This window comes from Stenotrophomonas sp. YJH_SMC_101-4, from assembly GCF_059370395.1.
The window spans coordinates 1-115,343 of sequence record NZ_JCAFTP010000006.1; the positions used below are offsets into that span (position 1 = coordinate 1).

At 67.2% G+C, this 115,343-nt stretch carries 95 protein-coding genes (1 of these 95 running past the window's edge); 55 read left to right on the forward strand and 40 right to left on the reverse strand.

Annotated features, from left to right (window positions below; genetic code table 11):
- Positions 1-455 precede the first annotated feature (455 nt).
- Entirely contained in the window at positions 456-1,643 is a 1,188-nt protein-coding gene (locus AC5P8D_RS18655; RefSeq protein ID WP_495203570.1) for a benzoate/H(+) symporter BenE family transporter, read from the forward strand.
- A gap of 6 nt (positions 1,644-1,649) precedes the next feature.
- On the opposite strand, the gene AC5P8D_RS18660 is transcribed toward AC5P8D_RS18655, so the two are convergent.
- The 4 genes from AC5P8D_RS18660 to egtB form a co-directional block, all read right to left on the reverse strand.
- A complete protein-coding gene (locus AC5P8D_RS18660) occupies positions 1,650-2,423 on the reverse strand; it encodes a DUF2628 domain-containing protein (protein WP_143994578.1) in 774 nt (257 codons plus the stop codon).
- 26 nt (positions 2,424-2,449) lie between these two features.
- Entirely contained in the window at positions 2,450-4,636 is a 2,187-nt protein-coding gene (locus AC5P8D_RS18665) for a lytic murein transglycosylase (protein ID WP_495203571.1), read from the reverse strand.
- 78 nt (positions 4,637-4,714) lie between these two features.
- Positions 4,715-5,689: an L-histidine N(alpha)-methyltransferase gene (egtD, locus tag AC5P8D_RS18670; protein WP_049412901.1), complete on the reverse strand. Its 975-nt coding sequence runs from the start codon at positions 5,687-5,689 to the stop codon at positions 4,715-4,717.
- The gene (egtB, locus tag AC5P8D_RS18675; RefSeq protein ID WP_049480369.1) at positions 5,686-6,957 is read right to left on the reverse strand and encodes an ergothioneine biosynthesis protein EgtB; all 1,272 of its coding nucleotides are present in this window, start codon (positions 6,955-6,957) and stop codon (positions 5,686-5,688) included. The genes egtD and egtB overlap by 4 nt, the downstream gene beginning before the upstream one ends.
- A gap of 150 nt (positions 6,958-7,107) precedes the next feature.
- On the opposite strand from egtB, the gene AC5P8D_RS18680 reads away from it, so the two are divergent.
- Positions 7,108-8,391 (forward strand): GGDEF domain-containing protein, encoded by a 1,284-nt coding sequence (locus AC5P8D_RS18680; RefSeq protein ID WP_049412896.1) that lies wholly within the window; start codon positions 7,108-7,110, stop codon positions 8,389-8,391.
- Here AC5P8D_RS18680 and AC5P8D_RS18685 read toward each other — a convergent pair.
- Positions 8,373-8,765: a YchJ family protein gene (locus AC5P8D_RS18685; protein ID WP_026346891.1), complete on the reverse strand. Its 393-nt coding sequence runs from the start codon at positions 8,763-8,765 to the stop codon at positions 8,373-8,375. The genes AC5P8D_RS18680 and AC5P8D_RS18685 overlap by 19 nt on opposite strands.
- Before the next feature lie 81 nt (positions 8,766-8,846).
- On the opposite strand from AC5P8D_RS18685, the gene AC5P8D_RS18690 reads away from it, so the two are divergent.
- A complete protein-coding gene (locus tag AC5P8D_RS18690; protein WP_019658763.1) occupies positions 8,847-9,626 on the forward strand; it encodes a sulfite exporter TauE/SafE family protein in 780 nt (259 codons plus the stop codon).
- 105 nt (positions 9,627-9,731) lie between these two features.
- On the opposite strand, the gene AC5P8D_RS18695 is transcribed toward AC5P8D_RS18690, so the two are convergent.
- From AC5P8D_RS18695 to folE, 4 genes are all read right to left on the reverse strand, one after another.
- On the reverse strand, positions 9,732-13,112 hold the full coding sequence (locus AC5P8D_RS18695) for an ATP-binding protein (protein WP_143994676.1): 3,381 nt from the start codon (positions 13,110-13,112) through the stop codon (positions 9,732-9,734).
- Positions 13,113-13,128: 16 nt separating this feature from the next.
- On the reverse strand, positions 13,129-13,830 hold the full coding sequence (locus tag AC5P8D_RS18700) for a DUF4194 domain-containing protein (protein ID WP_049412890.1): 702 nt from the start codon (positions 13,828-13,830) through the stop codon (positions 13,129-13,131).
- A complete protein-coding gene (locus tag AC5P8D_RS18705; protein WP_010487509.1) occupies positions 13,817-15,286 on the reverse strand; it encodes a DUF3375 domain-containing protein in 1,470 nt (489 codons plus the stop codon). The genes AC5P8D_RS18700 and AC5P8D_RS18705 overlap by 14 nt, the downstream gene beginning before the upstream one ends.
- Positions 15,287-15,398: 112 nt before the next feature.
- Complete coding sequence (gene folE, locus AC5P8D_RS18710; RefSeq protein ID WP_004141296.1) at positions 15,399-16,010, reverse strand: GTP cyclohydrolase I FolE; 612 nt, start codon at positions 16,008-16,010, stop codon at positions 15,399-15,401.
- A gap of 611 nt (positions 16,011-16,621) precedes the next feature.
- Between folE and AC5P8D_RS18715 the strand changes: the two genes are divergently transcribed.
- The 6 genes from AC5P8D_RS18715 to AC5P8D_RS18740 all read left to right on the forward strand — a co-directional run bounded on the left by AC5P8D_RS18715 (position 16,622) and on the right by AC5P8D_RS18740 (position 22,258).
- Positions 16,622-17,077: a MarR family winged helix-turn-helix transcriptional regulator gene (locus AC5P8D_RS18715; protein WP_008265191.1), complete on the forward strand. Its 456-nt coding sequence runs from the start codon at positions 16,622-16,624 to the stop codon at positions 17,075-17,077.
- Positions 17,078-17,185: 108 nt separating this feature from the next.
- Positions 17,186-17,395 carry a DUF1656 domain-containing protein gene (locus AC5P8D_RS18720; protein ID WP_010487502.1) on the forward strand — a complete coding sequence of 70 codons (210 nt, stop codon included), beginning with the start codon at positions 17,186-17,188 and terminating at the stop codon, positions 17,393-17,395.
- Positions 17,392-18,309: an efflux RND transporter periplasmic adaptor subunit gene (locus tag AC5P8D_RS18725; protein WP_313208646.1), complete on the forward strand. Its 918-nt coding sequence runs from the start codon at positions 17,392-17,394 to the stop codon at positions 18,307-18,309. Before AC5P8D_RS18720 ends, AC5P8D_RS18725 begins: the two co-directional genes overlap by 4 nt.
- Entirely contained in the window at positions 18,306-19,766 is a 1,461-nt protein-coding gene (locus AC5P8D_RS18730; protein WP_495203572.1) for an efflux transporter outer membrane subunit, read from the forward strand. The genes AC5P8D_RS18725 and AC5P8D_RS18730 overlap by 4 nt, the downstream gene beginning before the upstream one ends.
- Positions 19,767-19,769: 3 nt before the next feature.
- Positions 19,770-21,809 carry an FUSC family protein gene (locus AC5P8D_RS18735; RefSeq protein ID WP_414614504.1) on the forward strand — a complete coding sequence of 680 codons (2,040 nt, stop codon included), beginning with the start codon at positions 19,770-19,772 and terminating at the stop codon, positions 21,807-21,809.
- 50 nt (positions 21,810-21,859) lie between these two features.
- Positions 21,860-22,258, forward strand: coding sequence for a hypothetical protein (locus AC5P8D_RS18740; RefSeq protein ID WP_010487495.1), 399 nt, complete (start codon positions 21,860-21,862; stop codon positions 22,256-22,258).
- 313 nt (positions 22,259-22,571) lie between these two features.
- Here the strand turns inward: AC5P8D_RS18740 and recD are convergent, their stop codons facing one another.
- Genes recD through recC form a run of 3 tightly spaced genes read right to left on the reverse strand, consistent with a single transcriptional unit; the run spans position 22,572 to position 31,476 of the window.
- Positions 22,572-24,455 carry an exodeoxyribonuclease V subunit alpha gene (gene recD, locus AC5P8D_RS18745; protein ID WP_414614505.1) on the reverse strand — a complete coding sequence of 628 codons (1,884 nt, stop codon included), beginning with the start codon at positions 24,453-24,455 and terminating at the stop codon, positions 22,572-22,574.
- On the reverse strand, positions 24,452-28,132 hold the full coding sequence (gene recB / locus AC5P8D_RS18750; RefSeq protein WP_495203573.1) for an exodeoxyribonuclease V subunit beta: 3,681 nt from the start codon (positions 28,130-28,132) through the stop codon (positions 24,452-24,454). Before recB ends, recD begins: the two co-directional genes overlap by 4 nt.
- A complete protein-coding gene (gene recC, locus AC5P8D_RS18755; RefSeq protein ID WP_461288565.1) occupies positions 28,129-31,476 on the reverse strand; it encodes an exodeoxyribonuclease V subunit gamma in 3,348 nt (1,115 codons plus the stop codon). Before recC ends, recB begins: the two co-directional genes overlap by 4 nt.
- Before the next feature lie 189 nt (positions 31,477-31,665).
- Here recC and AC5P8D_RS18760 point away from each other — a divergent pair, with 189 nt between their 5' ends.
- From AC5P8D_RS18760 to AC5P8D_RS18785, 6 genes are read left to right on the forward strand one after another with little or no spacing between them, the layout of a single operon-like run.
- Positions 31,666-32,454: an ABC transporter ATP-binding protein gene (locus tag AC5P8D_RS18760; RefSeq protein WP_010487485.1), complete on the forward strand. Its 789-nt coding sequence runs from the start codon at positions 31,666-31,668 to the stop codon at positions 32,452-32,454.
- The gene (locus tag AC5P8D_RS18765) at positions 32,454-33,203 is read left to right on the forward strand and encodes an MlaE family lipid ABC transporter permease subunit (protein WP_005414955.1); all 750 of its coding nucleotides are present in this window, start codon (positions 32,454-32,456) and stop codon (positions 33,201-33,203) included. Before AC5P8D_RS18760 ends, AC5P8D_RS18765 begins: the two co-directional genes overlap by 1 nt.
- Positions 33,204-33,262: 59 nt before the next feature.
- Positions 33,263-33,787 carry an outer membrane lipid asymmetry maintenance protein MlaD gene (mlaD, locus tag AC5P8D_RS18770; RefSeq protein ID WP_010487482.1) on the forward strand — a complete coding sequence of 175 codons (525 nt, stop codon included), beginning with the start codon at positions 33,263-33,265 and terminating at the stop codon, positions 33,785-33,787.
- The gene (locus AC5P8D_RS18775; protein WP_010487479.1) at positions 33,784-34,446 is read left to right on the forward strand and encodes an MlaC/ttg2D family ABC transporter substrate-binding protein; all 663 of its coding nucleotides are present in this window, start codon (positions 33,784-33,786) and stop codon (positions 34,444-34,446) included. Before mlaD ends, AC5P8D_RS18775 begins: the two co-directional genes overlap by 4 nt.
- On the forward strand, positions 34,436-34,747 hold the full coding sequence (locus AC5P8D_RS18780; protein WP_032128488.1) for an STAS domain-containing protein: 312 nt from the start codon (positions 34,436-34,438) through the stop codon (positions 34,745-34,747). Before AC5P8D_RS18775 ends, AC5P8D_RS18780 begins: the two co-directional genes overlap by 11 nt.
- Before the next feature lies 1 nt (position 34,748).
- The gene (locus AC5P8D_RS18785) at positions 34,749-35,762 is read left to right on the forward strand and encodes an MlaA family lipoprotein (RefSeq protein WP_049436083.1); all 1,014 of its coding nucleotides are present in this window, start codon (positions 34,749-34,751) and stop codon (positions 35,760-35,762) included.
- Between the two features lie 85 nt (positions 35,763-35,847).
- Here AC5P8D_RS18785 and AC5P8D_RS18790 read toward each other — a convergent pair whose 3' ends face one another.
- From AC5P8D_RS18790 to AC5P8D_RS18800, 3 genes are all read right to left on the reverse strand, one after another.
- A complete protein-coding gene (locus AC5P8D_RS18790) occupies positions 35,848-36,393 on the reverse strand; it encodes a glutathione peroxidase (protein ID WP_010487473.1) in 546 nt (181 codons plus the stop codon).
- 126 nt (positions 36,394-36,519) lie between these two features.
- On the reverse strand, positions 36,520-36,918 hold the full coding sequence (locus AC5P8D_RS18795) for a hypothetical protein (protein WP_313208645.1): 399 nt from the start codon (positions 36,916-36,918) through the stop codon (positions 36,520-36,522).
- 71 nt (positions 36,919-36,989) lie between these two features.
- Positions 36,990-38,546, reverse strand: coding sequence for a DNA recombination protein RmuC (locus AC5P8D_RS18800; protein ID WP_241874153.1), 1,557 nt, complete (start codon positions 38,544-38,546; stop codon positions 36,990-36,992).
- Positions 38,547-38,591: 45 nt separating this feature from the next.
- Between AC5P8D_RS18800 and AC5P8D_RS18805 the strand changes: the two genes are divergently transcribed.
- On the forward strand, positions 38,592-39,197 hold the full coding sequence (locus tag AC5P8D_RS18805; protein ID WP_329759972.1) for a glutathione S-transferase family protein: 606 nt from the start codon (positions 38,592-38,594) through the stop codon (positions 39,195-39,197).
- Between the two features lie 161 nt (positions 39,198-39,358).
- On the opposite strand, the gene AC5P8D_RS18810 is transcribed toward AC5P8D_RS18805, so the two are convergent.
- Complete coding sequence (locus AC5P8D_RS18810) at positions 39,359-40,366, reverse strand: zinc-binding alcohol dehydrogenase family protein (RefSeq protein WP_010487464.1); 1,008 nt, start codon at positions 40,364-40,366, stop codon at positions 39,359-39,361.
- Between the two features lie 91 nt (positions 40,367-40,457).
- Between AC5P8D_RS18810 and AC5P8D_RS18815 the strand changes: the two genes are divergently transcribed.
- From AC5P8D_RS18815 to AC5P8D_RS18825, 3 genes are read left to right on the forward strand one after another with little or no spacing between them, the layout of a single operon-like run.
- Entirely contained in the window at positions 40,458-41,429 is a 972-nt protein-coding gene (locus AC5P8D_RS18815; protein WP_057503110.1) for a LysR family transcriptional regulator, read from the forward strand.
- A 14-nt stretch (positions 41,430-41,443) separates the two neighbouring features.
- Complete coding sequence (gene leuE, locus AC5P8D_RS18820) at positions 41,444-42,073, forward strand: leucine efflux protein LeuE (protein WP_010487461.1); 630 nt, start codon at positions 41,444-41,446, stop codon at positions 42,071-42,073.
- Positions 42,070-42,504 carry a hypothetical protein gene (locus AC5P8D_RS18825; protein WP_010487459.1) on the forward strand — a complete coding sequence of 145 codons (435 nt, stop codon included), beginning with the start codon at positions 42,070-42,072 and terminating at the stop codon, positions 42,502-42,504. Before leuE ends, AC5P8D_RS18825 begins: the two co-directional genes overlap by 4 nt.
- A gap of 23 nt (positions 42,505-42,527) precedes the next feature.
- Here AC5P8D_RS18825 and AC5P8D_RS18830 read toward each other — a convergent pair whose 3' ends face one another.
- On the reverse strand, positions 42,528-43,430 hold the full coding sequence (locus tag AC5P8D_RS18830; RefSeq protein ID WP_029380155.1) for a LysR family transcriptional regulator: 903 nt from the start codon (positions 43,428-43,430) through the stop codon (positions 42,528-42,530).
- A 121-nt stretch (positions 43,431-43,551) separates the two neighbouring features.
- Here AC5P8D_RS18830 and AC5P8D_RS18835 point away from each other — a divergent pair, with 121 nt between their 5' ends.
- Positions 43,552-44,547, forward strand: coding sequence for an aldo/keto reductase (locus AC5P8D_RS18835; protein ID WP_010487455.1), 996 nt, complete (start codon positions 43,552-43,554; stop codon positions 44,545-44,547).
- 175 nt (positions 44,548-44,722) lie between these two features.
- Positions 44,723-46,150, forward strand: coding sequence for an amino acid permease (locus tag AC5P8D_RS18840; protein ID WP_010487453.1), 1,428 nt, complete (start codon positions 44,723-44,725; stop codon positions 46,148-46,150).
- Positions 46,151-46,205: 55 nt separating this feature from the next.
- Here AC5P8D_RS18840 and AC5P8D_RS18845 read toward each other — a convergent pair whose 3' ends face one another.
- Both AC5P8D_RS18845 and AC5P8D_RS18850 read right to left on the reverse strand, forming a co-directional pair.
- A complete protein-coding gene (locus AC5P8D_RS18845; protein ID WP_019336826.1) occupies positions 46,206-47,441 on the reverse strand; it encodes a dipeptidase in 1,236 nt (411 codons plus the stop codon).
- A gap of 138 nt (positions 47,442-47,579) precedes the next feature.
- On the reverse strand, positions 47,580-48,749 hold the full coding sequence (locus tag AC5P8D_RS18850; protein ID WP_043397689.1) for a class I SAM-dependent rRNA methyltransferase: 1,170 nt from the start codon (positions 48,747-48,749) through the stop codon (positions 47,580-47,582).
- A 373-nt stretch (positions 48,750-49,122) separates the two neighbouring features.
- Between AC5P8D_RS18850 and AC5P8D_RS18855 the strand changes: the two genes are divergently transcribed.
- Positions 49,123-50,085, forward strand: a complete 963-nt coding sequence (locus tag AC5P8D_RS18855; protein ID WP_010487446.1) for a TerC family protein — start codon at positions 49,123-49,125, stop codon at positions 50,083-50,085.
- Positions 50,086-50,191: 106 nt separating this feature from the next.
- Entirely contained in the window at positions 50,192-50,962 is a 771-nt protein-coding gene (locus tag AC5P8D_RS18860) for a rhomboid family intramembrane serine protease (RefSeq protein WP_010487444.1), read from the forward strand.
- A 154-nt stretch (positions 50,963-51,116) separates the two neighbouring features.
- Here the strand turns inward: AC5P8D_RS18860 and AC5P8D_RS18865 are convergent, their stop codons facing one another.
- The 6 genes from AC5P8D_RS18865 to rpmH form a co-directional block, all read right to left on the reverse strand.
- Positions 51,117-52,223, reverse strand: a complete 1,107-nt coding sequence (locus tag AC5P8D_RS18865; RefSeq protein WP_126560798.1) for a glycerophosphodiester phosphodiesterase — start codon at positions 52,221-52,223, stop codon at positions 51,117-51,119.
- Between the two features lie 137 nt (positions 52,224-52,360).
- Entirely contained in the window at positions 52,361-53,710 is a 1,350-nt protein-coding gene (gene mnmE / locus AC5P8D_RS18870; RefSeq protein ID WP_100447237.1) for a tRNA uridine-5-carboxymethylaminomethyl(34) synthesis GTPase MnmE, read from the reverse strand.
- Between the two features lie 3 nt (positions 53,711-53,713).
- A complete protein-coding gene (locus AC5P8D_RS18875; RefSeq protein WP_495203574.1) occupies positions 53,714-56,386 on the reverse strand; it encodes a polysaccharide deacetylase family protein in 2,673 nt (890 codons plus the stop codon).
- A 115-nt stretch (positions 56,387-56,501) separates the two neighbouring features.
- On the reverse strand, positions 56,502-58,217 hold the full coding sequence (gene yidC, locus AC5P8D_RS18880; protein ID WP_057503117.1) for a membrane protein insertase YidC: 1,716 nt from the start codon (positions 58,215-58,217) through the stop codon (positions 56,502-56,504).
- Positions 58,217-58,711 (reverse strand): ribonuclease P protein component, encoded by a 495-nt coding sequence (gene rnpA, locus AC5P8D_RS18885; protein ID WP_021203275.1) that lies wholly within the window; start codon positions 58,709-58,711, stop codon positions 58,217-58,219. The genes yidC and rnpA overlap by 1 nt, the downstream gene beginning before the upstream one ends.
- A gap of 5 nt (positions 58,712-58,716) precedes the next feature.
- On the reverse strand, positions 58,717-58,857 hold the full coding sequence (gene rpmH, locus AC5P8D_RS18890; protein WP_005411729.1) for a 50S ribosomal protein L34: 141 nt from the start codon (positions 58,855-58,857) through the stop codon (positions 58,717-58,719).
- Positions 58,858-59,112: 255 nt separating this feature from the next.
- Here rpmH and dnaA point away from each other — a divergent pair, with 255 nt between their 5' ends.
- The 15 genes from dnaA to AC5P8D_RS18965 all read left to right on the forward strand — a co-directional run bounded on the left by dnaA (position 59,113) and on the right by AC5P8D_RS18965 (position 76,043).
- The gene (dnaA, locus tag AC5P8D_RS18895; RefSeq protein WP_057503118.1) at positions 59,113-60,444 is read left to right on the forward strand and encodes a chromosomal replication initiator protein DnaA; all 1,332 of its coding nucleotides are present in this window, start codon (positions 59,113-59,115) and stop codon (positions 60,442-60,444) included.
- 275 nt (positions 60,445-60,719) lie between these two features.
- The gene (gene dnaN, locus AC5P8D_RS18900) at positions 60,720-61,820 is read left to right on the forward strand and encodes a DNA polymerase III subunit beta (protein WP_005411731.1); all 1,101 of its coding nucleotides are present in this window, start codon (positions 60,720-60,722) and stop codon (positions 61,818-61,820) included.
- 975 nt (positions 61,821-62,795) lie between these two features.
- On the forward strand, positions 62,796-63,890 hold the full coding sequence (recF, locus tag AC5P8D_RS18905; protein ID WP_010487428.1) for a DNA replication/repair protein RecF: 1,095 nt from the start codon (positions 62,796-62,798) through the stop codon (positions 63,888-63,890).
- Between the two features lie 112 nt (positions 63,891-64,002).
- Positions 64,003-66,462, forward strand: coding sequence for a DNA topoisomerase (ATP-hydrolyzing) subunit B (gene gyrB / locus AC5P8D_RS18910; RefSeq protein ID WP_495203575.1), 2,460 nt, complete (start codon positions 64,003-64,005; stop codon positions 66,460-66,462).
- A 67-nt stretch (positions 66,463-66,529) separates the two neighbouring features.
- Entirely contained in the window at positions 66,530-67,375 is an 846-nt protein-coding gene (locus AC5P8D_RS18915) for a CPBP family intramembrane glutamic endopeptidase (RefSeq protein ID WP_043397715.1), read from the forward strand.
- 71 nt (positions 67,376-67,446) lie between these two features.
- Positions 67,447-68,253 (forward strand): M48 family metallopeptidase, encoded by an 807-nt coding sequence (locus tag AC5P8D_RS18920; RefSeq protein WP_010487422.1) that lies wholly within the window; start codon positions 67,447-67,449, stop codon positions 68,251-68,253.
- A gap of 132 nt (positions 68,254-68,385) precedes the next feature.
- The gene (locus tag AC5P8D_RS18925; protein ID WP_010487420.1) at positions 68,386-69,573 is read left to right on the forward strand and encodes a tetratricopeptide repeat protein; all 1,188 of its coding nucleotides are present in this window, start codon (positions 68,386-68,388) and stop codon (positions 69,571-69,573) included.
- Between the two features lie 143 nt (positions 69,574-69,716).
- Positions 69,717-70,385, forward strand: coding sequence for an energy transducer TonB (locus AC5P8D_RS18930; RefSeq protein WP_010487418.1), 669 nt, complete (start codon positions 69,717-69,719; stop codon positions 70,383-70,385).
- A gap of 94 nt (positions 70,386-70,479) precedes the next feature.
- The gene (exbB, locus tag AC5P8D_RS18935) at positions 70,480-71,241 is read left to right on the forward strand and encodes a TonB-system energizer ExbB (protein WP_004132614.1); all 762 of its coding nucleotides are present in this window, start codon (positions 70,480-70,482) and stop codon (positions 71,239-71,241) included.
- A 62-nt stretch (positions 71,242-71,303) separates the two neighbouring features.
- On the forward strand, positions 71,304-71,729 hold the full coding sequence (locus tag AC5P8D_RS18940) for an ExbD/TolR family protein (RefSeq protein WP_005411739.1): 426 nt from the start codon (positions 71,304-71,306) through the stop codon (positions 71,727-71,729).
- A gap of 3 nt (positions 71,730-71,732) precedes the next feature.
- Complete coding sequence (locus AC5P8D_RS18945) at positions 71,733-72,146, forward strand: ExbD/TolR family protein (protein WP_005411740.1); 414 nt, start codon at positions 71,733-71,735, stop codon at positions 72,144-72,146.
- A gap of 136 nt (positions 72,147-72,282) precedes the next feature.
- On the forward strand, positions 72,283-73,743 hold the full coding sequence (cls, locus tag AC5P8D_RS18950; RefSeq protein ID WP_029550763.1) for a cardiolipin synthase: 1,461 nt from the start codon (positions 72,283-72,285) through the stop codon (positions 73,741-73,743).
- Between the two features lie 40 nt (positions 73,744-73,783).
- Positions 73,784-74,053, forward strand: a complete 270-nt coding sequence (locus AC5P8D_RS18955; RefSeq protein ID WP_329759981.1) for a hypothetical protein — start codon at positions 73,784-73,786, stop codon at positions 74,051-74,053.
- 9 nt (positions 74,054-74,062) lie between these two features.
- On the forward strand, positions 74,063-74,806 hold the full coding sequence (locus AC5P8D_RS18960) for a pyridoxine 5'-phosphate synthase (protein WP_049480384.1): 744 nt from the start codon (positions 74,063-74,065) through the stop codon (positions 74,804-74,806).
- 145 nt (positions 74,807-74,951) lie between these two features.
- The gene (locus AC5P8D_RS18965; RefSeq protein WP_043397720.1) at positions 74,952-76,043 is read left to right on the forward strand and encodes a PA0069 family radical SAM protein; all 1,092 of its coding nucleotides are present in this window, start codon (positions 74,952-74,954) and stop codon (positions 76,041-76,043) included.
- A 56-nt stretch (positions 76,044-76,099) separates the two neighbouring features.
- Here the strand turns inward: AC5P8D_RS18965 and AC5P8D_RS18970 are convergent, their stop codons facing one another.
- The 3 genes from AC5P8D_RS18970 to AC5P8D_RS18980 form a co-directional block, all read right to left on the reverse strand.
- Entirely contained in the window at positions 76,100-76,807 is a 708-nt protein-coding gene (locus AC5P8D_RS18970) for a 2OG-Fe(II) oxygenase (protein ID WP_019337497.1), read from the reverse strand.
- 108 nt (positions 76,808-76,915) lie between these two features.
- Complete coding sequence (locus AC5P8D_RS18975) at positions 76,916-77,932, reverse strand: class 1 fructose-bisphosphatase (protein ID WP_014035428.1); 1,017 nt, start codon at positions 77,930-77,932, stop codon at positions 76,916-76,918.
- A gap of 345 nt (positions 77,933-78,277) precedes the next feature.
- Positions 78,278-79,480, reverse strand: coding sequence for an amino acid aminotransferase (locus AC5P8D_RS18980; protein WP_043397726.1), 1,203 nt, complete (start codon positions 79,478-79,480; stop codon positions 78,278-78,280).
- 171 nt (positions 79,481-79,651) lie between these two features.
- Between AC5P8D_RS18980 and AC5P8D_RS18985 the strand changes: the two genes are divergently transcribed.
- Entirely contained in the window at positions 79,652-81,742 is a 2,091-nt protein-coding gene (locus AC5P8D_RS18985; RefSeq protein WP_329759983.1) for a TonB-dependent receptor family protein, read from the forward strand.
- A 42-nt stretch (positions 81,743-81,784) separates the two neighbouring features.
- Here the strand turns inward: AC5P8D_RS18985 and AC5P8D_RS18990 are convergent, their stop codons facing one another.
- On the reverse strand, positions 81,785-82,129 hold the full coding sequence (locus tag AC5P8D_RS18990; protein ID WP_029380149.1) for a hypothetical protein: 345 nt from the start codon (positions 82,127-82,129) through the stop codon (positions 81,785-81,787).
- Between the two features lie 144 nt (positions 82,130-82,273).
- On the opposite strand from AC5P8D_RS18990, the gene AC5P8D_RS18995 reads away from it, so the two are divergent.
- The 3 genes from AC5P8D_RS18995 (at position 82,274) to ligD (ending at position 86,206) form a co-directional block, all read left to right on the forward strand.
- Complete coding sequence (locus AC5P8D_RS18995; RefSeq protein ID WP_010487387.1) at positions 82,274-82,672, forward strand: hypothetical protein; 399 nt, start codon at positions 82,274-82,276, stop codon at positions 82,670-82,672.
- Between the two features lie 139 nt (positions 82,673-82,811).
- Positions 82,812-83,717: a non-homologous end joining protein Ku gene (gene ku / locus AC5P8D_RS19000; protein ID WP_010487384.1), complete on the forward strand. Its 906-nt coding sequence runs from the start codon at positions 82,812-82,814 to the stop codon at positions 83,715-83,717.
- 2 nt (positions 83,718-83,719) lie between these two features.
- Positions 83,720-86,206 carry a DNA ligase D gene (gene ligD / locus AC5P8D_RS19005; RefSeq protein WP_126560151.1) on the forward strand — a complete coding sequence of 829 codons (2,487 nt, stop codon included), beginning with the start codon at positions 83,720-83,722 and terminating at the stop codon, positions 86,204-86,206.
- A 34-nt stretch (positions 86,207-86,240) separates the two neighbouring features.
- Here the strand turns inward: ligD and AC5P8D_RS19010 are convergent, their stop codons facing one another.
- The 4 genes from AC5P8D_RS19010 to AC5P8D_RS19025 form a co-directional block, all read right to left on the reverse strand.
- A complete protein-coding gene (locus tag AC5P8D_RS19010) occupies positions 86,241-86,633 on the reverse strand; it encodes a hypothetical protein (RefSeq protein ID WP_043397740.1) in 393 nt (130 codons plus the stop codon).
- A gap of 127 nt (positions 86,634-86,760) precedes the next feature.
- Positions 86,761-87,789 carry an alcohol dehydrogenase AdhP gene (gene adhP / locus AC5P8D_RS19015; protein WP_043397743.1) on the reverse strand — a complete coding sequence of 343 codons (1,029 nt, stop codon included), beginning with the start codon at positions 87,787-87,789 and terminating at the stop codon, positions 86,761-86,763.
- A 96-nt stretch (positions 87,790-87,885) separates the two neighbouring features.
- The gene (gene eda, locus AC5P8D_RS19020; protein WP_019658823.1) at positions 87,886-88,524 is read right to left on the reverse strand and encodes a bifunctional 4-hydroxy-2-oxoglutarate aldolase/2-dehydro-3-deoxy-phosphogluconate aldolase; all 639 of its coding nucleotides are present in this window, start codon (positions 88,522-88,524) and stop codon (positions 87,886-87,888) included.
- Positions 88,511-89,530, reverse strand: a complete 1,020-nt coding sequence (locus AC5P8D_RS19025; RefSeq protein WP_026346897.1) for a sugar kinase — start codon at positions 89,528-89,530, stop codon at positions 88,511-88,513. Before AC5P8D_RS19025 ends, eda begins: the two co-directional genes overlap by 14 nt.
- A 285-nt stretch (positions 89,531-89,815) precedes the next feature.
- On the opposite strand from AC5P8D_RS19025, the gene AC5P8D_RS19030 reads away from it, so the two are divergent.
- Positions 89,816-92,566 (forward strand): TonB-dependent receptor, encoded by a 2,751-nt coding sequence (locus AC5P8D_RS19030; protein WP_029550752.1) that lies wholly within the window; start codon positions 89,816-89,818, stop codon positions 92,564-92,566.
- A 138-nt stretch (positions 92,567-92,704) separates the two neighbouring features.
- Complete coding sequence (locus AC5P8D_RS19035; protein ID WP_019337396.1) at positions 92,705-96,508, forward strand: LamG-like jellyroll fold domain-containing protein; 3,804 nt, start codon at positions 92,705-92,707, stop codon at positions 96,506-96,508.
- A gap of 34 nt (positions 96,509-96,542) precedes the next feature.
- On the opposite strand, the gene AC5P8D_RS19040 is transcribed toward AC5P8D_RS19035, so the two are convergent.
- Genes AC5P8D_RS19040 through AC5P8D_RS19050 form a run of 3 tightly spaced genes read right to left on the reverse strand, consistent with a single transcriptional unit; the run spans position 96,543 to position 99,775 of the window.
- The gene (locus AC5P8D_RS19040; RefSeq protein ID WP_019337395.1) at positions 96,543-97,130 is read right to left on the reverse strand and encodes a cysteine dioxygenase family protein; all 588 of its coding nucleotides are present in this window, start codon (positions 97,128-97,130) and stop codon (positions 96,543-96,545) included.
- Between the two features lie 51 nt (positions 97,131-97,181).
- Positions 97,182-98,804 carry a carboxylesterase/lipase family protein gene (locus AC5P8D_RS19045; RefSeq protein ID WP_019337394.1) on the reverse strand — a complete coding sequence of 541 codons (1,623 nt, stop codon included), beginning with the start codon at positions 98,802-98,804 and terminating at the stop codon, positions 97,182-97,184.
- Positions 98,801-99,775: an alpha/beta hydrolase gene (locus AC5P8D_RS19050; protein WP_049453892.1), complete on the reverse strand. Its 975-nt coding sequence runs from the start codon at positions 99,773-99,775 to the stop codon at positions 98,801-98,803. The genes AC5P8D_RS19045 and AC5P8D_RS19050 overlap by 4 nt, the downstream gene beginning before the upstream one ends.
- Before the next feature lie 174 nt (positions 99,776-99,949).
- Here AC5P8D_RS19050 and AC5P8D_RS19055 point away from each other — a divergent pair, with 174 nt between their 5' ends.
- From AC5P8D_RS19055 to AC5P8D_RS19095, 9 genes are all read left to right on the forward strand, one after another.
- Entirely contained in the window at positions 99,950-100,777 is an 828-nt protein-coding gene (locus AC5P8D_RS19055) for a 2-keto-4-pentenoate hydratase (RefSeq protein WP_414614512.1), read from the forward strand.
- Positions 100,778-100,817: 40 nt separating this feature from the next.
- Positions 100,818-101,819, forward strand: coding sequence for a TRAP transporter substrate-binding protein (locus AC5P8D_RS19060; RefSeq protein ID WP_019337391.1), 1,002 nt, complete (start codon positions 100,818-100,820; stop codon positions 101,817-101,819).
- Positions 101,820-101,829: 10 nt separating this feature from the next.
- Positions 101,830-102,360: a TRAP transporter small permease gene (locus tag AC5P8D_RS19065; RefSeq protein ID WP_019658831.1), complete on the forward strand. Its 531-nt coding sequence runs from the start codon at positions 101,830-101,832 to the stop codon at positions 102,358-102,360.
- 3 nt (positions 102,361-102,363) lie between these two features.
- Positions 102,364-103,647, forward strand: a complete 1,284-nt coding sequence (locus tag AC5P8D_RS19070) for a TRAP transporter large permease (RefSeq protein WP_005421133.1) — start codon at positions 102,364-102,366, stop codon at positions 103,645-103,647.
- Between the two features lie 17 nt (positions 103,648-103,664).
- A complete protein-coding gene (locus AC5P8D_RS19075; protein WP_019337389.1) occupies positions 103,665-105,254 on the forward strand; it encodes a family 43 glycosylhydrolase in 1,590 nt (529 codons plus the stop codon).
- Positions 105,255-105,293: 39 nt separating this feature from the next.
- The gene (locus tag AC5P8D_RS19080; protein ID WP_019337388.1) at positions 105,294-106,352 is read left to right on the forward strand and encodes a LacI family DNA-binding transcriptional regulator; all 1,059 of its coding nucleotides are present in this window, start codon (positions 105,294-105,296) and stop codon (positions 106,350-106,352) included.
- A 197-nt stretch (positions 106,353-106,549) separates the two neighbouring features.
- On the forward strand, positions 106,550-107,398 hold the full coding sequence (gene kduI / locus AC5P8D_RS19085; RefSeq protein ID WP_019337387.1) for a 5-dehydro-4-deoxy-D-glucuronate isomerase: 849 nt from the start codon (positions 106,550-106,552) through the stop codon (positions 107,396-107,398).
- Positions 107,399-107,469: 71 nt separating this feature from the next.
- Positions 107,470-108,225, forward strand: coding sequence for a 2-dehydro-3-deoxy-D-gluconate 5-dehydrogenase KduD (gene kduD, locus AC5P8D_RS19090; protein ID WP_005421125.1), 756 nt, complete (start codon positions 107,470-107,472; stop codon positions 108,223-108,225).
- Between the two features lie 101 nt (positions 108,226-108,326).
- Positions 108,327-109,427: a GDSL-type esterase/lipase family protein gene (locus tag AC5P8D_RS19095; RefSeq protein ID WP_019337386.1), complete on the forward strand. Its 1,101-nt coding sequence runs from the start codon at positions 108,327-108,329 to the stop codon at positions 109,425-109,427.
- A gap of 55 nt (positions 109,428-109,482) precedes the next feature.
- Here AC5P8D_RS19095 and AC5P8D_RS19100 read toward each other — a convergent pair whose 3' ends face one another.
- Both AC5P8D_RS19100 and phhA read right to left on the reverse strand, forming a co-directional pair.
- On the reverse strand, positions 109,483-109,854 hold the full coding sequence (locus AC5P8D_RS19100; protein WP_231298805.1) for a DMP19 family protein: 372 nt from the start codon (positions 109,852-109,854) through the stop codon (positions 109,483-109,485).
- Positions 109,844-110,737, reverse strand: coding sequence for a phenylalanine 4-monooxygenase (gene phhA, locus AC5P8D_RS19105; protein ID WP_019658833.1), 894 nt, complete (start codon positions 110,735-110,737; stop codon positions 109,844-109,846). The genes AC5P8D_RS19100 and phhA overlap by 11 nt, the downstream gene beginning before the upstream one ends.
- Positions 110,738-110,862: 125 nt before the next feature.
- Here phhA and AC5P8D_RS19110 point away from each other — a divergent pair, with 125 nt between their 5' ends.
- Together AC5P8D_RS19110 and AC5P8D_RS19115 are read left to right on the forward strand one after the other, a co-directional pair.
- On the forward strand, positions 110,863-111,345 hold the full coding sequence (locus AC5P8D_RS19110; protein WP_004153377.1) for an Lrp/AsnC family transcriptional regulator: 483 nt from the start codon (positions 110,863-110,865) through the stop codon (positions 111,343-111,345).
- Between the two features lie 87 nt (positions 111,346-111,432).
- On the forward strand, positions 111,433-113,433 hold the full coding sequence (locus AC5P8D_RS19115; protein ID WP_053442321.1) for a hypothetical protein: 2,001 nt from the start codon (positions 111,433-111,435) through the stop codon (positions 113,431-113,433).
- 41 nt (positions 113,434-113,474) lie between these two features.
- Here the strand turns inward: AC5P8D_RS19115 and AC5P8D_RS19120 are convergent, their stop codons facing one another.
- Both AC5P8D_RS19120 and AC5P8D_RS19125 read right to left on the reverse strand, forming a co-directional pair.
- Entirely contained in the window at positions 113,475-114,467 is a 993-nt protein-coding gene (locus AC5P8D_RS19120) for a patatin-like phospholipase family protein (RefSeq protein ID WP_197578833.1), read from the reverse strand.
- Between the two features lie 145 nt (positions 114,468-114,612).
- A protein-coding gene (locus AC5P8D_RS19125; protein ID WP_010487363.1) for a TIGR00266 family protein crosses the window boundary here: on the reverse strand, positions 114,613-115,343 show its 3' portion. 286 nt of this gene lie beyond the right edge of the window; 731 of the gene's 1,017 nt are visible here — the last part of the coding sequence; its start codon lies beyond the right edge, outside the window — the gene reads right to left on this strand; it ends in the stop codon at positions 114,613-114,615.

The window sequence follows — 115,343 nt, forward strand, 5'->3', positions numbered from 1 at the left end:
CGCCGTTCCCGTGTGCTGCGAAGTTTCCTTCGTAGCGAGCCGCCCATTATAGCCGGCTTTTCCGCTTCGTCAACACCTTTTTTCAAGGCCGTCTCACCGGGGTGGACGTTGTTGCCGATGCTGCTTCGTCGTTGGACCCGAAGGCCTTTCGTCGTTGCGAGCCGCCTATTATGCCGGACTTTCCGAGTCCGTCAACACCTTCGTTCGATCATCTCGTTCGTCGGTGGTGGCGTTGCTGTTTGCGTGCCGTTTCCGAGGAAGCGATGCGTTGCAGCAAGGGAGCGAATTCTAGAGATCCTGCAGATTTCGTCAAGCGCTTTTTTGCATGGTGATGACAGAAGCACCGCGACATCAGGCATGGCGTACGCTCGAAGATCGCTGCGGCGTTGCCCGCGCGTTGCGCGGGCAACGCCGCAACCGCTATCAATGCATGGATGCACACAGGAGAGACGGCAATGAACATGCAGGTGCGGCAAGCATGGTGGCGCGACCTTTCAGTGCCGGCCGTGGTCGCCGGCTTCATCACCGTGCTGGTCGGCTTCGCCAGTTCCGCAGTGATCGTGTTCCAGGCCGCACAGGCTGTCGGTGCCGACCAGGCACAGATCGCCTCATGGATGTGGGCACTGGGACTGGGCATGGGTGTCACCTGCATCGGGCTGTCGCTGCGCTATCGCGTGCCGGTGGTGACCGCGTGGTCGACACCGGGCGCGGCAATGCTGGTGGTCGGTGCCGGTGGCGCCTCGCTCGCTGAAGCCACCGGTGCATTCCTGCTCGCCGCGGTGCTGGGCATGCTGGCAGGCTTCTCCGGCATCTTCGCCCGATTGATGCAGCGGGTGCCGATGGCGCTGGCCGCCGGCATGCTGGCCGGCGTCCTGCTGCGCTTCGGTCTGGACGTGTTCGTGGCCATGAACACCCAGCTGGTGCTGGCGCTTGCGATGTTTGCCACCTGGCTGGCCGGACGCCGCCTGTTCCCGCGCTATGCGGTCATCGCCACCCTGCTGGTCGGCATCGCGGTCGCGGCCAGCCGTGGCCTGCTGCACGCACAGCAGGTGCAACTGCAGCTGGCGGTACCGCAATGGGTGATCCCATCCTTGTCCTGGACTGCGGTGGCCGGCATCGCCCTGCCCTTGTTCGTGGTCACCATGGCCTCGCAGAACATTCCGGGCGTGGCGGTGATGCGGGCCTCCGGCTACGACGCCCCGGTGTCGCCGCTGATCGGCTGGATCGGTGTGGTCAATACGCTGCTGGCACCATTCGGGGCGTACGCGCTGAACCTGGCGGCAATCACCGCGGCGATCTGCATGGGTCGCGATGCGCATGAGGACCCGGCACGACGTTATACCGCCGCCATGGCGGCAGGTGCCTTCTACATCGTCATCGGACTGTTCGGTGCCACCGTGGCCGCCCTGTTCGCGGCTTTCCCAAAGGAGCTGGTGGCCTGCGTGGCCGGTATCGCGTTGTTCGGCACCATCGCCAACAGCCTGGCCAGTGCGCTGGCGGTGGAGCGGGACCGCGAGGCGGCACTGGTCACCTTCCTGGTCACCGCCTCGGGCGTTTCACTGGCCGGCATCGGCTCGGCGTTCTGGGGCCTGGTGGCCGGTGCGCTGTGCCTGCTGGTGCTGCGGCCCCGTCAGGGCCGCTGACCCACCCTACCCCGCCAATGCGGCACCGACGGTGCTCAGTGCCACCGCGATGACGATGGCGATCAGTGTGGCGACCACGCTGGTGCCGCCGCGCGCGGTCAGCTCGCTGCGCAGCCGTGCGTCATCGCCGCCGCTGACGGCACGGGCTTGGGCGATCAGGCGTTGGCAGTGTGCCAAGTACCAGGTGTTGCCAAAGGTGCCGGTGGTGACGCTGAGCGCGATGGTGATGACCAGCGACACGCCTTCGGGCACATCCAGCAAGGTCTCCACCACGCTGATCAGCAGCAGCAGGCCGACCCACATTGCCGCCAGGCGGTACATCCTGCGGTACATCATCCAGATCGGGCCGAGCAGGAAGGCCGGCCAGTGCCAGGTTCCACTGGCGGTGGCAATGCCCTGATCCAGCCGCCAGCGCTGGCGATAGATCGGGAAGTTGCCGCCGACCACGCTGGCGTACAAGGCCATCTCGCCCTCCAGCCCCGCGGCGGCAGCCGTATCCGGTGCAGCGGCGGGGGCTCGATACGGATCGGACGGATCGCCGACACTTGGCGCAACGACCTCAACCGGTGGGGCTGTGTCGATATCCGGAGCCGGCGCCATCTCGATGGGCGTTGAATCCTGTTCCAGCTCCGCCAAGGGGCGCCATGAGGGCATGCCTTCGCACCAGAGCAGCGTGCGCGCCGTAACCGTCCCTTCCTGCTGCAGCTGGCGAAGACCGGCCAGATCCACCGGCCCACTGCTCTGCCTGCCATTGGCGTACCACCATTGTGCTTCCTGCATGAAAACATCCTTGCTGCGTTGATTCGTTACCGGGTTACCGGTGTCCACGGTGCCGCGGACAATGTCTGTGACAGCACATGGCTGCCACCCGGCGGCAGGGTCACCACGTCGGGTCCGGCGTTGGCCGCTTCCAGGCAGACGTAGTCGCGCCAGCCCTCACCCACATCTGCCATCTTCGCTGCAGCCTCGGCACCGGGATTCCACGCCACCAGCGAGCGGCTTCCTTCCGTACGGATGTCGATGCGGCGTTTCAGCACCGGATCACGCAGGACATAGTGACCCTTGGCCTGCGTGTAGATGCGGTCGCTGCGCCCGGGATCACGGGGATCGCGCAACGTCCAGGCGCCCTGCTGCCGACGCGGCGTCGCATAGTTCTCGAACTTGTCCAGATAGTCCAGTCCGTCCACGCCGTCCACATCCACCGCGCTGGCATCACCCACGCGGAAATAGTTGTGCAGCGCCTGGGTGATGCTGGCAGGGGAACTGCCGACGTTCTCGGTGATCAGTCGCTGGGTCAACTGGCGGCCTACACGCACAGTCATCCTCAATCGCAGGTCCAGGCTCTGCAGCACCGGGGGTGCCAGCGTGAGCTCGATGCTGCCGTCGTCCAAGCGACGGGCCTGTTGCAGTTCCCACGGCACGGTACGGACGAAACCGTGGGCGGGCACGTCGTTGCCCTGGCCTTGGCGGCCGAAGTACGGCCAGCAGACGGGGCTGCCTCCGCGGATCGGCGTGGGCAGTTCGGCGCGCCGGGGGGACAGCCACATCAGATCCGGCTGGCCCTCGGGCACGAAGGAAAGCAGCTGGCCGCCAAACACACTGATGGCCGCGCTGGCGTCGCCGGTTTCCACCAGCCAGGCATCGAGCCCCTGGTACTGCCCGCTGCGTACACCCTGGATCTGCTGCACGTGGGATCGACTCCGTATGGCCGACGATTGCACGGCACTGTAGTTGCTGGGAAGCATGAAACGCGTGGGCACCGGTGCAGTGCGCGGCGCGTTCTGCAGAGTGCGAAGGATACGCTGTCCCGCGCGCCCATCTGCGTTGGCCCAGCCCAGGCGCTGCTGCTCGACCTGGATAGCGCGACGCGTGGCCGTACCGATCATGCCGTCGGCGCTTCCGATGTCGTGGCCGCGGGCCAGCAGCAGGGTCTGCAGCAGGCGGCGCTCATCGCGGCCGATACCGGGATCATCGGTCGGCCAGGCCGTGGCCAGGCCCGTGCCGCCACGCAGCTGGTCGGCCAGCGTGGCGATCGCCAGCGCGTAGCTTTCGGCAGCGTTGTAGCTGTAGATCGCGTCGTAGTTGCGGAACACCAGCAACGCAGGGCCCTTGCCGCCCGCCGGCAGCAGCAGGGCCGCGCGCGCGTCGGCAGGCAGGTTGGCCGGGGCCAACGCGCTGCCATCCAATGCGGTCACACCTTGCGCACGCCAGTCGGCCAGCGCCCGACGCTGGGTGCGCCCGGCCTGGCTGGCGTCGAAACCGGGCGGGATACGCACTTCCATGCCCCACGGCTCTCCGCTGCGCCAGCCGGCGCGCTTGAGGTAATTGGCGGTGGAGGCCAGCGCATCGGGAATGCTGCCGACCAGATCGCGGCGGCCATCGCCATCACCGTCCACGGCGATGCGTGCATAGGTACTGGGCATGAACTGCGTATGCCCGAAGGCACCGGCCCAGGAACCGGTGAGCCCCTGGGCCTGCAGGTCCCCGCGGTCGATCAGCTTGAGCAGCGCCAGCAGTTCACCGCGGAAGAAGGGTTGGCGACGGCCGGCGCAGGACAGCGTGGCCAGTGATTGCAGCAACGGGCGCTTGCCGAACACGCGGCCGTAGTCGCTCTCCACGCCCCAGACCGCGACGATGGTGGCCGGATCGACGCCGTACTGCGCCGAGACCCGATCGAGCAGGTCGCGGTGCTGCTGCAGCATGGCGCGACCATCAGCCACGCGCTGGCGATCGACCAGCGCGGCCAGGTAGTCCCAGATCGGCGTGGTGAATTCCGGCTGCGCGTCGAGCAGGCCGAGCACGCTGGGATCGGGGGTGAGCCCGGCGATAATCCCATTGAAGCGGTCGGCACTGATGCCCTGGCTGGCGGCTGTCGATTGCAGGACGGCCAGGCAGCGGCTGAAAGCGGCATCGCTGCTGGCCGCAGGCGCTGCTGTCGAAGCGGGTGCCGCGGCGAGCACGGCCGCCAGGCCGAGCGTGGTCAGAATGGGCATGGCGTCCTCCGTGTTGCCGTTGCAGGGCCATCTTAGGCGCAGCGTAGGCGAACCTGAAGCAGCGCGGGCTGGCGGCGGCTAAAGGGCGCGAAGCAGGCGCAGGCCATAGGCCGGGCTTTCAGCATCCCAGCGCCGCACGACCTGCAGGCCCGCTGGCAGCAGCAACGCTTCGAAGCTGTCGTCGGTGTACTTGTGGCTGTATTCGACGCGGATCGGCTCGTCGGCCTGGAAGTGGAAGGTGCGGCCATCCAGACGGACGTCCTGTGCGCGCTGGCTGACCAGATCGGTTTCGATGCGCAGCCGCGCAATGCTGTAGCGGGCGCGGTGGCGGAAGCCGTCCAGATCGAAGTCGCTGCCGATCTCGCGGTTCAGGCGCGCCAGCAGGTTGAGGGTGAATGCAGCAGTGATGCCCTGCACATCGTTGTAGGCGGCTTCGATCAATGCCGGGTCCTTGTGCAGATCGATGCCGACCAGGGCCAGGCCATCGCGGCCCATGGTCTGGCGCATCGCGCGCAGCAGTGCGACGGCATCCTCTTCGACGAAATTGCCCAACGTGGAGCCCGGGAAGAACAACAGGCGCCGCGCAGGCTCGCGTTCCGGTGCCGGGACGGCGACCGCGCGGGTGAAGTCGGCACAGACCGGCAGCATCTCGACGTCCGGCAGCGCCGGGGCCAGATGGTCGATGCTGGACAGCAGCGCGGCGCGCGAGATCTCGATGGGGGTGTAGGCCACGGGGTCCTGCAGTGCCGCCAGCAGCAGCGCGGTCTTGCGGCCACTGCCGCTGCCCAGCTCCACCACATGAACATGAGGACCGACGCTGCGGGCGATGTCCGGCAGCACCCGCGCCAGCAGCGCCAGCTCGGTACGCGTGGGGTAGTACTCGCAGGTCTGCGTGATCTGCTCGAACAGGCGTGAGCCGCGTGCATCGTAGAAATACTTGGATGGCAGCTGGCGCGGTGTGCGCGACAACCCGGCCACCACGTCGGTGAGGATCTGCTGGCGGCCGGGGGTGAGGTCGGTCAACGCCTGCAGCGCGTCGTGCACGGTGCTCATGTGAGGTCCCTGGCCAGGCGCAGTCCGGAGAACTGCCAGCGCGCCGGCGGCATGAAGAAATTGCGATAGCTGGCGCGCACATGGCCCCGTGGCGTGACGCAGCTGCCGCCGCGCAGCACCCATTGGCCGCACATGAACTTGCCGTTGTACTCACCGAGGTTGCCCGCGAAAGGGCGGTAGCCGGGATAGGCACCATACGCGCTGTGAGTCCACTCCCAGACATCACCGAACAGCTGGCGCAGGCCGCTGCCCTGCCCCGCCTGCGGGTGCAGGTGATCGTCATCGGCAAAGTGGCCCCGCACCGCCTGAGACGCGGCGGCGGCCTCCCACTCGAACTCGCTGGGCAGGCGTGCCCCGGCCCAGCGAGCACAGGCATCGGCCTCGAAGTAGCTGAGATGGCAGACCGGCGCGTGCGGATCCAGCTCGCGCCAACCGCCCAGGGTGTATTCGCGCTGCAGGGTGTCATCCCAGTACAGCGGGTGCTGCCAGTCCTCGGCTTCACGCAACGCCCAGCCTTCACTGAGCCACCAGCGCGGTTCGCGGTAGCCGCCGGCATCGATGAAAGCACGGTACTCGGCATTGCTGACGGGACGTTCGGCCAGAGCATGTGCCGGCAGCAGCACGCGGTGCGGCGGCGATTCGTTGTCGTAGGCAAACGCAGCGTGCTGCGGCCAGGATGCAGCGCCGACGGTAACGATGCGCTCGGGTGATTCGATCCAGCCCTGTGCACTGGCAGCGCCAGGGGGGGTGGGCAGGTCCTCGCGGTAGGCCGGCTGCAGCGGATTGCACCAGAACGCGTGCTTGATGTCGGTCAACAACAACTCCTGATGCTGTTGTTCGTGCTGCAGGCCCAGCTGCAGGTTGTGCAGCGCGTGTGGGTCCAGGTCACCTGCCGATAGCCGCGACTGCACCTGTGCATCGACCTGCTGGCGATAGTCATGCACCTGCTGGAGCGAGGGCCGTGAGAGGAGGCCGCGCTGCGGCCGGGCATGGGCGGGGCCGATACTCTTGTAGTAGCTGTTGAACAGGTAGTCCCATGCAGGGTCATGTGCAGGCGCAGCCGGGAAGCCGGCCAGCACGAAGCGTTCGAAGAACCAGGTGGTGTGGGCCAGGTGCCACTTGCTGGGGCTGGCATCGGCCATGCTCTGCAGCATGGCGTCCTCGGCGCTGAGTGGGCCGGCCAGTTGCATGCTGCGCGCACGCACGCGTGCGAACTGGTGGGCGAGATCGTGCTGCGGGGCAGCGACGGCGGCGGGTACGCTGTCCATGCCGACAGCATCGGTGCCGGCGGGTGAGTGCGATGTCATGGTCCGGCGTCACTTCGTTCACATGGATGGGCCTGCCGCATTCAAGAAGCCGCCCCGAACGCCGCTAACGGCAATGCTGCGGCCGCGTCGTCACCGCGCTGGAATTCCTGATTGCCCCTGCATCCGCTCCGCCAGCCTGCGCACTACCTGTTCGTGCTGCCCGCCGTGCTGGTTGCCGTGGTGCTGTGGGCGGCGTTGGGCAACGAAGACGTGGCCAGTCCGGCCCAACGCGTTCTGCCCTGGCTGCTGGCCTGCCTCGGTGCCGGCCTGGCCCTTCTCTACCACCAGGTGCGTGCGCTCTGCCTGCTGTTGGTGGTGGCAGTCATGTTCGCGATGCTGCACCAGGATGTCGGCGGCTACCTGCGCAGCGGCCATGTCAGCGCGCTGACACCGCTGCGCTTCCATGCCATCTCGGCGTGGCTGCCGTTGCTGTTCGCCGGCCTGTCGTTGTGGCCGGAGCGTGGGCGGCGCAGGCACGACCTGCTGTTGCGCTCCGTCGCCAGCAGTACGGCATTGCTGATCTTCCTGCTGCTGGCCGCGCAGCAGCCGCGCGGCATGCATGATCTGCTGTCGAACCGTCATTGGGCGTGGATCCCGGCCGACTGGAACGCGCTGGCGCAGCTGCCGGCGCTGCTGTTCCTGCTGGCCACGGCGGCGCTGGGTTGGCAGGCATGGCGGCATCCGCGGCCGCTGCACACGGCTATGCTGCTGGCGCTGCTGTGCCTGTGGTGGATGCTGCCGAGGGTCTTCCTGCAGCCGGTGCTGCTGCCTGCGCTGGCCAGTGCGGCCCTGCTGCTGATGCTGGGCGCGATGCTGCAGGAGTCGTTCCACATGGCGTTCCGCGACGAACTGACCGGCTTGCCGGGGCGCCGCGCCTTCAATGAGACCCTGCAACGGGCGCGCGGCACCTACAGCATCGCGATGGTGGACGTGGACCACTTCAAATCGTTCAACGACACCCACGGCCACGACACCGGCGACGACGTGCTGCGCCTGGTGGCCTCGCGGCTGGCGCGGGTCGGTGATGGTGGACGTGCGTTCCGCTACGGCGGCGAGGAGTTCGCGGTGGTGTTCCTGGGCCAGCCGGCCGACGCCTGCATGGATGCCGTGGAAGCCTTGCGGCAGAGCATCGAGGACACCCGCATGCAGCTGCGCGACCGCAGCACCCGCAGCCGCGACGATGACGCCGGGCGTCAGCAACGCGGGCGCGGCGGCAGCGGCCCGGTGGTGCAGGTGACGGTGAGCATCGGCCTGGCCGACAGCCTTGTGGACCCGCGCCCGGCAGCGGTGGTCAAGGCCGCCGACCGGGCGCTGTACGCAGCCAAGGACGGCGGCCGCAACCAGATCCGGGCGAACGCCGGACAGCGGGATGAGGCTCAGACTGCGTCGAGGTAGTACCAGCGACCGTCGATGCGCAGGAAGCGGCTGTGTTCGGTCATCTTCACCGCGCTGCCGCCGCCTACCCGGTAGCGGGCGGTGAACCTCACCTCGGCGCTGTCAGCGCCGGTGACGGTGTGCTCATGGACGGTCAGGCCCAGCCAGTGCGTACGCTGCCCGGGCGCGTCATCCAGCGACAACTCGACCGGACGCGTGTCCGGATGCCAGCTCTGGCGCAGGTAGCCTGCCAGGCCCCGCACGTACGCGCTGTAGCGCGAACGCATGAGGCGTTCGGCGTCGGGGACGGTGTCGCCGGCATGGAAACGGCCACAGCAGGCGGCGTACTCCGCGGGTAGCCCGCAGGGACAGGGATCGGCAGGTTTTCGGCTCATGCGCGCATTGTCGCGCGGGGCGCCGCCAGCATCCATCGGCGAAGGGCGTATGCTGTCGCGCCCCCACCTTGATTGATCGCCGTGCTGGAACTGGTTCCCCCCGAGTTGTGGTGGCTGGTGGTGATCGCCTTCATCGCCGGTCTTGTGGATGCCGCCGTCGGTGGCGGTGGCCTGGTGCAGCTGCCGGGACTGTTCACGGTGCTGCCGCAGCAGACACCGGCGATGCTGTTCGGCACCAACAAGTTCAGTTCGATGTTCGGTACCGGTGCGGCTGCCTGGCGTTACGCGCGCAACGTGCGTTTCCCGTGGAAGCCGGTACTGTTCGCGGCTGGTACCGCCTTCATCTTCTCCTTCGCCGGGGCCACTGCGGTAAGCCTGCTGCCCAAGGACGCGGTGCGCCCGCTGGTGCTGGTCCTGCTGATCGCGATGCTGGCCTACACGCTGTGGAAGAAGGACTTCGGCGCGTTGCACCGGCCACAGGAGATCGGCCGCCGCGAGCTGGTGATCGCACTGGCGATCGGTGCGGCGATCGGGTTCTACGACGGCTTCTTCGGGCCGGGCACCGGCAGCTTCCTGATCTTCCTGTTCGTGCGCTTCTTCGGCCTGGATTTCCTGCGCGCGTCAGCGGCATCGAAGGTGGTGAACCTGGCGACGAATGTGGCGGCGATCTCATTCTTCGTGCCGACCGGCAACATCCTGTGGCTGTTCGCGCTGCCGATGGCGGCGGCCAACATCATCGGTTCGGTGGTGGGCACGCGACTGGCGCTGAAGGGCGGCACGCCGTTCATCCGCAAGCTGTTCGTGGGGCTGGTGGTGGTGCTGATCGCGCGGATGGCGTGGGATACGTTCCGCGGTTCGTGAGGGACGTTATGAAATGGCAGGTGCCAACCTTGGTTGGCACATTGTTTCAGGTCGCGAAGAGCAGCCGAGCATGGCTCGGCCCTACAGGTGGATTGCCCGAGGCGCTCAGGCCTCGGCTTCTTCCGGTTCGTTGGCCTGCTGGCGGCTGCGCTCGGGCAGCTTCAGGCGCTTGCCTTCTTCGTCGTACTCGATCAGCAGCACGCCGGAGTCGTGGCGGCCGCTGATCTCGACGAAGCAGGCGCCGCCGATGAACGGTTCCAGCGTCATCACCGACTTCAGCGGGGTGGCGACCACCATCTGGAAGCCGAAGTTGTCGAAGATGTTCATCGCCAGCGCGGTGAACTCGTTATCGGCCTTGTCGAAGGCTTCGTCGAGCACCACTGCGGCGTAGCTGGGCAGCTGGCTGTCGGCACCACCGAGCTGGTAGCGCAGCGCGGCCGCCAGGCAGGTCGTGGCCAGCTTCTGGCGCTGGCCACCGGACTTGCCGGCGCCGCTGCGGTAGATCTCGACCTGCTGGCGCGTTTCCGCATCCAGCTCGACGCCGATGAACTCCACGTGCATGCGCACGTCCAGCACCAGCTCGCGCCAACGCTTGTCCTCGCCTTCCTGCGAGCCCAGGCGGTTGACCAGCTGGCGCAGCACGGTGAACTGCGATTCGGCCAGCTCGCGCTGATCGGTCTGCTGCTGCGACAGCACTTCGCGCAGCTGCAGGTGGAACTCGCCGACTTCCGGCAGGCGTCGGTCGTTCAGTTCGATGGTCAGCAGCGTGCCTCGGTTGAACGGCACCTGTTCCAGGCTGGCGTTCACTTCGTCCAGGCGCTGGCCGATCGACTTGCGGGCCTCGGCGCTGTGCCGCTGCAGGGCCAGCAGGTTGTTCTTGCTCTGGTTCTGCAGCAGATCGAAGAAGCGCTCTTCGTGCTGCGGCAGGCCATCGCGTTCCAGGCGTTCGAGGCGCGCGAGGAAGTCCTCGGCCGAGGCCACCGAGACGGTGAAGTCGCCCGATTCCTCCGGCCACTGCTGGATGAAGCGACGGAAGCAGCCGATCAGCTGGTTCTCGATGCGGTTGAGGTCCTGCTGCGATGAAGACAGCTGCTCGTTCAGCGCGTTGCTGACCTGGCGCATGTGCGCTTCCAGCGTTTCCAGGCTGAGCGGGCCCTGCTCCTGAAGGCGCTCGGCGAGGCCGGCTTCCTGCTCCTGGGCCAGGCTCGGCAGCACCAGCGCACGGCTCTGCTGGCGTGCGCGGTCAAGGCGATCGCGCTCCTTGACCAGCTGGCCGCGCTCGACACGCACGTCTTCATAGGTGCGGCGCGACTGTTCGATGTCCGCGCGCACCGCGTCGATCTGCTTGGCCAGCTTGGCGAGGTCGGCATTGCCTTCGCGCAGGTCGCGCAGCGTCGCTTCGATATCGCTGAGGCGCTGCTGCGGGGCGGCGATATCGATCTCGTTCCAGCTGATGCTGACCAGCTCGTGGCAGGCCAGGCGGCGTTCGTTGTCGCGATCACGCTGGCCACGCAGGCGCGCGATGTCGGTCTCGCAGCCGGCGATGCGCTTGGCCAGTTCCTGTGCTTCACGCTCGAAGGCGCCGACCTTGTCGTGGTTGTTGAAGCCGAGAATCCAGCGACGGCGGTCACCCACCGCACTGCGGTCGTCCTTCTCGAAGCGGTCGCCCGGATGCTTGACCTGGCCTTCGCGGGTGATGCCGCGATCGACGTTGCGCAGCTGCTTGGCATCGACGCACTCGTAGTCGAAGCGCTTGCCAAGCTCACGGCGCAGCCAGCTTTCGAACACGTGCTCGCGCAGTTCCAGCTTGTGCAGCAGCGACTTCGCCGACGGCTCGCGCGCGAACGCATCATCGTTGCGGCGCACGCGGTAGTAGGTGAAGCGCATGCCCAGGTGGGTGCGGTTCACCCACTCGGCGACGTCGTTGTAATGCTTGTCATCGACCAGCAGCGACAGCGCGAAACCGCCCAGCACGCGCTCGATGGCACCCTGCCAGCCCTGCTCTTCGGAGCGGACCTGGATCAGTTCGCCAACGAACGGCAGCGCTGCTTCGGCGATGCCCGTTTCCTCGGCCAGGCGCGCGCGCAGCTTCTGCATCGGCGCAGGGATGTTGGACGGCGTGCGCTGCATCGCTTCGAGTTCCGCACGGACTTCGCCGAAGCGGCGCTCGTCATCGCGCTTGCCACCCAGGCGATCGCTGATCGCGTCGTCCAGCGCCGAAGAGGCACGCTGGCGGTCCTGCAGCTCGTTCTGCGCGCGCTCGACCAGCTCGGCGAAGCCGTGGGCGTCGTCCGGCAGTTCCGCCTGCAGCTGCTGCGCCGCCTGGCGTGCCTGCTCGCGCTTGGCCTGGCGGCGGTCGCGCTCAGCTTCGGCACGACCCTGCTCGCGTTCCAGTTCCTCGATGCGCTCACCGCCCTGCTGGCGGCGCTGCAGCTCCAGTTCGGCCAGGCGCTCGGTGTGGTTGTCCAGTGCGGCACGGCGCTGGGCTTCTTCGCCAAGCAGGCCGCGGTCACGCACGTCCATCTCGCGCAGGCGCGCCTCGATCAGCGCCTGGCGCCGGCTTTCGCGGAAGCTGTCAACACCGAGCTTCAGCGCTTCGTCGTCGCCACGCCGGCGATGCATTTCCTTCAGGTCGTTGTAGTAGGCGCGCGCCGGCAACAGGGTTTCCACCTGGCGGCGCGCGGTGACCACCGCCTGGTGCGCGCCATCAAGCTCGGCGAAGTCGCTGACCAGGCGCTCGGCGGCGTCGAAGGTCTTCGGCGTGTCGAGCATGAAGTCGCGCAGGAAGACATTGAGGTCGCCCAGGTTCTTCGCCGACTGCGTCTTGTGCAGCAGGCGCAGCGCCATCTCGTTGTCGATGCCGAGCAGGTCGCGGAAGCGCTCGGCGTAACCGGAGAAGGTGTCGAAGTGGTGCAGGTCCGACAGCTTCTGCTTGAGCTTGCGCAGGTCCAGGTCGAAACCACCAAGATCCTTGGCGATGTCGAACGGGCGCTCGGCGATCATGTAGTGCTTGCGCACATCGCCAGCCGAGGTGCCGTTGCCGGAGATCCACAGCAGGCGCACCAGGCTGACCACGCGGCCATCGCCGGCGCGGTATTCCAGCACCAGCGCGGTCCAGGTGGCGCCCTTGCGCAGGTACTGGGTGGCGATTTCGCCGGTGCCGCTGTCCTGCTGGTCGGCCCACGCGCCACGCACGTAGGACACCAGGTTGCGGTCGCGGCCACTGCGTTCGGCTTCACGCGCGGCTGCGTTGAAGTCGACGATGGCCGGCGGCGTCAGCAGCGCGGACATGGCATCGAGCAGGGTCGACTTGCCCGAGCCGGAACGGCCGACGAACAGGAAGCCGCGCTCGGCGATCGGCACTTCGGTCAGGCCGTTGAAGGTACCCCAGTTGTGCACCTGCAGGCGGCGCATGCGGAACTGCTGCAGGCGCGGGTCCGGCAGGCCTTCGTTGAACAGGGCGGGAGTGTGCTTGGAGATAGCCATGCGATGGTCGGGTCTCTCAGGCCTCGGCGGCCGGGGTTTCGCGCAGCTGGCGGTAGACCGCCGAGAGCTGGGACACGTCTTCGGCGGAGAACAGCAGCTTCAGCGCCGGCGAGACTTCGTGGCGGTCTTCCTGGCCGCTGAGGCGGGTCAGGATGTGGTTGTCCTTCATCTTCTGCACCGCCGAAGCGACGCGGCGGTTGAAGCCGGCGCGGTCGGTGGACAGGTTCTTCTCGTAGATGGCCAGCGCTTCGGCCATCTCGGCATCGGCGACCACCGCGCGGTTGCCGCGCGCATCGGCCTCGGCCAGCTGCTGGCGAAGGTACAGCAGCAGCACCGAGTCGATGAAGGTCAGCGGCGAGGTGCGCAGCAGCACCGGCGCATCGACGTCTTCGGTATCGGCCTGGCGGGTGAACGCCACGCCGCTGTCACGATCGAGCACCAGTTCCAGGAACAGGTCCGCCAGCGACGAGCGGATGGCCGCCTCGCTGCGGATCAGCGCCGGCCACAGTTTGGCGTGGCGCAGCTGGTCGATGCTGGGGCCGATCAGCAGCTGGCACAGCGCGCGGCGTGCATCCAGCGGCAGGCGCCCGGTATCGCCGAGGTAATACACGTCGTTGCCACGGCGGGGCTGCGCCATGGCCGCCACCGGCTCGGCCTCGTAGGCGTCTTCCGCCACGTCGGCCTGCGGTGCGTCGATGGGATCTTCATGCCAGCTCATGGCGTCTCTCCTGAGTGAACCAAACCAGCGGGATGCGGGCGCGACGGATCTGGCCGTCGCCACCACGCCATTGCGCAAGCTCCTGCTCGCCGGCAACCACGTTGCCGAAGCGCGTGCCCAGCGACAGGTAGCCGATGACACTGCCGAGGCCCTGCGGCGCTTCGCGCTGCGACAGGGCCTGGGCGATGCTGAGCCGCGGCTGTGCATCGAGCAGGTCGTGCAGGTCGCGGCGCAGGGTACGGAAATCGATTTCGGACGAAGCGACCAGATCACCGACGCTTTCCAGGCTGATGGCCGCGGCGTCGTTGTACTCGACATTGCCATCGACCTGGGCACTGCGCGGATCGTGCAGCCTCCACTGCGACCACGAGCGCAGGCGGCTGGTGGTCAACTGCAGGTCACGGCCGATGCCACGCTGTGCGGGGAATTCGTCGCGCAGAGCCAGCGCTTCGGACTGCGCCTGCTTCAGCAGCTGGTTGAGGCGACGCTGTTCCAGGTAGCCACGGCTCTGCACGAAGCCGCGCAGGCTGCGCGCGAAGTTCTGCAGCACGTCGTGCACCTGGCCACCGCGTTCGAGCATGGTGCTGGTGAAGCTGCGCAGGAAGTTGCGTTCGTTGCGGTCCAGGCGGCGCGCAAAGCCACGCGCCAGCACCGCTTCCAGCGCGGCATCGAGCTGGGCGCTCTGCTCGGCGTCGTTGAGCAGGCGCCAGAACGCCTGGAAACTGCGCCCGGCATCGCTCTCGCCGATGACGTCCACACCTTCGAACAGCTGCGACAACACATCGCCGCGCTCGCCCTCGTCGTCGATGATGCGTTCGCGGAAATCGCGATTGAGCTGCTCGAAGTCATCGCGCACACGGCGGAAGTCCTCGGTCAGCTCGTCGGCCAGGCCGATGATCTGGCGGGTGCGTTCCAGCGCGCGCTTGCCGTCCAGCGCAACCACGCGGCCAGTGCCGACCCGGGCGATTTCGGCATCGATGCGGTCGCGCTCGTCGTGCAGCGCGGACAGGCGCGCATCAGGATCGGCTTCGGTCTGCGCAGCCAGCGCCGAGAGCTGCTCAATGACCAGCGCCAGGCGGCTTTCGGTGGCGGCCACGCGGGCCTGCTCGAGGCCGTCGGCGAAACGGATCGCCTGCAGTGCGGCGGTGGACAGCTCGTACTGCTCCTGGTCGGCGCCTTCGGGCAAACGGCGTTCCAGCCAGCCCTGGGCCAGCCAGTGCGCGATGTAGGCCTGCGCGGTACGCGGCAGCTCGCGCGAGAGTTCATCGCCGGCCAGCTGGTCCAGCGCGCGCTGCAGGCGCTCGTTGAGCACCGACGAAGGCAACGTGCGCTCGCCGTCCATCAGCAGGCCCTGCAACAGGCCGATGATTTCCGGGGCGTGGTCGGCGGCAAGCAGCTTCCACTGGGGCTGTTCGCGCAGGTGGCGGTAACGGGCAATGCGTTCGCGATGCTTCATGCAGCGAAAGAAGTCTGTAGGGCTGACAGGGACGAGCCGCCATGCACGGCTGCCGCGGGGGCAGCCGTGGGCATGCCGGCCTGCAGGGGCCGGCGCGGTGCGGGCAAGCGGCTCAGCGCTTGCCGCCCACTTCGATGAAGCGCAGGAACTCGGCGCGGGTGCGCGCGTCGTCGCGGAAGCTGCCCAGCATCTTGGAGGTGACCATGCTGACGCCGCGCTTGTGGATGCCGCGCGTGGTCATGCACTCGTGGGCGCCTTCGACGACCACGCCGACGCCGATCGGCTGCAGCACATCCTGGATGCACTGGGCGATCTGCGCGGTCATCTTTTCCTGCACCTGGAAGCGCCGGGCGTAGGCTTCGACGACGCGGGCCAGCTTGCTGATGCCCACCACCTTGCCGGCCGGCAGGTAGCCGACGTGCACGCGGCCGATGATCGGCGCCATGTGGTGCTCGCAGTGGCTTTCGTACTCGATGTCCCGCAGGACGATCAGTTCGTCGTAGCCGGCCACTTCCTCGAAGGTCCGCTCCATGTAGGCGCGCGGGTCGTCGCGGTAACCGCTGAACCAGTCGCCATAGGCTTCGGCGACACGGCGGGGGGTATCCAGCAGGCCTTCACGGGACGGGTCCTCACCGGCCCAGCGCAGCAGGGTGCGCACGGCATCCTCGGCCTGGTCCTGGGTCACGTCGCCCTGCGGGGCGGCCTTTTCGTTGTTCTTGCTCATTGCGTACAGCGTCCCGAACGGGGGGCGAGCATCGTACCCGACCGGGGGGTGGGTCGTCCTGTTGGGACGGTTCATCGGGGGTCGTTGCTGGCGCGTCGTTGCTATCGGATTGGAGGAGGAGAGGGGGCTGCGCAGGACACGCCGTGAACCCGTCCCTGGGGGCTCGATGGCGCCATCCATGGCGCCAACGGTCCTGCGCAGCCCCCTCTCCCCCTCCCTGACGTTTTCCTGCGGGCGCGGCCGGACCGCCCGAAAGCGGGGTCAAAAGCTTGGGTTCATGGCTTCGGAAGCGCCGCGCGACTGCGCGACTGCTGTGGTGGGTGCGAACCGTTGGTCCGCACAGCTTTGGCTTCTGCCCCTGCCTTTAAAGAGCCAACCCACCGCGCTCGCGGGGGGATGGGAAGGCAGCGGGGGCCGGGCGGGGCAGGACCGTCCGCGGCATGGATGCCGCGGCCGAGCCCCCAAGGATGGGTTCACGGCGTGTCCTGCACCGTCCGGCGCCCGCTGCCCCACCCGACACCACGCAGGCGCAACGCTTTCCTCACTACACCCCACCCATTCAGAAAAACCTATTGATAGGAATGAAATTAGTAGTATCCTATCTATCTCTTATGGACCGACCCCTCGACGAGCGCACCGTGCTGCAGATGCAGCTCAGCTCCGGCCTGCTGTACGCAGGGCGGCAGTGGCAGCGCCTGGCCGACAGTCGGCTCGGCAGCTACGGCATCTCCACCGCCTGCACCATGCCCCTGCTGATGATCGGACGCTCCGGCGGTGGCATCCGCCAGGTGGCACTGGCCCAGCAGCTGGGCATGGAAGGGCCCTCCCTGGTGCGCCTGCTGGACAAGCTGTGCGCCAGCGACCTGGTCCGCCGCGAAAGCGATGCCAGCGACCGCCGCGCCAACCTGCTGTGGCTGACCGACGCCGGGCAGGCGCTGGTCAGCGAGCTGGAAGACCAGCTGATCGGCCTGCGCCAGGACGTGTTCGGCGAGCTTTCCATGGATGAACTGCACGCCGTGCTGAAGGCCTGGCGCCTGCTGGCCGAGGCCGCCGACCGCATCACGTAAGAGCGCTGCCCCCGAACACCGCCGCTGCCGTGCATACGCCAGCGGCTTTTGCCCGTTGCCGTTGTTCTGTTGTCCCTCCCCTCCCCCACCTCGCCCCCGCCCCTTCCGATGCCCGGTGAATTCAGTCTCCATGGAGTGTTCGTCCCGACCCTGCTCGGGTTGATGTTGTTGGCCTACTTGGTCAACAGCGGCCTGCACGCGCTGCTGCAGCGTGCCGGCGCCTATCGCCATGTATGGCACCCGGCGCTGTTCAACCTGGCGCTGTACGGGATCGTGCTTGGCCTGCTGTTCCACCTCCTGCGTTGGATGCAATCGTGAACAAGATCGTGAAGAAGACCCTGCCCATACTGCTGACCAGCGCAGCCGTGATCGTCGCCCTGCTGGTGCTGCGCCAGCTGTGGGTCTATTACATGGATGAGCCGTGGACCCGCGACGCCCATGTCGGTGCCGACGTGGTGCAGGTGGCACCGGACGTGTCCGGGCTGGTGGAAACGGTGAACGTGGCCGACAACCAGGCGGTGAAGAAGGGCGACGTGCTGTTCGTGATCGACCGCGCGCGCTACCGCATCGCGCTGGAACAGGCCCAGGCCAGCCTGGCCGAGCGCCAGGCCTCGGTGGCGCAGCTGCGCCGCGAAATCGGCCGTGACCGCAGCCTGCAGGATCTGGTCGCCGCCGAGGACGCCGAAGTGCGCCGCGCCAAGCTGCAGGCTGCACAGGCTGCGCTGGGCACCGCACAGGCGGCGGTCGACCTGGCCGAGCTCAACCTGGGCCGCACCGAGGTGCGCGCACCGGCCGATGGCCGGGTCAACGACCGCACCATGCGCGTGGGCGACTACGTGGTGGCCGGCAAGCCGGTGCTGGCGCTGCTGGACACCGGCTCGTTCCGCATCGACGGCTACTTCGAGGAAACCCGCCTGCGCGGCGTGGCCCGGGGGCAGCGCGTGGACATCCGCCTGATGGGCGAATCGGCGCCGCTGCGCGGCCATGTCGAGAGCATCGCCGCCGGCATCGAGGATCGCTACCGCAGCAACGGCAGCACCCTGCTGCCGAACGTGACCCCGGCCTTCGACTGGGTGCGCCTGGCGCAGCGCATTCCGGTGCGCATCGCGATCGACGAAGTGCCAAAGGGCGTTGAGCTGATTGCCGGCCGTACCGCCACGGTGACCGTACAGACCAACAGCACCAAGCATGCAGACAAGGTCGGCACCGCGCCGACACAGGCGGGCCTGTGAACGCCACCCTGCCCCGTCTCGGCCTGATCGTCGCGCTGGCCAGCCTGGCCGCGTGCAGGACCGTCGGCCCGGACTACGCGCTGCCGGAAGGCTCGGCGTTCAAGCGCCCGGAGGCCAATGCGGCCTTCATCGATACGCAGAACCCGCAGGTGGCCGCCAACCAGGCGCTGCCCGACCGCTGGTGGTCGTTGTACAACGACCCGGTGCTGGATGGGCTGATCACCCAGGCGCTGCGTGACAACGTGGAACTGAAGGCCGCCGATGCGCACCTGCGCCGCGCCGCCGCCGTGTACGAACAGGCGCTGGACGCCGGTGGCTTCGAGTACGAGGCCGAGGCCGGCGTCAGCCGCGCGCAGCTGTCGGCCGAATCGTTCCTGCAGGAGCACGAGCTGCCGGTGATCAACCTGGCCGATGGCAAGTTCGCGGTCAGCTACCAGTTCGACCTGTTCGGCAAGCTCAAGCGCGGCGCCGAAGCGGCGCGTGCCGACGAGCAGTCGGTGGCGGCGGCACGCGATCTGGCCCAGGTCAGTGTGGTCGCCCAGGTGGCCGACAGCTACCTGGAAATCTGCCATGCCAACCACGAACTGCACGTGGCCGAGCATTCGCTGCAGCTGCAACAACGCAGCCGCACCGTTACCGAGCGCCTGATCGCGGCTGGCCGTGGCACGCCGCCGGAGCTGGCCCGCGCCAATGCCCAGGTAGCGCTGCTGGAAGCTGCACTGCCGCCGCTGCAGGCCCAGCGGTCGGCAGCCGCCTATTCGCTGGCCGCACTGCTGGGCCGGACCCCGGGCCAGTTGCCAGCCGGCGTGATCGATTGCGCACACGCGCCCAGCCTGGCGCAGCCGTTGCCGGTCGGTGATGGCCGTGCGCTGCTGCAGCGCCGCCCGGACGTGCGCCAGGCCGAACGCAAGCTGGCCTCGGCCACCGCGCGCATTGGCGTGGCCACCGCCGAGCTGTATCCGGACATCCGCCTGGGTGCCTCGGTGGGTGCCGCCGGCCTGCTGGAAGACTTCGGCACGCCGATGACCCAGCAATGGTCGATCGGCCCGCTGATCTCGTGGACGTTGCCGTCGTCGGGCACGCACGCGCGCATCCACGCCGCCGAAGCCGGTGCCGACGCGGCGCTGGCCGAGTTCGACCACACGGTCCTGCAGGCGCTGCGCGAGACCCAGACCGCGCTGGACCGCTATGCGCAGGACCTGCGCCGGCTGCAGTCGCTGCGCATCGCGCAGGAACAGGCCGCACTGGCTGCCGAGCAGAACCGCCGGCTGTACCAGGGTGGCCGCACGCCGTACCTGTCCAGCCTGGATGCCGACCGCAGCCTGGCCACCAGCGATGCCACCCTGGCCGCCGCCGAAGCGCAGGTCTCACGCGACCAGATCCATCTGTTCCTGGTGCTGGGCGGCGGCTGGCAAGCCAGCACCGCTGCGGCCGGCACCCCGACCGCAGCGAAGTAAGCCATGAACGCGCTGACCGACCGCCAGGCCTGGCTGTTCTCGATCAAGACCTACCTGGCCGCGGTGGCCGCGCTGTACATCGCCATGGCCGGCAACCTGTCGCGCCCGTACTGGGCGATGGGCACGGTGTACATCGTCAGCCAGCCGCTGCTGGGCCCGACCCGTGCCAAGGGCGTGTACCGCATCGTCGGCACCCTGATGGCCGGCCTGGCCACCCTGCTGGTGCTGCCGGCACTGGTGGAAACGCCGCTGGTCCTGAGCGCGGCGATGTCGATCTGGCTGGCCGGCTGCCTGTTCATGGCCCTGCTCAACCGCGGGCCGCGCGGCTACGCGTTCCTGTTGGCCGGCTACACCACCGCCTTCATCGGCTTCCCCGCAGTGACCTCGCCGGAAACCATCTTCGACACGGTGGTGGCGCGCAGCGAGGAGATCATCCTCGGCACGGTGGTGGCGGTGCTGTTCGCCTCGCTGCTGTTCCCGGCCTCGGTGCGCCCGATGCTGCGCGCCCGCATCGGCAACTGGATGGAGGACGCCGCGCAGTGGTGCCGGCAGATCCTGGAACGTGGCCGTGCACACGCGCCGCGCAACCGGTTGGCCGCCGATCTGGTGCAGTTCGAGGCGCTGATCGAATTCCTGCGCCGCGATGATCCACGCCATGCAGGGTCGGCGGTATCGATGGAGCGCCTGCGCGAGCGCATGCTGCTGCTGTTGCCGGTGCTGTCCTCGATCGCCGACCGCCTGAGTGCGTTGCGCAGCGATGGCCAGGCGTTGCCGGAAGGCCTGCCGGTGCTGGTCGATGACATCCGCGACTGGCTGGACGGGCCCACCAACGCCAGCGAGTATGCCCGCCTGCGCGCGCGCATCAGCGCACTGAAGCCGCAGGTGGACCGCGACCTGCAGCACCTGCAGCTGGCCAGCCTGCTGCTGCGCCTGGAAGAACTGGTGGACCTGTGGCAGGACTGCCGCACCCTGCAGCATGCCATCGACCACGGCACCGCGCCGATGGACCGCGCGCACTACCGCATCCGCACCGAACGGGTGGCCGCCGACAAGCACGTCGACTACGGCATGGCGCTGTTCTCCGCGCTCAGTGCCGGCGTGGCGCTGATGAGCTACTGCGTGCTGTGGATCGCGCTGGGATGGGAAGGCGGCGGCAACGGCGCGATGATGGCCGCGGTGACCGCCGCGTTCTTCGCCGCACAGGACGATCCGGCACCGAGCATGGTGTCGTTCCTGGTGTGGGCGATGGTCGCCTCGGTGGTGGCCGGCGTGTACCTGTTCGGCGTGTTCCCGGCCGTGCACGACTTTGGCCTGCTGGCACTGGTGCTGGCGGTGGCGTTCCTGCCCCTGGGGCTGATGCTGCACCACCCCAAGAGCGCGTTGTTCGCGCTGCCGCTGACAGTGAACCTGGCCGCGCTGCTGAGCCTGCAGAACACCTACAGCGCCAACATCCAGACCTTCCTCAACTCGTCCATCGCAATGTTCATCGGCATTGGCTTTGCGGTGGTGATGACCCGCCTGTTCCGTTCGGTGGGTGCCGAATGGACCGCGCGCCGGCTGGTGCGGCAGGGCTGGACCACGCTGGCCGAAGCCGCCGAAGGACGTGGCCAGCAGGACCGCCAGCGCTTCGCCGCGCGCATGCTCGACCTGCTGGGCCTGCTCGCACCGCGCCTGGCGGCGACGCCCGAGGGCAGTGACATCGCTTCGGTGGACATGCTCAATGAGGCGCGCATCGGCCTGAACATCCTGCAGCTGCGCCGTGCGCGGCTGGAGCTGCCCGAGCGCAGCCGCGAAGCGGTCGAGCACATCCTGGAAGAGATCGCCGTGCATTACCGCCGTCAGATCGCCGCGCGCAAACCCATTGTGGCGGGCGAGGCGCTGCGTGAGCGGCTGGATACCTCGCTGGGCCGGGTCGGCAGCGTGGGCGCCTGCAAGGCCCGCGACGAGGCGCTGATGGGCCTGATCGGGCTGCGCTTCGCGTTGTTCCCGGAGGCGAAAGCGTTGGCGCCGGGGCTGGCAATGGACACGGCGACGCAGACGTAGCGCGCTACCCTGTGTGCCCGCAGACCCCGGCACTGCAACAGGACGGTTCAATGAGTTACGACATGATGGTGTTCGAGGCCAGCGCCGCGCCACGCGAGGCGGCAGCCTTCATCGCCTGGTTTGAGAAGCAGACGCAGTGGAACGAGCGCCACGAGTATGACGACCCGGCCGTCAGCAGCCCGGCGCTGCAGGCGTGGTTCACGGAGATGGCGCAGGACTTTCCGCCGTTGAACGGCCCATTGAGCAACGACGATGACGATCGTGCCGAAGTGACCGAGTACAGCATCGGCCGCGAGGTGATCTATGGCGCATTCGCCTATTCGGTGGCCGAGCGCGCGCATGGTCGCGTGCAGGACCTGGCCGAGAAGCACGGCGTGGGGTTCTTCGATGTGAGCGCCGATGAAGCGGCGATCGTGTTCCCCGATGGCCTGGTGCTGATGCCGGAGTAGGTATGGCGGCAGGGCTGCGCCCTGCACCTGCCGAATCAACAGCAACGGCAACGTCAGATGCGTGCTATCCGTGGGTTGGCGGGGGCGGTCCGGTTGCGGGGGACACTGCAAGTACATCTCTGTAAGCTCGGTCGCCGCATCATGCGGCTCACGCCCCCGCAACCGGGCCCACCCCGCCTTCGACAGTTTCCCGCGATCTGTCGGAATGGCATGGCTTGCTTCTGGTGGGTGTCGACCTTGGTCGACACGGTAGATCCACGCCCTGCGTGGATGAAGGTGCGCGTTGTGATTGGAGGAATTGGAAGGACTGAGGTCAGAACAGCTGGCCCTGCACCGTCGGTTCTTCGATCGGTATCGATGGTGCTTCGATCACGTCTTCCGCACCCAGCCGCCAGGCCAGGCCACCCAATCGACTGGCGTGGCGTTTCAATGCGGCCTGCAGCACCTCTGCGCTGCCTGCTACGTGCAGGCGTTGGCGGGCACGGGTCAGGCCGGTGTAGACCAGCTCGCGCGACAGCACGCGGCCGTCCTGGCGTGGCAGCTGCAACCACACTTCGTCGAACTCCGAGCCCTGTGCCTTGTGTACGGTCATCGCGAACGCGCTTTCGTGCGTGGGCAACGCGGCCGGGTGGAAGGCGCGTGGCTGCTCGACGGTATCGCCGGGGAACCAGGCCACCATCGCGCCGCTGCCATCGCGCAAGCAGATGCCGATATCGCCGTTGAACAGGCGGTGCCGGTAGCTGTTCTCGGTGACCAGCAGCAGGCGGCCCTGGAAGTAGCCCGGGGTGTTGCCGGCCAGCAGGTGTTCGATACGGCTGTTGAGCCCGCGCGCGCCCTGCGGGCCTTCGCGCAATGCGGTCAGCACGCGCAGGCGCCCGGCCTGCTGCAGGGCACTTACCGGATCAGCGGCCTCGGCCAGCGCGCGCCAGTGGCCGAGCAGATGCTCGCGTTGGCCACGCAATGGATCGGCTTCGCCTTCATGGAAATGCACGCCAGCCAGTGAACCGCCACGCAGCAGCTGCAATGCGGTGCTGCTGTCGCCTTCGCGCACGGCATGCGCCAGCGGCGCCAGGTCCAGCGCATCACTCTGACGGTAACCGCGCTGCAGCTGCACGCGGCGGCCAGCAAAGGCGCGTGGTGCCGCCTGCGGCTGCAAGGTGGCCGGCGCCAGCAGTCCATGCAGTGCCTGCGCGTCGTCGGCGCGGGTGCCGATGCCATCGCCGCTGGCGCGCAGGATCGCGCTGAGTACGTCGCCGGCTTCCACCGACGGCAGCTGGTCCGGGTCGCCGAGCAGGATCAGCCGGGTGCCACTGGCGATCGCATCGACCAGCTTGGCCATCATCGGCAGATCGATCATCGACGCTTCGTCGACCACCACCACATCCACCGGCAGTGGATTATCAGCGTGGTGGCGGAAGCGCGGTGAATCGGGAATCACGCCGAGCAGGCGATGCAGGGTGGTGCCGGTACTGGGCAATGCCGTGCACAACGTCGCATCCACTCCTTGTTCCTGCAGCCGTTGCACGGCTACGCGAAGGCTCTCGGCCATGCGCTCGGCAGCGCGACCGGTCGGCGCGGCCAACGCCACCTCGGGCAGCGGCTGGCCGGCATGCCGGGCCTGCGCCGCCAGCAGCAGCAACAGGCGCGCGATGGTGGTGGTCTTGCCGGTGCCGGGGCCGCCGGTGACCAGTGCCAGCGGATGGCGCAGGGTCACGCCGGCTGCGCGTGCCTGGTGATCTTCACTGTTCAATGCCTGCGGGAACAGCTGCGCGAACAGCGGCGCCAACGCCGTCATGTCCGGCGCCGGCAGCGGATGCCGGCCGATGCGCTGCAGCCCGGCTGCCAACTGACGCTCGTACTCGCGATAACGGCGCAGGTAGAGCAGGCCGTTCTCCAGCACCAGTGGCGCATCCTCGGCGATGGCGTCGGACTGCTCGGGTGTCGCCACCCACGGCGACGCACGCAACTGTGCCATCCAGTCGTGCGCGGCAGGCCACTCGGGCACGCCTTCCAGCAACCGCTGCGGTTGTGCCGGATCGAACGCGGCGTGGCCCTGCGATACCGCCAGCGAGGCCAGCGCCGCCGCCAGCGCCACACTCTCGGGCGTGTCGTCGCGCAGCCGCTGCAGGCTGGTCGCCAACGCGTGATCAAGGGTGCGCAGCTGGCCCTTCTGGTGCAGTTCCTTCAGCAGGCTCATGCGCTGGCTCCACGTGCACGTGCGGCCAGTTCGGCCTGGGTCTGCTCGCCACCGGCGAACAACGCATCCAGGGCATCCACCAACGCCAGCGGGAAACGGTCCACATGCACGCCATTGCCGGTGCCATCCAGGCCGCGGCAGAACAGGTAGCGGATGCCGCCCATGTCACGTTCGTAGTCGTAGGCCGCGCCCAGGCGGAAGCGCAACCAGCGATGCAGGGCCACGGTGTAGATCAGCGCCTGCAGGTCGTACTCGCTGTGCCGCATGGCAATGGCCAGCAGGTCCGGGCTGTAGCCGGGCAGGCGGTTGGACTTGTAGTCGAGCACGTACCAGCGCCCGTCGCGCACGTAGGTCAGGTCGATCATGCCGGTCATCAGCCCTTCCAGGCGGCGACGCTGGCCGAAGCCTCGACGACCACTGGAAACGCCGTGCGCATGAAGGACCTGCAGCAGCGCCGGCACCGTGGTCGGTTCGATGGCGAAATGGAAGTCAATTTCTGCGCGGCGCTCGCCTTCACCCAGGCTGTGCAGCGCACCGCCTTCAGGTAGCGGCACGGTCAGCGTGTGGCCAACCAGCGGCACCAGCACGGCCACGCCGTCGTCCAGATCGACATCGGCATAGCCTTCGTCGTGCAGCGCCTTGCGCAGCACCTCGGCCTGCCCCTCAGGGGCTTCCAGGCCCAGCTGCCAGTCAGCCCAGGCAGCAAAGTCGACGTTCTCCATCGCCTCATGCAGCACGTTGCCGAAGCGACTGCCCATGAAGCGCGGATCGAGCGGGGCGTTGTCCTCGGCGGCCGCGGTGGGTTCAGGCAGCGCCGGTTCCAATGGCAGTTCCGGGCCGGCCGGTTCGTCGGCGGCCGGTGCCGGCAGCTCGGTCGCGGCCGCTTCGATATCGCTGCCAACGCCTGCATCTGCGTGGGCCAGCTGGGTAAAGCTGTACACCCACCAGTCGTGCGGCACGCGCCGGGTCAGTGCACGCACGGCTGGAAGCTCACCTTCCACTTCGGCCGCCAACTGCGGCAGCGTGGCCGGCGCCTCGCTGTCATCGATGTGCACATCGGCGAGCGCGCGCAGCGCCTGCAGGTCACCCAGCAGCGGCGCCAGCCGCGTCTTGCCGAGCCCGGCCAGATCACCCACGGCGATCCACAGCGCATGCTCGGCGCGGGTCAGTCCCACATACAGCAGGCGCGCATCCTCGGCGCGCTGCTCGCGTTCGCGCTGCGCGGTGGCCACTTCCCAGGCCTCGTCCTTGTCCAGCTTCCAGTGCAACTGGCGCTGGCCGCCGACGTGCACGGTGCAGTGCGAGGCCGTGTTCGGTGCGCCGCCGTCGATGCCGACGAAGGGCAGAAACACCAGCGGATACTCCAGGCCCTTGCTCTTGTGCAGGGTGATGATCTGCACGCGGCGCGCGTCCGATTCCAGGCGCAGCAGCTGCTGCTCGTCATCCTGGTCGGCGCTGGCCATCTGCCCCTGCAACCAGTCCAGCAGCCCGTGCATGCCCAGCGCCTGCGCGGAGGCTTCCTGCAGCAGTTCACCCAGCTGCAGGTAATTGGTGAGGCGGCGCTCGCCATCGATCAGCGCCAGCAGACGCTCGCCCTGCGCGGCACAGACATCGGCGATCACCGCGAACGGCCCGCCGCGCTGCCAGCGCTCTCGCCAGTGCAGCAGCTGCGCCTGGAACCCGCGTTGCAGGTCGCCATCGCGTTCCATCGCCGCAATCGCACTTGCGCGCTGGCCGAGCAGTACCGTGGCCAGCGCTGCGCGCAGGCGGCCCTCGTCGGCCGGTTGCAGCAGTGCCAGCAGCAGCGCACGCAGATCACGCGCTTCAGGCGTGGAAAACAGGCTCTGTTTGCCGGCTGCCACTGCCGGAATGCCGACCGCGGCCAGTGCGCGCTGCACCAGGGTGGCCTCGCGATGCGAGCGCACCAGCACCGCGATGTCACCGGGCTGCACCGGGCGCCCACGCAACACGGCATTGCCCGCACGCGCCTCGACCAGGATCTGGTGAATCGCGGCCACGCAGGCCTGGGTCGCCGCATCGCGCGAGGCATCGGCGCTCATCGCCTTGTCACCGCCACTGCGCAGCACGCGCAGGGTGAGCGCCGCGGCGGCATGGCCGTCGCGCTGGTAGTCCGCATCGCTGCGCACGCCACCGGGCCGCACCGGCTCGAACTGGATGTCGCGTTCGAGGAAGGCGTCTTCGCCGGCGTTGTCGTACAGCGCCTGCAGCGCGCGCAGCACAGCGGGTCGCGAGCGGAAGTTCTGGTCCAGCACCGGCGCCTGCTGCGCCACCTGCTTGGCCTTCAGGTAAGTGTGGATATCACCGCCGCGGAAACCGTAGATCGCCTGCTTGGGGTCGCCGATCAGGAACAACGCCGGTGCCAGGCCCAGCTCGCGCACCTCCGGCGAATCACCGAACACGGTGTGGAAGATGCCCCACTGGCGATCGTCGGTATCCTGGAACTCATCAACCAGCGCGATGCGGTACTGCGCGCGCAGCTGCCTGACCAGCGTCAGTCGCTGCGGGCCTTCCAGGGCGAGCGCTACGCCATCGATCAGATCGTCGTAGGTCTGCACCCGGCGGATGCGCTTCAGTGCCTGCAGCCGCTGCGTGGCGTCGGCGCGAAGCGCGTGCAGGAAATTCAATGCGGTGGCACGCAACCAGGCATCGCGTTCGGCCAGCAGCACGACATAGCGCGCCAGCGGTGCCTGCAATGGCGACGACGGCGTGCGCTCGGCGAATTTCTTGTTGGTCTTGGCGGCCAACGCCTCCGGCAGCAGCGCCGGCAGGCGTTCGCTGATCAGCAGCTCGCGCGGGTCGGCGCGCTCGGCCCAGGCCAGCAGCTGCCGGCCCAGCGGATGCAGCCAGCCCAGCTTGTAGGACACGCCGTTGAGCCACTTGTTGTCGACCGCATCGCAGAGGTCGATGAAGAACTGCTCGCCGTGTTCGCGCACGCGTGCAGACAGCTCTTCCGCCGCGCCCTGCAGGGCCACATGCGGATCGGGCAACGCCACCGGCTGCGGCAACGGATGCAGTGGCGGCGCGGCCAGCAGCGCGCGCAGATCGGCGGCCAGCGCGTCCGGGTTGGACCACAGCCAGGTCAGCGGCTCCAGCGTGGCCGGGTCATTGGCATGCACGCGCCATAGATCCGCTGCCAGTTCCTCCAGCAGCTCGCGGTCACTGGCCAGCAGTTCCGGCGGGTCGAAGGTATGGCCGCTTTCCAGCGCATGCTCGCGCAGCACGCGGGTGCAGAAGCCGTGGATGGTGAAGATGGACGCCAGATCGATCTCGTCTGCGGCCACCTGCAGGCGGCGCTTCAGTGCGGTGGCACTCTCGGAGCCGCTCTGCAGATGACGCTGCAGGACTTCGCGGGTCAGGCATACATCCGGTGCTTCTCCCTCGGCCGGTTCCAGATCGACCAGGTGTGCGGCCAGCGCCAGGCGCTGGCGTATGCGCTTGCGCAGTTCCTGGGTGGCGGCGTCGGTGAAGGTCACTGCCAGGATCTGGCCGATGCGCAGGCCCTGCTCCACCACCAGGCGGGTGAACAGCGTGGCCAGGGTGAAGGTCTTACCGGTGCCGGCGCTGGCTTCGATGAGGCGGATGCCGTCCAGCGGCAGGGCCAGGTAGGGATCACGGCTGAGGGATTCGATGCCGTCTTCGGCGATGGCGGCGCTCATGCGTTGCCCTCCTGGCGTGCTTCGGTGCCGAGAGCGCGACCTTCGCGCACCGCGCTGAAGACCACCTGGCTGTTGCGCAGCAGGTCGGCGTAGCCGGCATCGGTGGCGAACGGGTCGGCACCGCGCAGCAGCAGCTGCCACGCGTCACTTCTGGATTCCCCCCAGGTGCGGTCACTGCCGTGCCACTGCTTCCAGCCTTCGCTGCGCTGCTTTTCTGCCGGCGCGTTGTACAGCACCCAGCCGGTGTACGGGGCAAAGCGCAGCGGCTCGCGCAGGCCACGCTGGCGCAGCTGCAGCAGCGCACGCAGCGCAGCACGTGCAGCGGGAACGCTCAATGCCGGCAGCACGTGCGGACCGGGACCGGCATCGCCGCCGTCATGGAACTGCACAAGCGGCAGCGCATCGCCCGCAGCGTTCGCCAGCAGCCAGTCCAGGCCGTGGCGGATCACTGCATTGCCATTGAGTGTGCCGGCACGCAGGCGCACCAGCCCTTCGGGATGCCGATCGGCCACGCGGCCATGCAGGCGCACGCCATCGATGTCCACTTCGTAGCGACGGCTTTCCAGTGGTTCGCCCTGCATCCAGCCCAGCAGCGCACTGGCATACGGGCGTGTCTTCAACTGCTCCACCTCGAACTGGCGCTCGCCCAATGGACCCGACGGCAGCAGGCCACGCGCGCGCAGCCGCGGGTACAACGGCTCGGCATCGCCGCTGAGCGTGGCGCGTACCACCGCCGCCTGCACGCTGCGCTTTTCCGGCCCGCGCGACGAAAGCACCAGCGGTTCCAGGTCATCGACCTCCTCGACATCGTCGGCCAGGCGCAGGCCCAGCGACTGTGCGAGGAACTGCCCGGCCGGGTCGCACAGGAAGCGGCGCAGGGTATCGAGCGCGACCTCCTCTTCCACCGCATCGTCGAGCGGCGGCGGCAACGGTGCATCGAACCACAGCTGCAGGCCACCGCGCTGGCCGGTCAGGCGACCGGCGGCCGGATGCCACTGGCGGCGATAGCTGAAGCGGCGTGGATCGCCATCACCGAACGCGGCTGGCGAGAACGGCTGCAAGGCGTGACGCACGGTGAAGTCGCGGACCGCCGCAGTCGGATCGAGGTGATATGCGGCGGCGGCATCGATCAGTTCGCTGACCAGTACCGACGGCTCACGCACGCTGCCATCGCGCGGATCGGCGCCGAGATAGCTGAGATAGAACACCTCCTGCGCGGCCGCGAACAGCTGCAGGAACAGGAAGCGGTCATCCTCGCGGGTGGAGCGGTCGCCCGGACGGCGGCGCGGCGTATCCAGCTCGGCGGTGAGCTGGTTGAGACCGGCGGCAGGGTCACGGCGGGGGAAATCGCCATCATTGAGACCGAGCACGCAGATCACCCGGAACGGCAGCAGCCGCATCGGCACCATGCGGCCGAAACTGATGCCACCGGTCAGCAGCGGTGCGCGCGTATCGGCCTCCCCCAGTACGCCGGCGAAGTGCGAACGCACCACCTCCGACGGCACGCCGTCTTCGAAACCGGCCTTGGCGGCATCGTCGGCGAACTGGTTGAGCAGCTTGCGCAGGCGCTCCAGCGCGCGCTGGCTGTTGGGCGAGCTGGGCGCGGTGGGCAGCAGTGCATCCAGCAGCGACAGCAGGCGCTGCCGCCACTGCGCCGGGGTCAGCAGCTCGCCGAGGCGACGCTGATAGATCGCCAGCACGCGCAACAGGCGCAGCAGCCGGTCCAGCGCGTCCAGCGCGCCGCCTTCCAGTTCGATCCACGGCGCCACACCGGCCAGGTCAGCCTCACTGCCGGTGGCATGGCCGAGTACCAGGCGATCCAGCGCGAACTGCCAGGTGTAGGCGTCGTCGGCCGGTGCCTGGTGCTGGTTGCGGTGCTTCGCATCCAGGCCCCAGCGTGCACCGGCCTGCTGCAGCCAGCCATGCAGGCGATCGAAGTCCACCGCTTCCAGCCCGGCCGCTTCGGCCAGCGGCGCGCTGGCCAGCAGGTCCAGCACTTCGTTCAAGCCAAAGCGCGAGACCGGCAGGCCCAGCAGATGCACGAACACATCGGCCAGCGGCTCGCCCGCCAGTGGACTGCTGTCGGCCAGCGCATACGGAATGTGCTCCTCCTCGCCGCCGCGACCGCCGAACACGGCTTCCAGGTACGGCACATAGGGATCGATGTCCGGCGCCAGCACCGCGATCTCGCGCGCCTGCAGCGGCGGGTCGAAGCGCGGATCCTGCAGCAGGCTGCGCAGCTGGTCGTGCAGCACCTGCAGCTCGCGCAGCCGGGTATGGCAGGCGTGCACCTGCAGGCTGGGGTCGTCACTGCGCAGGCCTTCGCGCAGCTCGCCCGAGGGCAGTGCGCGGCGGTGGAACAGATCGCGCTGCAGGCGATGCAGCAGGCTGTCGGACAGGCCGCCTTCGTCCAGGGTCGGCCGGGTGTCCTCCTCGGGATCGGAATAGGCGGCGATCTCGCCGGCCGGATGCACCACCTCGTAACTGCCGAGCACCGCCATGAAGTCGCGGCCGGCCGCACCCCAGGCTTCCAGCAGGCGGTTCTCGCCGGCCGCTTCACCGAAGGGATCGGGCGCGCCGCTGCGCAGGCGCTCGGCCAGCGTCTGCAGGTCGCCCCAGTAAGACTGAACCGGGGTGGGCATGTAGAAGTGCAGCTCGCCCACCCGGGCCTGGGTGGCCATCACCCGCAGCACGTCGGGCGAGATGTTGAGCGTCGCAAACGCAGACATGCGCGGCGGCAGGCCTTGCGGCAGCGGCTGGCCGGCGCCTTCGAAGCGGTCCAGGTACTCCTGGATGCGGCGGGCGCGATAGTCGTGGCCCCGGGTGATGGTGCGCCACAGGATTGCCTGCGGATCGGCCGGATCGGCCCCGGCCGCCCAGCGCAACAGCCAGTCACGCCGCCAGGCCTGGTACTTCTCGAACACCGAGGCCAGCTCGCCGGCCAGCGCCCACGGCTTCAGAGCATCATCGCCGGCAAGATACGACTGCAGCGCGCGCATCGGTGGCTGCGCCAGCAGCGACGGATCGCGCAGCGCCTGGTACAGCTTCCAGTGCAGGCCGGCGGCGTCCAGATCGTCCTGCTCACCGCTGACGTTGGCCTTCAGCGCGCGCGCCACGAACTCGCCCGGGGTCAGGAATTCGAGGTTGGCAGCAACGCCGAACTCGGCCGCCAGTGTCGCCTGCAGCCAACGCCGCATCGCCACCTGCGGGATCAGCACCACTTCCGGCGCCAGCAGCGGCTGGCCCGGTACCGGCGCACGCACGTTGCGCGCCAGCAGCGCGGCCAGCACGTCCAGGGAGTTGGAATGGTAGAGGCGGAAATCGCTGCCTGGGTCACTCATCATGCACAGTGTGCAGGACGGCAGGCAGTATTCAATGGTCAGCCCATCGCCGGTACGGATTGTTCCGGGCTGCCGGGCGATTGTCCCGGCCTGCGCGAGGCCTTGCCGTGCAACAATACTGGACCGTCCAGTCTGCTTATGTTCAGCCGACGGGCCCGATCCTTCGATGTCTAAAAAACGTTAATGGTGCCCATGTCGGCTTCCACCTCCAGTCTGGTGCAGTTATCCAACGTCCGCATCGACCGGAGCGGACGCACGATCCTGCGCGACGTGTCGCTGCAGGTGCCCAAGGGCAGCATCACCGCGGTGCTCGGTCCGTCCGGCAGCGGCAAGTCGACCCTGCTGGCGGCGCTGACCGGCGAACTGCGCCCGGTCGCCGGCGAGGTCACCCTGTTCGGCAAGCCGATCCCGCATGACAGCGGTGCGCTGCTGGAAATGCGCAAGAGCGTGGGCGTGCTGTTGCAGGGCAACGGCCTGCTGACCGACCTCACCGTGGCCGAGAACGTCGCCCTGCCGCTGCGTACGCACACCCGCCTGCCGACCGCCGTGCTGCGCCGGCTGGTGCAGATGAAGCTGCATGCGGTGGGCCTGCTGGCCGCCGCCGATGCCTGGCCGCGCGAGCTGTCCGGTGGCATGGCGCGCCGTGTGGCGCTGGCCCGTGCACTGGCGCTGGACCCGCCGCTGATGATCTACGACGAGCCGCTGACCGGGCTGGACCCGATCGCCTCGGGGGTGATCATGAGCCTGATCCAGCGCCTCAACCACAGCCTGGGCCTGACCAGCATCATCGTCAGCCACCACGTGCACGAGACCCTGCCGATCTGCGACCAGGTGATCGCGATCGCCAATGGCGGCATCGTGTTCCAGGGCACGCCCGAGGCACTGCAGTCCAGCCAGGACCCGCTGCTGCGGCAGTTCCTGCACGGCCAGCCGGATGGCCCGATTCCGTTCGATGCCGCGCCACGCGCGAGGGTTGCCTGATGCCGTTCGTCCAAGCCACCCGCTCGCTTGGCCGCGCCGGCCTGTTCTCGCTGACCGTGCTGCGCGGTTCGCTGCCCACGCGTGATTTCCTGGCCGAGCTGACCCGCGAGATCTACAAGATCGGCGCGCGCTCGCTGCCGATCATCGCCGTCGGCGGTGCCTTCGTCGGCCTGGTGCTGACCCTGCAGGGCTACCGCACGCTGACCACCTTCGGCGCGGCCGACGCGCTGTCGACCCTGCTCGGCCTTTCGCTGTACCGCGAGCTGGCACCGGTGCTGACCGCGTTGCTGTTCATCGGCCGCGCCGGCAGTTCGATCGCCGCCGAACTGGGCCTGATGCGTGCCACCGACCAGATCAAGGCGCTGGAGCTGATGGCGATCGATCCGGTAGCCAAGGCGGTGGCGCCGCGCTTCTGGGCGGCGGTGCTGACTGTGCCGTTGCTGACCGGCATCTTCTGTTCGCTGGCGATCAGCGCCAGCTACTTCGAAGCCGTGCACGTGCTGGGCCTGGACAACGGCGTGTTCTGGTCGGCGCTGCGCAACAGCGTGGACTTCTGGGACGACTTCGGCGTGGCAATGCTGAAGTCGGCGATCTTTGGCGGCACTGCCGCGCTGGTCGCCGCCTACGTTGGTTTCCATGCCGAGCCGACCATTGAAGGCACTTCGGTGGCGACCACCCGTGCGGTGGTCAACGCCTCGCTGCTGGTACTGATGTTCAACTTCGTGCTGTCGGCAATGTTGTTCACCTAACCCCTCCACCGGCGGTGCGCAGGCGCGCGCGGCCACCACGACTCGATCAGGTAATCCACATGGCCATCCGCGGTCCCAGACTCGAATTCTCCGTCGGCGCTTTCCTGCTGCTGGCCCTGGCCTCGCTGATGGTGCTGGCCGTGGCCTCGACCAACCAGCGCTGGAGCTGGGGCAGTGAAGGCTATGACCTGAAGGCGCGCTTCTCCCAGGTCGGCCAGCTGCGCAAGCAGGCGCCGGTGAAGATCGGCGGCGTCACCGTCGGCCAGGTCGCGTCGATCGACCTGGACCCGGTGAAGTTCGAATCGATCGTGACCCTGCGCATGGACAGCAAGGTCAAGGACCTGCCGGCAGACACCTCGGCCGGCATCTTCACCAGTGGTTTGCTCGGCGAGAGCTATATCGGTCTGCAGCCGGGCGGTGATCCGGACGTGCTGAAGGCCGGCGACGAGATCGTCTTCACCCAGCCGGCAGTGGACCTGATCCAGCTGGTCGGCAAGTACATGTTCAGTGGCGGCGCCGGTGGCGGCGCTGCTCAGAAGCCCAACGATGGCGCGCAGGCGCCTGCAACGGAACCGCAACCATGAAGATGAAACTGATCCCGGCCCTGCTCGCCTCGGCGCTGCTGGCGGCCACCCCGTTCCTGGCCCAGGCCCAGGCCGCCGCGCCTGCCGCTGCCGCAACGCAGAGCCAGGCCGGCAAGGTGGTGATCGATGCCAGCAGCCGCATCCTGTCCACGCTGCAGCAGCGCAAGAGCGAGTTCACCAGCAACCCGGCCAGCCTGCGCAGCTACATTGACAGCGAACTGACCCGCACCTTCGACCGCGACTACGCCGCGCGCCTGGTGCTGGGCCCGCACGCCCGCGGCGCCTCCGACGCCGACATCAAGCTGTTTGCCGATGCCATGGCCGACAGCCTGATGCAGCGCTACGGCTCGACCCTGCTCAACATCCAGGGCAAGCCGAGCTTCCGCCTGAAGGGTGAAAGCCCGCTGCCGGGCAATCGTGGCGTGCGTGTGAGCACCGAACTGGTGCGTGCCGGCAACGAGCCGACCCCGGTCGAGTACTGGATGCGCAACGTGAATGGCCAGTGGAAGATCTTCGACGTCAACATCGAAGGCATTTCCTACGTGCAGACCTTCCGCAACCAGTTCGATACCCCGCTGCGCCAGAAGGGCATCAAGCAGGTGGCCAACGAACTGCACAGCGGCAGCATGCAGGCCGGGCCCGCGGGCAATGGCAAGTAACGCACTGGCGCTGCTGGAAGGCGACACCCTGCGCCTGCGCGGGGTGCTCGACCGTGCCGCGGTGATCGCGCTGTGGCCGCAGCTGCAGGCCCTGCCGGCGAAGCTGTCACGGCTGGAGCTGGGTGAGGTCGAACGCGTGGACAGCGCCGGCCTGGCGCTGCTGGCCGAACTTGCCGCACGCGCGCGCAAGAGCGGTCACCCGCTGGCAGTCTCCGGCGCGCCGGCCGGCTACAACGAGCTGAGCGCAGCCTACCGGCTGTCGCCCGACCTGGATTTCAACGCTACTTCTGCTGCGAGCTGACATGAACGTCGTACGCACTTTCCCCCTGATCGTCCTGGCCACCGCCCTGACCGCCTGCGCCGGCAAGCCCGCACGCAGCGATGCACCGGCAGCCAGTACCGTGGTCCCGGCCAGCACCATCGCCGAGGCCTCCGCCCCCACTGCCGATACCGGAACGGTCGACGCCGCGCCGGCAGCAGCCGTGGTTGCCGCACCTGCACCGGCCACGCCACCATCCGCACCGGTCCGCAGCGCCGACACCGATGCGGCCAGGGCCGCAGCGGCGACCGCACCCGGTGGTGATGACGACTTCGATGCCCTCTATGGCGGCGCCGGCAACACCGGCAGCGCAGCGGCCTACGATCCGTGGGAACCGTTCAACCGCAAGGTGCACACCTTCAACAACGCGGTTGACCGTGGCATCGCGCGCCCGCTGGCCACGGCCTACACCCACGTGGTGCCGCGCTTCGCCCGCACCGGCGTCAGCAACTTCTTCAGCAACCTGCGCGCACCGGTGACCATCACCAACCAGCTGCTGCAGGGCCGCGGTGCCGATGCGTGGGACAGCCTTGGCCGCTTCCTGATGAACAGCACGCTGGGTATCGGCGGCCTGTTCGATCCGGCCAGCAAGGCGATGGTGCCGCGTCGCAATGAAGACTTCGGCCAGACCCTGGGTGCCTGGGGCTGGCGGCGTTCGCGCTACGTGGAACTGCCGTTCTTCGGCCCGCGTACCGTGCGTGATGTGTTCGGCCTGGCCGGTGACATTCCGCTGTCGCCGATCCGCCGTATCGAAGAGGACAAGATCCGCATCGGCCTGCAGGGCCTGCAGCTGGTCGATACCCGCGCGCAGCTGCTGGCGATCGACAACCTGCGTGACACCGCCGTGGACGAGTACTCGCTGGTACGCGATGCGTGGATGCAGCGCCGCAACTACCAGATCGAGAACGATCTGCGCAGCAAGCGCGACCGTGGCCACGACGATGCCAATTCGCCGATCCCGGTCGATGCCATGCCGATGCCGAACTGGAGCAACTGATCGCTGCAGCCCGTGCATTAAAAAACCCCGCCTCGGCGGGGTTTTTCTTTTCCGGTAGGTGCCAACCCTGGTTGGCACGCTTTCCTCAGGCCGCCAGCGCGGCCTCGATGGCTTCGCGCAGACGCGCGTCATCGGCAGCCACGTCCGGGGCGAAGCGCGCGATGACCTTGCCGTCGCGGCCAACCAGGAACTTCTCGAAGTTCCACAGCACCGCCGGTGCTGCGTGGATCGGAATCTCCTTGCTCGCCAGGCGCTCACGCAGCGGGCCTTCGCCGATCGACTGCGGCTGGGCGGCGGTCAGCTGCTGGTACAGCGGGTGGGTGTCATCACCGGCCACGCTGATCTTGGAGAACATCGGGAAACTGACGTCGTAGGTGAGCTGGCAGAACTGCTGGATCTCCGCCTCGCTGCCCGGCTCCTGGCCGAGGAAGTTGTTGGCGGGGAAGCCCAGCACTTCCAGGCCCTGCGCGTGCTTTTCCGCATACAGCGCCTGCAGGCCTTCGTACTGCGGAGTGAGGCCGCACTTGGAGGCGACGTTGACCAGCAGCAGCACCTTGCCCTGGTAGTCGGCAAGCGAGGACGGCTGGCCGTCGATGGTGGTGAGGGAAATGTCCTGGATCGGGGTGCTCACGCGGGGGCTCCGGCAACAGCGGGGAATGGCCCACCAGCATAGCGCCGCGCGCGCGGTTGTAGAGCCGAGCCCACGCTCGGCTGATGCCACAGCAGCCGAGCGTGGGCTCGGCTCTACAGGCAGGATTCAATCCACGCAGATCATGCCCTGCGCCTTGCCCTCATCAATGCGCTGGCGGCATTCGAAGTTCTGGCGCACATCGCGCTGGCAGGTCCCGGTGGCGACGCTGCCGACAGTCACCTCGCCGCCGGCCAGGCACTGGCCCATGCAGTCGCTCTTGCGGCTGCAGGCCTTGCCGGCGTCGGCGTAAGGAATCACGCACTGTTCGCGCTGCAGCCGGCCCAGCCGCTGCAGGGTGCCGCCAGCGGCCTGGCAGTCGACGTCGCGCGCTTCGCGGTACGCCTCGGCCGCTTCGGGGCTGGTGGCTGCGGCGGATGCCGCCGCCGTATCGGCAGCCGGTGGTGTGCTGCTGCAGGCAGCAAGCAGCGCGGTCAGGACTAGGCTGGTGAAGCGGCGCAGGCGCATGACGATACCTGATCGAAGCGGACAGGCCGCCAGCATACGCATCGGCGATGCAGGCGGCGTGTCAGCGTGGCTCAGGCCTCGTCGCCGTCGCCTTCACTGCCCTCGTCCTCGGCGGCCGCATCACCCTTGGCCAGATCGCCGAGCAACGACTGTGCCTGTTCGGACGCCAGCGACTCCACGCCACGCAGGCGCCGTTCGATGGTGCGGGTCTTGCGGCTGGCCTCGCCGATGCTGCGACCCACCGTGGTGATCTGCTTCTCGGCCTTTTCGAGGATGCCGGCGAACTTGCCGAACTCGCTCTTCACCGCACCCAGCAGGCTCCACACCTCGCTGGAACGCTGCTCGATGGCCAGCGTGCGGAAGCCCATCTGCAGGCTGTTGAGCAGCGCGGTGACCGTGGTCGGGCCGGCCACCACCACGCGGTGCTCGCGCTGCAGCAGGTCGACCAGGCCCGGGCGCCGGATCACTTCGGCATACAGGCCCTCGGTGGGCAGGAACATCACCGCGAAGTCGGTGGTGTGCGGCGGCGCGATGTACTTGTCGCAGATCGACTTGGCCTGCACGCGCACCGCGCGTTCAAGCTGGATGCCCTGCAGGCGCACACCCTCGGCGTCTCCCTGTTCCTGCGCGTCCAGCAGGCGCTCGTAGTCCTCGCGCGGGAACTTGGAGTCGATCGGCAGCCACACCGGCGTGTCGTCGCTGCTGCGGCCCGGCAGGCGCACGGCGATATCGACCATCTCGCCACTATCCGGGCGCACCTTCACCGCACGCGCGTACTGCTCCTGGGTGAGCGTCTGCTCGAGGATGTTCTCCAGCTGCACTTCACCCCAGCTGCCACGGTTCTTGACGTTGGTCAGCACGCGCTTGAGGTCGCCGACGCCGGTGGCCAGCTGCTGCATTTCGCCGAGGCCACGCTGCACCTGTTCCAGGCGCTCGGAGACCAGCTTGAAGGAATTGCCCAGCCGCGTTTCCAGCGTGGACTGCAGCTTCTCGTCCACGGTGTGGCGCATCTGCTCCAGCTTCTGCGCGTTGTCGTTCTGCAGCGCGCGCAGCTGTTCTTCCAGCGTCGTGCGCATCTCGGCGATGCGCTGCTCGTTGCGCTGGGTCAGTTCCTGCAGGCGCAGGCCAAGGCTTTCGGTCAGGCGCTGCTGCGACTGCGCGCCCTCCTCGCGGCCCTTGCGTGCATCGTCCACCAGGGTCTGGCGCAGCGCGCCGAGCTGGGTATCGGTACGCCCGGTGAGCTCCTGCAGCTGCTGGCCAAACGCATGGATGCGCGCTTCCTGCTGCTGGCCGAAGGTCTCCAGCTGGCCCCGCAGTTCCTGCAGCCGCTGTCCCATCAACGCCGCGCCCCTCTGCTGGCTCTCGGCCGCTTCCGCGCGCGCCTTGCGGGCATCTTCGCCCAGCGCTTCGCGCAGCAGGTCCAGGCGCTGGTCGGTGCGGGTGGACAGATCGGTCAGCGCGCGGGCGAAGCCATCGAGCTGTTCGCGCAGTTCGCTGCGCCCGGCGCGCGCCTCCTCCCGCACCGCCTGCTCCAGGCGGTCGTGCGGCGGGCGGCGCAGCAGGGCGACCAGCTGCAGGATGAGCACGGCCAATAGAAGACCGCCAATGAGCAGATATTCGGTTTGCATGGGGCAAGTGTAGGCTGGCCGAGTCTCAGCTGCTGCGTCAGGACCATGCTCGCTCTGTACGGAAAGCCCACCTCCATCAATGTGCGCAAGGTGCTATGGCTGTGCGCCGGTCTGGACTTGCCCCTGCACCACGAACCGGCCCCCCCGCCGGACCTGCTGGCCGCGCTGAACCCCAACCGGCAGGTGCCGGTGCTGCGCGATGGCAACTTCGTGCTGTGGGAATCCAACAGCATCTGCCGCTACCTGGCCGCACGCGCCGGTCGCGAGGATCTGCTGCCACCTGCAGCGAAGGACCGGGCCCGGGTGGAGCAGTGGATGGACTGGCAGGCCAGCGACCTCAACAGCGCCTGGCGCCACGTGTTCATGGCGCGCGTACGCCAGCATCCGGACTACCCGGACGATGCCCGCGCCGAGGCCAGCCTGGCGCAGTGGAACCGGCTGATGGGTGTGCTTGAAGCCCAGCTGGCCGCCACCGATGCCTACGTGGCGGGCAGCACCTTCACCCTTGCAGATATCGTGCTGGGGCTGTCGACCCAACGCTGGCGCAGCACGCCGGGCAGCAAGCCCGCGCTGCCCCACCTCGTCGCATGGTTCGAGCGCCTGCGAGAGCAGCCCGGTTTCGCCGAACACGTCGACAACGGCGTGGCGTGAGCCGTGGTTCCCGCAGCTGTTGGTAGGTGTCGACCCTGGTCGACACGGCTGATCCACGCCATGCGTGGATGAAGCTCCGTAGAGCCGAGCCTATGCTCGGCTGACGCCCACGCGCGAACGGCAGCCGAGCGTGGGCTCGGCTCTACAGACAGCGTCTGCTCCTACCAGCCTTCCAGCACGATCTTGCCCTTGGCGCGATGGCTCTCCAGCAGCGCATGGGCACGGCGCAGGTTGGCTGCGTCGATGCGTCCGAAATGCTCGCCCAGGGTGGTCTGCAGCACGCCCGTGTCGATCAGCTCGGCCACCCGGTTCAACAGATCGTGCTGGCGCTGCATGTCGGCGGTGCGGTACAGCGGCCGGGTGAACATCGATTCCCAGTGCAGTGACAGCGCCTTGCGCTTGAGCGCCATCACATCCACCTGGCCCGGGTCATCGATCAGGCCGAGCTGGCCCTGCGGCGCCAGCAGCTCCACGATCTGCGCGTAGTGCTGGTCGGAGTGGGTCAGGCTGGCCACGTGCTGCACCTCGCTGATGCCGAGCCGTGCCAGGCCCTCGGCCAGCGGCAGGCTGTGGTCGATCACGTGGTGCGCGCCCATCGCGTAGACCCAGTCCTGGGTATCCGGACGCGAAGCGGTGCCGATCACGGTCAGCTTGGTCAGCTTCCGCGCCAGCTGCACCAGGATCGAACCGACACCACCGGCAGCACCGATCACCAGCAGGGCCTGGCCCTCGCCACCGCCCTCGGGAATACGCAGACGGTCGAACAGCAGCTCCCAGGCGGTGATCGCGGTCAGCGGCAACGCTGCGGCGGCCGCATCGTCGAGACTGGCCGGCTTGCGGCCGACGCTGCGCTCGTCCACCAGCTGGTATTCGGCATTGCTGCCCGGCCGGTCGATCACGCCCGCGTAGTAGACCGCATCGCCAGGCTGGAACAGGGTCACCTCGCTGCCCACCGCATCGACGATGCCGACCGCATCCCAGCCCAGCACGCGCGGGCCGTCGGTGGCCACGCCGCGGCGGACCTTGGTGTCGACCGGGTTCACCGCCACGGCACGCACCGCCACCCGCAGGTCGCGCGGGCCGGGCTGCGGCAGTTCCAGTTCGATGTCGATCAGGGCCCGGGCGTCGTCGATCGGCAGGCCGGCGTGGGTGTAGGCAATGGCGCGCATGGCAGCGGTCCAGTGGGGAAGGAGTGGACAGGTTGCGCCGCGCATGGCCGCTCAGAAAGGCGCAGAATCAGGCAGCACTTTCACTCCGGCAATGAAGATGATCCGCTTCGACGACCTGCAGTTGTTCGTCCGCACGGCCGCGCTGGGCAGCTTCTCGCAGGCCGCCCGCGAGGCTGATCTGTTACCCGGCCAGGTCGCTGCTGCCGTGGCGCGGCTGGAACGCGAGCTGGACCTGCGCCTGTTCGTGCGCACCACCCGCAGCCTGCGCCTGACCGGCGAGGGCGCGCTGTACCTGCCGTACGCGCAGGAGGTGCTGGCCACCCTGCGCGAGGGCCAGGCGCGCGTGCAGGGCGAGGACACCGAGCTGCACGGCACCCTGCAGCTGTCGGCGCCCTCGGACCTCGGCCGCAACCTGCTGCTGCCCTGGCTGAGCGCCTTCCGCGCCGCGCACCCACGGCTGCGCCTGCACCTGCGCCTGTCCGACGAAGTGGCTGATGTGTTCCGCGACCCGGTCGACGTGGCCATCCGCATCGGCCACTTCGACGACGCCAACTACGTCGCCCTGCCCCTGCTGGAAGGCAACCGGCGCGTACTCGCGGCCTCGCCCGGCTACCTGCAGCGGCGCGGTACGCCCACCCGCCTGGACGAGCTGCGTGAGCACGATTGCCTGGTCTACCAGCTCAGTGGCCGCGCCTACGATCGCTGGTCGTTCGAGGTCGACGGGCGCCGCAGCGTGATTCCGGTGCGCGGTCCGCTGGTCTGCGACGACGCCGATGTAGTGCGACGCTGGGCGGTGGCCGGCGAAGGCATCACCTACAAGTCCTGGCTGGACCTGCGCGAGGACGTGCTGGCCGGGCGCCTGCAGCTGCTGCTGGACGGTGTTGGCAGCAGCATCCCGCTGCAGCTGGTATGCCCGCACCGCAAGCAGTTCTCGCCAGCGGTACGGCAACTGCATGCGCAGCTGCGCCAGCACCTGCAACCGCTGCTGTCTGGCATGCCCGATGGCCTCGCCAGCCCCCTGTCGCCAAGTGCAGCACTGGCCGACAATGGCGGCCCCCCGTAAGAGAGAACGCCGCCATGCCGTGGATGGGCATCCAGGACCTGTGGACGTTTCTGGTCGCTGTGCTGGTGTTTCTCGCCCTGCCCGGCCCCGGCACCTTCACCCTGCTGACCGCCACCGGCCGGGGCGGCGTGCGTGGCGGCTACACCGCGCTGGCCGGCCTGCTGGTCGGCGACCAGATCCTGATGTGGCTGGCGCTGGCCGGTGTGGCCGCACTGCTGAAGGCCAACCCACTGGTGTTCCACGCCGTGCAGTACCTGGGTGCGGCCTACCTGGTGTGGGTGGGCATCAGCCTGCTGCGCACGCCCAAGCACGAGGGTGGCGACGCTGGCCCGATCCGCATGCAGCCCGGCCGCTATTTCCAGCAGGCGATCCTGGTCAGCCTGCTCAACCCGAAGGCGATCCTGTTCTACATGGCCTTCCTGCCGTTGTTCATCGATCCGAAGGCACACCAGGGCATCGCCACCTTCGCGGCACTGGCCGGCATCATCCTGGTGGTCAGCATCGGCTACTGCTCGATGCTGATCGGTGTGGGCAACCTGGCCCGTCGCCGGTTGATCCAGCACCCGCGGATCAGCGATGCGCTGCGCCGCGTGGCCGGCCTGTTCCTGGTGGGGTTCGGCATCCGGTTGGGGCTGAACGGATGATCCGGCGGCTGCTGGTGCTGGTGTTCATCGGGCTTCTGGCCGACACCGCAGCGGCCAGCGTGCAGGACCATCGCTGCCTCACCGGGGGCCGCAACGACGGCATCCACCTGCTGTGGCGCTGGCTGGACGATGGCAGCGCCGACGTGCAGTACGCCGGGCAGCGAGGCCGCCTGCAACTGCAACAGGTGTCGCAGGAAACGACGGTGCTGGCCGAAGACCGCCCGTACCAGTTCGACAGCGTCTGGGAAGAACGCATCGGTGGCCGCCTCAATGGGCGCTACTACCTGAGCACCCAGGGCGCGCACGTCTACGGTTTCAGCTACGAGCGCGCCCGCGACGGGCGACGTATCGAGTTCAACGAGGACGTCGAGGCGTGGCACGAGGATGGCTGCCATTGGCCGGGAGGCGTAGCGGCGCGCGTGGTCGATTGAAGCATGCCAACCAAGGTTGGCATCTACCGGTGGTGCATCTCCGCGCGCAGGTGATCGATGAACACCCGCAGCTTGGGCGCCATCTGCTCACGCGCGGGGTAGTACAGGTGGAAGCCGGGGAACGGCGGCTGCCAGTCCTGCAGCACGCTCTGCAGTCGCCCAGCGGCGATGTCGTCGGCCATCAGCGAAGCGAAGCCTTGGGCCATGCCCAGCCCCGCCAGCACAGCGTGATGGGCGACGCCGGCATCGTTGAACACCAGCCGCCCGCTCACTTCCACGTCCAGGTCGTGGCCTTCGCGGCTGAACTCCCAGGGCATCAGCCGGCCATTGGCCAGGCGGTGCACGATGCAGGCGTGGCCCTGCAGGTCATGCGGGGTCTGCGGCACGCCATGGCGTTCGAAATAGGCCGGCGTGGCCACCACCACCTGGCGCTCAGGTGGCCCGACCGGCACCGCGATCATGCCCTGTGCGAGTGATTCGCCGAGGCGGATGCCGGCGTCGAAGCCCTCGGCCACCAGATCGGTCAGCGCCGGGTCGACGCACAGTTCCACCTGCACCTGCGGGTAGCGCGCAAGGAAATCGGGCAGCCGCGGCAGGACCATGCGATCGGCGACGATGCGCGGCAGGGTCACACGCAGCCGCCCGGCAGGCACCGAGCGCGCGCTGTCCAGTTCGGCAAAGGCCTGGTCGATCTGGTCCAGGCCGCCGCGCACGCGCTGCAGGAAGCGCGCGCCGTGTTCGGTCAGGCTGACCCGCCGTGTGGTCCGCTGCAGCAGGCGCACGCCCATCCGCGCTTCCAGCGCGCGCACGCTCTGTGACAGCGCCGAGGTCGACACGCCCAGGGCATCGGCGGCGCGGGTAAAGCTGGCGTGCTCGGCCACGTGGACGAAGGCGACCACAGCGGTGAGGGGGACGGAGGCATCCATTGTGAAGCCAGTCTTCAAGGTAAGTCCGGTGGCACGCAGTTTATCCACATGATGACGTGGAGGATGCTGTGCCCCTCGCCGCTGCCCCTCCAGGCATGGCGCCTTCCCCAAGGAGATCCGCATGAAGACCCGTACTCTCGGCCGCGCCGGCCCCACCGTGTCCACCCTTGGCCTGGGCTGCATGGGCATGAGCGCCTACTACGGCGGCCGCGGCAGTGACGATGACGGCATTGCCGTCATCCGGCACGCGCTGGACCGGGGCGTGACCCTGCTCGACACCGCCGATGTGTATGGCCCGCACACCAACGAGGTGCTGGTCGGCCGCGCGATTGCCGGCCGCCGCAACCAGGTGTTCCTGGCCAGCAAGTTCGGTATCGGCCTGGACCCGACCGACCCGAAGGGGCGGCCGGTCAACGGCCACCCGGACTATGTGCAGGCCGCCTGCGAGGCCAGCCTGCGCCGCCTGGGCGTGGACCACATCGACCTGTACTACCAGCACCGCGTCGACCCGACCGTGCCGATCGAGGACACCGTAGGTGCGATGGCACGCCTGGTGGAACAGGGCAAGGTGCGCTGGCTGGGCCTGTCCGAGGCCTCGGCGGCCACCCTCCGCCGTGCCCATGCGGTCCACCCGATCACGGCGGTGCAGAGCGAGTACTCGCTGTGGTCGCGCGATCCGGAGCAGAACGGAGTGCTGGCCACCACGGCGGAACTGGGCATCGGCTTCGTGCCGTATTCGCCGCTGGGCCGTGGCTTCCTGACCGGCGCCATCCGCAGCCCGGACGACTTCGACGCCGACGATTACCGGCGCACCTCGCCCCGCTTCGAAGGCGAAAACTTCCAGCGCAACCTTGCACTGGTGGACACCGTACAGACGCTGGCCGCCGAGCGCGGCATCGCCGCCTCGCAGCTGGCGCTGGCCTGGGTGCTGTCGCGCGGCGAGCACATCGTGCCGATTCCGGGCACGACGCGGCGGGTACGGCTGGACGAGAACCTCGGTGCGCTGCAGGTGGAACTGGATGCGGCCACGCTGGACGCACTGGATGCGGCCTTCCCGCCGCATGCCGCGGCCGGTGAGCGCTATTCGGTCAGCGGCATGGCCAACATCCAGTCGTAGCAGCGGCCGGGACCAATGCACACCGGTGGCTGCCGCCGGATTGTGCCGATTCCGGCAGCCTGGCCGGGGCGCAGCGCGCGCCCCGCTATGCATGACCCCCGTCAGTGGTAATGCTGCGCTGCGTTCGGTCACACTCGGGAACTTGTCGTTCTTAGTCACCCCTTCCGAGGCCTGCATGTCCCTGTTCCGGCGCAAGTCCCTAGATTCCGTCACCGTCCACGAAGCCGGCAGGCGCCTGATCCCCACGCTCAGCTGGCCGCACCTGATCGCGCTGGGCATCGGCGCCATCGTCGGTACCGGCATCTATACGCTGATCGGCGTGGGTGCCAACCTGGCCGGCCCGGCCGTGCTGATCTCCTTCGCCATCGCCGGTGCCGTCTGCGCCTGTGCGGCGCTGTCCTACGCCGAGCTGTCGACGATGATGCCTGCCGCCGGCAGTGCCTACACCTACAGCTACAGCGCGCTGGGCGAAGTGTTCGCCTGGGTGGTGGGCTGGAGCCTGATCCTGGAGTACTCGCTGGTGGTGAGTACGGTGGCGGTGGGCTGGTCCGGCTACTTCGTCGGCTTCCTCGAATGGGTCCATACCCAGTTCGGCTGGAACGTGCACCTGCCGGCCTGGCTGGCGGCCGGCCCGCATGTGGAAGGCGGCATGATCAATCTGCCGGCGATCATCATCACCTGGCTGGTGGCCGGCATGCTGATGGCCGGCACCAAGGAGAGCGCGACGCTCAACGCCATCCTGGTCGTGTTCAAACTGATCGCGCTGGCCATCTTCGTGGCCGTGGCCCTGCCTGCGTTCGACAGCGCCAACCTGCAGCCGTTCATGCCCTACGGTTTCGCCAAGTCGATGGGCCCTGATGGCGTCGAGCACGGCGTGATGGCGGCAGCGGCCATCATCTTCTTCGCCTTCTACGGCTTCGATGCGATCTCCACCGCCGCCGAGGAAACCAAGAACCCGGGCCGCGACCTGTCGATCGGCATCATCGGTTCGATGATCGGCTGCACCATCGTCTACGTGCTGGTGGCGCTGGCCGCCGTGGGTGCGATGAGCTACGCGGTGTTCGGCCACAGCGCCGAGCCGCTGGCCCTGATCATGCGCCAGCTGGGCCATCCGACCGCGGCGATGGTGATCGGCGTAATCGCGATCATCGCCCTGCCGACCGTGCTGTTGGCCTTCCTGTACGGCCAGAGCCGCATCTTCTTCGTGATGAGCCGCGATGGCCTGCTGCCGCGTCGCCTGTCCAAGGTGAACGCACGTACCGGCACGCCGGTGGCGACCACGCTGTTCACTGCGGTGGTGGTGTCGGCGCTGGCCGGTGTCGCCCGCCTGGACGAGATCGCCGCACTGGCCAACGCCGGTACCCTGGCCGCGTTCACTGCGGTAGGCATCTGCCTGGTGGTGCTGCGCCTGCGCGAGCCCAACCGCGAACGCACGTTCCGTACGCCGCTGGCCTTCGTGGTCGGCCCGCTGGCCGCGCTGGGCTGCATCTACCTGTTCATCAGCCTGCCGCATACCACCCAGCTGTACTTCCTGCTGTGGAACGTGGCCGGCCTGGTGCTGTACTTCCTGTACAGCCGTCGCCACGCGCTGATCGCGAAATAAGGGCGCCGCCGGGCATGGCCCGGCGCCCCTCTGTAGAGTCGAGCACCACTCGACTCTACGGAGCAGCGGCGTACTCCTGCGCCTGGCGCATCACCCGCAGCAGGTTGCCGCCCCAGATGCCGGCAATCTGCTTCTCGGTATAGCCCTTGCGCAGCAGCCACGCGGTGATCTTCGGCAGCTGGCTGACATCGGGCAGGTCACTCAGGCCACCGCCGCCATCCCAGTCCAGGCCAATGCCCACGTGCTCGGGGCCGACCACCTTGAGGATGTGCTCGAAGTGGGCGAAGAAATCGTCCAGGCTGGCATGGCGCACTGGATGCTCGTGGTCCAGCGCCTGCTCGGCCTTCAGCAGGGCAACGCCCTGTTCGATGCCCATGCCTTCCCAGCCACCCAGCTGTTTGCTCAGCGCTTCCTCGGCCTGCTTGCGCTCGGGCGTCTTTGCGGTGTCGATCAGGTAACCGCCATAGGCATTCACCTGGATCACGCCGCCGGCCTTGGCCAGCTTGCGCAGGCGCGCGTCGTCGAGATTGCGCGGGTGGTCGTAGACCGCCTTGGCCGAACTGTGCGACAGCACGAACGGTACCGGCATCATTGCCAGCAGGTCATCGAACACCGCGTCCGACGCATGTGACTGGTCGATCACGATGCCCAGCTTCACCGCCTGCCGCACCAGCTCCTTGCCGGCCGGGCTAAGTCCTTTCCATTCCGCGCCCTTGGGGTCGGTGGCCGAATCGGCGAACTCGTTGTTGGCGAAGTGCACGGTGCTGAGCAGGCGCAGGCCGGCGCGGTGGTAGAACGAGAGCAGGCTGGAATCGGCCACCAGCGGGCTGGCGTTTTCCATGCTGATGTAGACCACGCGCTTGCCGGCAGCCTTGATCCGCGCCGCGTCATCGGCGGTCAATGCCAGCGCGAAACGCTCGGGATTGGCGGCCAGCATTTCGCGGATCTCCAGCAGCCGCTGCAGGCCGTGGTCACGCTCGGCCAGATGGGCGGCGGCGGTGCGATCGCCCTGGTCGGTGTAGATCGCCCAGAAACCGCCGTCCAGCGCGCCTTCGACCATGCGCGGGTAGTCCACCTGCGAGAGCGCGTTGCGGTCGTGGCGCTGCTCGATGTCGAAGCCGCTGCGGCCGAAATTGGCCGGCGTATCCAGATGGCTGTCGAGGGTGACCAGGCGCTGCTGCAGGGCCTTGGCGCGGGCCAGTTCCTGTGCGCTGAACTCGATGGCATGAGCCGACAGCGGCGCGCACAGCGCCAGGGCAAGCACGACGGACAGGTGGCGCAACGATGGCATGGGCTCTCACCGGCAATGGGAAGAGCCCGACCATAGCGCTGCGGCCGCGCATTGGGTAGCGCCGGGCCACGCCCGGCGGATCTTGAGGCTGTCAGGCAGATCAGCCGAGCATGGGCTCGGCTCTACAGCGTCCCGCGGTCAATCCACCACGCGGCAGAACACGGCCTTGAGGTAACGCGATTCCTGCACGTGGGCCATGAACGGATGGTCCGGACCCGCACCAGCGACCTTCAGGATCTGGATCGTGCGGCCAGAGAAGTAGGCCGCGCGGCGCAGCATGTCGAGGAACTGGTCCTCGGCCACCAGGCCGGTGCACGAGAACGTGGCGAACAGGCCGCCCGGCTTCACCACGCCCAGCGCCAGCTTGTTCATGTCCAGGTACTTCTTCAGCGCGGTGATGACCTGGTCGCGGTCGCGGGTCATCTTCGCCGGGTCCAGGATCACCACGTCGTACTGCTCGCCGCGGTTGGCGGCATCGCGCAGCCACGGGAAGATGTCGGACTGGACGAACTTCGGGCGCACGTTGTTCAGGCGCGAATTGCCCTTGGCGATCTGGATGACGTCTTCATCGATGTCGATGCCGACCACTTCCGAAGCACCACGCGCCGCCGCATACACGGCGAAACCGCCGGTGTTGCAGCACAGGTCCAGCACGCTCTTGCCTTCCACCTGCCGGCTCAGCCACTCGCGGTTCTCGCGCTGGTCGGCGAAGAAACCGGTCTTGTGCGCACCGGCCGGGTCGGCGCGGAACTTGATGCCGTACTCGGTGATCACCGACGCTTCGGTGGTGGTGTTGCCGTGGAAGTCGAAACTTTCCTGCTTCTGCACGTGCTCGTCGGCGAAGCTGTGGAAGCGGCAGCCCGGGAACTGCTCGCGCAGGGCGTCGTAGATCCACTCGCGATGGCGGAACATGCCGGCGGCGAAGAACTCGACCACCACCAGATCACCGTAGCGGTCGACCACCAGGCCGGACAGGCCGTCGCCTTCGCTGTGCACCACGCGCCAGGCATCGGACACCGCATCGAGCTTGAGCACCTCACGGCGCAGCGACACCGCCTGGGCGATCTTGCGCGAGAACCAGCCGGCATCCACCGGCACGTTCTGATCGGTTTCGAGGATGCGCACGGCGATGCGCGAGTGCCCGTTGTAGAACCCGCGGCCAATGAACTCACCATCGATGCCAACCACGTCGACGATGGAACCGGGCTTGGGCCGGACGGTCGGCTTCTCGACCAGTTTCTGGAAGATCCACGGGTGGCTGGAACGCCACGCATTCTTGAGGCGGACAATCGGAAGGGGGGTATTCATCCACCTATTGTAAACCGGGCGCCGGGGTCAGATTCCCGTAGGGGCTCTGCCCCCGGCCGGTATGCCAACCAAGGTTGGCATCTACCAGAGCGGGGGTGCGGAGCCCGGTTGGGGATCCGACCCCAATGCAGGGGCATTTGACGGCGGCCCGGCCAGGCCGCAGAATCGGCGTCAGAAGGGGAGTAGCTCCCAGACGTTGTCGCCGTCATTTCGAGCCCGCAGGCTCCGGTGCAACGGCAGTTCCAGCCGACTGGGACTGCGAGCGAGACCTTCGCCGTACTGGCGAAGCTCTGTCCCTGGATCCCCCTCCCGATCCTCCGTTGCAGATCCTCGCCGTCCGGCCTGGCATTCATCTTTCCAACGGACATTCCCAATGCAGACGATCGGTAACGTGTGGTTGTGGGGCGGCTTCGCAGCGGTGGTGGTCATCGCACTGCTGGTCGACCTCGTGTTGATGCGCCATGGTGGACCGCACAAGGTCACCTTCAAGGAGGCCTTGTGGTGGTCCATCGGCTGGGTCGCGCTGGCCCTGCTGTTCAATGCGGGCCTCTGGTACTACCTGAATGAGACTGCCGGCCAGGTGGTGGCCAACAAGGTCGGCCTCGAATTCCTGACCGGTTACCTGGTCGAGAAGGCGCTGGCAGTCGACAACATCTTTGTCTTCCTGATGATCATGAGCTACTTCGCAGTGCCGGAAGAACAGCGCCAGAAGGTGCTGATCATCGGCATCCTGGGCGCGATCGTGCTGCGTACGATCATGATCTTCGCCGGTAGTGTGCTGATCAGCCAGTTCCATTGGCTGCTCTACGTGTTCGGTGCCTTCCTGCTGTTCACCGGCTGGAAGATGTGGTTCGCCGCCGGCCAGGAGCCGGACCTGGAGACCAACCCGGCCCTGCGCTGGATGCGCAAGCACCTGCGCCTGCTGCCGGACTACGCGGGCAACGCGCTGAGCGTGAAGCGCGATGGCGTGCGCTGGTTCACCCCGCTGTTCGCGGTGCTGATCCTGATCGCGGTCACCGACGTGATCTTCGCGGTGGACAGCATCCCGGCGATCTTCGCGATCACCACCGACCCGTTCATCGTGCTCACCTCCAACGTGTTCGCGGTGCTGGGCCTGCGTGCGATGTTCTTCCTGCTGGCCGGCATGGCCGACCGCTTCCACCTGCTGCCGTATGGCCTGGCACTGGTGCTGGGCTTCATCGGCATCAAGATGATGATCATCGACCTGTTCAAGATCCCGACCCCGGTGTCGCTGGGCGTGGTGGCGGTGATCATCGCCGCCACCGTGGTACTGAGCCTGAAGTACCCGCCGAAGGAAGGCGAAGGCCAGGCCTGAGCCCGACCCGCTGGATGGCGCGGCCGGTGGGATTGTCCCGCCGGCCGTTTCCACTCTCCCGCCGCGGTGGCCTTGGTTTCACGCCAACCACCGCCATTGCTGAGGTATGAACAACAACGCGCCCCTGCCCGCTGGCGACGTGCCGGCCCCCCGCAATGACCGCTCGCGCATCCTGCGGGCGTTCAATGCCAGCCTGGCCGCCGTGCTGGTGCTGGTGGCCGTGTTCGCGCTGCAGGGCACGTTCGACTGGCGACCGTGGGCGGTCGCGCCGCTGGAAGCCAAGGGCCTGCTTGGCCTGATCGGCGGCCCGATGCTGCATGCCTCGGTCGAGCACATCGTCGCCAACAGCATTGCGATCCTGATCCTCGGCACGCTGGCCGGCAGCGTCTACCCGAAAGCCACCGTTCGCGCGCTGCCCCTGCTGTGGCTGGGCTCGGGCATCGGCGCGTGGATGCTTGGCAATCCGGGCAGCGTGCACCTGGGCGCCAGTGGCGTGACCCATGGCCTGATGTTCCTGCTGGCCAGCCTGGGCCTGCTGCGCCGCGATCGCGCGGCGATTGCCACCGGCCTGATCGGCATGCTGTTCTACGGCGGCATGCTGATGACCATCCTGCCGCACGCCGACGGCGTGTCCTGGCAGTCGCACATGGGCGGCGCCTTCGCCGGCATCATCGCCGCGCTGCTGTTCCGCAATGCCGACCCGCTACCGCCGCGCCCGCGCTACAGCTGGGAAGACGAGGAAGAAGACATCGAACCGCTGCCCGACGACGAGCTGGAGCCGCCGTCACCGCAGCGCGTGCCGGTGCTGTGGCAGCCGCGCGAAGGCCAGGACTACGTGGTGATCCCGTTCCGCCGGCCGGACGAGCCGCGCAGCTAGGTGACGGTAGTGCCGGCCGCTGGCCGGCAACCTCATGACCCAGTAGTGGCCGACCTTGGTCGGCGCGGTTGTTGTGTGCCAACCAAGGTTGGCACCTACCGGAGCACACCGGCACCCCGGGTAGCGCCGGCCCATGCCCGGCCGCGTTGATCGCTCAGTTCCCTGCCGCGCCCGTGCCATCCACCGCCTGCCTGCCCAGTGCCGGGTCGTCGGTGAAGAAGGCATCGATGCCGGTGGCCAGGTAGGCACGCATTTCGGCGATCGATCCCTCTGCATTGCGCGCGTTGTCGGCCCCCTTGCGCAGGTTGCTGGCCTGGAAGTGGTTCTCCGGGCGGAAGGTGTACGGAATCACCATCAGGCCCACCGCATGCGCATCGCGCACCAGCGTGGTCGGCGTGCCCAGTGCGCCCTTGTCATCCAGCGGAATGATCGAGCGCAGCTCCGGGCCGATGCTGTCGGCGTAGCTGGCGATATCCTTCAGTCCGGCCGGCGTCATCATCTGCGCGTAGGTCAGCGTGCCACCGGCCTTGGCGATGTCGGTCGGCTGGGTGTCGCCCTTCCACAGCAGCTGCAGCAGGCGGATGTTGCTGCCACGCGGGATCTTGCCGCGCAGGTAACGCAGGTTGGCGGTCTCGAACGACTGGATGGTGACCGGGCCGACGTTGGTATAGGCGTTGCCGCGCAGCGCGGCCAGCAGCTTGTCTTCCATCGGCAGGCCGATCGACTGGAAGTAGGTCGGGTGCTTGATCTCCGGCACCAGGCCGATGCCGCGGTTGGCGCGGCCGGCCTGCTGGACCAGGAAGGCCAGGATCTCGTCCAGGCTGGCGATGCGGAACTGGCCGTCGTAGGCCGTGCTGCGCAGCTCCGGCAGGCGCTCGCGCGCGTACAGGGTCTTCAGCTCGGCCAGAGTGAAGTCTTCGGTGAACCAGCCGTCGACCTTCTGCCCGTCGATGACCTTGCTGGTGCGGCGGCTGGCGAACTCCGGATGCGAGGCGACGTCGGTGGTGCCACCGATCTCGTTCTCGTGGCGGGCCACCATCACCCCGTCCTTGGTCATCACCAGGTCCGGTTCGATGTAGTCGGCGCCATCGGCGATCGCCTGGGCGTAGGCCGCCAGGGTGTGCTCCGGCAACAGCGCGCTTGCGCCGCGATGGCCGTAGACCGACACCTTGTGCGCGGCCGGGGTGGAGGATTCAGCACTCATGGCCACCGATGGTGCCACGGCCAGCGACAACAGCAACGCACAACCCCACGACTTCACTGCGACTTCCCCAAGCGGTATGTGATGGGCGTCAGTATGCGGCGGCAATGTGACAGGTGGGGGAAGCCTGCATCTGTAGAGCCGAGCCCATGCTCGGCTGATTGGAAGAACAGCCGAGCATGGGCTCGGCTCTACAGTTACTTCCCGATGCAGAAACTGGAGAAGATCCTTCCCAGCAGGTCATCGGCACTCATCTGCCCGGTGATCTCGCCCAGCGCGTCATGCGCCAGCCGTAGTTCCTCAGCAGCCAGTTCCAGGTGCTCATGCGCCAGCTCGCCATCGGCGCGCTGCGCGTGTTCCTGCGCACGCTCGATTGCATCCACATGCCGCGTGCGCGCCGAGAACTCGCCATCCACCTGCTCCCCTGCCCCGGCCGATGCGATCGAACGCAGGCGCGCGTGCAGATCCTCCAGGCCGGCACCGGTCGCAGCGGAGACGAACACGCGGTCCGGATCGTCCAGCGCCGGCAGCACATCGAGCAGATCCGATTTGTTATGGATGTAGACCTTGTGCGGCACCGCTGCCACGGCCTCGCCCAGCGCGGCTTCACCCGCCGCCGGATCGCGCGCATCCAGCACGATCAGGGCCAGGTCGGTGCGCTCGATCTCCACATGGGCGCGGCGCATGCCTTCGCGTTCGATGGCGTCACCGCCGTCGCGCAGGCCGGCGGTGTCGACCAGGGTCAGCTCCAGGCCATCCAGGCGGATGGTCTCGCGCAGGGTGTCGCGGGTGGTGCCGGCGATGTCGGTAACGATGGCGCGTTCGCTGCCGGCCAGTGCGTTCAGCAGTGAGCTCTTGCCGGCATTCGGCGGACCGATCAGCACGGCATGCAGGCCATCGCGCAGGCGGCGGCCACGTTCGGCGTCGCGGCGCAGCAGGGCCAGGTCGCTGCGCGCCTGTTCCAGGCCACGCCGCACCTGCGCGCCGCCGAGGGTATCCAGCGGTTCGTCGGCGAAGTCGATGGCCGCTTCCACATGGATCCGCAGCAGCACCAGCTGCTCGACCACAGCGTCGATGCGGCGCGAGAACACGCCGTCCAGCGAGCGACGTGCCGCGCGCGCCGCGCGGTTGTCGCCGGCCGCGATCAGGTCGGCGATGGCTTCGGCCTGGGCCAGGTCGAGCTTGCCGTTGAGGAACGCGCGTTCGCTGAACTCGCCCGGCCGCGCCTGGCGCGCACCGAGCGCGATGCAGCGCGCGACCAGTTGCTGCAGCAGGACCGGACTGCCGTGGCCCTGCAGTTCCACCACCTCTTCGCCGGTGAAGCTGTTCGGTGCCGGGAACCACAGCACGATGCCATCGTCGATGACCTCGCCATCGGCGTCGCGCAGGCGTGCGTAGTGCGCATGGCGCGGACGCAGTGCAGGCGCACCCAACGCGTTGGCGATGGCTGCTGCGCGCGGACCGGACAGGCGCAGCAGGCCGACACCGCCCGCGCCGGGGGCACTGGCGATGGCCACGATGGTATCGGTGCGGATTGCATCATTCATGGCTCAGAGTTTCTCCAGCTGCGCCCGTGCCTGCGCGGCACCACTGCCCTGCGGCTGCAGCGCCAGGTAGGTGGTGTAGGCCTGCTTCGCCTTCGCCTTGTCGCCTGCGTTGAAGTAGGCATCGCCCAGGTTGAGATAGGCCACCGCACGCGAGGGGTCGATCTTCAGTGTGTTCTCCAGCCAGCGCGCCGCTTCGGCATAGCGCTGCTGGCGGTAGTAGACGAAGCCGAGGTTGTTGGCGGCCTGGGCGAAGTCCGGACGCAGCTTCAGTGCCTCGGTGAACTGGGCTACCGCTTCGTCGTACTGCTTCTCGCGGTACAGCTGCAGGCCGCGGTCATTGGCCTGCTGCGCGCGCTGGCGGTCGGAGGCCGGGCCGGCGGTGGGCACCACCAGCTTGGCCTTGCCGCCCTGCAGGTCGGCCACCGTCACCGGCGCCTGGCTGCCCTTGGCTTCGCTGGCGGCTTCAACCTTGTTGTTCAGTGCGATTGCATCGGCGGTCAGCTGGCGCGTATCGGCGTTGAGGAATTCCTGGCTGTCGGGCACCTGGAACACGAACTCGCCGCCCTGCGAACCCGGCAGGCTGCCGAAGGCCGGGGTCTGGTGCGAAACGGCTGAGACGGCCGGCGCCACGTAGGCGGCCAGTTCGGTACCGGTGATCAGGCCATCGCCGTTGAGATCGCCCTTGCCAGCCAGCGCCTGCAGCAGCACCCAGGTGAACACCGAGTGGCCGTTCGGGCCGGCATCGGCCACCTGCTGGTCGGCGCCGCCGGCGGTCAGCATCTGCCGTGCGCTGCGACGAGCGTTCTCGCGCAGGAACGACGACGAAGAAGGGCCACCACGGGTCAGGCCCAGGCCGCTGTAGCAGGCATCCATCACGAACATCACGTGCTTGGCCTGCATGCTCTCGGCAATGTTCTGGATGTCGGTCATTGCGATGGCGTCGGTGGCGAACTCCTTCGGGTCCGAATCCACCGGAATGATGTAGCCCAGGTCACGCCCGGAGGCGAGTTGGCGGGTGGCGCCGTGGCCGGCAAAGAACACGAACACGCGGTCGTTCTTTCCGGTGCGGTCATCGGCCAGGCGGTCGTGGAAGGCGGCCAGGATGTTGTTGCGTGTGGCCTGCTCGTTCTTCAGCACGATCACCTGCGAAGACGGGAAGCCGAACTGCCCGGTCAGGGTATTGGCCACCGCCTGCGCATCGTGGCTGGCGTATTCCAGCTTTGGCCACTTGGCGTAATTGTCGATGCCGACCACGATCGCCCACGACTTCTCGTAGCCGGCGGTGACGGTGGCGGCGCTGGTGTCACCCTTGCGCGCGCGGGCGACGGTGAAGTCGCGGCCGTTCCAGCCTGCGAACTGGTAGCCATCGGCAATCAGCCGGTCGAGGATCTGCGGCAGCGCCTTCACCGCACGGTCGTGGATGTCATGGAACAGGATAATGCCGCGCTGTTCCTTGTTCACCTGGTCGAGCACGCGCTGCACGATCGATTCCGGCACCGGGTCGGCCCAGTCCATCGAATCGATGTTCCACATGATCGACTTCAACCCGGCTTCGTTGAGCAGCTGCAGGCCTTCGGCATTACGCGCGCCATAGGGGAAGCGGAACAGCGGCGCGCGCTTGCTGTCGACATCCTTCAGCAGCGTGTCGGTGTCCAGCACCTGCTGGCGCAGCGCATCGCCGGTGGTACGCGACAGCTGCGCATGGGTCAGGCTGTGGTTGCCGACGGCGTAGCCCTCTTCCATCAGGTTGCGGCTGATCTTCGCCATCGGCCCGAGGCTGACCTTGCCGTCGGTCTCGACCTTGCCGAGGTTGCGGCCGACCTCGAAGAACACGGCCGGTACGTCGTAGCGCTTGAGGATGGCCACCACTTCATCGGTATAGGCTTTGTGCGGGCCATCGTCGAAGGTCAGCACCACCGTCTTCGGCGGCAGGTCGCGGCCGAAGATCTCGCGTTCGCTGTCCTTCATCGACATCGGGTACGGCTCGATCACGCCGTAGTCGCGCAGGATCGCTTCGCGGCTGTAGTGCTTGTGCAGGTGCGCGATGTAGTCGTCCCACTTCTCGCGCTTCAGTTCGATGGCACGGGTGCGCTCGAAGCGGCTGAAGATGCGGGTCAGTTCCTGGTTGTAGTTGCGCTCGATCTCGTCCAGCGCCTCCAGGTCTTCGCCGATGCGCTGGTGCAGCTTCACTGCCGGCAGCGACGAATCGGCGCCGACGCGCTCATGCAGATCGCGCAGCACTTCTCGGAAGGCCAAGCGGTCGGCGTCGAACAGCTCCGGCGCCGACTCGATGTAGTCCAGCACAGTGCCGAGGGTGGCGAAGCGCTGCGGACTGGAGCCGCGCAACAGCGTGTCGAACTGCGCGGCGATCGCCGTGCGCTGCTCCAGGCCATCGTGGAACAGCTGCTGGCCCACACGCGTAGAGGTGCCGCGGTCGGCAGCCGACTGCTGGTCCTCGTCAGCCAGCAGCACGATGATCCGGCGGTAGCCGTCGAGCTGCTTCTGCAACGCAGCCAGCAACGGTGCGGCGGCCGGATCGGCGGCGGCCGCGGCCTGCGCGCTGGGCTGGGTGACGGTGGTCGCCGGTGCCTTCGCATCCTTGTCGCCACAACCGGCAACGACCAGGGTCAACAACAGCGAGGGCAGGAACAGGCGGAACGACGACGCACGCGGCATGGCGGACTCGATGGATGCAGGATCGGTGTGCCGGCGATTCTAACGCCGGATGCGAAAAGCCCGCCTTGCGGCGGGCTTCTGCTGGGGTCAGCCGGCCAGCGGCCGGCTCTACCGATTACTTCTTTTTGACCGGGGCCGGCGCGGTGGTGGCCGGGACCGGCTCGCCGCCATGGCGCTTGGTCATCCACCACTGCTGCAGCAGGCCCAGGCCGCCGTTGACCACCCAGTACAGGACCAGGCCGGACGGCATGAAGGCCATCATGACGCCGAACACCAGCGGCATGAACTGCATCATCTTCTGCTGCATCGGGTCCATGCCCGGTGCCGGGGTCAGCTTCTGGGTGAACCACATCACCGCCACGTTGATCACCGGCAGGATGAAGTACGGGTCGCGTGCGGTCAGGTCCTGGATCCAGCCGAACCAGGGCGCCTGGCGCAGTTCGACCGATTCCACCAGCACCCAGTACAGGGCGAAGAAGATCGGCATCTGGATGAGGATCGGCAGGCAGCCGCCCATCGGATTGATCTTTTCCTTCTTGTACAGCTCCATCATCGCGGTCTGGAACTTCTGGCGGTCATCGCCATAGCGTTCCTTCAGCTGCGCGATGCGCGGCTGGAAGCGACGCATCTTCGCACCGCTCTTGTACTGGGTCGCCGACAGCGGGTACAGCACCAGCTTCAGCAGCACCACCAGGCCGACGATCGCCCAGCCCCAGTTGCCCACCAGCTTGTGCACCTGGTTCAACACCCAGAACAGGCCCTGGCCGATCACCGCCATCATCGAGAAGCGGCTGTAGTCGACCACGCGGTCCAGGCCCGGCACATCTTCCTTGGCGATCAGGTTGACCAGCTTCGGGCCGACCCACAGGCGGGCTTCGGTGCTCGTGGACTGGCCCGGTGCCACGGTGAAGGCCGGGCCACGCGCTTCGATCAGGTCACGACCGGCCACCTGCGACAGCACGTAGTGTGCGGTCTGGTCCTTCTGCGGGATCCAGGCAGTGAAGAAGTGGTGCTGCAGCATCGCCAGCCAGCCGCCGGTGATGTTCTGGTTCAGCGTGCCGTCTTCCAGGTAGTCCTTGAACGCACGACGCTGGTACTTCTTGTCGTTGTCGTACCAGGTGGCACCGTTGAAGCTGAAGGAATCCGGGTTGGTCATGCTCCGCGACAGGATGGTCGGGGTGCGGTCCAGGGTGCGGTAGACGTAGCCGTTCCAGGGAGCGGCACCAGTGTTGCTGACTTCGTCCTTGAAGCGCACGGCGTACTCGTTGCGCGAGACGGTCAGGGTGCGCTTGATGGTCACGCCGTTGTCGGCGGCCCACACAAACGGGATCTGCAGCTCGTTCTGGCCCTTGGCCAGCACGAAGTCCTTGGTGTCACCCACCAGCTTGAAGCCGTCAGCGCCGGGGACCGGGGTGTTCTTGTCTTCGCTGGCCCAGCCACTGATCGCGCTGTACGGATGCGCGGGGTCTTCGGTCAGCAGGCGGACCGGCGGGCTGCCTTCGTCCTTGGTCTGCGGGAACTGCAGCAGCTCGGCGTCGAGCACGCGGCCGCCATCGAGCACCAGGCGCAGGACGTCGGTGGTGACGGTCACGCGCTGGCTGGCGGGGGTGGCGCTGGCCTGCGCCTGCACGGCGGCCTGGCCGGGCGCACCCGGAACCTGGGCGCTGGGGATGGCGCCCGGGGTTGCGCCCGGAACGCTCTGTGCAGCGGCCGGGGCCGACGTGGTCGTCGGTGCCGGGGTCGGAGCAGCCTTTTCACGGCTCCACTCCATCCACAGCAGCACGGCCACCATCAGCCAGGCAAAAATGAGGAATACGCGGGTCTGGTTCATCAGCGGACAGGCTCGGCGGGGCCGGGACGCGATGCCGGCTCGGTCAAAGAAGGAGTTGCGATGCCATCAGGCGGCGGCATTGTGCCGTCCACGCCCGGCGTGGGCAATGCACGCAGGCGACGCAGCAGGCGCAGGAAGGCCTGGCGGATCTCGTCGTTGCTGGCGGAACGCGCAGCACTACGAGCCACGACGACAAAGTCGCCTGGCTGGATGTCGGTACGTGTCTGACGCAGGATGTCGCGCAGGACGCGCTTGATCCGGTTACGCCCGACGGCGTTCGGATCAACCTTGCGGGAAACCGCCAGACCCAGCCTGGCCGGCCGGTCAGCCGGCAGCCAGTGCAGGGTCATCAGCGGATCGGACACACGGCGGGCGCCGTTGAAGACCGTTGAGTATTCGGCACGCGTGCGAACCCGCGCAGAGCGAGGGAATCGCTTGCGCGGGTCTGCAGTATTCACTGTCGAAGGGATTGCGTCTGCCGCGATGTGCGGCATGGCAATCAGGCGCTCAGGACTTTGCGGCCCTTGGCGCGGCGACGCGACAGGATCTTGCGGCCGTCAGCGGTCTTCATACGGGCACGGAAGCCGTGGTCGCGCTTACGCTTGAGGTTGCTGGGCTGGTAGGTGCGCTTCGTGGCCATTGGGGGCCTCTCGTATGAATGGGACGGAAAGAACCGGAAATTCTAGAGAGGTACCCCGCCCCAAGTCAACCCCTGGCAACTACGCGAATTCACTGGGCTGTGCAATAGCTGTGGATGTTTTTGTGAATAAGTAGGGGACAAGCATTCCGAAGGCGGGCGCTCGGTGGTAGTCTGAGCCATCCATTTCCCCCCTTTCCGGCCTGTGTTTGGGCGCCTTGTCGCGTCCATGCCCCGGCCACCGGACGATTATTGCTGATGGATGCTTGGTCCCGTAGTCTCGAGCGCCTCGAAGCGGAGTTCCCGCCGGAAGACGTTCATACCTGGTTGAAGCCGCTGCAGGCCGATCTGCGCGTGGACAGCCTGGTGCTGTATGCACCGAATGCCTTCATCGTCGACCAGGTCCGCGAGCTGTATCTGGCCCGGATCCGCGAACTGCTGGCGCATTTCGCCGGCTTCAGCGACGTTTTTCTTGAAATCGGCTCGCGCCCGCGCCCTGTGGAGGCGCAGAACGCGCCGGTTTCCACGTCATCGGCGCATGTGTCCAGCGAACCGCAGGTGCCCTTCGCCGGCAACCTGGACAATCACTACACGTTCGCCAACTTCGTGGAAGGCCGCAGCAACCAGCTGGGCCTGGCCGCCGCCTTCCAGGCAGCGCAGAAGCCGGGCGACCGCGCGCACAATCCGCTGCTGCTGTACGGAGGCACCGGCCTGGGCAAGACCCACCTGATGTTCGCTGCCGGCAACGCCATGCGCCAGGCCAATCCGGGCGCGAAGGTGCTGTACCTGCGTTCTGAACAGTTCTTCAGCGCGATGATCCGGGCCCTGCAGGAAAAGACCATGGATCAGTTCAAGCGCCAGTTCCAGCAGGTCGACGCGCTGCTGATCGATGACATCCAGTTCTTCGCCGGCAAGGACCGCACCCAGGAAGAGTTCTTCCACACCTTCAACGCGTTGTTCGATGGCAAGCAGCAGATCATCCTGACCTGTGACCGCTATCCGCGCGAAGTCGAGGGCCTGGAAGCGCGCCTGAAGTCGCGGCTTGCCTGGGGCCTGTCGGTCGCGATCGAACCGCCGGACTTCGAGACCCGCGCCGCGATCGTGCTGGCCAAGGCACGCGAACGCGGTGCCGAGATTCCCGATGATGTTGCGTTCCTGATCGCCAAGAAGATGCGCTCCAACGTGCGCGACCTCGAAGGTGCGCTCAATACCCTGACCGCCCGCGCCAATTTCACCGGCCGCGCGATCACCACCGAGTTCGCCCAGGAAACCCTGCGCGACCTGCTGCGCGCCCAGCAGCAGGCGATCAGCATTCCCAACATCCAGAAAACCGTGGCCGACTACTACGGGCTGCAGATCAAGGATCTGCTGTCCAAGCGTCGGACCCGCTCGCTGGCCCGGCCCCGCCAGGTCGCCATGGCCCTGACCAAGGAACTGACCGAGCACAGCCTGCCCGAGATCGGCGACGCCTTTGCCGGTCGCGATCACACCACGGTGCTGCATGCCTGCCGCCAGATCCGGACCCTGATGGAAACCGACGGCAAGCTCCGCGAGGACTGGGACAAGCTGATCCGGAAGCTGAGCGAATGATGCACGGATGCCGATGAGGCGTCATCGCACAAAACGGTGCAGAATCCGGTAGCAAGCGCGGGACACGTTGTGGATAAAAATGGCGTTTGAAATCGCTCCGAATTTATCCACAGCTTTCCCCACCCCTTGGGGGTCGGTAATACAGAGAGTTTCGAGGTCTGAAATTCTTTTATTTACAAAGACTTAGCGTTGTTTTCCAGCGATTCTGTCTCTACCAGCACCACCAAGCTTTTGATTTATTCCACATTTTTTAAAGCATAGGGGCACGGAACCACATGCGTTTCACACTGCAGCGCGAAGCCTTTCTCAAGCCGTTGGCACAGGTCGTCAACGTGGTCGAACGCCGCCAGACCCTTCCGGTTCTGGCCAATTTCCTGGTCCAGGTGCAGAACGGCCAGCTGTCGCTGACCGGTACCGACCTGGAAGTGGAGATGGTGTCGCGGATCGCGGTTGAAGACGCCCAGGACGGCGAAACCACCATTCCCGCCCGCAAGCTGTTCGAGATCATCCGCGCCCTGCCCGACGGCAGCCGGATTACCGTCTCGCAGACCGGTGACAAGATCACCGTGCAGGCCGGTCGCAGCCGCTTCACCCTGGCCACCCTGCCGTCCAATGACTTCCCGTCGGTGGACGAAGTGGAAGCCACCGAGCGCGTGGCCATCGGCGAAGCGACCCTGAAGGAGCTGATCGAGCGCACCGCGTTCGCGATGGCCCAGCAGGACGTGCGCTACTACCTCAACGGTCTGCTGTTCGACTTGCGTGGCGATGCACTGCGCACCGTTGCCACCGACGGCCACCGTCTGGCCCTTTGCGAAACCGACCTGGCCAAGCCCAGCGGTTCGAAGCGCCAGATCATCGTGCCGCGCAAGGGCGTGACAGAGCTGCAGCGCCTGCTGGAAAGCGGCGATCGCGAGATCGAGCTGGAAGTCGGCCGCAGCCACGTCCGCGTCAAGCGCGACGATGTCACCTTCACTTCGAAGCTGATCGATGGCCGTTTCCCGGACTATGAAGCGGTGATCCCGATCGGTGCCGACCGCGAAGTGAAGGTGGATCGTGAAGCACTGCGTGCCTCGCTGCAGCGCGCCGCGATCCTGTCCAACGAGAAGTACCGCGGCATTCGCGTGGAAGTCTCGCCGGGCAACCTGAAGATCAGCGCGCACAACCCGGAACAGGAAGAAGCTCAGGAAGAGATCGAGGCCGACACCACGGTCAGCGATCTGGCCATCGGCTTCAACGTGAACTACCTGTTGGATGCCCTCTCCGCCCTGCGCGACGAGGAAGTGATCATCCAGCTACGCGACTCCAACTCCTCGGCGCTGGTGCGTGAATCCAGCAGCGAGAAGTCGCGCCACGTGGTGATGCCGCTGCGTCTCTGACGGAAACGCTGTTTCACGTGGAACCCAGAAGCGCCCGGGACCTCCCGGGCGTTTTTTTATGTTCCACGTGGAGCATTGTCGAAACGGATCGTAGAAATCCTGGACGTGCCCTGCTCGGCCCCAAACCAACTCGATCTCGCTTGCTCGAAGCAACTCGGAATCCAGGACGTTGGGAATTCGTCTTGCAGTGCTCGTCGGGCTCCATGCCATCTGGGTTCTGGCAGCGAGCGCTTCGCATGTCCCACTTCGTTGTCCTGATCTTCAATGGTGGAAGCAGCAGATCATCTTCCCCGGGAGGAGGTCCTTCGCTTCTGCAAACGGCACTGTCCACTGGCCGGCTCGGGGGCACACTTGGGCAATCCTAGCTTCTAAATCTGGGTATAAATCTAAAGCATGGTGGTGATGGTAGAGCCAGATTTCGTGGAGAAATGTATTATCTGTTTGTTTTTAAAGGGATTTATGAGCCTGAAACCCCCTGTATAGAGGGCCCTCGGCCTGGGGGGGAACCTGTGGATAGTTTTCAGCGCTGAGCAAAAGGGCTTTTTTATCCACAGATTGCCCATACCTTGTGTATAAGTCATACATGCCTCCTGTGGACAGTGTGGAACTAGCGTCCTGGATTTCTTGAAATCTGTGGAACCCTCCAAGGCATCGGATCGCAGATTTGAAGGAATCGGCGGGGTCATCCGTCGGAACCACCCGCGAGGTGTCCCGCGATGGCCCTGCAGTGCTCATGAAATCGGCGAAATCTGAGGGCCTGGACTCTGGAACCCCGCGCAGATTTGAAGAAATTTCGGGCAGTTCCTGCCCGGAACGGGCGCGTCACCCGCATTCCACGTGGAACGCGTCCATCGATGGGTGCAGAAGCTGCACCTTCGGCTCGACCGGCCTGCCCCGCGCCCGGCTTGACCGATGCAGTAAGCTGATGGATTCCCTGCCCCTCTACCGCCTCGTGCGGATGGTCTTTCGCGCCCCATGCAGATCCGCCGCCTCGCCTTGCATCAACTGCGTCGCTTCAGTGCGGTGGACCTGTCGCCCCAGCCGGGATTGAACCTGCTGACCGGCGACAACGGTGCCGGCAAGACCAGCGTGCTCGAAGCCCTGCACCTGATGGCCTATGGGCGCAGCTTCCGTGGTCGAGTGCGCGACGGTCTGGTGCGTCAGGGCCAGGAAGCGCTGGAAATCTTCGTGGAATGGGACGAACAGCGTGCCAATCACCCGCCGCACCGCCGAAAAGCCGGGCTGCGCCACAGTGGCCAGGATTGGAAGGGGCGATTGGACGGCGAAGATGTCGCGCAGCTGGGTAATCTCTGCGCAGCACTGGCCGTGGTGACGTTCGAGCCCGGGAGCCATGCACTGGTCAGTGGTGGTGGCGAACCCCGCCGCCGCTTCCTCGATTGGGGCTTGTTCCACGTGGAACCGGATTTTCTGTCCTTGTGGCGCCGCTACTCCCGGGCGCTGAAGCAGCGCAACGCCCTGCTCAAGCAGGGCGGGCCGTCGCGGATGCTCGATACCTGGGATCACGAGCTGGCCGAGGCCGGAGAACCGCTGACCAGCCGCCGCCAGCACTACCTGGAGCGTCTGCAGCAGCGCACTGTGACTTTGGCCGCCAGCCTGGCGCCGCAACTGGGCATCCACGGACTGGACCTGAGTCCTGGATGGCGGCGGCATGAGCTTCCCTTGGCCGATGCCTTGCTTCTGGCCCGGGAACGTGACCGGCAGGCCGGGTATACCTCGGTCGGCCCGCACCGGGCGGACTGGAGTGTGGATTTCCACAGCATTCCGGGGCGTGATGCGCTGTCCCGCGGCCAGGCCAAGCTGACGGCATTGGCGTGCCTGCTGGCACAGGCCGAGGACTATGCGGAACAGCGCGGCGAATGGCCGGTGATCGCGCTGGATGATCTGGCTTCGGAACTGGATCGCACCCACCAGGCGCGGGTATTGGAGCGCCTGCTCAATGGCCCGGCACAGATCTTCATCACCGCCACCGAAACCCCGGCGGCGCTGCAGGAACTGACCCACATCGCCCGGTTCCACGTGGAACATGCACAGATCGTGGCTGTGCCATAGTGGGCACACCAGGGCCGCTCGACCCCGGCTGGTATAATTCGGGTTGGAATCCTTTCATTCTCGGCGCATCGCCCCAAGCGGTGGCCGACCTGCGGAGCCTACGGCAAGCGCAATGAGCGACGAACAGAACACCCCGGCAAACAACGGCAATTACGACGCCAACAGCATTACCGCCCTGGAAGGCCTGGAGGCTGTCCGCAAGCGTCCAGGCATGTACATCGGCGACGTGCATGACGGTACCGGTCTGCACCACATGGTGTTCGAGGTCGTCGACAACTCGATCGACGAAGCGCTGGCCGGCCACGCCGACCATGTTGCAGTGACGATCCACGCAGACGGCTCGGTCTCGGTGTCCGACAACGGCCGCGGCATTCCGACCGGCAAGCACGAGCAGATGAGCGCCAAGCTCGGCCGCGAAGTGTCTGCGGCCGAAGTGGTCATGACCGTCCTGCACGCGGGCGGCAAGTTCGACGACAACAGCTACAAGGTTTCGGGCGGCCTGCACGGCGTCGGCGTCAGCGTGGTCAACGCGCTGTCGCAGAAGCTGCTGGTGGACGTGTTCCAGAACGGCTCCCATTACCAGCAGGAATTCAGCAACGGCGCAGCCGTGACCGCGCTGGCCAAGCTGGAAGCCACCACCAAGCGTGGCACCACCGTGCGTTTCTGGCCGTCCACTGTCGCCTTCCACGACAACGTGGAGTTCCACTACGACATCCTGGCCCGCCGCCTGCGCGAGCTGTCGTTCCTGAACTCCGGCGTCAAGATCGTCCTTGCCGACGAGCGTGGTGATGGCCGTCGCGATGATTTCCACTACGAGGGCGGCATCCGCAGCTTCGTGGAGCATCTGGCCCAGCTGAAGACTCCGCTGCACCCGAACGTCATCTCGGTCACCGGCGAGCACAACGGCATCGTGGTGGACGTGGCGCTGCAGTGGACCGACTCCTATCAGGAGACGATGTACTGCTTCACCAACAACATTCCGCAGAAGGACGGCGGTACCCACCTGGCCGGTTTCCGCGGTGCGTTGACCCGGGCGCTCAACAACTACATCGAGCAGAACGGCATCGCCAAGCAGGCCAAGATCAACCTGACCGGCGACGACATGCGCGAAGGCATGATCGCGGTGCTGTCGGTGAAGGTGCCGGACCCGAGCTTCTCCAGCCAGACCAAGGAAAAGCTGGTCAGCTCCGACGTGCGTCCGGCGGTGGAAAATGCCTTCGGTGCGCGCCTGGAAGAGTTCCTGCAGGAAAACCCGAACGAAGCCAAGGCGATCGCCGGCAAGATCGTCGATGCCGCCCGTGCACGTGAAGCTGCGCGCAAGGCCCGCGACCTGACCCGCCGCAAGGGTGCGCTGGATATCGCTGGCCTGCCGGGCAAGCTGGCCGACTGCCAGGAAAAGGATCCGGCACTGTCCGAACTGTTCATCGTCGAGGGTGACTCGGCAGGTGGCTCGGCCAAGCAGGGCCGCAACCGCAAGAACCAGGCGGTGCTGCCGCTGCGCGGCAAGATCCTCAACGTGGAACGCGCGCGCTTCGACCGCATGCTGTCCTCCGACCAGGTCGGTACGCTGATCACCGCGCTGGGCACCGGCATCGGCCGTGACGAGTACAACCCGGACAAGCTGCGGTACCACAAGATCATCATCATGACCGACGCCGACGTCGACGGCGCCCACATCCGCACCCTGCTGCTGACGTTCTTCTACCGTCAGATGCCGGAGCTGATCGAGCGCGGTTACGTCTACATCGGCCTGCCGCCGCTGTACAAGATCAAGCAGGGCAAGCAGGAGCTGTACCTGAAGGACGACCCGGCGCTGGACAGCTACCTGGCCAGCAGCGCAGTGGAAAACGCTGCACTGGTGCCGGCCACCGGCGAGCCCGGCATCGAAGGCCTTGCGCTGGAGAAGCTGCTGCTGGCCTACGCGGCAGCGCTGGATTCGATCGAGCGCAACGCACATCGCTACGACCGCAACCTGCTTGAAGCGCTGGTCGATTTCGTACCGATGGACCTGGAAAGCCTGCGCGCTGCCGGTGAAGGCGAGGGCCTGGATGCACTGGCCAAGCGCCTCAACCAGGGCAGCCTGGGCAGCCCGCGCTTCACGCTGGAACTGCAGGAAGCCAACGACGAGCGCCCGGCCGCTGTGCTGGTGACCCGTCGCCACATGGGTGAACAGCACATCCAGGTGCTGCCGATGTCGGCCTTCGAAAGCGGCGAACTGCGCGCAATCCACCAGGCATCGAAGCTGCTGCACGGTCTGGTCCGCGAAGGCGCGACCATTTCCCGCGGTGCCAAGTCGATCGAAGTCGACAGCTTTGCCAAGGCACAGAACTGGCTGCTCGAGGAGGCCAAGCGCGGCCGCCAGATCCAGCGATTCAAGGGCCTGGGTGAAATGAATCCGGAGCAGCTGTGGGACACCACGGTGAATCCGGAAACCCGTCGACTGCTGCAGGTGCGCATCGAAGACGCTGTCGCTGCTGACCAGATCTTCAGCACGTTGATGGGCGATGTCGTCGAACCGCGTCGCGACTTCATCGAAGACAACGCGCTGAAGGTCGCAAACCTGGATATCTGACACAATCGGGACACGGCCGGTGCGCGGGGAGGCGCGCCGGCCTTCGACTCTTGAACACAGGTACCTGATGTCCGCATCCGCCCCGGTTTCCGCTCCGCCCCCGGTTCCGCCGGCTTCTGCCGCGCCGCGTGCCGTTTCGCCGTTGGCGGGGTTCTTCATCGACCTGGGCATCGCCGCCGTCACCCTGTTCGGCCTGAGCCTGATCAGCGGCCTGCTGTGGGGCCTGTACCGTGGCGTGGTGGTCGGTTACGCGAACGCGCAGGCCGGCGCTGGCGCACCCGACGCCAGTTCGGTAGCGGCGTCACTGGGCCAGCCCGGCGCGCTTGCGCAGATTCTCATGGCGCTGTTTGCCACCGGCGGTGCCGCGTTGCTGTTGTACTTCTGGCGACGGCCGGCCAACGCGGCCGAGCGCCACGCGTCGCGCCAGGCGTTGCGCCGTCCCTCCACCTGGGGCTGGACCCTGCTGGTGGCGACCCTGATCGTGCTGGGCAGCAATGGCATCGCCTTCCTGGCCAAGCAGTTCGGTATCGAGCCGGTTCCCACCAACCTGGCGCTGATGCAGAGCGCGATCGCGCGCTTCCCCTTGTTCCTGGTGCTGTTCGCGGTGGTACTGGCACCGGCCTACGAGGAGCTGCTGTTCCGCCGCGTGCTGTTTGGCCGCCTGTGGAAAGCCGGGCGTCCGTGGCTGGGCGTGGTACTGAGCAGCCTTGCTTTTGCCCTCATCCATGAAATCCCTGGCACCAGCGCCAACGGCCCGGCCGAGATCGCGCAGCTGTGGCTGGTCTATGGCGGCATGGGGGCTGCGTTCTGCTGGTTGTACCAGCGCACCGGTACGCTCTGGGCCGCGATCGCCGCGCACGCGCTGAACAACGGTGTGGCGCTTGCCGCACTTGTGTTCTTCGGGGCAACGTAACGCCGTGTCCGCTTGACGAAAGATTAAGCCGCTACGCTACACACTGCGCATATGAACACGGGGGTGGATCCATGAAACAACTGCTGCTGGCCCTTGTCATCACCACCCTGGTCAGCGCCTGCGCGACCACGACCTCCCCTACCGGCCGCCGGCAGATGGTGGGCGGGGTGTCGCAGGCGCAGCTGGATCAGCTCGGCGCTCAGGCGTTCGCCGAAACCAAGCAGAAGGAAAAGATCAGCACCGACGGCCGCCAGAACGGTTACGTGCAGTGCGTGGTCAATGCCCTGGTCGCGCAGTTGCCGCCTCAATACCGTGGCGTACGGTGGGAGACGGCGGTGTTCGTCGACAAGGAGCCCAACGCCTTCGCCCTGCCCGGCGGCAAGGTCGGCGTGAACACTGGCATCTTCACCGTCGCCAAGAACCAGGATCAGCTGGCTGCCGTAATCGGCCATGAAATCGGCCACGTCATCGCCCGCCACCACGAGGAGCGCATCACCCGGCAGATGGGCGCGCAGACCGGGCTGGCCGTGCTCGGTGCGCTGGCCGGCGCGGCCTACGGCGAAGGCGCTGCCAGCACCGTCAACCAGCTTGGTGGCATGGGCGCGCAGACCGCCTTCCTGCTGCCCGGTTCACGCACCCAGGAAAGCGAGGCCGACGTGATCGGCCAGCGACTGATGGCCCAGGCCGGCTTCAACCCGGCGCAGGCGGTCGACCTGTGGCAGAACATGATGGCCGCCAGTGGCGGTCGCAGCCCACAATGGCTGTCCACCCACCCCGACCCAGCCAACCGGATCCAGGAACTGCGACGCGATGCACCGGCTCTGACGCCGGTCTATCAGCAGGCGCAGGCGGCCGGGCTGCGGCCAAAGTGCGGATGAGTGCGCATTTCTATGCTGTATTGCAGCACATAAAACGATTTCTCACGCCATCTGTTTCTGATACGTTTGGCGGCTCAGATTTTTCTGACAGTCCGACTTTGCCGCTAACCGGCGGTTCGATCGAGGTGAACGATGATTTTCCGTAACCACAAAGCTGTGCTTTCCGTCCTCGTCGCGACCGCCCTGACCGGCGCCGTGGTCACCGATGCCTTCGCGCAGTCCTCGCGTTCGTCCGAGCGTGGCAACCGCGGCGGCAAGCAGGCCAAGGCCGAAGCGCTGTACCCGAACGCGACCCGCGAGGAGCCGACCGTCAAGGCATCGGCCAAGCTGGGCAGCAAGCTGCAGAAGATGATCGACAGCTACAACAAGGAAAAGTTCCCGGAGACGCGCACGCAGGCCGACGCGATCCTCGCTGACAGCGCCGCGAACGAGTACGACAAGTCGCTGGCCGCGCAGCTGGCCTCGCAGGCCGCCTACCAGACCGACGACACGCCGGCTGCCGTTGCCTACCTGAAGCAGGTCCTGCAGTTCAACGGCCTGGACAACAACGGCCACTTCCAGTCGATGCTGATGCTGGGCCAGCTGCAGCTGCAGGAAGACCAGACCGCCGAAGGCCTGGCGACCCTGGACAAGTACTTCGCCGAGAGCAAGTCGACCAAGCCGGAAGAACTGATCGCCAAGGGCCAGGCGCTGTACCAGCTGGAGCGCTACCAGGAAGCGATCCCGGTGCTCAAGCAGGCCATCGCCGGTGCCACCGAACCGAAGGACAACTGGAACCAGCTGCTGATGGCGGCCCTCGCCGAAGCCGGCCAGTCCGGTGAAGCGGTGAAGGAAGCCGAGGCGCTGGCCGCCAAGAACCCGAACGACAAGAAGGCCCAGCTGAACCTGGCCAGCATGTACATGCAGGCCGACCAGATGGAAAAGGCTGCCGCGGTGATGGACAAGCTGCGCAGCAGCGGCCAGCTCACCGAAGAGCGCGAGTACAAGCAGCTGTACTCGATCTATGCCAACACCGAACACAAGGAAAAGGACGTCATCGCGGTCATCAACGAAGGGTTGCAGAAGGGCATCCTTAAGCCGGATTACCAGGTCTACCTGGCGCTGGCCCAGTCCTACTACTACTCCGACCAGGTGCCGCAGGCGATCGATGCGTGGCAGAAGGCTGCCCCGCTGTCCAAGGACGGTGAGACCTACCTGAACCTGGCACGCGTCCTGCATGCCGAAGGTCGCATCCCGGAGGCCAAGCAGGCCGCCCAGCAGGCGCTGGCGAAGGGTGTGAAGAACCAGGCTGATGCCAAAAAAATCATCAACCTGAAGTAAGTAGGAATAACGCCTGAATGCCTGCACAGTTGATGCGCAGGCGCTCAGGATTGGTATAAGCTTGGAGGTTCCTGCGGTGTCATGCACCGCTGATCAGGGATTCCGCCCCCGGCATCCCGGCCCCACTATTGAGCTCTTGGCGCATGACGGAACAACTAGTCGTTCACCGGTACGAACAACCCGATGACAAGGGGCTGAGCTGGCCTCGCATCGTCGGCATCGCGTTTGTAATTGCCCTGCATCTGGCCGCGTTCATGATGCTCCTGATCCCCGCCGTGGCTCCCAAGGCTGTGGCTGAGAAGGAGCGCAACGTCATGGTGACGATCGTCGACGCCCCGCCGCCGCCGCCCCCGCCGCCGCCGCCGCCGCCGCCGACCGATACTCCGCCGCCGCCGGTGAAGAATCTGTCGCCGCCGAAGCCGTCGCCGGTCCCGCCGCCGCCGCAGGCGCCGGTCGTGGACGTGCCGGAACCGCGCCCGAACGACATCGTCACCCCGCCGTCGCCTCCGGCGCCGCCGGCACCGCCGACCTCGATCGAGGCCAGCGTGGACATCTCGTCGAAGGCCATGAATCCGCCGCGCTACCCGCCGGCAGCCTTCCGCGCGGGTATCCAGGGCGAAGTGATCCTGATCATTGATGTCGATGCCAGCGGCAACGTCACCAATGTCACGGTGGAAAAGTCCAGCCGTAACCGCGACCTGGACCGTGCTGCGATGGAAGCGGCTCGCAAGTGGCGCTTCAACGCCGCTGAAGCAGGCGGTAAGAAGACGGCAGGTCGCGTTCGCGTTCCGGTCAACTTTGCGCTGAACTGATGCGCCCGGGTGGCCGCGTGGCCACCCCCGCTCCCGGTTCGATTGTTTAGCTTAGCTACACCCTTTATCACCACACACAACAAAGGTAAGCGTCATGCTGCAGGAAATTTTCATCGCCGCTGCTGCCGGGGGCAATCCGTCCAACGCCCTGTCGCAGATGGGCTTCGAGCACCTGATCCACGAAATGACCACCAAGCCGGGTGATTTCGCGGTTTCCTGGGTCGTGCTGCTGACCCTGGTCGTCATGTCGGCCATGTCCTGGTACTGGACCGTCATCAACATCTTCCGTGCTACCCGCCTGAAGAGCGCCGCCGATCGCGTCGTCAGCCTGTTCTGGGACACCCCGAACGCGCAGGACGCCATCCGTGCGATGGAAGAACAGCCGGCTTCCGAGCCGTTCTCGAAGATCGCCCTGGACGCTGCCCAGGCGGCTGCCCACCACCAGCGCGCTGAAGGCGGCGCCACCGGCGGCGTGGGTGAGAACCTGAGCCGTTCGGAGTTCGTCGACCGCGCCCTGCGTCAGGCCGTGACCCGCGAAAGCAACAAGCTGCAGTCGGGCATGACCCTGCTGGCCACCGTCGGCGCAACCGCTCCGTTCGTCGGTCTGCTGGGTACCGTGTGGGGCATCTACGGCGCGCTGATCAAGATCGGTGCCACCGGCTCCGCTTCGATCGACGCCGTTGCCGGCCCGGTGGGTGAAGCGCTGATCATGACCGCGATCGGTCTGTTCGTCGCGATCCCGGCCGTGTTCGCCTTCAACTTCTTCAGCAAGATCAACAGCGCGACCATCAGCAAGTTCGATACCTTCGCGCACGACCTGCACGACTTCTTCGCCACCGGCTCGCGCGTCCGCTAATTGCGGCGCGCGTCACCCAGCGACGAACGTAAGTAGTCACCAAGATCTAGACGGAGCCCGTTATGGCTTTCAGTAGTGGTAACAGCGGCGGCCCCATGGCCGACATCAACGTTACGCCCCTCGTGGACGTGATGCTGGTGCTGCTGATCATCTTCATCATCACGGCGCCCCTGATGTCCCACAAGGTCAAGGTGGATCTGCCGGAAGCCAACCTGATCCAGAAGCCGGAAGACGCTGAAAAGCGTTCCGGACCGATCACCCTGGCAGTCAAGGAAGACGGCTCGATCTACTGGAACGACGAAGAAATCAACAAGCAGACTCTCGAGTCGCGCTTGGCGACCGCCGCCCAGCAGACCCCGCAGCCGCCGCTGAACCTGCGTGGTGACCGCACCACCAAGATGCGTGTCATCAACGACCTGACCAAGGTCGCGCAGGAGCAGGGCATGCTTGACGTCGGCTTCGTCGCGACCAAAGAAAAGGGGCAATAAGCCATGGCATTCAGTAGTGGTGGTGGCAAGGGCCCCATGGCAGACATCAACGTCACGCCCCTCGTGGACGTGATGCTGGTTCTGCTGATCATCTTCATCGTGACCGCGCCGATCATGACGTACCCGATCGCCGTGGACCTGCCGCAGCGCGTGCTCAACCCACCGCCGCAGCTGGTCGAACCGCCGCCGCCGATCGAACTGAAGATCGACGCCAGCAACCAGGTCTCGTGGAACAACAGCCCGATCAATACCAGCGAGCTGCAGCAGCGGATGGAGCAGGAGGTCCAGCGTGACCCGACCAACCAGCCGGAACTGCGCATCGACGCCAGCCCTGATTCCGAGTACGACGTGATGGCCAAGGTTCTGGCCGCTGCGAAGAACGCTCAGATGAAGAAGATCGGTTTTGTGCAGCAGTAATCGCTACACCGCAACACAACAGTCATGACGCGACTGCAGACGCCCCTGGAAACAGGGGCGTCTTTTTTTGTTCTCATCCTGGCACACGGGTCGAGGTTGGATCCCATCGGGTGGCATGCGCCGCTATGATCGGCGGATGCTCGCCCTCTTCGACTCCCTGCGCCACTGGCTGGACGGCATTGCCCACCTCGGTACCATCCTGGCGGTGGCCTATCTGCTGTACCTGCTCGCGCTGACCGGCTGGATCATGCTGCAGAAGCGCGAGCCGGTGGCGACGCTGAGCTGGATCCTGTCGCTGGCGCTGCTGCCGTACCTGGGCCTCTTCATCTACTACCTGCTGGGCCCGCAGAAGGTGAAGCGGCAGCGTTTGCGCCGTGGCCGCGCGCGGTCGGGCATGGAGCACTACAGCGACGTCTGCCCACCCGACGCCGACTGCACCGAGCTGGCCAAGATCGCCCAGGCCACGACCGGGCTTGCGCCGAGCAGCGCCACCGAAGTGACCTGGCTGGTGGACGGCGCGGCGACCTACGCCGCGCTGCTTGAGGCCGTCGCACAGGCACGCGACCACGTGCATCTGGAGTACTACATCTTCAACCCGGACCATGCCGGAACCGCCCTGCGTGACGCGCTGGTGGAACGTGCACAGGCCGGCGTGCAGGTGCGCCTGCTGCTCGATGCCGTAGGCTCTTCCGCCCTGCCCCGCCGCTTCCTGCAGCCGCTGCTCGACGCCGGTGGCGAAGCGATCTGGTTCCACCCACGGCAGCTGCTGAAGCCGTTCAAGCGCCCGTGGTTGAACCTGCGTACCCACCGCAAGCTGGTGATCGTCGATGGGCGCCTCGCCTTCACCGGTGGCATCAACATCACCGACGACGAGGATGAAAGCCGCAGGGCGGATGCCTACCGCGACCTGCACATGCGCATCCGCGGCCACGTGGTGCGCAGCCTGCAGCTGGTGTTTGCCGAGGACTGGCTCTACGCAAGTGGGCAGGATCCCTCGCGCATGGACATCGCCCGTCTGTGGCCGGCCGACATGCCGCTGCGCGGCGATGGTGCGATCAACGCCCAGGTGCTGGTCTCCGGTCCGGACTCGGGCTGGGAAACGATCCATCGCCTGCACGTGGCGGCGATCCAGGAAGCGCATGAGCGTGTCTGGCTGGTCACGCCCTACTTCGTGCCGGGCGAAGCGGCGCGGATGGCGTTGACCTCGGCCGCGCTGGGCGGCCTGGACGTGCGCCTGCTGGTACCGAAGATGAGCGATTCCTGGTTCGTCACCCAGGCCGCCCGCTCCTACTTCGACGAGCTGCTGCATGCCGGGGTGAAGATCTACGAGTACGGCCCGCGCATGCTGCATACCAAGGCCTTCATCGCCGACGACGATGTCTGCATCGTTGGCAGTGCCAACTTCGATCACCGCAGCTTCCGGCTGAACTTCGAGCTGTCGATGATGATCAGTGACCGTGACCGGGTGGCTGCCCTGGCCGAACTGCTGCAGGGTGAGTTCGACCGTTCCACGCGGGTGCGCGACCAGGCCGGCCGCTCGTTGTGGCTGCACCGCCTGCCCGAGGCCTTCGCCCGGCTGGCCTCGCCGCTGCTCTGACGCAGCGCTACACTGCGGCGATCACCCGGGGAGCCCCACTATGTACTGGTTGTACCTGATGCTGGCGCTGGGCTGTTTCGCCTTCGCGCTGAAGACCCCCAGCGCCGGGCTGATGACTCTGTGCCTGCTGGCCGCCCTCGCCTTCCTGCTGGCCTGGGTGCGAGGCCGCTACGTGGCCCGCTTCGGCGATCTGCAGCGCGACCCTGCCACCCTGGTCGATGCCGAGGAACTGCGCCGCCTGCGCGAGCGGGCCCAGGCCCGCCCTGGTGACGACCACAACGACCACGATCCGTCCCCTCTTTCCAAGTAGTTCCGTTCCATGACCCAGCTCAGCGTCAACGTCAACAAGATCGCCGTCCTGCGCAATTCGCGCGGCGGTGCCGAACCGGACGTGGTGCGTGCCGCCCAGGCCTGCCTGGACGCCGGTGCGCATGGCATCACCGTGCACCCGCGGCCGGACCGCCGACACATCACCGCCGAGGACGTGCTGGCGCTGTCGACGCTGACCCGCGCGCGTGGCGTCGAATTCAACATCGAAGGCAACCCGTTCGCGCCGCCGCGCGAGGGCTACCCCGGGCTGCTGCCGCTGTGCGAACAGACCCGCCCGGCGCAGGCCACGCTGGTGCCGGATGGCGATGGGCAGATCACGTCCGATCACGGTTTCGACTTCGAGCGTGACGGCGAGCGGTTGCGACCACTGGTGGCCGAACTGAAGGCGATGGGTTGCCGGGTCAGCCTGTTCGTTGACGCCGGTAATCCGCTGCTGGAGCAGGCGGCCGACGTCGGCGCCGATCGCATCGAGCTGTACACCGGCCCCTACGCCGAAGCGCACGCCGCCGGTGATGCCGAGGCGATGCTGGCGCTGTTTGCCACCGCCGCACGCCGCGCACAGGCGGTTGGGCTGGGCGTCAACGCCGGCCACGACCTGTCGCAGGACAACCTGCGTGACTTCCTGGCGAACGTGCCGGACGTGCTGGAAGTATCGATCGGCCACGCGCTGATCGGCGAGGCGCTGTATGAAGGGCTGGATGCTACGGTGCGCGGCTACCTGGCGCTGCTCTGACCGATGGATGCAGCCGAGCATGGGCTCGGCTCTACAAGGTACCCGTATCCACTGTAGAGCCGAGCCCATGCTCGGCTCAGCACCGCCCTGAACCCTTCAGGCGGCCGTCGCAGCCATTGAGACGGCCACGACGTACGCTGCCGCAATGGGTATTGCGATCAAGGGCCGAGGTTCCACGTCCCACCTTGCCGGGCGCTTTGAAAGCACCGTCAGCGAGGCGGTGGACGACGGCTGGGCGGTGGACGAGAGCGAGGAGTTCCTTGCCCCGCGCCTCCGCACCGAGGTGCGTGCCGAGACCGCGCGTAGCATCATCACCCGCAACACCTCGCCGGACGTCGGCTTCAGCCAGTCGGTAAATCCCTACCGCGGCTGCGAGCATGGCTGCTCCTACTGCTTCGCGCGCCCCTCGCATGCCTATCTGAACCTGTCGCCGGGCCTGGACTTCGAGACCAAGCTGTTCGCCAAGACCAATGCCCCCCAGCTGCTGCGCAAGGAGCTGTCGAAGCCGGGTTACGTGCCGCAGCCGATCGCACTGGGCATCAATACCGATGCGTACCAGCCGATCGAGCGCAAGTTCAAGCTGACCCGCCAGCTGATCGAAGTGATGCTGGAGACCAAGCATCCTTTTTCGCTGATCACCAAGAACGCACTGGTCGAGCGCGATATCGATCTGCTTGCACCGCTGGCGGCGGAGAACCTGGTCAGCGTGCACTTCTCGGTGACCACGCTGGACCCGCATCTTTCCGCAAAGCTGGAACCGCGCGCATCGGCGCCGCATGCACGGCTGCGCGCGATGAAGCGTCTGCATGAAGCGGGCATTCCGGTCGGTGTGATGGTGGCGCCGGTGATCCCATGGATCAACGACAGCGAGCTGGAGGCCGTGCTGGAGGCTGCGCACGACGCTGGCGCCAGTACCGCTGGTTACGTGCTGCTGCGCTTGCCGCTTGAAGTGGCGCCGTTGTTCCGCGACTGGCTGGACACCCATCATCCCGATCGTGCCGCGCATGTGATGAGCACCATCCAGCAGCTGCGTGGCGGCAAGGACTACGACAGCCAGTTCGGAACCCGCATGCGGGGCCAGGGTGTGTATGCGGATCTGTTGAACAACCGCTTCAAGCTGGCGCGCAAGCGCCTCGGCTTCAACGCGCAGAACAGTCATTGGCCGAAGCTGGATTGCAGCCGGTTCCTGAAGCCGTTGCCGCCGAAGAAGGATTCGCCGCAGGGGTCGTTGTTCTGAGTCCATCCGTCGAGCATGGCTCGACTCTACATCCGAGGCCGACGAGCCGCTCGGCGTCACCCCCCGAACAACTTCTGCGCACTCTGGAACAGGATCCAGCTGGTCGCGATGAACTTGTCCCCACCCTGCGGGCGATTGCCACGATGGGTATGAGTGAACGCAGTCGGCGCAATCAGCAGGCTGCCGGTACGAGGTGCGATCTTCCGCCCCTGGAACAGGAACTCGGTCTCGCCTTCGTCAAAGTCGTCGTTGAGGTACAGCGTCCACAACACGTGCCGATGCAGGGTCTCGGCCTGCGCATCCTTGGGGTACAGCTCGCAGTGCCAGTACGGATAGCCGCCCTCGCCTGCCGCATACCACTGCAGGTTGATCGCACCCGGACGCAGGCAGGTGCGAGCCAGGTCGGCCAGCTGCTGCGGTGGCATGTCAGGGAAGTCCTCGGCAGACAGGCGTCGCGGTTGGCCGTTGCTGTCCTGGATCTGCAACATCAGCGGGGCGATCAAAGCCTGTGGATAACGGCGTAGATAAGTCAGCAGGCCGTTGAACACCGCGATCTGCAGCTGCTGGTCGACATCCTGCCAGCCGTCCAGGCCACTGATACGCAGATCCTTGCTGTGCTTGAGTTCCGGGAACACGCCACTGCCCACGGCACCGGGCTGCAGGCCACGCGTGGCGCGCAGGCGTTCAACGATGGCCGCGCAGACCTCGCTGGGGACGGCGTTGTGGATGACTTCGATGAAATCGACCGGGCCCTGCTCGTGCATGCGTGCATTCCTTAGGCGGCAACGGCTTGATGGTGCCGTTTGCCGCCCTCGGTGTCACCCCACGGTCATGTCATCGAACTGCCATGACCGCTGTCAGGCGATAGGCCGTCAGCCCTGTGCGTCGTCGTGCGCGTGGTGGTAGCGCACGGCTTCAGCCACTTCCTCGCGCGAACCGAGGAACACCGGCACGCGCTGGTGCAGCTGGTCGGGCTGGATGTCGAGGATGCGCTCGCGGCCGGTCCAGGCGGCGCCGCCGGCCTGTTCGACCAGCAGGCCCATCGGGTTGGCTTCGTACATCAGGCGCAGCTTGCCGGCCTTGGACGGATCCTTCTTGTCCCACGGGTAGATGAAGATGCCGCCGCGGGTCAGGATGCGATGCACGTCGGCCACCATGCTGGCGATCCAGCGCATGTTGAAGTTCTTGCCGCGCGCGCCTTCCTTGCCCGCCAGCAGGTCGCCGACGTAGGCCTGCATCGGCGCTTCCCAGTGACGCTGGTTGGACATGTTGATGGCGAACTCCTGGGTTGCCGCCGGGATCTGCATGTTCTCGGTGGTCAGCACGAACTCGCCCTTCTCGCGGTCCAGGGTGAAAGCATGGGTACCGTGGCCGACGGTCAGCACCAGCTGGGTGCTGGGCCCGTAGATGCAGTAGCCGGCGGCGATCTGCTTGCTACCCGGCTGCAGGAAGGCGTCATCGCCCGGAAGTTCGACATTGGTCGGGCAGCGCAGTACCGAGAAGATGGTGCCGACGGAGACGTTGACGTCAATGTTGGAGCTGCCGTCGAGGGGATCGAACAGCAGCAGGAAATCGCCGCGCGGGTAGATGTCCGGCACCGGCTGGCTGTGGTCCATTTCTTCGGAGGCGCAGGCGGCGAGGTGGCCACCCCAGGCGTTGGCTTCGAGCAGGATCTCGTTGCTGATCACATCCAGCTTCTTCTGCGCTTCGCCCTGCACGTTGCCGGTACCGGCGTCGCCGAGCACGCCACCGAGGGCGCCCTTGCTGACGGCGATGGAGATGCTGGTGCAGGCGCGGGCGACGACCGCGATCAGCTGGCGCAGGTCGGCATTGATGCGGCCGGCGTGCTGTTCCTGGATCAGGAAGCGGGTCAACGAAGTACGGGACATGGTCGGGCAGGTCTCGGCAGCGGGAAAACGCCTATTGTCGCCCGTATGGCGGGGCCGTGCGTGAGCGCGGGAAGGCGTAATCGTTTCCAGATGCGTTGCGCTGTCGGCGCCTTCCTTCATGGAGGCGCAGGGCGAGGCACACCGTGGCCAGGACCGTGAGGCGCATGGATGCGCCGACCGAGCCCCCATGGATGGGTTTACGGCGTGTCCTGGCCACGGTGTGCCTCGCCCTGCGCTTCAGGGTTCGCCGCGAGCGCGGAGGGTGTGGCAAAGGCAGAGGCAAAGCAGAAGCAAAAACAAAGGCGCCTTTCGGCGCCTTTGTTCTCAAACCCGTGCAGCCTTGCTTCAGCCCTTGGCGACGGTGGCCACGGCCTTGGCGACGTATTCCAGGTTGTTCTGGTTCAGCGCGGCCACGCAGATGCGGCCGGTGCCGACGGCGTAGATGCCGAACTCGTCGCGCAGGCGTTCGACCTGCTCGCGGCTCAGGCCGGAATACGAGAACATGCCGGCCTGTTCGTTGATGAAGCCGAACTGCGGGGCACCTGCAGCGGCCAGCTTCTCGACCAGGCCGTGGCGCAGGGCGTGGATGCGCTCGCGCATCTCGGTCAGCTCCTGCTCCCACATCGCACGCAGTTCCGGGTTGGTCAGCACGCCGGCCACCAGCGCAGCACCGTGGGTGGACGGGCTGGAGTAGATGGTGCGGATCACGCGCTTGACCTGCGACTGCACGGCCTTGGCGTCAGCGGCGGTCGGCGCCACCATCGACAGCGCACCCACGCGCTCGCCGTACAGCGAGAACGACTTGGAGTACGAGTTGGCGACGATGAAGCTGTCGATGCCTGCTTCGGCGATGATGCGCACCGCGGCGCCGTCCTGTTCGATGCCCTTGTCGAAGCCCTGGTAGGCCATGTCGATGAAGGGGAACAGCTGGCGGTCCTTCAGCAGCTGCGCGACCTGCTTCCACTGGCTGACCGTGAGGTCGGCACCGGTGGGGTTGTGGCAGCAGGCATGCAGCAGCACCACGGTGCCGGCTTCCAGCTTGCCCAGGTCGGCCAGCATGCCGTCGAAATCAACCCCATGGGTGGTCGGGTCGAAGTAGGTGTAGTCCAGCACCTCGAAACCGGCCGCGCTGAACACGGCGCGGTGGTTTTCCCAGCTCGGGTTGCTCAGCGCAACGGTGGCGTGCGGCAGCAGCTTCTTCAGCACGTCGGCGCCGACGCGCAGCGCACCGCTGCCACCAACGGTCTGTGCGGTGGTGACGCGGCCGGCGGCCAGCAGCGGCGAGTCCTTGCCAAACACCAGCTCACGCGTGGCCTGCGTGTACGCCGGCAGGCCATCGATCGGCAGATAGCCGCGCGGTTTGGCTTCAGCGGCGAGCTGCTGCTCGATCTGCTTGACGGCGCGCAGCAGCGGAATGCGGCCGCTCTCGTCGTAGTAGATGCCCACACCCAGGTTGACCTTGGTCGGGCGGCTGTCGGCGTTGTACGCCTCGGTCAGGCCCAGGATCGGGTCGCCTGGGACCAGTTCCACGTTTGCAAAGAAGGACACGGCGGTACTCGTTCGGTAGACGGAAAGGGGGAGGAATTGCGCCACGCGGTTCGCGGCTTTTCGGCCGGAAACAGCCCATCGTAACAAAGCCTGCCGGGGCTGGCCGCCGCCATCGTCATCCGCGGCCCCGTACCATGGCGTGCGTTGCCGCCCGATCCATCAACCTGAATCATGAATCCCGCCGCACGACGCTGTTGCCTGCCGCTGTCTGCCCTGCTGCTGTCGCCCTGGACAGCGGTGGCCGAGCCTGCGCCCACCGCCCTGCCTGCGGTGCAGGTACAGGCCGCACGGGTGCCGGGCATCGACCCGTTCGCGCTGCCGGCCAGCCAGGACACGGTCTGGATCAATACCAGCCGCGCCGGCACCGGCGCGCAGCTGTCCGAGGCGCTGGCCGGGGTACCAGGGCTGCTGGCGCGCGACCGGCAGAACTTCGCCCAGGACACACAGCTGTCGATCCGTGGCTTCGGCGCGCGCTCGACCTTCGGTGTGCGCGGGGTGCGGGTGTTGATCGACGGCGTGCCGGCCACCATGCCCGATGGCCAGGGCCAGCTGTCACACGCCAGCCTGTTGGGCGCCGAACGCGTCGAGGTGCTGCGCGGGCCGTTCTCGGCGCTGTACGGCAACTCCTCCGGTGGCGTGCTGCAGGTCTGGAGCGCGCAGGGCCAGGCCGGCGACCCGTGGCGGTTGCGGCTCAACGCTGGCGCCGACAACACGCTCAGTGTCGGCGCGCAGCTGAAGGGTGCCGGCCACCTGCTGGACTACAACATCGCCGCCAATCACCTCCGCACCGATGGCTGGCGGGACCACAGCCGTGCGCGCCGTGAATCGCTCAACGCACGCATCGGTGGTGCGCTGGGCGGTGGGCGGCTGGAGCTGTTGCTCAATGCGCTCGATGCCCCCGATGCACAGGATCCGCTGGGCCTGACCCGTGCCCAGGTGGCGGCGGATCCGCGCCAGGCCACGGCGGTGGCGCACCCGTACAACACCCGCAAATCGGTGCGCCAGCAGCAGGCTGGCCTGCGCTGGACCCGTGAAACGGGAGCGCAGCGCTGGCAGTTGATGGGCTATGCCGGGCAGCGCGCGGTGACCCAGTTCCTGCCCATTCCGCCCACGGCGCAGGCCAATCCGCTGCATGCCGGCGGCGTGATCGATCTGGACGCCGGCTACGGCGGGCTGGACGCGCGCTGGGGCTGGCACGGCGATCTGGCCGGGCGACCGCTGGACCTGGTGGCCGGACTCAGCGCCGACCGCCAGCGCCAGCATCGGACCGGCTACGAGAACTTCATCGGCAGCACGCTGGGCGTACGTGGGCGCCTGCGCAGAGACCAGATCGACACCGTGCATAACGTCGATCAGTTCGCGCAGGCGTGGTGGCAGTGGAGTCCACGCTGGTCATTGCTGGCTGGCCTGCGCCACAGCACCGTGCGCTTCGAATCCGACGACCGCTACATCATCGGCCGCAACCCGGATGACAGTGGCCGCCGGCGCTACCAGGCCACCACGCCGGTGGCCGGGATCAGCTTTGAGGCCAGCCCGCAGTGGCGGCTGCATGCTGCGATCGGCCGCGGTTTCGAAACCCCCACCTTCAACGAACTGGGCTATCGCGCCGACGGGCAGGCGGGATTGGCACTGGACCTGGCGGCCGCCCGCAGCCGCAATCTGGAGATTGGCAGCAAGTGGCACGCGCAGAGCGGAATCCAGCTCGATATCAGCCTGTTCCGTGCAGATACCGACGATGAGCTGGCCGTTGCCAGCAACACCGGAGGGCGCAGCACCTATCGCAACATTGGCCGCACCCGCCGCCAGGGCGTGGAACTGCAGTACCGACAGCCGCTGGCCGAGCAATTGGAACTGCAGTTGGCCTGGACCTGGCTGCAGGCGCAGGTGCGCTCGCCTTACCTGACCTCGAACAACGTGGTCGCGGCGGGCAGTCGCTTGCCGGGTGTGCCGCGCCAGCAGGCGTTCGCACGCCTGCAGTGGAGCCCCGCCGACTGGCAATGGGCACTGGAGGCCACGGCCAGCAGCGATACCGTGGTCAACGACGTCGCCACCGAACGGGCGCCGGGCTTTGCCCTGTTGCACGTGGAGGGCGGACGCCGCTGGACCCTGCCCGGCGGTGAACTGCGTGCCTTCGCGCGGCTGGAGAACGTGCTGGACCAGGCCTACATCGGCTCGGTGATCGTCAACGATGGCAATGGCCGCTACTACGAGCCCGGGCCGGGACGGCGGGCCAGCGTGGGTGTGCAGTGGTCGTGGCGCTAGCGCGGGACCGCTGCGCGCGCCGGGCAGGGCCCGGCGCTACCGTCAATCGGGGGCCTTGGCCGGTACGAACGGCGAGGTCGGGTCGCTGGCGGGGAAGGTTTCCTCCAGCGCCTCGTCCTGGTTGTCGCTGGCGCGCTGCTTGCGCTCGCGGCGCTTGAGCGGGCTCTCTTGGCCACCGCGATGGCGGTCACCGCCATCCTTGCGGTCCTGGGCCGCCTGTTCAGCCACATGTCTCACCGGCAGATGGTCGTCACCGTGCTCGGCATCGAAGAACGGCGCACCGGTGCCGCGGTAGTCGGCGTTGTCGGCATCGCGCTTGCCGCGCTGTTCACCGGGAAGGGGCGGGTGGTTTTCCCGCATCGGGTCTCGTGAGGTCTCTCGGCTCATGGTCTGGTACCTGCACTCGGGGCTCCCACTACACCGCCCTGCAGGTAAAGCCACTGCGAACCTGGCGTCATGAACATCTCGCTCACCCCCCGGTAACGGCACCGCGCGTATTCCTGCCCACCCGCCCCGCTGCAGGAGCCGGCCATGCCCCGTCTTGAACGACCCGCACCGTCCGTGTTCAACGCCCTGCTCGATCCGCTTGGCCAGCGCACCGCCCAGCGCCGCACGCGCCGCCAGGAAGATCCGCAGGCGGTGGCACAGGATTACCTGCAGTACATGCTCAGCGATTACGAGGAGAGGCGTGGCCAGAGCCACCGCAACTGGCGTGATCTGTGCCCGGTGTATGCCTTCGCGCTGACCACCCATGCCGCGGATTGGCCACGTGGTGATGCCGCCGATACCTGCGAGGAACTGGCCGAGCACTGGGAGCAGATGCGCGGGCAGTCGCGGTTGAGCTGGTCGCAGGCACGGCCGGTGGTGGAGGACGCCTGGCGCGCACTGGACCATATTCCGGCGGCGGCGGTGAGGCCGTTGCTGCAGTAGTGGCGGGCACTTGAAGCAGCCGAGCGTGGGCTCGGCTCTACAGCCAAGTGGTCGCGCCACCTGACGTGCACGGCACGGACACGGTTGGTTTACGCCCTCCGGCCCACGCTGGGCACCCTGCCCCGCCAAAGGTACGCCCATGGCCCGCCCGATCTGGACCGGCACGCTGTCGTTTGGCCTGCTCAATGTGCCGGTGTCGCTGATGTCCGGCGAACGCAAGGTCGATCTGCAGTTCCGCATGCTCGACTCCCGCGATCGCAAGCCGATCCGTTTCGAACGGGTCAACGCCGACACCGGCGAGGAAGTGCCCTGGAAGGACATCGTCAAAGCCTACGAGTACGACAAGGGCAGCTATGTCGTGCTGGAGGAAGGCGACATCCGCTCGGCCGCACCGGAGAGCCACGAAGCGGTGGAAGTGGAATCGTTCGTGGATGCGGCGCAGATCGACCCGCGTTACTACGAGAAACCCTATCTGCTGGTACCTGGCAAGAAGGCCGAAAAGGGCTACGTGCTCCTGCGCGAAACGCTGCGCAGCACCGGCAAGGTGGGCATCGCGCGGGTGGTGGTACGCACGCGCGAATACCTGTGCGCGGTGATGCCGCATGAGGACGCGCTGGTGCTGATGATCCTGCGCTATCCGCAGGAACTGGTGGATCCCGAGGATTACAAGCTGCCCACCGGCAAGCTGTCCGACTACCGCATCACCAGCAAGGAAACGGCGATGGCCGAACAGTTGATCGAGTCGATGGCCGGCGACTGGGATCCGTCGCAGTACCACGATGAATTCCGCGAGCGCCTGCAGCAGGTGCTGAACAAGCGCATCAAGTCCAAGGGCGGCACCACGCGGGTGGACGATGAGCCGGCACCGCGCGAGGACGCCAGTACCAACGTGGTCGATTTCATGGCGCTGCTGCAGAAGAGCCTGGATGCGAACACGCGCACGCCGGCGAAGAAGACGGCGACGCGCAAGGCACCGGCGAAGAAGGCTGCGAAGAAGACCGCCAAAAAGGCCGTGAAGAAAACCACCCGGCGCAAGGCAGGTTGACCATGTCGCTGCACCAGTACCGGCGCAAACGCCGACTTGGCGGTGGCGCCGGGCAGACACCGGAGCCTGACGACACGCGCGTCCGCGGTGATCCGAGGCGGCGGCCGACCTTCGTCATCCAGCTGCACCATGCCAGCTCGCGCCACTACGACTTCCGCCTTGAGATGGACGGCGTGCTGAAGAGCTGGGCGGTGCCGAAAGGTCCTTCGCTTCGCGTCGGTGAGAAGCGGTTGGCCGTGGAAGTGGAAGATCACCCGCTGTCCTACGCCACCTTCGAAGGAGACATTCCCGAAGGCCACTACGGCGCGGGCCACGTCGAGGTGTTTGATCAGGGTACCTGGGCCTGCGAAGGTGATCCTCTGCAGGCACTGGCGGCAGGAAAGATCGACTTCGTGCTGCATGGGCAACGCCTGGCCGGTGGCTGGAAGCTGGTGCGCACCGCGATGAAAGGACGCCAGGTGCAATGGCTGCTGATCAAGCGCGACGATGGTGAAGGGCGCGACGCCGAGGCGGATGACCTGCTGACGGCACCGATGCCGAAACGAGCACCTGCGGCGAAGAAGCGTTCCGCAGGGAAGGCGGTGCGCTCGGTCCCCGCCGCACGGACGACCACACGCAAGGCCGATGCGCGCTGGCATGCATGCGCACTGCAGCTGCACGGCGCACGTGATACGCCCTATCCCCGCGGGTTCAAACCGCAGTTGACCGATCATCGCGACAGTGCCCCGGACGGCGAGCGCTGGCTGCATGAGATCAAGTGGGATGGCTATCGGCTGCTGGCCGACCTGCACGATGGCGAGGTGAAACTCCGCTCGCGCAACGGCCTGGACTGGACGGCCGATTTTCCCGAGGTCGTGCAGGCCGTGCGGGCGCTGCCGGTGCGTGATGCGCGACTGGACGGTGAGCTGGTGGTGCTGGACAAGGAAGGACGCAGTGACTTCGCAGCGTTGCAGCGCGTGATCGACGGCAGTTCGAAACAACCACTGCGCTACATCGTGTTCGATCTTCCGGGTGTGGCCGGCGTGGACATCAGTCGTGCACCGCTGGTGGAGCGCAAGGCGCTGCTGAAGGACCTCATCGGGCCCGCGCCCGGCACCCTGGCCTTCAGCGAACACGTGATCGACCATGGGCCGCAGGTATTCGATGCCAGCGGCGAGGCCGGCTTTGAAGGCATCGTCAGCAAGCAGGTGGATGCGCCGTACGTGAATACCCGCGCGCGCAGCTGGGTGAAGGTGAAGCACGAAGACACCGACGAGTTCGTGATTGTCGGCTACACGGCACCCAAGGGTTCCCGGGTGGGATTCGGTTCGCTGCTTCTGGCCACGCCGGACAAGGCTGGCCTGCGCTATGTCGGCCGCGTTGGCACCGGCTTCGACGATGAAAGCCTGCGTGCGCTGCTCAAGGCACTGCGGCCATTGGCAGTGAAGACGCCCGTGCTGCAGTTGCCGGCGCATGTGCCGTTCCGCGCTGCCAGCGTACGCTGGGTGACACCAGTGGCGGTGGCGGAGGTGGCGTTCCGTGGCTGGGGCAAGGAAGGCCTGCTGCGCCAGGCCAGTTTCAAGCGGCTGCGCAGCGACAAGCAGAAGGAGGACCTGGGAATGAGCACCGCAGATGCCGAAGCCGGAGGTGAGGTCCAGATCACTCATCCGGAGCGGGTGGTGTTTCCAAAGCAGAAACTGCGCAAGGGCGACGTGGCCGACTACTATCAGCGCATGGCGCGCTGGATCCTGCCCGAAATCGCCGGACGTCCACTGTCACTGCTGCGCTGCCCGGACGGCGTAGGCAAGGCTTGTTTCTTCCAGAAGCACCATGGTCCCGGCCTGGGCGATGCGGTACATGCGGTGCCCCTGCAGCAGAAAAGCGGCCGCGAGGATTACGTCTACATCGACGACACGCGCGGCCTGCTGCAGCTGGTGCAGATGAACACCCTGGAGCTGCATCCCTGGGGCGCGACCGTGGCCGATCCCGAACATCCGGATCGTCTGGTGTTCGATCTCGACCCCGGCGAAGGCGTCAGCTGGGCACAGGTGAAAGCCGGTGCACGCGATGTGCGCGACCGCCTGCAGCAGGTGGGCCTGAAGAGCTTCGTACGCCTGTCCGGTGGCAAGGGCGTGCACGTGGTGGTGCCGCTGCAGCCCAAGGCAGGCTGGGACGAGGCGAAGGCGTTCTGCGAGGCGTTCGCGCAGGCAATGGCGCTGGAGCAGCCTGATCGCTACGTGGCGACGATGAGCAAGGCCAAGCGCGGCGGGGTGATCTTCATCGACTGGCTGCGCAACACACGGGGTGCTACCAGCGTGTGCTCGTGGTCGCTGCGTGCACGCGACAGCGCCGGCGTGGCAGTGCCGCTGCGATGGGAAGAGCTTGCACGCGTCAGTGCGGCCGACGCGTTTCCGATGGCCAAGGCACTGGCGCGCGCGAAGCGGCTGAAGGGTGACCCATGGCAGGGCATCGCGCGGTTGAAGCAGACGCTGCCGCGCATGGACCTGTAGAGCCGAGCATGGGCCCGGCTCTACAGGGGCGGCGTTACCTTGCGTCGCGCGACGCGCGTCGGCCGAACCACCAGCCGGCCAGCAGCTGCAACGGCAGCGATGCCAGCAGCGAAATGACGAACCAGAGCGGAAAATCAGCGCCTGCGGCCCACACCGCGTAGCCGCAGCCCAGCGCGATCAGTGACCAGATGGAAAAACCATGCGAACGCGGCCAGCAGGGCGCGTAGTAGGTGGCGAAGGAAATGCCGGCGATGCCACCGAGCACGCTGAAGGCCAGATCCCACCCCAGCTGCACGCTGTTGTTGTCCGGCGACATGCCCACCAGCGGGGGCAGCCAGCTGGCGACGCTGCTGACCAGCGCAAGCGACAGCACGCCGCCGATCAGGGCGACGAAGGACAGGAACAGGGTCTTGAGCAGTGCGGGCATGCGCGCATTGTAAGGCTGCGCGAAGTGCCTGGGGTTGCTGGCCTGCGGCCGGTACTACCGATGGATCGGCATGGCCGCCGCGTCCGTGGGAGAGGGGGACGGAGCGACGGCGGCCATGCACAGGCGGTCAGGCGGCGAAGTCGAGCACCACGCGGCCTTCGATGGTGCCCGCGTGCATGCGCGCGAACACGTCGTTGATGTTTTCCAGGCGGTCGGTGCTGACTGTGGCGGCGACCTTGCCCTCGGCGGCGAACTGCAACGACTCCTGCAGGTCCAGCCGGGTACCGACGATCGAGCCCCGCACGGTGATGCCGTTGAGCACCATGCCGAAGATGTCCAGCGGGAAGTTGCCCGGCGGCAGACCGTTGAGCGAAACGGTACCGCCACGGCGGACCATGCCCAGCGCCTGCTCGAACGCCTTCGGCGACACCGCCGTGACCAGGGCGCCGTGCGCGCCGCCGATTTCCTTCTTCAGGAAGGCAGCGGGGTCGGTGGTGCGCGCGTTGACGGTGATCTGCGCGCCGAGCTGCCGGGCCAACGCCAGCTTGTTGTCGTCCACGTCCACCGCCGCCACGTTCAGGCCCATTGCGCGGGCGTACTGCACGGCCATGTGGCCCAGGCCACCGATGCCGGAGATCGCCACCCAGTCACCGGGCCTGGTGTCGGTGACCTTCAGGCCCTTGTAGACGGTCACGCCGGCGCACAGCACCGGCGCGATCTCCACGAAGCCCACGTCCTTTGGAAGCAGGCCGACATAGTTGGCATCGGCCAGTGCGTACTCGGCGAAGCCGCCGTTGACCGAGTAACCGGTGTTGCGCTGCGTTTCGCACAGCGTTTCCCAGCCCCCCAGGCAGTGTTCGCAATGGCCACACGCCGAGTACAACCAGGGGATGCCGACCCTGTCGCCTTCCCTGACGTGCCCGACCCCGCCACCCACGGCCACGACGTGCCCCACGCCCTCGTGACCGGGGATGAACGGCGGGTTCGGTTTGACCGGCCAGTCGCCCTCGGCGGCGTGCAGGTCGGTGTGGCAGACACCACAGGCCTCGATCCTGACCAGTACCTCGCCCGCCCCCGGGCGTGGTACCGAGACTTCCTCGATGACCAGTGGCTTGCCGAACTCACGCACGACAGCGGCCTTCATGGTGGAATTCATGTTCGGATCTCCGTAGTGCGCTTGCCCACAGAATGACGCCGGCACGAGGCCGGCGCTTTGATCACGATCAAACCTTTGAAGATCCGTGCGCCGGGTTCAGCTGGCCAGCACCGAGGCCTCGCGGGCGAGGCGCTCGATGGCCTCCCAGTCGCGGGTCTGCAGCAGTGCCGGCGTGGTCAACCACGAGCCACCCACGCACAGCACGTTGGGCAGGTGCAGGAACTGCGGCGCGGTCTGCGCGCTGATGCCACCGGTCGGGCAGAAGCGCACGTCGGCGAATGGACCGTGCCAGGCCGCCAGCAGCGCGGCACCGCCGGCCTGCACGGCGGGAAAGAACTTGAACGTGTCTTGGCCGTGCTCCAGGCCCAGGATCAGGTCCGAGGCCGTGGCCGCACCGGGCAGGTACGGCAGGTCGGCATCGCGCGCGGCCGCGTACAGTGCCGGCGTGGCGCCGGGGGACACCGCGAAACGCGCTCCGGCCTGCTTCGCCGCCTGCATCTGCGCCGGGGTAAGCACGGTGCCGGCACCGATCACCGCGTCCGGTACGGCCTCGACCATGGCCGTGATCGCGTCCAGCGCCTGCGGCGTGCGCAGGGTCACTTCGATCACCGGCAGGCCGCCGCGGAACAGGGCCTGGGCCACTTCGACCGCGTCATTCACGTCTTCGGGGGTGTACACCGGAATCACCGGTGCCAGTTTCAGGACCGCGCGTACGCGCGGATCAGCGGCGGACATCGAATCGCTCCTCGCCCATCAGGGCCAGCACGTCAGCTTCGCTGACAGGATTGAAATCGCCGGGGATGGAGTGCTTCAGCGCCCCGGCGGCCAGGCCGAACCGCACGGTGGCGTCGGCATCAAGGCCGGACAGGATGCCATGCAGGATGCCGGCCGCGAAGGCATCACCGCCACCGATGCGGTCGACGATGCCCTGCAGATGACGCAGTGGGGCCTGTGCGCGGGTTCCGTCGCAACCCAGCAACACAGCGCCCAGCACATGGTGGTCCACGCTCAGCACCTGCCGCTGCGTGCAGGCCATCCACTGCAGTTGCGGAAAGGCACCGAACGCGGCGGCAGCGGCCGCGTCGATCCGCTCCATCAGGTCCGGCTGGGTGAAGCGGGTGCCCAGTACGACCTCCATGTCGCGGTAGTCGGCGAACACGATGTCGGCCTGCGCGAACAGTTCGCGCAATACCGCCTGCGCATCGCCTCCCCAGCGCTGCCAGAGGCGGGGCCGGAAATTGCCGTCGAAGGAGACGCGGACACCGGCCTGTCTTGCCGCGCGCGCCGCCGCCAGCGTGGCCGCCGCCACGTGCGGGCCCAACGCCGGGCTGACCCCGGAGACGTGCAGCCACTGCGCGTCCTGCAGCAGCGCTGGCCAGTCGTAGTCGGCTGCAGTGCTGCGCGCGAACGCCGAATCCGCGCGGTCGTAGACCACTTCGCTCGCGCGCTGTACCGCGCCGGTGGTGAGGAAGTACAGGCCCATGCGGCCCTCGGCGTCCTCGCGCACACCGCGCGTATCCACGCCGTGCCGCCGCAGTTCACCCAGTACATGCGCCCCCAGCGCATTGCCGGCCACGGTGCTGACCATGGCCACCTGATGTCCAAGCCGGGACAGCGAGACACCCACGTTGGCTTCGGCCCCTCCCACATGGACCTGGAGTTGCGGCGACTGCAGCAGCAGTTCGTTGCCGGGGGCACCCAGGCGCAGCAACAACTCTCCAAAACACACGATACGACCCATCTCAGCTCCTTCACGCGTGCCACCAGCATGGGACACTGCATGGCGTGTAAGTGGACCACGCGAGGGGCGTGGCGATTGGCTAGCGGTGTCATTCTAGACCGAAGACGCCTTGAGAGCGCTTGGGCTATATGTCGAAACCTTTGTCCTGCAAGCGTCTTGGAGACATTGCAAATCTGTTGCGGTGCAAGATGCCCGATCCCGGTGGTGCTGCTAACGTCGGTTTTGACTAGCGGTGTCATTTCGCCGCGCAGCTGCGATACCAGACCTTTGGGAGAGGGGAAAGGCATGCAATCTCGGATCCATGGAAAAAAGACACCGGTTACCTTGCTGGCCCTGGGGGTGGGACTCGCCCTGTCCACCAGCGCGGCCGCCCAGCAGCAGACCGCTACCGACCTGGACACGGTGAACGTCACAGGCTATCGCGCCAGTGTCGAAAAGGCGCTGGACATCAAGCGCGGCGAGGCCGGCGTGGTCGATGCCATCGTCGCCGAAGACATCGGCAAGTTTCCCGACCTCAATCTGGCTGAATCGCTGCAGCGCATTCCGGGCGTGGTGATCACACGCGAAGCCGGCGAAGGCCGCAACATCTCGGTGCGCGGCCTGGGCCCGGATTTCACCCGCGTGCGCATCAATGGGATGGAAGCGCTGACCACCGTCGGCGCCGGTGACCAGAGCGGTGGTACCAACCGCGGCCGCGGTTTCGACTTCAACGTGTTTGCCTCGGACCTGTTCTCGCAGCTGGTGGTGCGCAAGACCGCCTCGGCCGACGTCGAGGAAGGCTCGCTGGGTGCCACTGTCGACCTGCGCACCGCGCGCCCGTTCGACTACGACGGCTTCACCTTCGCCGCAAGCGGCCAGGCCGGCTACAACCAGATGGCCGAAAAGGCCGACCCGCGGCTGGCCGCGCTGGTCTCCAACACCTTCGCCGATGGTACCTTCGGCGCCCTCCTGTCGGTGGCCTACTCCGAGCGCCAGGCACTGGAGGAAGGCTCCAACACCGGCCGCTGGGCCAACGGCCCGAGCAATGGCAACTTCGCTGCGTCATCGCCGTTCGCCGCCGCACGCGCCGCTGATGTATTCCACCCGCGCTTCCCGCGCTACGTGCAGATGGAACACGAGCAGAAGCGCCTGGGCGTGACCGGCTCGCTGCAGTGGAAGCCCAGCGATGCCAGTGAAGTATCGCTGGACATGCTGTACTCGAAGATCGATGCCACCCGCGACGAGCAGTACATCGAAGCGATTTCCTTCAGCCGTGGCAGCAGCAGCACCCCGCGCCTGGTCGGCAAGCCGAGCACCATCGTCAGGAACGGCGAGATCCGCAACGGCGCGCTGCTGTACGGTGAATTCGACAACGTCGACATCCGTACCGAGAACCGCCACGACGAGTGGAGCACCGAGTTCAAGCAGATCAGCCTGAACGGCCAGCACCGTTTCGGCGACGACTTCACCGTGTCCGGCAAGCTGGGCATCTCGCGCTCCAGGCACGAGAATCCAGTGCAGACCACCGTCATCATGGACAAGTACGACGTCAAGGGCTACAGCTACGACTACCGTGGCAACAGCCGCTTCCCGATCCTCAACTACGGCATCGACCCGACCGACCCCAACGGTTGGGAACTGGCGGAAATCCGCCTGCGCCCGCAGTACGTGGACAACGACTTCGATACCGGCCAGATCGACTTCAACTGGAACATCAGCCCCGGCTTCCGCCTGAAGGGCGGCGTGCTTGCCAAGGACTACACGTTCAAGACCACCGAACTGCGCCGTGCCAGCGAACTGGCCGTGCCGACCTTCGCCAGCGGCAGCAGGATCGTGCCCGTGGACATGATCAACCAGGCCGGCCTGAAGGGCATCAATGGCAATCCGTCCAACTGGGTGGTGCCGAACCTGGATGCAATCGCCGACCAGTTCGACATCTACAGCAACAGCGGCATCTATGCCGTCGCGCCGCGCGCCAACAACGTGCGCAGCGTGGAAGAGAAGGACCGTGGTGCCTACCTGATGGGCGAGTTCAGCACCGAAATCGGCTCGCTGCCGCTGTCGGGCAACTTCGGCGTGCGCTACGTGCGCACCAGGCAGACCTCCACCGGGCTGTCGACGCTGGCCAGTGGTACCACCTCCACCACCGCCACCCGCACCTACGATGACACCCTGCCCTCGTTCAACCTGGTGGCCGAGGTCACGCCCGATTTCCTGATCCGCCTGGGTGCGGCCAAGGTCATGACCCGCCCGGGCCTGGGCAGCCTGACGCCAGGTGCAACCGTGGCCGTGGCCGGTGGTGCGCGCACCATCTCCAGCGGCAATCCCAACCTGGACCCGACGCGCGCCACCAATGTCGACCTGGGCTTCGAGTGGTACTTCGCCGAAGGCGCGATGGCGGGCCTGGGCCTGTTCTACAAGGACATCGAGACCTCGGTCCAGACCCTGCGCGAGAACCGCCCGTACACCGACAGCGGCCTGCCTGCCGAACTGCTGACCGGTACCGGCGCCTCGCCCACCGACGACTTCACCTTCACCCGGCCAGTCAATACCCCCGGCGGTGAGCTGTACGGCGCCGAGGCGAACTACACCCAGCCCTTCACTTTCCTGCCGGGCAAGTGGTCGAACCTGGGCGTGCAGCTGAACTACACCTGGGTCGAATCGAAGATCCAGTACATCAACTCGGCTGGCCAGCCGGTGATGAAGAACGATCTGCTGGGCCTGTCCAAATCGTCATGGAACGCAACGCTGTTCTACGAAGGCGAGACCTTCGCTGGCCGCGTCTCCGCCACCAACCGCGATGACTACCTCACCCAGGTGCCCGGTCAGGAAACCGGCTTCAACCTGGACGGCTACCACGGCATGACCGGCACCACGGTCATTGATGCGTCCATCCGCTACAAGATCAGCGACCAGCTGGAACTGAGCCTGGAAGGCATCAACCTGACCAACGAAGCCTCGGATGAATGGGTGTACTCGCCCGCCACCGGCCGCCTGCCACTCCAGTACACCGAAACCGGCCGCCAGTTCCTGCTGGGCGTGCGCTACAAGTTCTGAGCAACGCCGGCGGCGCGTACCGATACGCGCCGCGGTTCGCCATGACCGCTGCTGCGCCGCAAGGTGCCGCTGCGGCGTGGCCTTGCTACGGTCCGGCGGCCCGCCGCCGGCCGTCGCCCGTTGAAAGGAAATGTCTCCATGCCGCACCGCACGACCGTGTCCCGCTGCCTGCTGCTGGCAGTGGCCCTGGCTGCAGGCCCCGCGACGGCCGCCGCCGATGTCCCCACCCTGCTCTTCGATGTGGATGCCAATCACGGCCTGCAGGCCGTGACCGCTCACGGTGAGGCCGTAGCGAACTTTCGCGACAAGGTCGCGGTGGTCGACGACGGCGAGCATGGCAAGGCCATCCAATGGGAAGACGACGGCGTGCTTGCCTGGGACGCGCCGGGCAACATCCTGGCCCAGCGCGGCACGCTGGCCTTCGACTGGCGTTCACGCTATGCGGTGGGTGAAGCGCCGTTCGTGATCTTCCGCGTCGGCTACGCCGACCACAGCAGCTGGGACATGGCCTGGCTGCGCATCGACTGGAACGGGCACGGCTTCGATGCCTTCGTCACCGATGCCAACTTGGCACGCACACGCGTGTCGTTCCGCATGGATGCACTGCCGCGTCCCGACCAGTGGTTGCACCTGGCCTTCGCCTGGGATGAGGACCACGGCGTGCGCCTGTTCATCGATGGCCGCGAAGTGGCGCGTGCACAAGCCACAGGCGATTACGATGCGGCGCTGGACCAGCTCGGCCTGGCCGGGCGGGTGATGGCGCCCTACCAGGTGCAGAGCCGCTACAACTTCCTGCGTGGCAGCGACTTCCAGCACATCCGGGTGTACGACCGCATGCTCGACGCCCCCGCCGTGCAGGCACTGGCAGGCGGCAAGGCGCCGGCCAGCGCGGTGGCGCCGGCCAGCGACGAGCGCGCGTGGCGCCATCGCTTCGGGTGGGAAGGCGCGGCACCGCCTGCGCTGGCGTCGGCCGGCACCCGCATCCGCAAGATCGAATTCGCCGACACCCGCGACCTGAAGGCGTGGATGTGGAAGGCCACCGATGGCATCGCCGAAACCACCTGGCCGGGCGTGTACAACCGCTCGCGCCTGCCCGGCCGCAATGACTACTTCCAGCTTCCGGACTGGAACACCTATGTGGAAGGCGGCCAGCACCTGGACCTGACCCTGCCGGCCACCGAAACGGTGAACCGGGTGGAGATCCGTGGTGCGGCCTTCGGCACCCTTTCCCACGGGCCCGACGCCGAACATGCCACCGACGTGCTGGTCACGCGCCCGCGCGGCGTGGTGCGCAGCGTCGACGACATTGCCGCGCAGCGCGGCGGCGTGCTGCGTTTCAGCAACGTCGAGCAGGAAACACCGATCCAGGAAATCTGGGCCTACCACGTGAGCAAGGGCACCGAGCCGGAAGGCACGGTGAAGCAGACCTACATCATCGACAGCCGGGCGCTGCCCGACTACACCAACCTGGACGCATTGCGCCGCTACATCGACGGACGTTTCCCGGCCGCCGAACGCAGCACGGTGATGGCGCTGCCGAAGGGCGCCGGTTCCCGCCGCCGGGATGCCGGCACCCTGCCCGCACATCCGCAGCCGATCGTGCACGTGCTGATTCCTTCCGGGGTGGGTGACGCGCCGGCCAACCAGCCGCTGATCCGCAGCTGGGCCTACAGCTGGGAGAACATGCACGACGGCCTGGACGGCGTGGCCATCGACCTTCCCGCGCTGGACCTGCCGCCCACCCACGATGGACTGATCCCGCTGAACATCCGCATCAAGGATCCGATCTGGCCGGCGCGCGACATGATCGATGTATCGGTGTCGGTGCCGCCACGGCAGGCGCGCACGCTGTGGCTGGACCTGCGCGATCGCATCCTCACCCCGGACAGCCTGTGGCTGAGCATCGCCTCGGCCGCACCAGGCTTCGATGCCGATGCCCTCGACGGTGCGCAGGTCCGGCTGGTGTTCAAGCCGCGTGCCGACGCGCTGAAGGAGCACGTGGCCGACCGCTTCAACCAAGTCCGCGACAACTGGGGCTTCCTGGTGGAAGAGCACACCACGTCCAAGCGCCAGCGCCTGTACGCGCGCGTGTACGCGGACCTGAGCGACCTGCTGCGGGTGGACCCGGACCATGAACTCGGCCGCCTGTACTGGAACTACATCAGCTACAACAGCCAGGGCCGCCCGCCCTACACGGCGCCTGCCGTGCCCAGGGGCGTGCCGGCGTGGGCATTCAACCAGGTGCAGGACCTGGCGCAGGTGCGGCAGTTCGTCGACTGGTGGATCGACGAACGGCAGGGGGCCTACGGTGACTTCGGTGGTGGCATTTCGGACGATTCCGACCTGACCCAGCAGTGGCCGGGGCTGGCCCTGATGGGCGTGCAGCCGGATCGATTGAACGCCTCGCTGACCGCGCTGTCCGACGCGGTGTACCGCAACGGCATGTTCAGCAACGGCTTGAGTACCATCGAGACCGACGAGCTGCATTCCTATGAGGAAGGCATCAACACCAACAGCGCCATGCTCTACCTCAACTGGGGCGATCCGCTGACGCTGGAACGCCTGATGGAAACGGTGAAGGCCTTCGACGAGCGCATCATCCTGCGCAACCCGCAGGGCCACCTGCTGTTCTCCAGCAACTGGTTCGGTGGCAACAAGGTCTACCGCGAACCGAACTGGCAGTGGCAGAAGCCGTATTCGTTCCCGGTGCTGCACCCGGCGTTCCTGCTGGGCCAGTACAACGCCGACCCCACCGGCCGCGGGCTGGTGATCGGCCTGGCCGATGGCTATCTGGCCCACGCAGGCAAGGACGACAAGGGACGCTTCACCCTGCCCAACGAGATCAACTGGGCCAGCGGTGCCACCCGCGGCGGCGAGTTGAACAACGGCTCCGGCAGTGGCGACACGATGCACACCTTCTGGGCGGCGTGGCGCTGGAGCGGCGATGCGAAGTACCTGCAGGCACTGGACTACCGCGTGGCCCGTGGCGGTCCGGGCGCACTGGCCAACCTGGGCGAGAACGTCGTGGACGTACTGGGCCGGCAACAGGACTGGTATCCGCTGCTGCGCGCCGAGGCTGACGCGGGAAAAACCGGCTTCGCCAGCCTGATGGCCTGGCAGGCCAGCGGCGACAGGTCATACATCGCCGCCCTGCATGCCGACGGCCTGCAGGCGAAAGTGCAGCGCGCGTACATGAACACCGAGGGCCACTGGTGGTCCGACCGCGTGGAAGCGCCCAGTGAATTCCTCCAGCGCGCACGCCTGGGTGGGATCGCGCTGAAGCGCAACCAGAGTTGGCCCGGCCACACCGTCAGCTGGCGCTTCGACCGCGATGGAGCGGCCGAACAGGTCGCCCTGCTGGTGCATGCGCCGTCGCGTGAACGTTTCACCGTTACCAGCTACAACCTGGGCACGCGCACCATCGGCGCCGACATGACCGGCTGGAACGTGGCCAGCGGGACCTGGCGGATACGCAGCGGCGTGGATGCCGATGGCGATGGCCACATCGACGGCACGCCCGCCGAACGCCGCGTACAGCTGGAAACCAGCGCTTCGGTGGCGCTGCAGTTCCGTCCCGGGCGTACCGAGGTGTTCGAGTTCGAACGCGTGTCCGAGGGAACACCGGTGGAAACACGGCCGGACCTGGGCGTGGGTCGCGGCGACGTACGCATCGACGGCAGCCAGCTGCAGGTGACCGTGCACAGCCTGGGCCATGTCGGCACCGGCGTGGCCGTAGCAATGCTGGAAGACGCGCGCGGTCGCGAGATCGCCCGCACGGACGTGCCGGCGCTGGGGGCACCCAGTGACCTGCAGCCGAAGACCGTGCAGGTCTGGCTGCCGTTGCCGGCCGGTGACCGCAGCGGCCTGCGCGTGCGCGTGGCGCTGGCCGACGGTGGCGAGGAAGTGACCCGGCTCAACAACGTGGTCGGCGTGCCGCGATGATGCCTGCATTACGCCGGGCGTGATCCGGCGTGGGTCAGGACGCCTCGGTCTCCAGCCGTTTCATCCGGCGCTGGTACCAGCCATCATCCAACGGCTCGAACACCGCGCTGCGTTCCATCACGCCCTCGTAGACATGCAGCGACACGGCCACGTCCGCTTCGCTGGCGTTGCACAGCGTGTGGTACTCGTGCGGCGGAATCAGGCTGCCGGCACTACCGCGGTGGCCGTACAGCGTGGGCTGGGCGGCAAAGCGATGACGTTCGCCATCCTGTTCAATCAGCGCATAGGGAGTGACGATGAGTTCGCCCTGCCAGACGCCTTCCACGCACCACATCGCATCGTGGTCGTGCAGCGGCGTGCCCTGGCCCGGGCCCCAGCACATGGCGATGACGCTGTAGCCCAAGGTCGGGCTGCGGTGCAGTTCACGGCGTGCGTAATGCCCTTCGACCGGGCGCCGCACGCAGGGGGGCAGCTGGATGGACGGATCGACGATGGCCTCGCGCAGCACCTGCTGCAGCGCACCGGTGATGGCCTCCGGCGTGCCCAGCATCACCGCGGCATCGATCGCAGCGAACAGCCGCTCCCGGCCGGTGAATGACGGTGGCAAGGACATCGTTCCCATGCCCCGACTCTAGCCGAGAGGGGTTAACAGAATGTTTGCACCGCGGTGTCATCACTGCGTGCCGCGCTGCACGAACGGTACTTTCGCGTACAGCGCACGTTCGCCGGCACGAGGATCGTCCACCACGCCGCTCTGGCGATCAAACAGCATGGTCTGCCGCCGGGGCAGCGCGTAGGGGGGCCATTGCGGCATTCCGCGATGATTGGGGTCGCCGTTGCGCGCGAAGGCGATCAGTGCGTCGCTCATTGTCGCCGCCAGCGTATGCGCGTCCGCGCCGCCACCGGTGCGTGCGCCGGGCAGGCCGGCGTTGTCGAACACCAGCGGGATGTCGAGCGTGTGGAAGGCGCGCAGCCGGCCTTGCTCCACCGGTGAGCCCCAGTCCAGCTGGTAGGCCCAGGTGGGCGCGGCCCCGCTGGGCTGGCGCGCACGCGCTTCCAGCTCCTCCACTGCGCCGCGCCAGGAACGTCCTGCGGTAGTGGCCGCGAAGAACACCTCCGAAGGCGTGTAATGCGGGTACAGGCGCCGGTACTCGGCGATCACCGTCTGCGGCAGCAGATCCACGAACTGCTGGCGTTGCAGCTGTGCCGGCAGCGTCTCCCAGGTCAAGGTGAAGTTGGCCGGATCGTTGCCGAGGAAGGCACGGGTCTCGTCGCGCGTATTGCCGATGACCATCGGAATGCTGGCCGACTGCCGCGGCGCCTGCGGCCAGAACGGATGCACCGGGAGGGAGACTTCGTCCAGTACCGGCCCGAAGTACAGCGACGTGCTTTCCACCCGCGATGGATCGCGGGCACGGGTGGCTGCAAGCAGATCCGTGGCCGGGAGCCGCAGCAGGGCAGACAGGTCCTTTGCACCCACTGCCTCCATTGCGATGGCAGCGCGCTGCGCGGCGGCACGCGGGCCGGCCGCGGTGACCTGCTGCCCGCTCATCGTCCACGCGCGCTGGAACAGGCCGCGTGCCGCCGGCATCGCCATCAGCGTGGCGATCTTGGCGCCGCCCCCGGACTGGCCGAACACGGTGATGTTTCCAGCGTCACCGCCGAAGATCGCCGCGTGCTCGCGCACCCACTGCAGCGCCTGTACCAGGTCGAGCTGGCCGACATTCCCCGACGCGGCGTAGCGTGCGTCGCCAAGTGCGCCCAGGTACAGGTAACCGAAGGTGTTCAGCCGATGATTGAGGGTCACCACCACCACATCGCCGCGGCGGCACAGCGCACTGCCGTCGTACAGCGGATCGCTGCCGGAGCCGTTGTTGAACCCACCCCCGTGTATGTAGACCAGCACCGGGCGGCGGCCGCCATCCCCCAGTGCGGGGGTCCAGACGTTGAGGAACAGGCAGTCTTCGCTGCCGGGGCCTTCCGCGCCGCCCTGCGGTGCGGCCGCGCCATAGTCCAGTGCATCGGCGATCCCGTTCCATGCCGCTTCCCGGCGTGGTGGCTGGAAGCGATGGGTGCCGGTATCGGCGCCGTAGCGCACGCCGCGGAATACCAGCACGCCTTGTTCATGCTGGCCGCGCAGGCGCCCCCCGCGCACGCGGACGATCGGCAGGCGTTCGTCGCGCGCACCGGGCATCGCGGCTGCCGGCAGTGCCACCAGCGTGGCCGTGGCCAGCGCCCAGCGCGCGCTGTCGCGCAGGAAACGGCGGCGCTGCAGATCGTCGGGTGCTCTCGTCATCGGCTGCCCTCCGCATCCTTTCCTGCTGTCAGCCATGCCTGCGCCAGCGCTGGCCACTGCGACAGGGTGGAGCCGGGCTGCAGGCGCATGCCGAAGCCGTGGCCGCCATGGGCGAACACATGCAGTTCGTGCTCGACACCCGCCCTGGCCAGCGCCTGCGCCATCACCTCGCTGTTGTGCACGCTGACCACGCGATCGTCGTTGGCATGGATCAGCATCGTCGGCGGCATGTCCGCATGCACGTGCTCCTGCACCGAGTACTGCGTCGCCAATGCGGGGTCAGGGCGCTCGCCCAGCAATCGCCCGCGCGAACCACTGTGCGCATGCGCGCCCATGTCGATGACCGGGTAGACCAGCACCGCCCGTGCCGGGCGCGCGCTCAGCTGATCGATCGCATCGCGTGCGGGATAGACCGGCGCATCGAAGCCGGTGGCCAGCCGCGCAGCCACGTGGCCGCCGGCGGAAAAGCCCATGACCGCCACATTGTCCGCCTCCAGGCCGCGGCGCGCGGCCTGGTCGCGCACGACCCGCAGCGCACGCTGGGCATCGGCCAGCGCCGCCTGGCGGTCCCTGCCCGGCTGCGGCAGGCGGTAGCGAAGCACGAACAGGGTGAAGCCTGCCCGCTGCACCCAGTCCGGCACCAGCGCGCTGCCCTCCTTGTCGATTACCACCCGCTGGTAGCCGCCGCCCGGAATGACCAGCACCGCCTGCCCGTTCGGACGTGGCGGCGCGTGCACGATCATGTATGGCGCATCGATCCCGTCCACGAACCGGTCCGGATGGGCCGGATCGGGGCTGCGCTCAACCACCCGCGCCTTCCGCGCCGGAGCGCTCTGGCCAGGTACCTGGCCGTCCGGCCACAGCGGCAGGCGTTCGCCCGCCACCTCCCCGGCAAGCCGCTGGCCGTCGCGCAGCGGGACGTCGCTGGCACGTGCCGGGGCAAGCGTCAACAGAACGCACAGGAACAGCACAAGAGGGGGCAGACGCATGGCGGACCGGGCTCCAGCGAAGGGTGGGCAGCGTGCCGCAGGCGCCCCGGAAGCGGGTGTGATGCGCTGCGGCTTGCGTGATGACACCGGTTTACCATATACACCTCCTGCAGACGCTGTCGATGGGCAGTGCAACAACGCAGAGGGAGACCGTTCTTGAGCAACGAACACGGCACACAGGGGCAGAGGCCGGCGCCGGACGGTGCAGCCGCCATCGCCCGCGCCTTCACCGATGCACGCCGCGCAGGCAAGGCCCTGCCCGCGTTCCCCGGAGAGATCCCCGTCGATCTGGTGGCTGCCTACCAAGTGCAGGACCAGGCCATTGGCCTGTGGAGCGATACAGTGGTCGGCTGGAAGGTGGGTTACATCGCTGCCGAGCGCCGCGACGGCTCCGGCGATGAGCGCCTGCTGGGGCCGATCTTCAAACGTCAGCTCTGGAATGATACCGGTGGAACAACCGACATCCCGGTCTTCGTCGGGGGCTTCGGCGCAGTCGAAGCAGAGTACGTGCTGGAGCTGTTGGAGGACGCGCCGGCCGGACAGCTGGACTGGTCCCCGGAACAGGCCGAAGCGCTGCCTGCGCGCCTCTATATCGGCGTGGAAGTGGCCAGCAGCCCGCTGGCCACCATCAACGAACTTGGTCCGCGCGTGGTGGTGTCCGACTTTGGCAACAACAACGGCCTGGTGCTGGGCCCGGAGATCGTCGACTGGACCGCACGCGACGAAAACTCGCTGCGTGCCGAGACACTGATCGAAGGTGAGGTGGTCGGCACCGGTGGCGCCACCCGCCTGCCCGGTGGCCTGCGCGCGGCCTATGCCTTTGCGCTGTCCCGTTCGGCCCTGCGTGGCCGGCCGCTGCGCAAGGGCGACCTGATCGCCACCGGCAATGCCACCGGCATCCACGATATCGAGGCAGGACAAACGGCGCTGGTGCGCTTTGCCGGCTTCGGTGACATTGCCTGCCGGGCCGTGCCCGCGGGATGACCGCGGGGCTGCCCTGGTGAACACGCGCGGGAGGGCGCAGATGATCACACGACGTAACTTCCTGGCCGGGGGCGCTGCTGCCCTGGCCACCCCGATGCTCGCCGCCTGTGGCCGCGGGCCGGGCGGCGATATGGCCGGTGGCGCGCTGTTGACCGCCACCGACGTGCATGTGGCCGACTACCCTACCGTCACCGCGGTGAAGTGGATCGGCGAAACGCTGCAGCGCGAAACCAACGGTCGCCTGCGCCTGCGCCAGTACCACTCCGGCCAGCTGGGCCGCGAATCCGAGGCGATCGACATGGCGCGCTTCGGTGCCATCGATATCACCCGCGTGTATGCCGGTGCGCTGAACAATGCCTTTCCGCTGACCCAGGCGCTGTGCCTGCCCTACGTGTTCACGTCGGTGGCGCACCAGCGTGCCGCGTTGGATGACGGCGTGGCCGAAGCCGTGCTGCGCGGCTTCCAGGGCCGCGGCCTGGTCGGCCTGGCGATCTACGATTCCGGTGCACGCTGCTTCTACAACACCAAGCACCCCATCGTTTCGCCCAAGGACCTGCACGGCCTGAAGCTGCGCGTCGCCTCATCGGACATCTTCATCCAGCTGATGCGCCTGCTCGGCGCCAACCCGACGCCGATGTCGCTGGGCGACACGTTCTCCGGGATGGAAACCCACATGATCGACGGCGCCGAGAACAACATGCGCAGCTTCCATTCCAGCCGCCACTTCGAAGCGGCGCACTACTGGTCGCAGAGCGACCATTCGTACGCGCCGGATGTGTTGCTGATGTCGCGTGCCAGTTTCGAACGCCTGTCGCCTGACGACCGCCAGCTGCTGCTGCAGATCGCGCGCGCGTCGGTGAAGGTGATGCGCGAGCAGTGGGATGCGTCGGAGGACGCCGCACGCCGCGCCGTGCTGGCCTATGGGGTGAAAGCCAACGAGGTGGACATGCCCGCCTTCCGCACCGCCGCCCAGCCGCTGCTGCAGCAGTACCTGCAGCAGCCGGAGATCGCCGCGCTGGTCGACCGCATCCGCGCCGCCTGAGGACACTGCCATGATCGAGACGACGACGCCCGCCACCGGGCCTGGCCAGCGCCTGCTGGACCGCATCGCCGACATCGCCATCTACGGCGCCGTTGCTGCCCTGCTGGGGCTGGTGGTGGTGCAGGGCTGGCAGGTGTTCGCGCGCTACGTGATCAACGATTCGCCCAGCTGGACTGAGCCGGTCACGCTGCTGCTGCTGGCCACGGCGATGAGCCTGGGTGCCGCCTGCGGTGTGCACACCAACCGCCACTTCGGCTTCTTCCTGCTGCATGCCTACCTGGGCCCCGGCCTGCGCCGTGCGGTGGACGTGCTGGTGCAGCTGGTGGTGGCGGTGCTGGGAGGCTTCATCGCCTTCTGGTCGGGTGATCTGCTGCTCGACGGCCTGGACATCAAGACCGCCGGCGCCGATCTGCCGCAGAGCATCAACTACCTGCCACTGGCGGTGGGCGGCGGGCTGATGCTGCTGTTCGCGCTGAACCGTGCGTGGAACGCGCTGCAGGCCCGCGCCACCGGCGCCGAAGACGCTGAAGGAGATCGTTGATCCATGGGTATCACCATCCTGTTCTCCGTGTTTGCCGTGCTGCTGCTGCTCGGCGTGCCGGTGGCCTACGCGCTGGCCGCTGCCGCGCTGGCCACCCTGCTCTACCTGGATATCCCCAGCATCGTGCTGGTGCAGCAGATCTCGGCCGGTACCGGCTCGGCCTCGCTGATCGCCATTCCGTTGTTCATCTTCGCGGGCGAGATCATGATGCGCGGCGGCATCTCCGAGCGCCTGATCGCCTTGGCCTCGTCGCTGGTGGGGCGCTTGCGCGGTGGCCTCGGCCAGGTCTCGATCCTGTCCTCGCTGTTCTTCGGCGGCGTGTCCGGCTCGGCCATTGCCGACGTTTCGGCGGTCGGCGGCACGATGATCCCGCAGATGGTCAAGCGCGGCTACGACCGCGATTTCGCCGTCAACGTCAGCATCACCGCCGCGCTGGTGGCGCTGCTGGTGCCGCCGTCGCACAACCTGATCCTGTTCTCGGCCGCTGCCGGTGGGGGCCTGTCCATCGCCGATCTGTTCGCCGCCGGCATTGTCCCCGCGCTGCTGATGACGTTGGCGCTGATGGTCACCGGCTATGCGGTGGCGCGCCGCCGCGGCTATGGCGTGGAGGTCTTTCCCGGCTGGCGCGCCGTGGCCCTGCGCATCGTCTCCGCCCTGCCCGGCCTGGGCCTGGTCGCGCTGATCTTCATCGGTATCCGTGCCGGCATCTTCACCGCAGTGGAAAGCGCAGCCATCGCCGTGGTCTACGCCTTGCTGGTGACCACCGTGCTGTACCGGCAACTGCGCTGGCGCGAGTTCTTCGACACCGTCATCCACGCGGCGCGCAGCACGGGCGTGATCCTGTTCGTGATCGCCACCGCCGCCGTGTTTGGCTGGCTGCTGGCCTACCTGCAGGTGCCCGCGGCCGCCGTCGAGTTCCTGCAGTCGTTCGCGCACAGCCAGTTCATGGTGCTGCTGATGATCGTGGTGATGCTGCTGCTGCTGGGCACCTTCATGGACCTGGCGCCGATGATCCTGATCTGCACGCCGATCTTCCTGCCGGTGGCCCGCGCCTACGGCATCGATCCGATCCACTTCGGCCTGGTGCTGGTGCTCACCGGTGGCCTGGGTCTGGTCACGCCCCCGGTGGGCTCGGTGCTGTTCATCGGCACGGCCATCGGCAAGATCAGCGTGGGCCAGAGCATGCGCACGATCTGGCCGTTCTGGTTCGCCGCGCTCGCCGTGCTGCTGGTCGTGGCCTTCTTCCCCTCACTGTCGTTGTGGCTGCCCGCCGCGCTGCGCGGCTGAGCCACAAGGAGACTGCCATGCGTGCACTGTGTATCGCCGCCACCATCACTCTGCTCGTGCTGTTGCTGCCGGCACGGCCTGCACCCGCGGCGGAGCCCGCGCGCGCCCCGGCGCAGTGGGCGCGGGGGCTGGAACACCAGCGCCAGGCGGACCGGGGCGATGGCACGTTCCTCAATCCGGTGCTGGCCGGTGACCATCCGGATCCCTCGGTGCTCAAGGACGGGGACGATTACTACCTCACGCTGTCGTCGTTCGACGCCTACCCCGGGCTCCCGATCTGGCACTCGCGCGACCTGGTGAACTGGCAGCCGCTGGGACATGCGGTCACCCGCAACGTGGGGGCGATCTGGGCGCCGGACATCGTCAAGCATCGGGGGCGCTACTTCATCTACTTCCCGGCCCGCACCGGCGAGCGCCGCAGCAACTTCGTGGTCTGGGCCGATGACATCAAGGGCCCGTGGAGCGCGCCGATCGACATCGGCCTGGGTGGCTACATCGATCCCGGCCATGCAGTGGGTGAAGACGGCAAGCGCTACCTGTTCCTCAGTGGCGGTGATTACGTGCAGCTGGCCGACGACGGGTTGAGCGTGGTCGGCACGCCGAAACACGTCTATGACGGCTGGCGCTACCCGCAGGACTGGGACGTTGAGGCCTACGCGCAGGAAGGCCCGAAGATCCACGTCCGCGACGGCTGGTACTACATGACCACGGCAGTGGGCGGCACCGCCGGTCCGCCGACCGGGCACATGGTGATCACCGCGCGCTCGCGTTCGATCCACGGACCATGGGAGAACGCGCCCAACAACCCGATCACGCGCACGCAGTCGGCGGCCGAGCCCTGGTGGTCACGCGGCCACGCGACGGTGATCGAAGGGACCGATGGACGCTGGTGGATGATGTACCACGGGTACGAGAACGGCTTCTGGACGCTGGGTCGGCAGGCCCTGCTCGAACCGATCGAATGGACCGCTGACGGCTGGTTCCGGGCCACGGGCGGAGACCTTGGTCAGCCACTGCGCAAGCCGGCCGGACAGGCGCTGTCGCCGCATGGCATGGCGCTGTCGGATGATTTCCGCGGCAGCACGCTTGGCCCGCAGTGGGCGTTCTTCAACCCGGCGCAGGATGAGTACCGCCGGCTGGGTTTCAGTGGCAACGGCCTTGTCCTGCAGGGCAAGGGCAGCACGCCGCGCGACGCCTCGCCGCTGACCACCATCGCCGGCGACCGGGCCTATCAGTTCGAGGTGGAGATGGAGATCGCCCCCGGTGCCGTGGGCGGCGCGCTGCTGTTCTACAGCGACCGGCTGTACGCGGGCGTGGGCAGCAACGGCGAGTCGTTCATCATGCATCGCTACGGCGAGGAGCGCCCTGCCCGACCGGCCCCGGGCCGCGGCGGCCGGCTGTGGTTGCGGGTGACCAACAACCGCCACATCGTCACCTTCCACTCCAGCACCGACGGGCACACTTGGCAGAAGTATCCGGTTCAGATGGAAGTGTCCGGTTACCATCACAATGTCGCGGGCAGGTTCCTGGCGTTGAAGCCGGCGCTGTATGCGGCCGGCGACGGTGCGGTAACCTTCCGCAACTTCCGCTACCGCGCGCTGGACTGAGCGCGGAGCCGGAATCCCCAGACTTACCGGGTTCAAAACATGTCAGTGCGCAACAAGAACGATGCCGCTACGCCGGCATTGGCGAAGGGCAAGGCAGCCACCATCAACGACATCGCGCGACTGTCGGGTGTATCCAAGAAAACGGTTTCAAGAATCATCAACAACTCGCCACTGGTGCGCAAGGACACGCGCGACAAGGTGGAAGCGTTGATGCGTGAAGTGGGCTACACGCCCGATCCACTGGCCCGCGGGCTGGCGTTCCGCCGCTCCTTCCTGATCGGCATGGTCTACGACAACCCCACCGCGCAGTACATCGTGGACATGCAGTACGGCGCGCTGGATGCATTGCGTGGATCCAGTTTCGAGCTGGTGGTGCATCCCTGTGACAGCCGCAGCCCCGGCTACATCGAAGGCGTGCGTCGCTTCGTGCAGCAGCAGAAGCTGCACGGCGTCATCCTAGTGCCGCGTGCCTCGGAAGACCAGGCGCTGGCGGACATGCTCGATGAGATCGGCTGCCGGTTTACCCGCGTGGCAGCGCTGCCGCTGGACGAAAGCTCGCAGATGGTGGTTACCCATGACCGCGATGGTGCGGCCGAAGCCGCCGACTACCTGCTCTCGCTCGGCCACCGTGACATTGCCCTGGTGACCGGTCCCAGCGCCTACCGTTCGGCCCATGAACGTACCGCCGGCTTCATCGACGCACTGTCGCAACGCGGTATCGAGCTGCCGAAGGACCGCATCATCGAGGCCGGCTACACCTTCGAATCCGGTGTCGCCGCTGCCGAGAAACTGCTGCTGGGCAAGCGCCGCCCGACCGCCATCTTCACCGGCAACGATGAAATGGCCGCCGGTATCTACAAGGTGGCGCTGCGCGCGGGCATCAACATTCCGCGCCAGCTGTCCATTGTCGGCTATGACGACAGCCCGCTTGCCTCGCGCCTGTGGCCCTCGCTGACCTCGGTGCGCCGGCACACGCGCGATACCGGACGCACCGCCGCGGCGATGCTGATCCAGCCCGAAGGCCAGGCCGCGCTGCCCATTGCCAGCGTGCGGCCGCACCTGATCGTCCGCGATTCCTGCCAGCCGCCGGAGGATTGATCCCCAAGGATCAATCCTGCAGGTCACGACCTCTGGTCGTGACACGCCCCTGCCCCATCCACCCGATCCACCGCGCCCTGCCCGGGCCATCCCGGCATCGTGCGACGCAAAATGACACCGGTTTCCTGTCTGGCTAGAATCGACCGTGAACCGCGCCGGGGCCGACCCGTCGGCCCGCCCCCCGCTCTGGAGACGCCATGTACAGCAAGACCCATTACGCCACCCATCCCGATGCCATCCACGGTGCCAGCAACGACCAGCTGCGTGACCTGTACCTGCTCGATGGCCTGTTCAACGCCGGTGCGGTGACCCTCAAGTACACCCACTACGAGCGCTTCGTGATTGGTGGCGCCGCCCCGGTGGACGCACCGCTTGCGCTGCCGACCCAGACCGAACCCGCTTCGGCCGCAGGCCACCCGTTCCTGGAGCGCCGGGAACTGGGCGTGATCAACGTCGGCAGCGGCACTGGTACGGTCACCGTGGATGGCACCGGCTACACGCTGGGTCCGAAGGACGGTCTGTACGTGGCCATGGGCAGCAAGGAGGTCGTGTTCGCCTCGCAGGACGCCGCCAACCCCGCCCAGTTCTATCTGGCCTCGACCCCGGCCCATGCCCGCTTCGAAACCAGGCAGCTGTCCATCAAGGACGCCGTTGCACTGGACCGCGGCGCGCTGGAAACCAGCAACGAGCGCACCATCTACCAGTACATCGTGCCGGCCACCTGCCAGTCCTCGCAGCTGCTGCTGGGCCTGACCGTGCTCAAGCCGGGCAGCGTGTGGAACACCATGCCGCCGCACCTGCACGACCGTCGCAGCGAGGTCTACTTCTACTTCGACCTGGGTGACAGCGACCGCGTCTACCACTTCATGGGCGAGCCGGCCGCGCAGCGTCACATCGTGATCCAGAACAACGAAGCGGTAGTGTCGCCGCCGTGGTCGATCCACATGGGCGCCGGCACCAGCAACTACGCCTTCATCTGGGCGATGGGTGGCGAGAACCTGGACTACACCGACATGCACGTGCTGGACATCTGCCAGCTCAAGTAAGCCCGCCTGGCCGCCGCGCACCGTGTGCCGGCCGTCGACACCGCTCGTCTCTATCAAGGAACGCATACGCAATGGCTAATCCCTTCAGCCTGGAAGGCAAGGTCGCTCTGGTAACCGGTGGCAATACCGGTCTGGGCCAGGGCATCGCCGTGGCACTGGCCGCCGCTGGTGCCGACGTCGCCGTGGCCGGCATCGCCCCGCCCACCGATACCATCGAAAAGATCACCGCGCTGGGCCGCCGCTGCCTGGCCATCGAAGCCAACCTGATCAGCATCGAGCCGGTGGCGCGCGTGGTCCGCGAGACCATCGAAGGCCTGGGCGGGTTGGACATCCTGGTCAACAACGCCGGCCTGATCCGCCGCGCCGATGCGGTGGACTTCAGCGAGCAGGACTGGGACGACGTGATGAACGTCAATCTCAAGTCCGCGTTCTTCATTTCGCAGGCCGCCGGCCGCCACTTCATCGAACAGGGCCACGGCAAGATCATCAACATCGCTTCGATGCTGTCCTTCCAGGGCGGTATCCGCGTGCCGTCGTACACCGCCAGCAAGAGCGGCATCGCCGGCATCACCCGGCTGCTGGCCAACGAGTGGGCGGGCAAGGGCATCAACATCAATGCCATCGCCCCGGGCTACATGGCGACCGACAACACCGCCCAGCTGCGCGCCGACGAAGCGCGCAACAAGGCGATCCTGGAGCGCATCCCGGCCGGTCGCTGGGGCACGCCGGATGACCTGGCCGGTGCGGCGGTGTTCCTGGCCTCGTCGGCGTCGGATTACATCAACGGCGCCGTGCTGCCGGTCGATGGTGGCTGGCTGGCGCGCTGACGCGTGATCCGCGGTAGTGCCGGCCGCTGGCCGGCGTCCTGGCAATGCTTCCGCCGTTCATGAGGTTGCCGGGCAGCGGCCGGCACTACCGGAGACCGGACATGCGCACCCTGTTGCCTTTGTTGTTGCTGCTGTCGTGCACCACCGCGCAGGCGGCGCCCGTGCGGGTCTTCATTGCCGGTGACTCCACTGCGGCCGCATACGGCCCCGAGCGCGCGCCGCAGGCCGGCTGGGGCCAGGCGCTGCAGAGCTACCTGGACCCGGCGCGCTTGGAGGTGCACAACCACGCCAAGGGCGGGCGCAGCACGCGCAGTTTCATCGAGGAAGGGCGCCTGGAGGCCATCGCCGCCGAGCTGCGCCAAGGCGACGTGCTGCTGATCCAGTTCGGCCACAACGATGCGAAGTTCGAAGACCGCACGCGCTACACCGATCCGGACAGCGACTACCCACGCCTGCTGATGCGTTACGTACAGGTGGCCCGCGCAAAGGGCGCCACGCCGGTGCTGGTCACGCCGGTGGCGCGGCTGCTGTACGACTTCGGTTCACTGCTGGATACGCATGGCCGCTACACGCAGTCGATGAAGGCGTTGGCCGCGCGCGAGCAGATTGCGCTGATTGATCTGAATGACCGCAGCATGCGCTGGGTCCGCGCGCTGGGTGAGGAGGGCGCGCGACCCTACTTCCTGTTCGTGCCCGAACAGAACAAGGCCGACGGCACCCATTTCAGCGTGGCCGGCGCACATGCGGTGGCCTGCCTGGTATTGCGCGAGGCGGTGCCGCTGCTACCCGCGCTGCAGCCGGCGCTGGTGCGGGATATCGACTGCGACGTGGTGGCGGAAGGGCAGGGTAGCGACCCAGCCCTGCCCTCGCAGGTGGTGCACGAAGACAGTGTTGTGCGCACGCAAGCAGGCCCGCACGGCGGTGCCGGCCCGACCACGGCGTATCCGTTCTTCGCCGATGCCGAAGGGCTGCCGTTCGTGCTGCGCAAGCGTGTGCTGCACAAAGGCGCGGGCATCGGCCTGCATCCGCAGCACAAGGACGAGATCTATTACATCGTCAGTGGGCAGGGCAGTTATGTGCTGGATGGCAGGCAGTACGACGTGCACGCCGGGCACGCGCTGCTGACCCGCAAGGGCAGCCACCATGCGCTGCAGCAGGTGGGTGAGGAGGATCTGGTGGTGCTGCTGGTGTACCCGCGCTGATTGAAACGTAGCCGAGCATGGGCTCGGCTTTACAGAACAGCGCCGGCGTGCATGGTCATCGTCGTTCGACAGGCTCCGGGCCGAAGTGCTTCAGCCCCAACCTGGCCAGGTCTTCCGGTCGCTCGAAATAGGCTTCGTCGAAGGCGTGCAGCGCCTCCTGCTCCTGTTCGGTCATCGCGCCGTACAGGTCGGTCAGTTGCTTGACCGCCGGGTCATCTTCCAGCCGGTCGACCAGCCCGCGCATGCCGGCCAGGATCGCGTGGGTCTTCGCCGCGCCCATCGCCTGCAGCGCACGTAACGCCAGCTGGCAGGTCGGGTCGCCCCAGTTGCACAGGAACTGCATGAAGCCGCCGTTGTTGATGTCGGCCTCCATGCGCCACAGCGCCACCAGCTGCTGGTCTTCGTCGGACAGCGCATCACACGTCACCGCCGTCCGCCCAGCCTTCACCCGTGCCGGCCTGGAACACGTGATCGTCAGCCTGCACGTCACCGGCAGGCAGGTGCGCCTGGTCGGCCAGTGCCGCGTAGATTGGGGTGAAGTCCGGCGACGTCGCCTGCATCAGCTGTTCAAAGCTGTCGATGACGAAGTAGGTCTTCTGGAAGGTGTCGATGCGGTACTTCGTTCGCATGATCCGCTGCAGGTCGAAACCGATGCGGTTGGGTGCGGCCGATTCCAGCGAGTACAGCGACTCGCCCTTGGACGACACGATGCCGGCACCGTAGATGCGCAGGCCGTCGGGCGTGTCGATCAGGCCGAACTCCACCGTGTACCAGTACAGGCGGGTCAGGTTCTGCAGCGCGTCCGGGCCGATCGCGTGGGCTTTGACGCCGCCACGGCCGTACGCCTCCATGTAGTCGGCGAACACCGGGTTCATCAGCAGCGGCACGTGGCCGAACAGATCGTGGAACAGGTCCGGTTCGGCGATGTAGTCGATCTGGTCGGGGCGACGGATCCACCAGGTCACCGGAAAACGGCGGTTGGCCAGATGGTCGAAGAAATCCAGTTCCGGCAGCAGGCCTTCAACGCCGACCAGGGTCCAGCCGGTGGCCGCGCCCAGCACTTCGTTGAGCTGGTCGAAGCGCGGAATCATGTGCGCGTTCATGCCCATCTCGTCCTGTGCATCCAGGAATTCCTGGCAGGCGCGGCCGACCAGCAGTTCGCGCTGGCGCTGGTACAGCGTGCTCCAGGTGGCGTGGTCGTCGGCGCTGTAGGTGTCCCACGGCTGCTCGACGAGCGCGGTGGTATACACCGGCACGTAGCCCTTGTCGGTCTGCTGGTGTTCGACGCGGCGGGGCTGGGCGAGGTCCATGGGGCACTTCTGGATGGGATACCCACGATGCTAGGGCAGGGTGCGCGCAACAGGGTTGCAAAAGTTGCGCCGATTGGCCTTGTTGGCGCAATATCCTTGCGTACTCACCATGTTGCGGGGCAACAATGGCCGGAGAAGTCCAGTTCGATCGCACGGATATACGTCTGCTGGCTGAAATCCAGCGGGATGGGCGCGCCACCAACGCCGAGCTCGCAACACGGGTGAACCTCTCGCCCTCGGCCTGCCTGCGCCGCCTGCAGCGGCTGGAAAGCGAGGGCGTGATCGTCGGCTATGGCGCGCGGCTGGAGCCACGGCAGCTGCGGCTGGGCCTGCAGGCCTTCGTGCGCGTGCAGCTGGAAAAGCACGACCAGGCCGCCATCGGCCACTTCGTGGACAGCGTGCAGGGCTGGGATGAAGTGGTGGCCTGCCATGCACTGACCGGCGACATGGACTATCTGCTGCACGTCTACGTGCGCGACCTGGAGCACTTCTCGCACTTCCTGCTGGACCGGCTGCTCAACGCCGGTGGCGTGGCCGATGCCAATTCCAGCTTCGTGCTGCGCACGGTGAAGGGATTCCAGGCATTGCCGCTTTCACAGCTGGAATAAGCGCGCCGCCGCGATTTGACGCAGCCGGGCGGGTAGCTGAGCATCACCGCCCTGCGCTCGCCGCAGCGTTCCTTTCCGGTTCCACGCATGTCCGAACTCCAGCACCCGGTGCCCACCACCACCTTCCTGCCGCTGCAGCGCAAGTCGCTGGCGCGCTTCATCGCCCATGGCACGCCGCCGCAGACCGCGCTGGAACAGGCCGGGTTGATGGCTGCGCAGCTGTGCCGCGCGCGCCTGCACACACCAGCGGAAATCGAGCGCCTGCTGCACGAAGCCTGCGCGCTGTTCGCCAGCCATGACGGCGCGGCCGCGCAGCTTGCCGGCGCCGGCGGCGGTGGCCAGCCGGAACTCGATGCCTGGCTGGCCGCGCTGGCCGCCCATGGCGTGCTGCTGGCACCGGCGGAGATCCTGCAGGACTTCATCGTGCAGTCGCCCAGCGAGTACCCCGGCCTGGCCCTGCAGCAGGCCTGCCAGGAAACCCTGGCCGAACACGAGATCCGCTTCCCGCCCGCCTTCGCCAGCGACGATGAGGACGACGACCAGGACGAGGCCGTTGCCAGCGACGCGCGTGCGGTCGAACACCATGGCCTGTACACCTCCGAGCAGGCCCGCGTGCTGCGCGCCATCGCCGCCAACCCCGATGAGCTGATCGACCTCGATGGCTATGCCGGCACCGGCAAGGGCCACCTGGTGCTGGCGCTGATGGAGGCGCGGCCCGGCCGCTACACCTACGTGGCGCCCTCGCGTGGGCAGGTGGAAGCCTTCCGCAGCCGCGTGCCGGCCAGCACCGCGGTGCGCCTGCTGACCCAGATCGAGTTCGCCAACCGCGTGGCGCAGCATGCCGCGCGCAGCGGCCACACCGGGGGCTTCGTTGCCAGCTACCGGCGCAGCACCCGCACGCCGCGCGAGATTGCCGGCCGCATCGGCCTGCAGGGCATCGGTGGGCGCAGCCCGGAGCAGGTGCTGCTGACTGCGTTCGAGGCCATCAACCGTTGGTGCGCGTCGTCGGCACCGGGCTTGGCGTTCCAGCATTTCGACCGTTCGGTGCCCGCCGCGATGCTCGACGTGTCGCCGTACATGGCGGCCGCCGAGCACGTCTGGCGCTGCATGTTCGACGCCGACCTGCAGCGGGGCACGCTGCTGAGCCTCAGCCCGGCGCACATCGGCAAGTGGCTGGCACTGCGCGGCGTTACCCCGCCGCTGGACATGGGCATGCTGCTGGTGGACGAGGCGCATGACCTGAGCCCGTCGTGGAAGCAGTTGCTGGCCGGCCATGCGCCTGGCGTGGTCAGCCTGGGTGATCCGCACCAGTGCCTGACCGGTACGGTGCCGCGCTGGGCCGCGTCGAAGGTGCTGGAAATGCACCAGTCGGTGCGCCAGGGCAACCAGGTCGAGGGCCTGGTCAACCAGACCCTGGCACTGGATGGACTGGGCCAGGACAGTGGGCCGTTCGTCGGTGCCGCCGACCGCGCCACCGGTGTGCTGCATTACCGCCACTGGGCGCAGGTGCCGAGCGAGGGCCTGCGCATCCATGGCAGCGTCGCCGATCTGGCCCTGGATGCGGCACAGCTGCACGCGCTCGGGCTGCGGCCCTATCTGCATCCGGCATCGCTGCGCGCGCTGCGCAGCGTGCTGCAGCGGCCGCTGGATGCGTGGCGCCGGCGCCGCGACAGCGCCTCGGACCCGGCACAGGAGCGCTTCCTGGCCACGCAGGCCGACGAAGGGCAGGGCGCGCTGGTGGAACTGTTTGCGTCTGCCGATCGGGTGCAGTCACTGCTGCAGGCGCTCGACGACCAGGACACGCCTGCTGAAGGGCGGGTGGCGCTGTGCCTGGCCGAACACGCGAAGAACCTGCAGTTCGACGTGGTCTCACTGTCACCCGGTTGCTTCAGTGCGGGGCAGGGCGGGCGCATCTGGCACAACCCGGTGCGCGCGGTCTATCTGGCACTCACCCGTGCGCGACGCCAGCTGCATGTGCCGGCCGATGGCATGGAACAGCTGCAGCACACGGCGACACTGCAGGAGCAGGCCCGTCAGGCGCGCAGGCGCGAGCGGCAGCAGGCCAGCGGTTACCGGCCTGCGCGCTAGAACGCGCGCGTCGCTGTCTGGCAGCGACACGCCGGCTTAGCTCAGCACTTGTCCTTGCGGCCCATCAACTTGCCCAGGCGCGAGGCTTCCTCGCACTTCGGCGCGGCCACGGGTGCCGGTGCGGCGGCCGCGGCGCGTGCACGCTGCAGCTGCTGGATCTTGGCGCGGATCTGTGGCATCGCGGCCATTGCGGCCTTTTCGCCCTCCAGGATCGCGGTGCCACGCTGGCTGAAATCGGCGGCGCCGATGTCCAGCACCTTCGGGCGTATGACGATGTCGGCGCGTGCCAGTTCCTGCTCGCCCAGGCGCTGGCCCATGATCGAGATGGACTGGTTGACGATGCCCAGCATGTCAGTCGGCGCCTTGCCGCTGGCCTTGCTGGAGATGTCCACGGCGATCACGAAGTCGGCGCCGAGCTGGCGTGCGGCATCCACCGGCACCGGGCTGACCACACCGCCATCAATGTAGTTGCGACCGCCGATCTTCACCGGCTCGAACACACCGGGAATGCTGCTCGATGCGCGCACCGCCTGGCCGACGTTGCCGCGCACGAAGATCGCGCGCTCGCCTGTTTCCAGCTGGGTGGCGACGGCGGCGAACGGCTTCTTCAGGCGCTCGGCGGGGCGGTTGGCGACCTGCTCGTTGACGTAGTCCTGCAGCTTCTGGCCCTGCACCAGGCCACCGGAGAACAGGCGCACGTCGCGGATGCTGGCTTCATCCAGCGCCACTGCCTTGCTCTGCATCTGGAACGCATCCATGCCGCTGGCATACAGCGCGCCGACCACGCTGCCGGCACTGGTGCCGGACACCACGGCCGGTTCGAAGCCATTGGCCTCCAGCATCTTGATCACGCCGATGTGGGCGAAGCCCTTGGCCGCGCCACCGCCGAGGGCGATACCGATCTTCACTGGCTTGGCCTGCGGCACCACGGTCGGTGCCGGCGGCGGCGTGGGGCGGACCGGGTCGCCACCGCAGCCGGCCAGCAGGCCGATCAGGGCGAGGGACAGCAGCATGCGGGGGCGGAACAGGCTCATCGGCAGTGCGCTCGCGGCGCCGGATTCGGGAAAGGGCGCCAGCATACCGAAGCGGTGGCGGGGCGGGCAGGGTGGGGGAGTGGCCTATTCAGGAAAAGGAGCGCGGGCGGTGCCGACCTTGGTCGGCACCGCCCGGGCGAGGGGCTCAGAACCGGTTGTCGCCGTCCAGCATCCGGCCCAGGCCGCCCAGCACCGAGCCTTCGCCGCGGCTCTGGCCGCCGCCCTGCGGCGCCGCCATCCACATGCGCCCGGCCAGGCGCGAGAACGGCAGCGACTGCAGCCAGACCTTGCCCGGGCCGGTCAGCGTGGCCAGGAACACGCCCTCGCCTCCGAACAGCATGCTCTTGATGCCGGTGACCCGGCGTACGTCCATGTCCACGGTCGGGTGGTAGGCCACCACGCAGCCGGTATCCACGTCCAGTCGCTCACCTGCGGCCAGCTCGCGCTCGACCACGCAGCCACCGGCGTGGATGAACACCCAGCCGTCCCCCTCCAGCTTCTGCATGATGAAGCCTTCGCCACCGAACAGGCCGGTCATGATCTTGCGCTGGAACTGCACGCCGATCTGCACGCCGCGCGCGCCGGCCAGGAAGCTGTCCTTCTGGCAGATCAGGCGGCCGCCATGCTGGTCCAGCTTCATTGCCAGTACGGTTCCGGGGTAGGGGGCGGCGAAGGCGACCTTGCCCTTGCCGTGGCCGCTCTGGGTGTAGACGGTGGCAAACAGGCTCTCGCCGGTCAGCACGCGCTTGCCGGCGGCCATCACCTTGCCCATGAAGCCGCCGCCCTGGTCGCCGTTGGCGGCGCCGAACACCGTATCCATCTGCACGGTGGCGTCCTTGAACATCAATGCGCCGGCCTCGGCAATGGCGCTCTCAC

Coding starts and splice junctions, on each gene's coding strand:
- AC5P8D_RS18655 (WP_495203570.1), top strand. CDS start 456: ATGAACATGCAGGTGCGGCAAGCATGGTGGCGCGACCTTTCAGTGCCG.
- AC5P8D_RS18660 (WP_143994578.1), bottom strand. CDS start 2,423: ATGCAGGAAGCACAATGGTGGTACGCCAATGGCAGGCAGAGCAGTGGG.
- AC5P8D_RS18665 (WP_495203571.1), bottom strand. CDS start 4,636: ATGCCCATTCTGACCACGCTCGGCCTGGCGGCCGTGCTCGCCGCGGCA.
- egtD (WP_049412901.1), bottom strand. CDS start 5,689: ATGAGCACCGTGCACGACGCGCTGCAGGCGTTGACCGACCTCACCCCC.
- egtB (WP_049480369.1), bottom strand. CDS start 6,957: ATGGACAGCGTACCCGCCGCCGTCGCTGCCCCGCAGCACGATCTCGCC.
- AC5P8D_RS18685 (WP_026346891.1), bottom strand. CDS start 8,765: ATGAGCCGAAAACCTGCCGATCCCTGTCCCTGCGGGCTACCCGCGGAG.
- AC5P8D_RS18695 (WP_143994676.1), bottom strand. CDS start 13,112: ATGGCTATCTCCAAGCACACTCCCGCCCTGTTCAACGAAGGCCTGCCG.
- AC5P8D_RS18700 (WP_049412890.1), bottom strand. CDS start 13,830: ATGAGCTGGCATGAAGATCCCATCGACGCACCGCAGGCCGACGTGGCG.
- AC5P8D_RS18705 (WP_010487509.1), bottom strand. CDS start 15,286: ATGAAGCATCGCGAACGCATTGCCCGTTACCGCCACCTGCGCGAACAG.
- folE (WP_004141296.1), bottom strand. CDS start 16,010: ATGAGCAAGAACAACGAAAAGGCCGCCCCGCAGGGCGACGTGACCCAG.
- AC5P8D_RS18715 (WP_008265191.1), top strand. CDS start 16,622: ATGGACCGACCCCTCGACGAGCGCACCGTGCTGCAGATGCAGCTCAGC.
- AC5P8D_RS18720 (WP_010487502.1), top strand. CDS start 17,186: ATGCCCGGTGAATTCAGTCTCCATGGAGTGTTCGTCCCGACCCTGCTC.
- AC5P8D_RS18735 (WP_414614504.1), top strand. CDS start 19,770: ATGAACGCGCTGACCGACCGCCAGGCCTGGCTGTTCTCGATCAAGACC.
- AC5P8D_RS18740 (WP_010487495.1), top strand. CDS start 21,860: ATGAGTTACGACATGATGGTGTTCGAGGCCAGCGCCGCGCCACGCGAG.
- recD (WP_414614505.1), bottom strand. CDS start 24,455: ATGAGCCTGCTGAAGGAACTGCACCAGAAGGGCCAGCTGCGCACCCTT.
- recB (WP_495203573.1), bottom strand. CDS start 28,132: ATGAGCGCCGCCATCGCCGAAGACGGCATCGAATCCCTCAGCCGTGAT.
- recC (WP_461288565.1), bottom strand. CDS start 31,476: ATGATGAGTGACCCAGGCAGCGATTTCCGCCTCTACCATTCCAACTCC.
- AC5P8D_RS18760 (WP_010487485.1), top strand. CDS start 31,666: ATGTCGGCTTCCACCTCCAGTCTGGTGCAGTTATCCAACGTCCGCATC.
- AC5P8D_RS18765 (WP_005414955.1), top strand. CDS start 32,454: ATGCCGTTCGTCCAAGCCACCCGCTCGCTTGGCCGCGCCGGCCTGTTC.
- mlaD (WP_010487482.1), top strand. CDS start 33,263: ATGGCCATCCGCGGTCCCAGACTCGAATTCTCCGTCGGCGCTTTCCTG.
- AC5P8D_RS18775 (WP_010487479.1), top strand. CDS start 33,784: ATGAAGATGAAACTGATCCCGGCCCTGCTCGCCTCGGCGCTGCTGGCG.
- AC5P8D_RS18780 (WP_032128488.1), top strand. CDS start 34,436: ATGGCAAGTAACGCACTGGCGCTGCTGGAAGGCGACACCCTGCGCCTG.
- AC5P8D_RS18785 (WP_049436083.1), top strand. CDS start 34,749: ATGAACGTCGTACGCACTTTCCCCCTGATCGTCCTGGCCACCGCCCTG.
- AC5P8D_RS18795 (WP_313208645.1), bottom strand. CDS start 36,918: ATGCGCCTGCGCCGCTTCACCAGCCTAGTCCTGACCGCGCTGCTTGCT.
- AC5P8D_RS18800 (WP_241874153.1), bottom strand. CDS start 38,546: ATGCAAACCGAATATCTGCTCATTGGCGGTCTTCTATTGGCCGTGCTC.
- AC5P8D_RS18805 (WP_329759972.1), top strand. CDS start 38,592: ATGCTCGCTCTGTACGGAAAGCCCACCTCCATCAATGTGCGCAAGGTG.
- AC5P8D_RS18810 (WP_010487464.1), bottom strand. CDS start 40,366: ATGCGCGCCATTGCCTACACCCACGCCGGCCTGCCGATCGACGACGCC.
- AC5P8D_RS18815 (WP_057503110.1), top strand. CDS start 40,458: ATGAAGATGATCCGCTTCGACGACCTGCAGTTGTTCGTCCGCACGGCC.
- leuE (WP_010487461.1), top strand. CDS start 41,444: ATGCCGTGGATGGGCATCCAGGACCTGTGGACGTTTCTGGTCGCTGTG.
- AC5P8D_RS18825 (WP_010487459.1), top strand. CDS start 42,070: ATGATCCGGCGGCTGCTGGTGCTGGTGTTCATCGGGCTTCTGGCCGAC.
- AC5P8D_RS18830 (WP_029380155.1), bottom strand. CDS start 43,430: ATGGATGCCTCCGTCCCCCTCACCGCTGTGGTCGCCTTCGTCCACGTG.
- AC5P8D_RS18835 (WP_010487455.1), top strand. CDS start 43,552: ATGAAGACCCGTACTCTCGGCCGCGCCGGCCCCACCGTGTCCACCCTT.
- AC5P8D_RS18840 (WP_010487453.1), top strand. CDS start 44,723: ATGTCCCTGTTCCGGCGCAAGTCCCTAGATTCCGTCACCGTCCACGAA.
- AC5P8D_RS18845 (WP_019336826.1), bottom strand. CDS start 47,441: ATGCCATCGTTGCGCCACCTGTCCGTCGTGCTTGCCCTGGCGCTGTGC.
- AC5P8D_RS18850 (WP_043397689.1), bottom strand. CDS start 48,749: ATGAATACCCCCCTTCCGATTGTCCGCCTCAAGAATGCGTGGCGTTCC.
- AC5P8D_RS18855 (WP_010487446.1), top strand. CDS start 49,123: ATGCAGACGATCGGTAACGTGTGGTTGTGGGGCGGCTTCGCAGCGGTG.
- AC5P8D_RS18860 (WP_010487444.1), top strand. CDS start 50,192: ATGAACAACAACGCGCCCCTGCCCGCTGGCGACGTGCCGGCCCCCCGC.
- mnmE (WP_100447237.1), bottom strand. CDS start 53,710: ATGAATGATGCAATCCGCACCGATACCATCGTGGCCATCGCCAGTGCC.
- AC5P8D_RS18875 (WP_495203574.1), bottom strand. CDS start 56,386: ATGCCGCGTGCGTCGTCGTTCCGCCTGTTCCTGCCCTCGCTGTTGTTG.
- yidC (WP_057503117.1), bottom strand. CDS start 58,217: ATGAACCAGACCCGCGTATTCCTCATTTTTGCCTGGCTGATGGTGGCC.
- rnpA (WP_021203275.1), bottom strand. CDS start 58,711: ATGCCGCACATCGCGGCAGACGCAATCCCTTCGACAGTGAATACTGCA.
- rpmH (WP_005411729.1), bottom strand. CDS start 58,857: ATGGCCACGAAGCGCACCTACCAGCCCAGCAACCTCAAGCGTAAGCGC.
- dnaA (WP_057503118.1), top strand. CDS start 59,113: ATGGATGCTTGGTCCCGTAGTCTCGAGCGCCTCGAAGCGGAGTTCCCG.
- dnaN (WP_005411731.1), top strand. CDS start 60,720: ATGCGTTTCACACTGCAGCGCGAAGCCTTTCTCAAGCCGTTGGCACAG.
- recF (WP_010487428.1), top strand. CDS start 62,796: ATGCAGATCCGCCGCCTCGCCTTGCATCAACTGCGTCGCTTCAGTGCG.
- gyrB (WP_495203575.1), top strand. CDS start 64,003: ATGAGCGACGAACAGAACACCCCGGCAAACAACGGCAATTACGACGCC.
- AC5P8D_RS18915 (WP_043397715.1), top strand. CDS start 66,530: ATGTCCGCATCCGCCCCGGTTTCCGCTCCGCCCCCGGTTCCGCCGGCT.
- AC5P8D_RS18920 (WP_010487422.1), top strand. CDS start 67,447: ATGAAACAACTGCTGCTGGCCCTTGTCATCACCACCCTGGTCAGCGCC.
- AC5P8D_RS18925 (WP_010487420.1), top strand. CDS start 68,386: ATGATTTTCCGTAACCACAAAGCTGTGCTTTCCGTCCTCGTCGCGACC.
- AC5P8D_RS18930 (WP_010487418.1), top strand. CDS start 69,717: ATGACGGAACAACTAGTCGTTCACCGGTACGAACAACCCGATGACAAG.
- exbB (WP_004132614.1), top strand. CDS start 70,480: ATGCTGCAGGAAATTTTCATCGCCGCTGCTGCCGGGGGCAATCCGTCC.
- AC5P8D_RS18940 (WP_005411739.1), top strand. CDS start 71,304: ATGGCTTTCAGTAGTGGTAACAGCGGCGGCCCCATGGCCGACATCAAC.
- AC5P8D_RS18945 (WP_005411740.1), top strand. CDS start 71,733: ATGGCATTCAGTAGTGGTGGTGGCAAGGGCCCCATGGCAGACATCAAC.
- cls (WP_029550763.1), top strand. CDS start 72,283: ATGCTCGCCCTCTTCGACTCCCTGCGCCACTGGCTGGACGGCATTGCC.
- AC5P8D_RS18955 (WP_329759981.1), top strand. CDS start 73,784: ATGTACTGGTTGTACCTGATGCTGGCGCTGGGCTGTTTCGCCTTCGCG.
- AC5P8D_RS18960 (WP_049480384.1), top strand. CDS start 74,063: ATGACCCAGCTCAGCGTCAACGTCAACAAGATCGCCGTCCTGCGCAAT.
- AC5P8D_RS18965 (WP_043397720.1), top strand. CDS start 74,952: ATGGGTATTGCGATCAAGGGCCGAGGTTCCACGTCCCACCTTGCCGGG.
- AC5P8D_RS18970 (WP_019337497.1), bottom strand. CDS start 76,807: ATGCACGAGCAGGGCCCGGTCGATTTCATCGAAGTCATCCACAACGCC.
- AC5P8D_RS18975 (WP_014035428.1), bottom strand. CDS start 77,932: ATGTCCCGTACTTCGTTGACCCGCTTCCTGATCCAGGAACAGCACGCC.
- AC5P8D_RS18985 (WP_329759983.1), top strand. CDS start 79,652: ATGAATCCCGCCGCACGACGCTGTTGCCTGCCGCTGTCTGCCCTGCTG.
- AC5P8D_RS18990 (WP_029380149.1), bottom strand. CDS start 82,129: ATGAGCCGAGAGACCTCACGAGACCCGATGCGGGAAAACCACCCGCCC.
- AC5P8D_RS18995 (WP_010487387.1), top strand. CDS start 82,274: ATGCCCCGTCTTGAACGACCCGCACCGTCCGTGTTCAACGCCCTGCTC.
- ku (WP_010487384.1), top strand. CDS start 82,812: ATGGCCCGCCCGATCTGGACCGGCACGCTGTCGTTTGGCCTGCTCAAT.
- ligD (WP_126560151.1), top strand. CDS start 83,720: ATGTCGCTGCACCAGTACCGGCGCAAACGCCGACTTGGCGGTGGCGCC.
- AC5P8D_RS19010 (WP_043397740.1), bottom strand. CDS start 86,633: ATGCCCGCACTGCTCAAGACCCTGTTCCTGTCCTTCGTCGCCCTGATC.
- adhP (WP_043397743.1), bottom strand. CDS start 87,789: ATGAATTCCACCATGAAGGCCGCTGTCGTGCGTGAGTTCGGCAAGCCA.
- eda (WP_019658823.1), bottom strand. CDS start 88,524: ATGTCCGCCGCTGATCCGCGCGTACGCGCGGTCCTGAAACTGGCACCG.
- AC5P8D_RS19025 (WP_026346897.1), bottom strand. CDS start 89,530: ATGGGTCGTATCGTGTGTTTTGGAGAGTTGTTGCTGCGCCTGGGTGCC.
- AC5P8D_RS19030 (WP_029550752.1), top strand. CDS start 89,816: ATGCAATCTCGGATCCATGGAAAAAAGACACCGGTTACCTTGCTGGCC.
- AC5P8D_RS19035 (WP_019337396.1), top strand. CDS start 92,705: ATGCCGCACCGCACGACCGTGTCCCGCTGCCTGCTGCTGGCAGTGGCC.
- AC5P8D_RS19040 (WP_019337395.1), bottom strand. CDS start 97,130: ATGGGAACGATGTCCTTGCCACCGTCATTCACCGGCCGGGAGCGGCTG.
- AC5P8D_RS19045 (WP_019337394.1), bottom strand. CDS start 98,804: ATGACGAGAGCACCCGACGATCTGCAGCGCCGCCGTTTCCTGCGCGAC.
- AC5P8D_RS19060 (WP_019337391.1), top strand. CDS start 100,818: ATGATCACACGACGTAACTTCCTGGCCGGGGGCGCTGCTGCCCTGGCC.
- AC5P8D_RS19065 (WP_019658831.1), top strand. CDS start 101,830: ATGATCGAGACGACGACGCCCGCCACCGGGCCTGGCCAGCGCCTGCTG.
- AC5P8D_RS19070 (WP_005421133.1), top strand. CDS start 102,364: ATGGGTATCACCATCCTGTTCTCCGTGTTTGCCGTGCTGCTGCTGCTC.
- AC5P8D_RS19075 (WP_019337389.1), top strand. CDS start 103,665: ATGCGTGCACTGTGTATCGCCGCCACCATCACTCTGCTCGTGCTGTTG.
- AC5P8D_RS19080 (WP_019337388.1), top strand. CDS start 105,294: ATGTCAGTGCGCAACAAGAACGATGCCGCTACGCCGGCATTGGCGAAG.
- kduI (WP_019337387.1), top strand. CDS start 106,550: ATGTACAGCAAGACCCATTACGCCACCCATCCCGATGCCATCCACGGT.
- kduD (WP_005421125.1), top strand. CDS start 107,470: ATGGCTAATCCCTTCAGCCTGGAAGGCAAGGTCGCTCTGGTAACCGGT.
- AC5P8D_RS19095 (WP_019337386.1), top strand. CDS start 108,327: ATGCGCACCCTGTTGCCTTTGTTGTTGCTGCTGTCGTGCACCACCGCG.
- phhA (WP_019658833.1), bottom strand. CDS start 110,737: ATGGACCTCGCCCAGCCCCGCCGCGTCGAACACCAGCAGACCGACAAG.
- AC5P8D_RS19110 (WP_004153377.1), top strand. CDS start 110,863: ATGGCCGGAGAAGTCCAGTTCGATCGCACGGATATACGTCTGCTGGCT.
- AC5P8D_RS19115 (WP_053442321.1), top strand. CDS start 111,433: ATGTCCGAACTCCAGCACCCGGTGCCCACCACCACCTTCCTGCCGCTG.
- AC5P8D_RS19120 (WP_197578833.1), bottom strand. CDS start 114,467: ATGAGCCTGTTCCGCCCCCGCATGCTGCTGTCCCTCGCCCTGATCGGC.